We start from the raw sequence: 109,763 nt of genomic DNA on the forward strand, positions 1-109,763 counted from the left end.
AAGGGCCGCATGCATACCTGCCTCGAGCAGTACTACGCCAACAAGGATGCCAACACGCTGAACGGTCTGAAGTGGATCCAGAAGGGCGGCGGCTTCTACAGCCTGTGCAATGCCAAGCTGAAGAGCTGATCGCCTAATTATTCGAAGAGAAAAGGCCCGCGCATCGCAAGATGCGCGGGCTTTTGTTGCGCGCGAAGACGCCGCGGCCTTGCCCGCATCTGCATATCGCGGGACTTGTCGGCATCATCGATTCCCCCATACTGCCCCACCATCAGGCTTATCGGTAGTTGCAAAGATTCTTGTTGAACATATAGGGAACAAACAGTATACAAAAAGACATCGAACTTATTATCAATCAGGAGGGTCTTATGTTCAGTTTGAAATTGGCGGCGTTGGCTGTGACGGCATTGGTCTCTTGGAATGCCACGCCTGCAAGCGCACTAACGATGAAGGAATGCGGCGAGACCTATCGGACAGCCAAGGAAGGCGGCACTCTGAACGGCATGGACTGGGCCGCTTTCCGCAAGGAGAAATGCGCGACGTCCGCCGCGGAGAGTGTCAGCGCGGATGCGGTCAAAACCGAGGAGCAGCAGAAAAAGGAAACCAGTGCGGCGGTCGCCCCCACTGTAGCGCCGGCGGGCGTGACATTCCCGACTATCCTCGCCGCCGAGTTCAAGTCCGAAAAACCCGCGAAGGCCCGGATGAAGACCTGCCTGCAGGGTTACCACGACAACAAGGAGGCGGGTACGTTGAACGGCCTTCGCTGGATCCAGAAGGGCGGCGGTTACTACAGCCTCTGCAATGCGCGGCTGAAAGCTGAATCATAAAAATCGAATACGGCGGATAGAGCCGTTCACCGTTTTTCCCGCAGACTTTGAGCCATCATTCTCGGCCGTGTCCGAGGATCTGCGGTCGGGCGATATCTGGGCGTCGGGACGAGGGAAGTCTTGCCTTGTCTCCAATTGCCAAACAAAAACGCCGCGGACCAAGCCGCGGCGTTTCTCGATCAGTCTTCCGCGCACCAACCTCAGCCCTGTGGCTGCGGCTCCATACCGCCTTCAGGCTCGGAGCCCTTCTTGCGGCGGCCGCCCGTGCCGGCCTTCGGCACGGCCGAGCCGCGGCTGGGCGGAGTGTCGTCGCCAAGATCGCGGGCGGGCTTGTTGCCCGCAATCAGCTGCTTGATCTCGTCGCCGGACAGCGTCTCGTATTCGAGCAGCCCCTCGGCCAGCGCGATCCATTCCTTCTTCTTCTTGGTCAGGATCGCTTTCGCCGTCGAATAGGCGTCGTCGATCAGCCGCCGCACCTCGGCGTCGATGATCTGCGCCGTCTCTTCCGAGATGTTCTGCGTGCGCGCCACCGAATGCCCGAGGAAGACTTCTTCCTGGTTGTCGCCATAGGCGACATGGCCGAGCTTGTCGGAGAAGCCCCAGCGCGTGACCATGGCGCGCGCCAGCTTGGTCGCCTGCTCGATATCGGAGGAGGCGCCCGAGGTGATGTTCTCCTTGCCGAACTTGAACTCCTCGGCGACGCGGCCGCCCATCATGATCGCAAGCCGCGAGACCATGTATTTGTAGCTCATCGAATAGCGGTCGCCTTCCGGCAGCTGCATGACCATGCCAAGCGCGCGGCCGCGCGGGATGATGGTCGCCTTGTGCAGCGGATCGGCCGACGGCACGTTGAGCGCCAGGATGGCGTGGCCGGCCTCGTGATAGGCGGTCAGCTCCTTCTCGGCCTGGGTCATCGCCGACGAGCGGCGCTCCGCGCCCATCATGATCTTGTCCTTGGCGTCCTCGAACTCGGCCATGGTGACGAGGCGCTTGTTGCGGCGCGCCGCCATCAGCGCGGATTCGTTGACGAGGTTCATCAGGTCGGCGCCGGAGAAGCCCGGCGTGCCGCGCGCGACGACCTTGAGGTCGACATTGGGCGCCAGCGGCACGTTGCGCACATGCACCTTGAGGATCTTCTCGCGGCCGACGATATCGGGGTTCGGCACCACCACCTGGCGGTCGAAACGGCCGGGCCTGAGCAGCGCCGGGTCGAGAACGTCGGGCCGGTTGGTGGCGGCGATCAGGATGATCGACTCGTTGGATTCGAAACCGTCCATTTCGACCAGCAGCTGGTTCAGCGTCTGCTCGCGTTCGTCATTGCCGCCGCCGAGGCCGGCGCCGCGATGACGGCCGACGGCGTCGATTTCGTCGATGAAGATGATGCAGGGCGCGTTCTTCTTGGCCTGGTCGAACATGTCGCGCACGCGGCTTGCGCCGACGCCGACGAACATCTCGACGAAGTCCGAGCCGGAAATGGTGAAGAACGGCACGTTGGCCTCGCCGGCGACGGAGCGGGCGAGCAGCGTCTTGCCGGTGCCGGGCGGGCCGACCAGGAGCACGCCGCGCGGGATCTTGCCGCCGAGGCGCTGGAACTTCTGCGGATCGCGCAGGAACTCGACGATCTCTTCGAGGTCTTCCTTGGCCTCGTCGACGCCGGCGACGTCCTGGAAGGTGACGCGGCCATGCGCCTCGGTCAGAAGCTTGGCCTTCGACTTGCCGAAGCCCATCGCTCTTCCGGAACCGGACTGCATCTGGCGCATGAAGAATATCCACACGCCGAGGATCAGGATCATCGGCAGCCACGAGATCAGGTAGCCGAACAGCGAATTGGAGCCGTCGGTTTCAGGCTTGGCGGTGATGGTGACGTTCTTGTCCTGCAGCCTGGAGACCAGCGACGGATCGCCGGGCGAATAGGTCTGGAAGCCGTTGGCGTTGTCCGTGTAGTTGCCGAATATGCGGGCGCCGGCGATGGTCACGCTCTTGACCCGGCCGGAGGCGACGTCCTGCAGGAACTGCGAATAGGCGATATCCGTCGTGGCACCGCGCGTCTGGGGCGTCTGGAAAAGATTGAACAGGGCGATGAGCAGGACCGCTATGATCGCCCAGAGCGCGAGGTTGCGATAATTCGGATTCATCTATTGTCCCGTTGGGGTCCGCGCACGGACCCGCGATGATGGAGAAGCTTGGGCCTAACATAGGGAGAGCGCCTCCCCTTGCCAAGCAGAACAGCACGTATCGGTTAAGCTTTCGCCCACCCTCGCCCGCCATCATGGCCGTGGAATGGCGGCGCCGGCAACGGCGGCGCGCCGACAAGCGCCGCCACGGCGGCAGCCGGCTCGAGGTCGAAGGACGGCAGGAAGCGCGCAAAAGGGGCCACCGCCGGAACGATCGAGACCGATTGCAAGCCGGCATTGCCGCCAGCAAAATCAAGGCGTTCGGCGCCGGACCACAGCGAAGGTTCCGCGGCAAGCGCCGCGCGTGACAGGCTTGGTGGAATATCTTCGCTCAAGGGCGCTTGCCGAGCGGCAGCGGACCCAAGCGGCGCGATCACCAAGCCGCCCGGCCAGTCTTTCAAATTGATGCGTGCGTCCAAAGTGACGCGCCGCCGGCCATCCCAAAGCTCTTCGTCTACCAGTGGCGCGGGCGCGGGCAGGTTGCGGTTTTCGCGGCGAAGGAAAATGCCGGTTCGCCGCGCATCGACCACCGTCCGCGACAATGTGGCGCAAAGCGGCGCCGATCGCAGTCGGGAAAACAGCGCGGCGCAGCGCGCCTCGTCGGCGACAAAGGACGTGCCGCCGACCGCGGCCAAAAGGATGCGGAGCGCATAGATGGCCGCCTCGCCATCCGCATGCGCGGAGAATTCGCGATCCAGGCGAATGAGGCCCGGAACCGGGCTGCCGGCAAAGGCGTCGATGAGCACGGCGGCGCGGTGGCCGATGTCGTGGCGCTCACCGGCCGCCTGTCCTGCTTTCGCCAGCGCTTCGGCGATACGCTGTTCGCCCTCGCCGTGCGCGAGCTTTGCCCGCACGCGCGGCCGCTCGAAGCGGGCATCTTCATTGGTCGGGTCCTCGATCCAGCCGATGTCGCGAGCCCGCAGCATCTCGCGCAGCGCCGCGCGCCTTATGCCGAGCAGCGGCCGCACGATCCATGTTCGCCAGTCGTGCAGCGTGGCGGGCGCCATGCCGGCGAGGCCCCGGCCTTCATCGTCGCGCGCCTGCCGCATCAGCACCGTCTCGGCCTGGTCGTCGGCGGTGTGGCCGGTCAGGATCAGCTTGATGCCTTCGGCATCGGCCGCTTCGGCAAGCAGCCTGTAGCGCGCCTCGCGCGCGGCGGCCGGCAGACCGGTCGCGGGCTTGTCGCCGTGCCAGGCGAGAATGCGATGCGCGATGCCGCGCTCGGCGCAGAAACGGGCAACCTGCCGCGCCTCGACGGCCGAACCTGGCCTTAGGCCATGATCGACGGTCACCGCGAGCAGCCTGGCGCCCGATGCGGTCCGATCGAAGTAATCCTTGAGGAGAATAAGCAGGGCGGTCGAGTCGCTGCCGCCGGACACGGCTGCAACGGCGCCGGTCGAAAAGTCTAGGTCGGAGAAAAGGTGGTCTGAAAAGTGAGCTTTGGTATCGGGCGTCAGCACGCCGCCAGAGCCTTTTCCTGCTTGATGCGTTCCTTGAGCGCGCCGGAAACGTCGGGATAGCGCTTGCCGATCTCGCTGAAGGTGGCGCAGGCCACGTCGTTTTGCTTCAGGCCGACCAGCGAAACGCCGAGCTTGAGCAGCATGTCGGGCGCCTTCTTGGCCTTCGGGTATTCCTTGCTGGCGGCGAGGAAGATCTCGGCCGCGTCACGGTATTTCTGCTGGCCGAGCAGCGACTCGCCCAGCCAGTAATGCGCATCCGCCGCCTTGGCGTCCTTGGGGAAGCGCGAAATATGATCGCGAAAACCCTGTTCGGCGGTCGGGTAATCGCCCGACAGGATGAACTGGTAGGAGTTGCGGTAGAGCTCGTCGGGATCGTTGGTCGACGGCAGGGCGGCGACTTGCGTGTCGCCGGCCTTGTTCTTCTTGGCCGGCGTCTCGGCGGAAGGAGCGTTTGCGGTGGCCGCCGGGGCTTCCGCCGGCGCGCTGGCCTGCGAACCGGTCTCGGCATTGACGACATTGCCGTTCTTGTCGACGGTGATAGTGCCGAAATCCTTCGGCGGCGCGCCGGTGATCAGCTTGCCGGGATCGCCGGTCTGCGATTCCACGATGACGTCGCCGACGCTCTTGCCGCCGCCATTTTGCCCGCCCGCGTCGGCCGGCGCCTGCGTCGCCGGGGCCTGGGCGACGCTGTTGTCGGTTCCGGCATCGCCGGCGCCGGCATCGCCGAGATTGGTGTTGCCGTCATTGCCGTTCCCGCCCTGGGGCGCGGCCTCCGATTTCTTCTGCCCGGCCGGCTTGGCGCCGCCTTGCGAACCGCCTTCGAGCTGCTGGAAGCGGAACTCGTTGTCTTCCTGCTGCTTGCGCATCTGTTCCTGCATCTGCAGGATCTGGAAGTTGAGCTCCTCGATCTTGCCGTTCATCTGGCGAAGCTGGTCCTCCAGCCCCGTCATGCCGCCGCTGCTGTCCTGGGCGAGCTGCGCCTGCTCCGGCTTCTTCTTGTCGCCGAAGATGCCGAGCGTCGGCAGATGGAAGGTGAACCCGGCGTCGGAGGCCCGCGCGGCGCTGTCGGCCGAGGCGGCAAGGCTCGGGAGGCTTGATACGAGCAGCAGCGCAAGCGTGCCGCTCAGGACCGTTCTGAAATGCATTCTGTCTCTCGCGGTGGGTGTTGGCCTGATGCGCCTTTCCAAATCAAACAGTGGGAGGAAGCGCCCTCGCGCTCATAGCAGGACGCGAGACTTCGGCCAAATTTTGTTTCAAGCCGTTGCAAATGAAAAAGGCGGCCCTGAGGCCGCCTTTCATTTTGGGATGTTGTATTTTTGCCGCCGGGGCCGCCTGGCGCCATTGGCGAAAATCGATCAGGAGCCGGCGCCGGAAAGCGTGGTGACGGCGCGGCGGTTCTGCGACCAGCAGGAGATGTCGTCGCAGACCGCGACCGGACGCTCCTTGCCGTAGGAAATCGTCTTCAGGCGGCTGGCGGGGACGCCCTTGGAAACCAGGAAGTCGCGCGTGGCGGCGGCGCGGCGGGCGCCCAGCGCCAGATTGTACTCACGCGTGCCGCGTTCGTCGGCATGGCCTTCGATGACGATCGCGTACTGGCGATACTGGTTGAGCCACTGCGCCTGGCGCCCCAGCGTGGTCTGCGCATCGGCGCGGATCGACGCGGAATCGGTATCGAAGAAGATGCGGTCGCCGATGTTGACGGTGAAGTCCTGCGCCGAGCCCGGCGTCGCGGCGCCGGCACCGTTGAGGCCGAGATCGGCCGCGCTGTTCGGGGTCTTCTTCGACGCGCAGCCGGTGATGGCGAGAGCCGCCACGAGCGCGATCATCGCCGGGTTTCTGGTAAGTGCTGCGATACGGCCCATGCCGCCTCTCCTTCGCATATAAGTGATTTCGTTGATCACCCAGTAACCACGTTTGGGTTAACCGGCATTCAAGAAACACGGTTAATGTTTGGTTTCGAGCCGCCGTCCTCGGCCGTTTTTGTCGGGCTCACATTGCGTGCGGACCGTAGGCGGAAATGCGGCCAAAACATGAAAAAAAGAGGAATTGAGGAACTGAAGAACTGAGGAACTGAAGAAAAGGGGATCAAGCCAGCTTCTCTCGAAGGCTCACGAGCATCCCATGGATTTGGGCATAGGACTGCCGCCAAGCGTCGAGTTGGGGCCGAGAGATGTATTGAAGGTCAAACGCGTAAGATATCCACGTCTCCGCTTCGCTGCATGATCCAATCGCCATCGAAACGAAGCGAGCGAATTCAGCTTTGGAGTGGCTTTGCTTGGCAAATCCCTCAGCCAGATTGGCACATATGCCTTTACTCGAGCGACGCAATTGATCAGATAGCGCGTATTGCTCAATTTTTGGAAAAGTAAGGGTGGCTCTATGCACCTCGAGAGAGACTGCGTAAGCGCGTTTGTAGGCTTCCAAGTCTCGCCCGCGCTCAACGAAGCGCCCTGGCTTCTCCATTCCCCAGTTCCCGAGTTCTTCAGTTCTTCAGTTCTTCAGTTCTTCAGTTCCTCAGTTCCTACTCAAGAAGCGGCGACCAAGCCGGATCCGAAGCGTAGTTCGCGGTCGGGATCTGCTGCTCGTTGCGGCCGGTGAGATCGACCGAGATCAACTTGGGTCCACCGCCGGCGTCGCGGAAGAACATCAGCACGCGGCCGTTCGGCGCCCAGGTCGGGCCCTCCTGCTGGAAGCCGGAGGACAGGATGCGCTCGCCCGAGCCGTCGGTCTTCATGACGCCGATCTGGAATTCGCCGCCGCTCTGCTTGGTGAAGGCGATGAGGTCGCCGCGCGGCGACCAGACCGGCGTCGAATAGACGCCGTCGCCGAAGGAGATGCGGTGCGGGTTGGAGCCGTCCGCGCCCATGACGTAGATCTGCGAGCGGCCGCTGCCGCCGCCGCGGTCGGAGGTGAAGACGACCTGCGAGCCATCCGGCGAATAGGAGGGCGAGGTGTCGATGGCGGTCGAATCGGTCAGCCGCGTGGTCGACCGGCTCCTCAGGTCCATGGCGAAGATGTTGGAATTGCCGTCGTCGCGCAGCAGGCTCATGATCACCTTCTGGCCATCGGGCGAAAAGCGCGGCGCGAACGTCATGCCCGGGAAATTGCCGACCAGCTCGCGCTGCCCGGTTTCGATCTGCAGGAGATACACTTTCGGCTGTCCGCTCTCATAGGACATATAGGTGATTTCCTGCCGGTTCGGCGAGAAGCGCGGCGTCAGGACGATAGCGCGGCCGTCGGACAGATAGCGCACATTGGCGCCGTCCTGGTCCATGATGGCGAGGCGCTTCTTGCGCGCGTTCTTGGCTCCGGATTCGTCGACGAAGACGACGCGGGTATCGAAATAGCCTTTCTCGCCGGTGATCTTCTCATAGATCGCATCGGCGATGATGTGCGCGACACGGCGTTGATTGGCGTCGTTGGCGAAAAACTGCTCGCCGGCCAGCTGCGTGTTGCCAAAGATATCCCACAGCCGGTACTGGGCGCGGATGCGGCCATCCGCCTCCTTGCTCACGCTGCCGGTGACCAGCGCCTGCGCATTGATGACTTTCCAGTCGTCGAAACGGGGCTGGGCATCCGGATTCGTGATCTTTTCGACGAAGGCGGCCTTGTCGATCGGCGCGAACAGTCCTGACCGTTTCAGATCGGCGGCTACGATTTCCGATATCTGTGGCCCAAGTCCTCCCTGAAAGTCGGGGATGGCGATCGGCATCGGCTCGACATTGCCTTTGTTGACGTTGAGCTCGAGGGTTGCCCGAGCAGGCAAGGTGGCGACGGAAATTATGCCTACCGCCATTGCGGCGACCATCAGGAGCGGCTTGAGGATGGATTTCATGTCTTCTCGCTTCTCTTGCTGATTTTTTGGGTGCTCAGGCTACAGGCCAAGCATCGCCCTTGGATCGAAGTTGACGCGAACGTCGGACCAGATGTCTTGCTTGCCGGCGGGAACCTGCAGCCCGGCGACATCGCATTTCTGCACGGCGCGAACCGCGCTGGCGTCGAATTGAGGGTTGCCGCTGGACTTTTCGACGGTCGGGCGGCCCTCCAGCTTGCCGGAGGCGTTCAGGTTGAAACGGATGACCACGGTGAAGTCCTCGGATCCTTCGAGGCCGACCGGAAGCGTCCAGCAACCACCGAGCTGATCCTCCAGCGCTCCTTGCTCCGACCGGGAGAGCTTCTGGCCCTGATCCTTTTCGCCGCCGAGCGAGGCCTGCTGGGTCGAGCGCTTGGCGCCGCCGCCGGATGGCTTCTGCTTGTCGAGCAGGGCCGTTATCTCGTCGGCGTTGAACTGCTTCTCGTCCGATTTCTTCTTGGAAGACGCTTCCTTTACCGGCTTGTCGGCGTCCTTGCGGTCCGGCGCCTTGGCGCTCTCGGCCTGGGCCGGCTGCGGCTTCGGCCGCGCTTCCGGCGCGGGTGCTGAATCCGGCAGCTTCGCCTCATCCGTGGGCTGATCCTGCGAGATCGCCTCGGCCACCGCGTCCGGCTTCACCTCTTCCTTCGGGATAGCGGCGGTTGTGTCCTTCGGCGGAGTCGGCGCCGGTTGCTTGGCCGGCGTCGGCTTGGGCTCCGTCTGCTTGACCGGCTCGGGCTTGACCTCTTCCTTCGGCGTCGGCGTCGGCGCGACCTCGGTCGCCGGGGTCGGCTTCGGCTTCTCCTGCGGCTTCGGCACGTCCTCGACCGCCGGCTTCTCGACCGGCGTCGGCGCGGGCGGCGGCGCCGCCGTCTTGTCGACTGGCTTCGGCTTGGCTTCGTCCGTCACCGGCTTGTCGGTGTCGACGGTGTTCTCGCCGACTTTCTGGGCATCTGGAACGACATCCGGGCGCTTCGTCGGAACAGGCGCCGGCTTGTCATGCATCACCGACTTCTTGTCGCCCTGCAGCGTCTGTGCGATCGCCTCCATCGGCACGATGTCGACCGCCACCGACTCCACGTCGGAGGCAGGCATCGCCGGCGGCGACGACAGCGTGAACAGCCCGAAGGCCAGCGCCACCGCGTGCAAGATCACCGAAGAGGTGAGACCGGTCCGCATTTGGCGTCTACTGATCCTGTTCCTGCAGCGAGACCAGGCCGATATTCTTGTAGCCGGCCGCCGATATGCGGGCCATGACCTTCATCGCCGTGCCATAGTCCGTCGACTTGTCGCCGCGGATGAAGATGCGCTCGTCATAGCCGGTCTTGGAAATCGCCTGCAGCTTGGCCACCAATTCGTCGATCGGGATCTCGGTCTCCTGCAAGAAAATCTTGCCCGCGGCGTCGATCGAAACGGTTATCGGCTGCGTGTCGACATTCATCGCCTTGGCCTGCGTGTCCGGCAGGTCGATCGGCACCCCGACGGTGAGCAGCGGCGCCGCGACCATGAAGATGATCAACAGCACCAGCATCACGTCGACCATCGGCGTGACGTTGATTTCAGACATCAGGGCATGGTGACGGCCACGGCGCCTATGGCCGCGCCCACCTCGCCCCGAGCCACCTGCGCCAGCAGCAGACATCCCCATGATCGTTCCTCAGGCCTTCTGCGCTACTTTTTCATCGATTTGGCGCGAGAGTATGGCGGAGAACTCGTCCGAGAACCCTTCCATGCGCACGCCGAGTTTGTTCGCGTCCGATGACAGCTTGTTGTAGGCGATGACCGCCGGAATGGCCGCGAGCAGGCCGATCGCGGTCGCGAGCAGCGCTTCCGCGATGCCGGGCGCCACCACCGACAGGCTGGTGTTCTTCGAGGCGGCGATCGCCTGGAACGACGTCATGATGCCGATGACGGTGCCGAACAGCCCGATGAAGGGCGCGGCCGAGCCGGTGGTGGCGAGGAAGCCGAGGCGGCCCTCCAGCCTTTCCATCTCGCGTGTCAGCGCCAGGTCCATGGCCTTGTCGATGCGGGTCTGGAGCGCCAGCGGCGATTTCGCGCCCTTTTCGAAGCTCTTCTTCCATTCGCGCATGGCGGCGACGAAGATCGCGCCCATGCCGGTGGTCTTGCGGTCGGCCAGCGTGCGGTAGAGGTCTTCAAGCGACTGCCCGGACCAGAATATCTGTTCGAAGCGGTTCAGCGCCAACTTCATCCGGCTATAGGCGACGAGCTTGTCGATGATGATGGCCCAGGTCCAGATCGACGCGCAGAGCAGGCCGATCATGACCAGCTTGACCACCCAGCCGGCCTGCATGAACAACGCCCAGATCGACAGATGCGCGCCCGGGTCGGCGAGTGCGATGTTTTCCATGACTTAAGTCCTTAAGGTTTTCCGGGCATCGCTGGCGGCTGGCCCATGGGCATTCCTTTGGTCCGATCGCGCGAAGCTTGAAGCTTGCGGGATAAGCCCCGAATGCACCGTTTCGCGGCCTTTTCGAGGCAAATATTGGTGAAAGGAAGGCGCACGGATTGCGCCAATCTTCGCCAATTCCTTCATGAACCGTTATGGTTAAGGATGGGTTAGGACGTAAGGCGCGGCGCATTGCCGCGCATGGCCAGGGCTAGCGGGCGAGGTGCGATGCAAAGGCAAGCTGAGATTCTGGTCAGGCCGGCCTCACCCGAATATCAGCTTGCCCGAGGCATAAAAGCCGCAATCCATTCCTTCGGAAAGCGCTTCGGCCGGCCGCTTTCGCCGACGATCGCCGCTTCGACTTTCGCCTCGACCAGCACATCGCCGCCGCGCTTCAATTGCTGGCCCATGAAGATGCGGGCGCCGGAAATATCGTCGGTGCGCGTGTCGATGGTGAGGATATCGTCCATGCGCGCCGGCGAACGGAAGTCGATCTCCATGCGCCGCACCACCCAGACGATGCGCTCGCCATGCTTGCCGTCCAGGAGCTCGGTGTGATGGACGCCGGTCAGCCTCAGATAGTCGGAGCGGCCGCGCTCGAGGAATTCGAGATAGCGCGCATGGTAGACGACGCCGGAGAAATCGGTGTCGGCATAGTAGACCCTGGCCATCAGCCGATGGCCGAAATCCGTCAGCGCGCCGGAAAGCCCGGCGCTGAGCGCCGCCGATTCACCATGATCGTCCATCGCGCTTTCCTTTTTCGGCCCAGAAAGGCACCTAAGGCCCGCGGGCTTTAGGCATTTTTCTATGCGTGTCGTTGTCCCAAAAACCGCTGCACACTTTTCGGCGACACGCACTGTTTCTCGCGCGGGAACGGGATGGCACTGTTGGGCACGATGATCAAGACCTTGCTGGCGGCGCTGCTTGCGTTTGCCGCTTTGGCGTTGCCGGCCGGGGCGGCGACGTTCTCGATGAAACGCGGCCTCAATCTCGACCAGTGGGTGACCTGGCCGGCCGAGGACAAATGGGGCGAGCGCCAGGCGATCCTGCCCTATCCGGAGTGGCGCAAATTCCTCAAGGAGGACGACTTCAAGGCGCTCAAGGATGCCGGCCTCGACTTCCTGCGCATGCCGGTCGATCCCGCGCCCTTTCTTTCGGAGCAGACCACGGCCCTTCGCGACGGCCTCTATGCCAGCGTGCTGGACTCGGCGCGCATGATCAACCGCGCCGGGCTCAAGGTGGTCGTCGACCTGCATCTGATCCCCGCAGGCGGCAACCGCAAGATCGGCATGGGGCAGGTGATGGACGATCCTGCCGTCTTCGACGCCTATGCCGAGCTGGTGCGCAACATGGCGCGGACGCTGGCCAAGGAAGACCCCAATCAGGTCGCGCTGGAGCTGATGAACGAGCCGATCGTCGATTGCGACGCGAACCGCACCAATCTTTGGCCCGACCGCCAGAAGAAGCTTTTCGCGGCTGCGCGCGCCTCGGCCACCAGGCTCACGCTCATATTGACCGGCGGCTGCTATTCGAACGCGGAGTCGCTGTCCAGGATCGATCCCAAAACCATCGCGGATGACAACATCATCTGGACCTTTCACTCCTACGATCCATTCCTTCTGACGCATCAGGGCGCGACCTGGGCCGGCGATTTCATCCAATACGTCACCGGCCTGCCATACCCGCTGACGGCCGTTCCGAAGGCGCAACTGGACATGACGCTGGACACGATCCGCGACCGGATCAGGGCCGAGGCGCCCTGGGCGCGACGGAGCGGCCTGCTCAGCTATCTCGACGAGCAGGTCGCGGCCCTGGATACCCCCGAGAAGCTGCTCGGCGTGATGGATCAACCGTTCGCGACGGTCGACGCCTGGGCGAAGGCCAACGGCGTCAAACCGCAGGACATCACGCTCGGCGAATTCGGCATGATCCGCAAGGAATATGGCAACGGCTTCGTCATGCCGGCCGCATACCGCGCCGCCTATGCGCGCGACATGATAGCCCGCGCCGAGGCGCATGGCTTTTCCTGGTCGGTCTGGAGCTATGGCGGCGCCTTCGGCATCGTCGACGCCTTCGACGGCGAGAAGGCCGAGCCGGACGTGATGGATATGATCAGGTCGCTGCGCTGAGGGGCTTGGGGGTTGAAGCCGCCCCAACGTCGTCATTCCATGGCGGAGCAAGGAGCGAAGCGACGCGCGCAGACCATAGAATCCATTCCGTGACTTGGAAGCGCCGCCACGGTGCGGAATTTTGCTCCGAAGCACCTTCGATCAAGGGCCACGGCATGGATCGCGAAGGCGTTTCGCCCAATCTCCAACGCATGCCACCTGCCAACGCAAACAGAGCCGGCCGGTCAAAATCCCTGTGCCGGGGAACTAATGCATGTCGCCCAAAAGTGCGCAGCGGTTTTGGGGGAACGACATGCATCAAAACAAAGACTTAAAGCGCGTCGCCTGAATCCGTTTCAGCGCGACGCGCTTTAGCCAAGGTCGATCTGCAGGATCTCCGGCCGCACCCCGAAACGTATCGGGGCGATGCTGAAGCCCAGCCCTCCCGAAACGATCAGGTTGCGGTCGTTCTCGACGACGTGGCCGTAGGCGTAGCGGTTGCCATAGGCGGAGGGCACGACCGGCGAATAGCCGAACAGCCGCACCTGTCCGCCATGCGTGTGCCCCGACAAGGTAAGCGAGACCCTCCGGGGCACTTTCGGAAAAATATCCGGCTCATGCGCAAGCAGGATGATGGGATCGGTGTCGCCGACCTTGGCGAGTGTGCCGGGAAGGTCGTCGAGGCCGGTGAGCCCATAGCGGCCCTTCGCCCGGTCCGGCAACAGCGCAATCTGGTCGGCCAGGCCGGCGATCCAGAAGCCCTGGCCGTCCTTTTCCAGGCGCACGACGTCGTTCTCGAGCACCGGAATGCCGACGGCCTCCAGCGCCTTGCGAGAAATGGTCGGCCCTGCCCCCGCTGCCTGCGCTGAGCGGTCCTCCCACCAGTCATGATTGCCGAGGATCGAGAACACGCCGAGCGGCGCCTTGAGCCCGGAGAGCGCGGACGCCCATTCCGACGCGTTCACCCAGCCGGTCACAATCCGGGTCCCGGCGGGGTAGTCGCCAAGCATGACGATGACGTCCGGCTGCAGCGCATTGGCCTCTTCGGCGAGCGCCGCGATCCGCTCCGGCGTCATCCAGGGCCGACAGGCATGGATGTCGGCCAGCGCCACGACACGCAGCTTGAGCCCGGCCGGCCAGTGCGGCGGCGTCAGCGTGTAGCGCTTCACATGGGTCAGCAGCATCGGCTCGATGCCGACCGCATAGGCGCCGAGCGACACCATGGCGAAGGCCGAGCCGCCAACAAGGCGCAGGAAGGCGCGTCTGGTGATCATAGGTCAGCCCCAAGCCCTTGGTATTCCATCCAACAAGCCTGGCTTAAAGGCGGCAATTGCGCCCTCAGCTAGGCCGAGGCGCGCAGATTCTGCGCAGACCGGCCGTTGCGCGGCCGAACGGCGAACAAATCTGCGTTACTCTTCCTGGAACAGGCCGATCTGCTGCTGGGCGATGTCCTTCGGCGGGTCGAGACCGAGATGGCGCCAGGCGTTCGCGGTCAGCACGCGGCCGCGCGGCGTGCGCTGGATGAAGCCTTGCTGGATGAGATAAGGCTCGATGATGTCCTCGATCGCGTCGCGCGGCTCGGAGAGCCCGGCCGCTATCGTCTCGATACCGACCGGCCCGCCGCCGAAATTGCGCGCGATCATCGACAGATAGCGGCGGTCGAGCGCATCGAGGCCGAGCGCGTCGACCTCGAGCCTGGTCAGCGCCTCGTCGGCGATCTTCCTGTCGACATGATCTGCGCCGGCGACGCTGGCGAAGTCGCGCACCCGGCGCAACAGCCGGCCGGCAATGCGCGGCGTGCCGCGTGCGCGGCGCGCGATCTCCACCGCGCCGTCGTCGCCGAGCGGCATCGACAGGATGCGGGCGCCGCGGCGAACGATCAGCTCCAGCTCCTCGACCGTGTAGAAATTGAGCCGCACCGGAATGCCGAACCGGTCGCGAAGCGGATTGGTCAGGAGCCCGAGCCTCGTCGTCGCCGCGACCAGGGTGAAACGGGCAAGGTCGATCTTGACCGAGCGCGCCGCCGGCCCCTCGCCGATGATGAGGTCGAGCTGGAAGTCCTCCATCGCCGGATAGAGGATTTCCTCGACCGCCGGATTGAGGCGATGGATCTCGTCGATGAAGAGCACGTCGCGCTCCTCGAGATTGGTGAGCAGCGCGGCGAGATCGCCGGCCTTGGCGATGACCGGGCCGGAGGTCGAGCGGAAATTGACGCCGAGCTCGCGCGCCATGATCTGCGCCAGCGTCGTCTTGCCGAGACCCGGCGGGCCGACGAACAGCACGTGGTCGAGCGCCTCGCCGCGGCCCTTGGCGGCATCGACGAAGACCTTGAGATTGGCGCGCACCGCGGCCTGGCCGACGAACTCGTCGAGCGACTGTGGCCGCAGCGTCTGGTCGGCATCCTCGCCACGCTTATCGGGGGCAATGAGGCGGGGCGAAAGGCTCATGCCGCCTTCCTTGCATAGGACCGACGGCGGGACAAGCGCGGCCTCACCGCGCCAGTTCCTTCAGGCCGAAGCGGATCAGCTTGGACGCATCCGCGCCCTCACCGGCCGATTTCAGCGCGGCCGCAACCGCATTCGCCGCGATGTCGCGCGAATAGCCAAGATTGACGAGCGCGGAGACGGCGTCGGTGATCGGCGCGGCCGCGACGCCTTCGCCGAGCTCCTGCTTGAGGCCGATCGTGCCGGTGGCCTCACCCGCATAGGCCGGTGCCTTGCTGCGCAATTCGGTGACGATGCGCTCGGCCACTTTCTTGCCGACGCCGGGAGCGCGGGAAACCATGGCGATGTCGCGCAGCGCGATCGCATTGGCGAGATCGGCCGGCGCCAGCGTCGACAGGATAGCCAGCGCCACCTTGGCGCCGACACCCTGCACATTGTTCATCAGCAGCCGGAACCACTCGCGCTCCAGTCCGCTCTGGAAGCCATAGAGCCGGATCATGTCCTCGCGCACATAGGTCTCGATGAACAGCACCACCGCCTCGCCAGGCGACGGCAGCGCGGCAAGCGTGCGCGCCGAGCAATGCGCCACATAGCCGACGCCGTGCACGTCGATGAGACAGCTATCCTCGTCGATCTCGTCCAGAGTGCCCTTCAGCTTGCCGATCATGATTGTCCCCTCACGCCAGCGCCGCCATGCGATAGGCCGCGCTCGGGCGGTGATGCGCGTGGCAGATGGCGATGGCAAGGGCGTCGGCGGCGTCGTCCGTGTCGAAGATCGCCTTCGGCATCAGCACCTTGACCATCATATGGATCTGCTTCTTCTCGCCGTGGCCGACGCCGATCACCGCCTTCTTGACCGCGTTGGGGGCGTATTCGGCGACCACCAGCCCGGCGCGCGCCGGCACCAGCATGGCGATGCCGCGCGCCTGGCCGAGCTTCAGCGTCGCCGTGGCGTCCTTGTTGACGAAAGTCTGCTCGACCGCCGCTTCATCCGGCATGGCTTGGTGCAGCACCTCGGCCAAACCGTCATGCAGCTGGCAGAGTCTCCTCGCCAATGACTCCTTTTCGTCGGACCGTACCGTGCCGGACGCGACGAAGCGCAGCGAATTGCCCACGCTGTCGATAATACCCCAACCGGTGCGCCTCAGCCCCGGATCGATGCCGATGATGCGAATCGCTTCCCCCATGCGCCAAGTTTAGCCTTGGCGGCAAGCGATGCCAGCGAAATGTGAACAAACCAGAAACGATCGCGACTCTAAGGTGGCATTCGAAGATCCCATCAAGCTGGCGTTCACGGGCTGGCGTGCCCGAAATCCCGGACCTAGTTCGTCACACGACGGATGGATTTCGACAGCCGCGTGAGAAATGCCGGCCTGGACGATGCGACAAGTTTCCATGCCAGGACTGCATTGCCCATGCGCCGGGGGAGGAGTCCGATGCAGAGGAACCAGGTCGCCAGCGCCGCCCGCCGCCGCCAGGACGCGTTCATTTCCAGACTGGCGGCGGCGCCCGCTCTTGCCAGTCCCAGGCGGGAGTCGGTTTCAACCGGATGCTGGGGCTCGTCGACGCAGAGCGAAGCCAGCCGCTCTTCCAGATGAACCGGATCGCGAAGGCCGGCATCCGGCGGCACGGTCAAGCCGATCTCGGCCGCCCGGCCGGACAAGGCTTCAAGGCGCCGGAAGTCATGCTCAACGCGCCAGCGCGCCCGCTCGGCAAGCTTGTCGGCAAAGACCGAATGGTTGGAACCGTGGATGCGGTAGGCGCCAAGGCAGGTGTCGATGGATTTCACCTCTCCGTGGAGCGGCGCGAGCGTCGCGAGATAGCCATCGGCGCCTTGCCGGAAATCGCTTTCGGGCATCGGCATTATCGGTTCCAGCGCCTCGCGGTCGAACGCCAGCCCGCTTGTCACCGTAGTCTGGTACCGCCCCTTGCGCAGCAATTCCGGGACGACGTCGCCCGAGTCGAACGGCTGTTCCGGAGGCGGAAAGACATCCTTGATATGCTGGTCCTCATCCACGAGATGCAATCTGAACTGCGCCTGGGCGACATCCGCGTCCCACTCGTCCAGCACCTCGGAGACGGCGTTCGGATAGAGATAGTCGTCGGCGTCGAGGAAAAGGACGATCTCCCCGGTGCTCGCCTCGAACCCGGTGTTGAACGCAGCCGCATGCCCGCCATTCCTGCGCCTGAGGCACGGACGGATCTTGTCGCCATAGGATTCGATGACGGCCACCGACGCGTCCGTCGATGCGTCGTCGACGACCACGACCTCGACATTTCGGTGGTCCTGCTCCAACGCGCTGTCGATGGCGCGCCCCAGGAACTGTTCGTAGTTGTAGTTGGGGATGATGATCGATACCGGGATGCGGTCCAATGGCGAATGCACGGGATCAAGCCTCGCAATCTGCTTTGGTCACAGTGACGGTGATTTTTTGCAAGACCGGCTCGGGTCGACCCGGCTGCGGCGAACGGCCCCAACTAGGGTCCCCTCGCTTCAAGGCAAGGGCGATCCTTCTCACGAAGGTCGGCATGGCCTTAAAATGCGATGACGGCTGCCCGATCTCGAAGAGCGATCAGCGTCGCACGCGTTCGATTTGCGGCCAAAACGGCTCGCCGAATCGCGGGGCGATCAAGCGTATGCCGGTTCCCGTTCCGCGCGGCGCTATTGTTGCTGACGCGATTTCAGCCGCGCGCGAACGCCGTGTTCAAGAGGCTGATCTGGTCGGAAACCGGGTTGGCCCGTCGGCTGGGGACGTGCGTCTCGCTGATGACGCCGCCATAGATTTCCTCGTCCATGCGTCGCACCAGCGCCTGCAGGCGCAGCGAGCGCGTCACGAGATCCAGAAAATCCTTGGGCAGCTCGTTCCAGCCAAGCGCCTCGTCATGCGCGGACGCGGTGTCGAGACGCACCTTGGATTTCTCCGAAGCCACCTGGTCGCGCGTCATCTCGCCGGAATTCGCCGCCCGCTGCAAAAGCAGCCAGGAGGCGACCTGCATGAGCCTCGTGGTCAGCCGCATCGATTCGGCCGCATAGAGGGTCGCGGCCGTGCGCGACAATTTCTTGGCTTCGAGCCTGCCCTTGCCATCGAGATATTCGGCGGCCTGCTCGACCAGCCCCATGCCTTCCTGGTAGAGCGGCTTGAAGGATTGGGAGAAAACCCGGCGCTCCGCCAGTTTGATGGTTTTCGCGCTGCCCTTCGAAGGCTCGTTCATCGATACGCCCCTGCACTGCCGCCAGCCGATTCGGCATCCTTGCCGACGTGGCCCGCACCCTAAATGACTGAGGCTTGAAAATGCGCTTCGATACCCATGAAGGCAAGCGCATGTTTAACAAACGGTTAACGCCGCATCGTTCCAGCCATCCGCGAGCGGATGGCGCCGGCCAGCCGGCAGCAGATAAAAAAAGAGCCGCGGATAAGGCGGCTCTCAGGAGTTTAACAGGGAGGCGTCAAACAAAGTGGCTCCAACCACTCGGTAAGAATCCAGCAAAACTGGATGCGCATAGTAAACGCCCGTAAAGCTTAATGAACCCTTAACGCGGCGGCGATTTTTTAAGCGAACGCGCTTTCCTGTGCCGGAACAGGACAGCCGGTTTCGCCGCCCGGAACCATCGAAAACCGGATTTTTCGAACGCCGATCGTGTCGGCCGTAACATGTTGGCTGCCGCCGCGGCATCGTTCCGAAACACGCGCCACGCAAAAGCCCGCTCCTCTGAAGCGGCGCGCAAATCCGCGTCGCTCGAAATCATACGGGATATCCGGGAGCAAACCATGGATTGGTATTCGATCGTCAAATTCCTTCACGTCGTTTCGGCTATTTTGTGGGTCGGCGGCGGCTTCGTGCTGTTTCTGCTCGGCGTGCTCGCCGAACGAGCCGGCAACATCGAGGACAAGCTGCAGGCAATGCGCGCCAGCGGACAGCTCGGCGGCAGGTTCTTCGCCCCCATGTCGATGCTGACGCTGGTCTTCGGCCTCATCATGTGCGGCTTCTGGGTCGGCTTTGCCGATTTGTGGATCGTCATCGGCCTCGTCGGCTATGCCACGACCTTCTCGATCGGCATGTTGATCTTCAAGCCGACCGGCGAGCGCATGGGCGCCATGGTCGCCGAGCAAGGCGTGACGCCGGCCGTCCTTGCCATCGGCCAGCGCATGATGAGCTGGGCGCGCCTCGACTATGCGGTGATGCTGGTGATCATCGCCGACATGGTGCTGAAGCCCACCCTGCACGACATCGGCACCCTGGCCGGCATGGCGATGGTGGTTGCGCTGGGCGCCGCGCTGGCCTTCGGCGGCAGCCGCCAGATGGTGCCGAGCGCCGCTTGAATCTCTGTGGTGAGATGGCCTGACGGCCATCTCACCACAGGCCTATAATGCCATCCCACAGCAGCTTGGCGGCGACCACCGCGACGGTGGCGTAGGTGAACGGATAGAAGACCTCCGGCCGCATGCGGCGCACCAGCCAGGCGCCGGCGATCGTCGACAGCGGCGCAAGCGGCATCAGCACCGCCGAGGCCGTCAGGTTGGTGGTGTCGAACTGGCCGAGCGCGAAATAGGGGACGAGCTTCAGCGCATTGGTGGCGGCAAAGAAGATCGCCGCCGTGCCCGACAGCACTTTCGGGTCGAGCCGGATCGGCAGCGCATAGACCTGGAAGGGCGGACCGCCGACATGGGCGACGAAGCTGGTGAAGCCCGCCACCGTGCCCCAGAAGGCGGCGGCAATGCGGTTCGGCCCCGCCGCATGGTCGGCGCCGTGGCGGAACTGCAGGTAGATCCAGCGCAGCACGAACACCAGCGCGACCGCGCCGACGATCAGCCGCACCATCTCCTCGGTGACCAGGGCCGCGGTCAGCCAGCCGAGCCCGATGCCGATGACGGCGCCAGGCATCATGTCGACCAGCATCCTGCGGTCATAGATGCCCCACCAGGTCCACACCGAAACGATATCCATCAGGCACAGGATCGGCAGCAGGATGGCGGCCGCCTGAACCGGCGGCATGGTCAGCGCCATCAGCGGCACGCCGACGAAGCCGACGGCGCCGCCGAAGCCGCCTTTCGACAGGCCGACAAGGATCACCGCCGGAATAGCGGCGGCATAGAACCACGGATCGCTGAGCAGGCCTGACATCGGCAAGGGAAGGTTGAAGAAGGCGGGAATTCAGCCATAGCGCAGAATACCGCCGTCGGGATAGTCATTAATGCCGGCGTCCGCTATGCCGGCCCGACATTGGCAGCCGGCCGCGCTGCACAGGATCGCCGGTCGGCTCACTGCCTTGGAGGTGTGGACATGAGCGCCATCAGCATTCGCCGGGCTCGCGAAGCGGACGTTGCTGTGATCGTCGCGATGCTTGCCGACGATGCTCTCGGCCAGGCGCGCGAAGACGCCGGCCTGCCGCTGTCGAGGGCTTATCTGGACGCCTTCGCGGCGATAGACGGCGATCCGAACCAATTCCTCGCGGTGATGACCGACGGCGACGATGTCGTCGGCACGCTGCAGATCACCTTTATCGCCGGCCTGTCGCTGCGCGGCGCCCGGCGCGGCCTGATAGAGGCGGTGCGCGTCGCGGCTGGGCGGCGCGGCGAGGGCTTGGGACAGCGCCTGTTCGAGTGGGCTATCGACAAATGCCGCGAGCGCGGCTGCCGCGTCGTCCAGCTGACGACCAACAAGAGCCGGACCGACGCGCATCGCTTCTATGAGCGCCTTGGCTTCAAGGCCAGCCATATCGGCTACAAGCTTGAGCTCTAGGGGAGCAGTTCACCGCCGCGCTTTGACCAGCAGGAACATCGGCCGCTCGAGCTCTTCAGCCAGTTCCGGCCGGGCGGCGATCTGCTCGTCCGTCGGGCGGAATTCCTCGACATGCTCGATGCTGAATCCGGCCTGGATGAGCAAATTGAGCGTGGTGCCGATGGTGCGGTGGTGTTTGACCACGCCCTTGGTGAACCAGTCGGTGGTGCGCGGTCCCTCGACCAGATACCGGTCGACCGGCCATGTCTTCCTGCCCGCGGCATCGACGGACCAGCCCGGGTTGGCCGGCGCCATATAAATCGGATGTTCCGTCGAGAAGACGAAGGCTCCGCCGGGCACCAGGGCCTCGTGAACCGTCGCGAACAGGCGCGCGGCATCGCCGACATAGTGCAAGGCAAGCGAGCTGTAGGCGAGATCGAAACGCGCCTTCGGCAGGCTGAGCGCATCGAGGTCGGCGCGCCGATAGCTTATGGCATCGTCGGAGCCGGCGGCGCGTGCGCGGGCAAGCATCTTTTCCGACAGGTCGAGGCCGAGAACCTCGCTTGCGCCATGCGAACGCGCCCAACGGCAGAACCAGCCGAACCCGCAGCCGAGATCGACGATGCTCGAGCCGCTGACATCGGGCAGCATGGCGCGCAGCGCCGGCCATTCCGGCGCGCCGTCCAGGCCCTCGACCGAGCGGTCGAGCCGGCTATAGCCGTCGAAGAATTCCGGGCGATCGTAGATGTTTTGCGCCATGGGCCTGTCCTGCTTTTGCCGGCGTATCTAGAGCATGATCCCGAAAAGTGGGAACCGGTTTTCGGAGAAAGATCATGCCCTAACAAAAGAGTTGGACCGTGATGGCGATTCAACGAAACGCCATCACGGTCTAGCGGACGTCCTCTCGTCTTCCAACGCCGTCCGCGAAACCCAAACGGGGAACGCAAGCCGCAGCGCCGGTTAAGCATTTTGGCTTTGGCTCCGTACGCCCGCTGTTCAAGCCGCCCCCTTTGCTCTATGCCGCAATGCAACCATCTTCGCCCGGCATAGGCGAAACCGGGACCGAAGGCCAATGAACGATTTAACCCCGCCCAACCGCTGCCGCATCGTGCTGATCGTGCCGCCGCTCGTGCCGGCCGAGCAGATCTGCGCGGCCTTCGAGGGCGGCGACGTCGCCTCGCTGATCCTGCCCGACAACGGCATGGACGATGCCTCCTTCCAGGCCTTCGCCGAAAGGATCGTGCCGATCGCTCAAAATGCCGGCATTGCTGTGATCATCGCCGGCGACAGCCGCGTCGCCGGGCGCGTCCAGGCCGACGGCATCCATGTCGACGTGAAACGCCAGGAGCTGGCCGAGACGATCGAGCGCGTGGCCGGCAAGATGATGGTCGGCGTCGGCGGCGCCAAGACACGCGACGAGGCGCTGGAACTCGGCGAGGAACGGCCCGACTACATGTTCTTCGGCCGCTTCGGCTATGACAACAAGCCGGAGCCGCATCACCGCAATCTCGCCCTCGGCGAATGGTGGGCCGAGATGATCTCGATCCCCTGCATCGTCATGGCCGGCTCCGAGCTTGCTTCCGTCGAGGCTGTGGCGGCGACAGGCGCCGAGTTCGTGGCGCTGTCCAGCGCCGTGTTTGCGGACGGGCGTGATCCGCGCGCGGCGATCGCCGCCGCCAATGCGCTGCTCGATGAAACCGCGCCGCGCTTCGAGGGCTGACATGCGCCTGCGTGTCCCTTGCCTGGTGGTCCTGGGCCTGGTGGTTCTGGGCCCGGTGGTTCTGGCCAGTCCGTTTGCGCCGGCCGCGATGGCAGCCCAGACCGTTCCGGTGCCGCAGCCGCGGCCGGATGCCGGCGACCCAAGCGCCGGCACGCCGAATACGGCCACGCCCAACACAGCCACGCCCAACACCGCCACGCCGGACCTTGGCGTGCCGGACGCGAGCAGGTTCGGCGGCGCTCAGCATATCGACAAGCCGATCCAGAACACCTTGCCGCAGCCGGCCACCATGACGCCGCCATCGGTCGACGCCGTCAATCCCGACCGCTTCGGCGCGAAACAGCCGGACGCCGCCTATGGGGCCTTCCAGCGCGGGCTCTACAAGACCGCCTACAACCTTGCCATGGACCGCGCCAAGAACGGCGATCCGGCCGCCGAGACGCTGGTGGCCGAAATCCTGTCGCGCGGACTGGGCGTGCCGCTCAACCCGGCCGAGGCCGGCAAATGGTATGCGCTGGCCGCCGAACAGGGCGTGCCGGAGGCGCAGTTCCAATATGCGCTGATGCTGCTCGACGGCCGCTATGTGAAGAAGGACGAAAAGGGCGCCTTCGCGCTGATGCAGGCCTCGGCCGAGGCCGGCAACCGGCTTGCGCAGTTCAACTTCGCCCAGCTGCTCGTCCAGCAGGATCCGGGCGACACCGGCCTGGTGAAAGCTGCCGTCTATTACGAACGCGCGGCCGCCACCGGCCTTGCCGATGCCCAATACGCGATGGCCCAGCTCTACGCCAATGGCGTCGGCGGCAAGCCGCATGACGACGCCCAGGCGCGCATCCTCCTGGCGCAGGCCGCGAGGCAGAACTACGACACCGCGCAGGTCGACCTTGCCGCCTGGATGATCGACGGACGCGGCGGCCCGCGCGACCTGAAATCGGGCTTTGCCTGGATGAAGCAGGCGGCGCAAGGCGGCAATGTCGCCGCCCAGAACCGCCTCGCCAAGCTCTATATGGGCGGCATCGGCACCGACCCGGACCTGATCCTTGCCGGCGCCTGGTACATCGTCGCCCGCCGCGCCGGGCTGATCGACCCGCAGATGGACGATTTCCTGCAGGGTCTCGACGACGACCAGACCAGGCAGGCGCTGCAGAAGGCGAACCGGCTGCCCTGACGCGCGGTGCCACGGACGGCATGTCCGCGGCTCGCTTGGGTTCCCTCCCTTGCCACTATGTGCAATTTGTGGTCTTGGAGGCGCCAAAGCGCGACCCGCGCCAGAAAAATCTCACTCGGATCAGTTCATCATGGCCAAGATCAGTGGCAACGAAATCCGTCCCGGCTATGTCATCGAGCACGATGGCGGGCTGTGGGTGGCGGTCAAGACCAACACCGTCAAGCCAGGCAAGGGCGGCGCCTATAACCAGGTCGAGTTGAAGAACCTGATCAACGGCACCAAGCTCAACGAGCGCTTCCGCTCGGCCGAGACCGTCGAGCAGATCCGTCTCGACCTGAAGGATTTTTCGTTCCTCTACGAGCAGGGCGACGCGCTGGTGTTCATGGACACCGAAAGCTACGAGCAGCTCGAGCTGGCGAAGGACTTCGTCGGCGAGCGCGCCGCCTTCCTGCAGGACGGCATGATGGTGACAGTGCAGCTCTACGAGGAACGGCCGATCGGCATTTCGCTGCCCGACCAGGTGACATTGACCATCACCGAGGCCGACCCGGTGGTGCGGGGCCAGACGGCGGCCTCCTCCTACAAGCCGGCGGTGCTGGAAAACGGCATCCGCGTGCTGGTGCCGCCTTTCATCTCGGCCGGCGAGCGCATCGTCGTCGACACCAACGAAATCACCTACATGCGCCGCGCGGACTAGAGCATGATCCCGAACCGAAGGTCAGCGCAGCAAAAAGTTGCAGACTTTTCGGAGAAGATCATGCTGAAGGTTAGGCGGCGAAAAGCAGGAAGAAAAAATGGCGCGTTCCGCTCTCCTCAACGTCATGGTCCAGGCCGCGATGAAGGCCGGCCGCTCGCTGTCGCGCGACTTCGGCGAGGTGCAGAACCTGCAGGTCTCGATGAAGGGACCGGGCGACTATGTCAGCCAGGCCGACCGCAAGGCCGAAGAGATCGTCTTTACCGAACTCTCCAAGGCGCGGCCCGGTTATGCCTTCCTGATGGAGGAGCGCGGCGCCGTCGAAGGCGAGGACGCCCAGCACCGCTGGATCGTCGATCCGCTCGACGGCACCACCAACTTCCTGCACGGCATCCCGATCTTTTCGGTGTCGATCGCGCTTGAGCGCCAGGGCCAGGTCGTCGCCGGCGTCGTCTACAATCCGGCGATGGACGAGCTCTACACAGCCGAGCGCGGCGGCGGCGCCTTCATGAACGACCGCCGGCTGCGCGTTGCCGGGCGCTCCAAGCTGACCGACGCGGTGATCGGCTGCGGCGTGCCGCATCTCGGCCGCGGCCAGCACGGCAATTTCCTGATCGAGCTGCGCAACGTCATGGCCGAAGTCTCCGGCGTCCGCCGTCTGGGCTCCGCCGCGCTCGACCTTGCCTATGTCGCGGCCGGACGCATGGACGGCTTCTGGGAAACCGGCCTGTCGTCCTGGGACATCGCCGCCGGGATGCTTCTGGTGCGCGAAGCCGGCGGCTTCGTCTCCGACATGAGCGGCGGGCAGGAGATGCTCGACAATGGCGAGGTCGTCGCCGGCAACGAGCTCATCCAGCGCGCTTTGCTCAAGACCGTCAAGAAGCCATTGGCTGCTCGCTGACTGACCTCGCTGACTGACTATGGCGTCCTTTGCGCGTCGAAAGGACGCGCGCCTTTAGTCGCAAAACCGCAACCGAAGCTTGAAATACTGGTCCGCGAGCGCCCAGATTAGGGTTGCAGGATCATTTGATGAGCGACGCGCGGCCAGATACCCAGATCGAGATCCCCTTTGTGGGGCGCTGGCACTATTCGCGCGCCGAAATGATTGCCGACGGTGTCGTCCATGCGGTGGGCATCGTGCTGGCGATCGCTGCCGGCTCCGTCTTCCTGGCTTTGGCCGCCTTCCATTCCGGTCCGGGCGAGTATGTCGCCGCGGTGTTCTATGTCGTCTCGCTGCTCACCGTGCTCTCGGTTTCGCTGGCCTATAATCTGTGGCCGGTGTCCTGGCCGGCGAAATGGATCCTGCGCCGCTTCGACCATGCCGCGATCTATCTGCTGATCGCCGCCACCTACACGCCCTTCCTCGCCCAGCTCGACAACTCGCCGCTGGCGCTGCCCATGATCGTTGTCGTGTGGAGCGCGGCAGCGGCCGGCATCGCCATCAAGATGTTCCTGCCCGGCCGCTACGACCGGCTCGCCATCGTCTTCTACCTCGCCATCGGCTGGAGCGGCGTGGTGCTGGCTGGACCGCTGGTCGAGACGCTGCCGACGACCTCGGTCGCGCTGCTCATCGCCGGCGGCATCGTCTATTCCCTGGGTGTCATCTTCTTTGCCTGGAAGGGCCTGCGCTTCCACAATGCCGTCTGGCACGGCTTCGTCGTCACCGGCGCCGGCCTGCATCTGGCCGCCATGGTCGACTGCCTCGTCGTCAACCGGTTCTAGAGCATGATGCCGAAAAGTGTGAAGCGGTTTTCAGACGACATCATGCTCTATTTCTTTGACTTAGAGACGGATTCAGATTTCAGGTCGAACAGACCTGAAATCATCCGGTTCTAGGCCTGCGGCGCAGGCCTATCGGCCATATTGCCAAGCACCATTCAATTTGGTCACAATTCCGTTTAGAGTCGCGGCAATTCTGCGGCGGTGGCATCGGAAACGGGGCACGGATGGCTTTTCTCAGATCCTTCGGCAGGCGATCGGACGTCCTGGTCTATGATCCGCACAAGCTGTCGAGCCCGCAGGTCTTCCTGCTCACCATGGTGATCTTCCTCATCATCGTCGCTTTCATCGCCGCCATCCTCACCCGCCAGATCTCGACCGCCTTCTCCAGCAACCCCGGCCTGAACGGTCTTATCGTCGGCGTGCTTGTGGTCGGCATCCTGCTCGCCTTTGCCCAGGTCGGACGGCTGTTCCGCGAGGTACGCTGGGTCAATTCCTTCCGCGCCGGCTCCGAGACCACCGAGCCGGTCCTGCTGGCGCCGATGAAGGCGATGATCGGCCGTTCGTCCTCGATGGCCTTCTCGACCTCGTCGATGCGCACGATGCTCGATTCCATCGCCACCCGCCTCGACGAAAGCCGCGATACCTCGCGCTACCTGGTCGGCCTCCTGGTGTTTCTCGGCCTGCTCGGCACCTTCTGGGGCCTGCTCAACACCATCGCCTCGATCCGCGAGACGATCGAGGCGCTGGACCCGGGCACCGGCGATGCCGCGGCCGTGCTCGACGCGCTGAAGCAGGGCCTATCGGCCCCGCTCGCCGGCATGGGCACCGCGTTTTCGTCCTCGCTGTTCGGCCTTTCCGGCTCGCTTGTGCTCGGCTTCCTCGACCTGCAGGCAGGCCGCGCCCAGACCCGTTTCTACACCGAGCTCGAAAACTGGCTGTCCTCGGTCACCGATCTGTCGTCGGACATCGTCGTCTCCGACACGACGAAAACAACCGAATCCTCCGAGGACATCCGCCTGCTGTCGGAACGGCTGCGCAGCCTGCAGGAGAATGGCGGCGGCTCCAATCCGCGCGTCGCCACCGCCATGGCCAATCTTGCCGACGGCATCTCGGGGCTGGTGAAGAACATGCGCTCCGAGCAGCAGATCATGCGCGACTGGGTCGAGGCCCAGTCCGATGAGCAGAAGGCCATGCGCAACACGCTGGAAAAAATCGCCGACGCGCTGAAGAAGCAAGGGGTCCACTGACGTGGCCTTGGCAAGACGGCGCGCCGACCGTCGCATCGACTACTGGCCGGGCTTCGTCGACGCGCTGTCGACGCTGTTGCTGGCGATCATGTTCCTGCTCACCGTCTTCGTGCTGGCGCAGTTCCTGCTCAGCCGCGAGATCTCCGGCAAGGACGCGGTGCTGAACCGCCTCAACTCGCAGATCAACGAGCTGACCCAGCTGCTCGCCCTGGAACGCACCAACAGCCAGGATAAGGAAGATACCCTCGCCAACCTGCAAGCTTCGCTATCGGCGGCGGAAGCCGAAAAGAGCCGCCTCGAACAATTGCTCTCGCAGGGCGCCGGCGCCGGCGACGCGGCCAACAAGCGCGCTGACCAGCTGACCGGCGAGCTCTCCAACCAGCGCCAGATCAGCCAGCAGGCGCTGAGCCAGGTCGAGATCCTCAACCAGCAGATCGCGGCCCTTCGCAAGCAGATCGGCGCGCTCGAAGACGCGCTCAACGTCTCCGAGCAGCGCGACCGCGACTCCAACACCAAGATCGCCGATCTCGGCCGCCGCCTCAATGTGGCGCTGGCGCAACGCGTCCAGGAACTCAATCGCTACCGGTCCGACTTCTTCGGCCGGCTGCGCGAGATCCTCGCCGACCGTGAGAATATCCGCATCGTCGGCGACCGCTTCGTCTTCCAGTCGGAGGTGCTGTTCCCGACCGGTTCCGACGAGATCAACGACGCCGGCAAGGTCGAGATGAAGAAGCTCGCCGATGCCATCATCGAATTGCAGAAGGAAATCCCGCCCGAGATCAGCTGGGTGCTGCGCGTCGACGGCCACACAGACAACAAGCCGCTGTCGGGCACCGGCCGCTATCGCGACAATTGGGAACTGTCGACCGCCCGCTCGACGTCCGTCGTGAAGTTCCTGATCGAGAACGGTGTGCCGGCCAATCGGCTGGTGGCCGCCGGCTTCGGCGAGTTCCAGCCGCTCGATCCTGCCGACACCGACGAGGCGCGCAGCAAGAACCGCCGCATTGAGCTGAAGCTCACCGAACGTTGATCCCATGTCTAATGCGCAGCTTCAAGTTTCCTGACCACGATACTCCTACCGGCAACGTCTGATCTTCTCGAATTCGAGAAAGACAATTTTGACCACGGCGGAAAATGACGGATGATTCATCAATCTCTCACGAATCTAACCGTGAGGAAGTATTTGAAATATTGAACAAACGTAGAACCTATAAATATGAACGAGGAATTTTTAGAGACGGTCACAAAATTGCACTAGTGATCGAAGGAGGAGCAATGTCAGGCTTGATAAGCGCTGCGTCTACGCTCGCCTTACAAGAATTAGGTTATACGAATTGCTTCGATGAAGTTTATGGAACTTCCGCAGGCGCAGTTAACGCAGCTTATTTTGTTGCAGGCCAGAGCCATGTCTGCGTGAGTATTTACCTGAAAGAGGTAATCTCTGGAAAATTCATGGGTTTGCTACGTTGGCCGGACCAGATTGACATAAATTGGCTTGCAGAAAACGTCGTCTCGCACGGCGCTAAAAAACTGGATACGGCCGAGTTGGCCAGATCCCGGATCGAGCTGAGAATCCCCGTCACCGACACCGGGTCCGGCGCCTGTCGATTCATCTCGAGCCATTCGGACCCGATCGGACATCTCATTCCCGCCATCAAGGCCTCTGGAAGCAACCCCTTGCTCACGACACATAGCGAAGCAATCGATGGAAAAACCTACAACGATGGGATGGTTCGAGCCGCCGTTGCTTCGGAGGCAGCAAAGCAGGCAGGGAACGATGTGATCGTTGCGCTCCTGAGCCACCCCGTGGGCCGACGAAAGAAGTTTAGCTTCGCTGCTGCCTTGCTTGAGAAAGCTTTGCGTATCCGGCACTATTCACCCGACTACCAAACGGTATTCCATGCACGTGCCGCATTCTACAATGACGCGATGAATATTTTGGAAAATCCAGAGCCAGGCTTGAAGACATTGATACTGGACGCCGCGCTCGGCACGAAAATCGAACGGCCCCTCGAAACGAGGCCGGATGTGCTCTCCAAAGTCGCCGATCTTCAGCGCCTGCATGTGGCGGCTATCTTTAGAGCCGCCAGCGTCTGAAACCGGGCGCCCTACGCCTTGAGTGACAGCACAATAAAGAACAACCACGCAGCTATGAACACGAGGCTTATGGCGTATAGGAAGATTCCCGTGTGAATTTTTCTGCCAGATATTTGGTTGTTTCTCGTAAAAAGGAATCCACCAAACTTCTCTTCTATTTCGACGCAACGAACCAAACAATTTTTTAGATGCGATTGATAGGGGGAAACGCACAGCAGATAGACAACGGAAAGCACAAGGCCAGCCCACGGGGCCAAAATCTGAATTCGCTTTATCAGATCAAGGCCGCCTCCAGAGCTATTCTGCAATTGAAAAGCCGTGACCAATATACCATTTAATATAAGGAAATTCTTCGTGGCGCTGAACCCTATATCAACACCGCGGGAATACATTTCCGCGGACTTCTGATATTCTATCAGCATAAACTCCTTGTCTTCCATTCCTGATCCCCGCCAGACCCACACCGAGATTGACGACCCCTTTATGGAGTCATATTGGTCAACCCCCTCCCTACGCTAGCTTGATTGTCTCAGCTAAGAAAGTACCGATCGCAGCGCCGTCAAGCATCTGTCGTTCCGTGGCGGATGCGCGGCGACCGCCGCATTGAGCTGAAGCTCACGAACGATGATTCAAAGCATGTCTCCCGAAAATGGGAACCGGTTTCGGGACAAAGACATGCGTAGAATCAAAGCCCTAGAGCGCGCGGAGCGTATCTGAAGGATCGCGACGCGCTAAAGGATCACGCCAAGTCACGGGAAGTTGTTTGTCGGCTGAATACTTAGCGCGGCAAGTTTCGGCGGCAAGAGCTGAAAACATTATCTTTTTTTAATTACACATCGCGAATCGACGCACCTAATTTGCTGCGCAGGGCCGGGGACCGCCGGCGATGCCTCCCATCGCGACGCGACGGAACCGGACGGCCCGGAAAGGTCGGAAGGCAATGCGGCAGGGCCGCTTCCTTCCCCCATAGGAGGATGCGCCGCCATGCGCGCTTCAACATCTCTCAAGACAGTAACCCTGGCCGCTGCGCTGATCGCGGCCCCGCTTGCCGGCGCTTATGCGGCCGGGCATCACAAGGGGCTTCTCGACGCGACCCCTCCAGCCGATTTCGTCGGGCCGCGCGTGACCGGCCTGATCGATCAGGTCCAGGGCGTGGATCAGGGCATTACCGACGCCCGGCAGGCAAACAACATCTCGGCTTCCGAAGCGCAGCAACTGCATATGCGCGCCGCGCGCATCAGCCAGGCGGCGGAGCATGTCGCGGCCTCGGACCACGGCAGGATACCATCCGCGCAATATCACGACCTGCTGCGGAGGCTCGACAATGTCGACCAGAGGCTGATGAATGACACCGGCAGCGGCTTCATGACGGGCGACGGCTCCGACGGCGGGAATTACCCGAACGGCTGAAGCGGTTCGCCAATTCGGGGAAATGGCCAGCACACAGGAAGGGACTAACTGGCGCCCACGGGACCTGGCCCCGAGGGCGTCCTTTTTGGACCACGTCCTGCTTCGATTACACGCCGAGCCAAAGCGCGCCGACGGCGAGCACCGCCGGCACAGTCTGGATGAAGAGTATCTTGCGGCCGACGGTCGCCGCGCCGTAGAGGCCGGCAATAGCGACGCAGATGAGGAAGAACATCTTGATCTGAAACCCGGCGGCGCCGAGATAGAGACCCCAGATCAGCCCGGCGGTGAGGAAGCCGTTATAGAGCCCTTGATTGGCGGCAAGCACCTTCGAGGCGCTGGCGAACTCCGTTGTCAGTCCGAACGCCTTGTGGCCGCGCGGCGTATCCCACAACACCATCTCCAGATAGACGATATAGCAATGGATCAGCGCCACCAGCCCGACCAGGATATTGCCGATCATTGTCCCCTCCAGCAGTTTGTTCGCGGCATTGATCACGCAGTCGCCCTACAAGGCAAGACGGCTGGTTCCATCCCGGCCGATCAGGGTTGCCAAGCTCGATCCCTTGGTATCTTTTCGCGCCAGCCAAATTGAAGCTGGGTAGCCATCATGTCCTTCCAGAAACTCGACCAACTCGGCCACAAGCTCGAAGCGCTTGAGCACGCTTTGGCCATCCTCGGCGCCGACGAGGCGACGCATATGGCGGTCGGCGGTGGCGAGAAGCGCGCCGAGGCAATGTCCTCGCTTGCCGGCATGCTGCACGCCCAAGCGACAGCGCCGGAGATCGGCGACTGGATCGCCGCCGAAGCCGAGCAGCTCGGCGAAGAGCAGCAGGCGGCGGTCAGGGAGTTGCGCCGCCAATACACCAACCTCACCTGCCTGCCCGTCGAATTCGTCGAGCGCCAGACGGTGGCGCGGATGCGCTCCGAGCAGCTCTGGCGGAGCCTGCGCGCCAGGAACGACTGGGCCGGCTTCCTGCCCGCGCTGGAAGGCGTCATGGCCCTGGTCCGCGAGGAAGCGGCGCTGCGCGCCGACGCGCTTGGCCTCGCTCCCTATGACGCGCTGATGGAGCAGTACGATCCCGGCAACCGCGCCGCCGACATCACGCCGGTGTTTGCCGAGCTGAAGGCCTTTCTCAAGGATTTCCTGCCGCGTGCGCTGGCCGCGCAGGAGACGCGGCTGGCCAGGCATCCGCTGAAGCCGCTGTCGGGCAGCTATGCCGTCGACCGCCAGCGCGAGCTCGGCCTTGCCATGATGGCGGCTGTCGGCTTCGACCTCACCCATGGCTCGCTCTCGGTATCGCATCATCCCTTCTGCGGCGGCGTGCCGACCGACGTGCGCATTACCACCCGCTACAAGACCTCCGACTTCCTGTCGGCGCTGATGGGCGTGCTGCACGAGACCGGCCACGCGCTCTACGAGCAGAACCTGCCCAAAGCCTGGTCGCACTGGCCGCTCGGCAAGGCGCGCGGCATGGCGGTGCATGAGAGCCAGAGCCTGTTCGTCGAAAAGCAGATCGGCCGCAATCCGGCCTTCTGGCGCTGGGCGTTGCCGGTGGTCGAAAGACATCTCGGCGAAGCCTGGTCGCTCGACGACATCCTGCCGCATGTCCACCATGTCGAGCGCGGCCTGATCCGCGTCGATGCCGACGAGGTCACCTATCCGCTGCATGTCATCCTGCGCTACGAGCTCGAGCAGGAGCTCGTGTCCGGCCGGCTGGAAGTGGCCGACCTGCCGGAGGCCTGGGACGCCAGGATGCGCGACTATCTCGACCTCTCGACTATCGACAACCCGGCCGACGGGCCGATGCAGGACGTGCATTGGCCGAGTGCGGCCTTCGGCTATTTCCCCTCCTACACGCTCGGCGCCATGATGGCGGCGCAGCAATGGGCGGCGCTAACCAGGGAGCATCCGTCGGCCGACGATGATCTCGCGAAAGGCGATTTCAGCTCCATCAATGGCTGGCGGCGCGACCGGATCTGGTCGCAAGGCTCGCGGTGGTCGACACCGGAATTGCTCGAGCGCGCCACCGGCGAGAAGCTCAACGCTTCCTATTTCACCGAACATTTGCGCAAGCGCTACGGCGGCTGACGCAGGTCAGTTCGAAACCAGCCGGGTCGGGCGCGGCTACTCCGCCGCGCCCTTGAAGGCGCTGGCGCCTGTCTCGAACTGCAGCTTGGCGAGCCGCGCATAGGTGCCACCCTTGGCGACCAGGCTCTGATGCGTGCCTTCCTCGACGATGCCGCCGCCTTCCATGACCAGGATGCGGTCGGCTTTGAGCACCGTCGCCAGCCGGTGCGCGATGACGATGGTGGTGCGGCCGCGCATCAGCCGCTCCAGCGCCCTTTGCACCAGCGTCTCGCTCTCGGCGTCGAGCGCCGAGGTCGCTTCGTCGAGCAGGAGGATCGGCGCGTCGCGCAGGATGGCGCGGGCGATCGCGATGCGCTGGCGCTGGCCGCCGGACAGCGTCACGCCACGCTCGCCGACCTGGCTGTCATAGCCCTTGTCGAGCCTGGCGATGAATTCGTCGGCAAGGGCCGCCTTGGCCGCGGCCTCGATCTCGGCTTCGCTGGCCCCCTGCCGGCCGAAGCCGATATTGTCGCGCACGCTCGCCGCGAAGATGGTGACGTCCTGCGGCACGATCGCGATGCGCTGGCGGATGGCGGCCGGATCGGCCTCGCGCACGTCGACGCCGTCGATGACGACGCGGCCGCTCTCGGGATCGTAGAAGCGCAGGATCAGGGAGAAGACGGTGCTTTTTCCGGCGCCTGAAGGCCCGACGATCGCCACCGTCTCCCCGGGCTTCACCTGGAAGCTCAGGCCATGCACGGCGGCGCGGTCCGGCCGCGCCGGATAGGAGAAGGACACCTCGTCGAAGCTGATCGCGCCCTTGGCCGTGGCCGGCAACGCAACGGGGTCGACAGGCCGGTGGATCGTCGGCGTCTCAGCCAGGATCTCGGTCAGCCGCTCGGCCGCGCCCGCCGCCTGCGACAGCTCGCTCCACACTTCCGACAGCGCGCCGAGCGCGCCGGCGGCAAACACCGAATAGAGCAGGAACTGGCCGAGCGTTCCGGCCGACAGCGTGCCGGCGAGCACGTCGCGCGAGCCGAACCACAGCACCGCCACGACCGAGGAAAAGATCATGAAGATAGCAAAGAAGGTCAGGAAGGAGCGCGCGAACACCGAGGCCCGCGCCGCCTCGAAGGCTGCGTCGACGGCGCCTGCGAAGCGGCCGGTGACCAGCTTCTCGTTGGTGAAGGCCTGGAGCGTGCGCACCGCGCCGATCTGCTCGCTGGCATAGGCGGTGGCCTCGGCGAGCGTGTCCTGCGCCTGCCGGGACTTGCGCCGCACCGAGCGGCCGAAGGCGACCAGCGGCAGCACGATGACCGGAATGGCCGCAATCACCAGGCCAGACAGTTTCGGGCTGGTGACGACCATCATCGCCACCGCGCCGAGGCCGAGGATGACATTGCGCAGCGCGACCGAGGCGGTGGCGCCGACCGCCGACTTCACCTGCGTGGTGTCGGCGGCAAGCCGCGACACGATCTCGCCCGAATGCGCGCGATCGAAAAACGCCGGCGACAGCGTCGTGACATGAGAGAAAACGTCGCGGCGGATGTCGGCCACGACCCGTTCGCCGAGCGTGATGACGAAATAGTAGCGGCTGGCCGAGGCGGCCGCGAGCAGCGCCGCCATTGCTACCAAAGCCGCGAAATATTCGGCGATGAAGATGGAGCCCGAGGCCTGGAAACCATGGTCGATCATGCGCCGCACGGCCATCGGCAGGGCAAGCGTCGTCACTGCCGCGACAATCAGCGAGATGATGGCGCCGATGGCGAGCTTCCGGTAGCGGGTGATATAGGGAAAAAGGCTGCGGAGCGGCCGGACCGAGCGTCTGCGCTCGCTTGCGCTGCCACCGATTTCCGCCATGAGCGTTTCCTCTGGCCGCTCGGCGGCGCCGCATTTCAATATGCGCCTGCCGCGGCCTTGTGATTCAATTCCGGCTGATGTATAGGCTCGCCGACCGTTTTAGAAGCCGTGGCTTTTCATTAGCTGCGGCTTCGAGTTTTAAAAAGGGGCGCATCGACGCAGGCCTTGGGCCCGTCACCAGCGCCGGCAGCCAGGAAACACGACAATGAAGGCCGATATCCATCCCGACTACCACACCATCAAGGTCGTCATGACCGATGGCACCGAGTACCAGACCCGTTCGACCTGGGGCAAGGAAGGCGACACGATGAACCTCGACATCGACCCGACCACGCACCCGGCCTGGACCGGCGGCCAGCAGACCCTGCTCGACCGCGGCGGCCGCCTGTCGAAGTTCAAGAAGCGTTTCGAAGGTTTCGGCCTCTAAGCCGGATACGTCTGTCGGATTTGAAGAACCCGCCTTCGAGGCGGGTTTTTTGTTGGCCGCATCCCTTCTTTCTCCTCGTTCAACGGAGAGAAGGTGCCCGAAGGGCGGATAAGGGGCAGCGCCGAAGCTGAAGTTCAAGGTTGGTTCCTCGCCCCACGCAGTGGGGAGAGGTGGCTCGGCGAAGCCGAGACGGAGAGGGGAGCGCCCTACGAAGGCCCCCGCTCCGTCCGCTTCGCGGACATCTCTCCCCGCCCTTGGCGGGGGCGAGGAACCCAAGCCTTGCGACGCTGCGGAAATCGTTCCTACCCGCCCACCAGCTCCCTCAGCGCCATAGCCTTATAGGCTGCGACCAGCCTGTCGCCCTCTTCGCGATCGACGGAGATTGCCAGCCGCACGGCGGCCTCGCCCATCTGCCACACCAGGAAGGCCGTCGTTTCCAGCTGGACCGGATCGGCATCGGGCCGCAGTCGCTTCAGCACCGCGACCAGGAATTCGGCATTGGCGCGGCTGTCGGCCAACTCGAGCGCGCGCAGCGCCTTGTCGGCCTGCGTGCCGGACCAGACGTCGCGTATCACCGGCTCGGCCAGAAACAGCTGGTAATAGATGTCCACCAGCTCTGAAAACGCGCTCTTGAAGCCCTCGGCGTCGCCGACGTCCTTCAGCGCCGCCGAGATGCAGGCCTGGCTTTCGGCCGTGTAGCGCTCGGCCAGCGCCCAGACGATCGCCCGCTTGTCCGGAAAGAACTGGTAGAGCGAGCCGATCGACACCCCAGCCCTTTCCGCCACCTCGCCCATGCGCATCGCATCGCTGCCTTGCTCGGCGATCAGCGCCGAGGCGGCCGCAAGCATGCGCTCGACCCGCTCGCGGCTGCGCTGCTGGCTCGGCGACCGGCGCGGCGAAGCGATGACGGCCTGGTCCGGCTTGGCCGAGACTTTTTCATCCATGGTTCTCTCCGGGCGATTTCCGAAAACTGGCTTGACTTACAAAATACGAGGATTTATCACGTTTTGCAAATGTGAGGATAACTCATGTTTTTGAGGGAATCGAGATGACTGACACGACACAAAAACCGATTTTGATCCTGGGCGGCACCGGCAAGACCGGGCGCCGGCTGGCCGAGCGGCTGACTGCAAAGGGCATTCCCGTGCGGATCGGCTCGCGCAGCGGTACGCCGTCCTTCGACTGGCAGGACAGGGAAAGTTGGGACGCGGCACTCGAGGGCGTCGGCGCCGTCTACATCAGCTACTATCCCGACATCGCCGTGCCGGGTGCCGCCGAAACCGTCGAGGCGCTGGCCCGGCTTGCGGTGAAACGCGGCATCAGGCGGCTGGTGCTGCTTTCCGGCCGTGGCGAGACCGAGGCGCAGCGCGCCGAGGAGATGGTCAAGGCCTCGGGCGCCGACTGGACGATCCTGCGCTGCTCCTGGTTCTCACAGAATTTCAGCGAAGGCTTCCTCGTCGAAAACATCATCGAAGGCGAAGTCGCCCTGCCGGTCGGCGCTGTCGGCGAACCCTTCGTCGATACCGACGACATCGCCGATGTCGCCGAAGCCGTGCTGACGCGGCCCGGCCATGTCGGCCAGCTCTATGAGCTCACCGGCCCGAGGTTGCTGAGCTTTGCCGACGCTGTCGCCGAGATCGCCAAGGCCACCGGCCGCGACATCCGCTTCCGCCGGATATCGCATGCCGAATTCACGTCAGCCGTGGCTTCCCACAACTTGCCGCCGGAGTTTGCCTGGCTGCTCGACGAGCTCTTCACCGAAGTGCTCGACGGCCGCAACGAGACGCTGACCGACGGCGTGCAGCGCGCGCTCGGCCGCCGGCCGAAGGACTTTTCCACCTATGCAACCGAAACCGCCGCCACCGGCATCTGGAGTAACTGAGATGATGAAACTTGTTCCCACCCTCACCTTCATCGCCGCGATCGGTTCCGGCGTCGTCGGCGGCGTGTTCTTCGCCTTTTCCAATTTCGTCATGGCCGCACTTGCCCGGCTGCCCGTCCCAAGCGGCATCGCGGCGATGAATTCGATCAACATCACGGTCATCACGCCGACCTTCATGGCGGCGCTGTTCGGCACCGGCCTCATCTGCCTGGTGCTCATTGCCGCCGTTTTCCTTGGCTGGAGCCAGTCCGGCTCGTACTGGCTGCTTGCCGGCGCGGTGATCTATTTCGTCGGCAATCCGCTCGTGACCATGGTCTTCAACGTTCCGCTCAACGACGCTTTGGCCGCCGTCGACCCGGCCAGCGCCAACGGCGCCGCCGTGTGGGCGAACCATCTGAGCGAATGGGTGATGTGGAACCACGTCCGCACCATCACGGCCATCGTGTCGATGGCCTGCTTCATCATGGCGCTGATCTGAGGACGGGCAGCCCGCGAGTGCGAAAGACTCCGCCTCAGGCGGGGTCTTTCGATTTATGGCCTTTGCGGTCGGAGTGGCCAAGATCCCGATCCGGATCGATGACATCGCGGACCAGTTGCTTGAGCTTCGCCGCATCCGGAAAACCGCCATCGCGCTTGCGGTCCCAGATGAGTTGGTCGTTGCAGGAAATGGTGAAGATGCCGCCGGTCCCCGGCACCAGCGTCAACTCGCCGAGATCGGTGCCGAAGGTGGACAACAGTTCCTGTGCCATCCAGCCGGCCCGCAGCAGCCACTGGCACTGCGTGCAGTAGGTGATGCGGATGACGGGAAGCGGCTGCGAATTCATCTAGGAACCGGGCAGCCGATCACGCCGCGCTGAGCTTGGCCATGGTTTCGTCGTCGACCTCGAAATTGGCGTAGACGCTCTGCACATCGTCGTCATCTTCGAGCGTGGCCACCAGCTTCATCAGCGACTGCGCCCGCTCTTCGTCGACCGGGACGTTGTTCTGCGGCTGCCAGATCGGCTTGACCGACTCCGCCTCGCCGAGCGCTGCTTCCAGCGACTTCGACACTTCGCCGAGATTTTCGAAGCCGCAATAGATGGTGTGGCCTTCCTCGTCGGACTCGACGTCGTCGGCGCCGGCTTCGATCGCGGCTTCCATCACCTTGTCGGCGCTGCCGGCGGAAGCCGGATAATAGATTTCGCCGACGCGGTTCCACATGAAGGACACCGAGCCGGTTTCGCCGAGCGCCCCGCCGGCCTTGGTGAAGGCGGCGCGCACATTGGAGGCCGAGCGGTTGCGGTTGTCGGTCAGCGCCTCGACGATCAGCGCCACGCCACCCGGACCGTAGCCCTCATAGCGCACCGCTTCGTAGTTCTCGGCATCACCCATCGACGCCTTGTTGATGGCGCGCTGGATGTTGTCCTTGGGCATCGACACCGCCTTGGCGTTCTGCACCGCGAGGCGCAGGCGCGGGTTCATCGATACATCGGGCGTCCCGCTTTTGGCGGCGACGGTGATTTCGCGCGCCAGCTTGGAAAACATTTTCGACCGCACCGCGTCCTGGCGGCCCTTGCGGTGCATGATGTTCTTAAACTGCGAATGGCCAGCCATGGCACCCCTGTCGTGTTCGGCTAGAGCGTCGCGGAGCGAAATGAGACCATTTCACCATCCGCGACTGCTCGAATTCAATTTAGAACGCTCCAGGCATGCCTGCGAAGGCGCGCGGCGCTCTTTATCGGAATGGCCGGCTTATAAATAAATCGGCTCAATTCGTCCAGACGCGCCGTCACTTCGGCGTTGAGCCGGCCCGTTCATCCCTCCAGATCGGATTTCAGCCGGTCGAGAATGCTGATCGCATGGCCGGCATATTGGCTGATCCAGCGATCGTGGATCTGCCTTATCGGCAAGGCATTGAGATGGTTCCAGCGCTCGCGCCCCTCGCGCTTCGCCACCACCAGGTCGGCTTCCTCCAGCACCTTGAGGTGCATCATCACCGTGCAGCGGTCCATGTCCGAAAAAGCCTCGCACAGCATGCCGGTGGTCTGCGGCTGATCCTTCAGGCGATCCAGCAACTCGCGCCGGCGCGGATGCGCCAAGGCCTTGAAAACATGATCATCCGTGGTTTGGCTTGACATGTTATGTTTCTATAACATATCGTTTGAGCAAGCAAGGAAGGAGCTGTGGATATGTCCCTTGGATTCAGTATCTCCGGGCGCATCGGCAAACCGGTCGCCGAGGTCTTCGACGCCGTCGTCAACCCGACGAAGCTCAGCGGTTATTTCACCACCATTGGCGGCGCCTCGGCTCCCCTTGTCGCCGGCACCACGGTCACCTGGTGGAAGATGGTGCCGGTGGAGGTCGACGAAGTGACGAAGGACAAGCGCATCGTGCTGCGCTGGGACGCCACCGACACCGGCGGCAAACCCACCTACAAGACCCGCATCGAGATGAATTTCGAGCCGCTCGAGGACGGTGGCACCTTCGTCACCATTGCCGAGCAAGGCTGGCACGAAGGCGAGGTCGGCCTGAAGAAATCCTACCTCAATTGCGAAGGCTGGTCGCAGATGCTCGCCTGCATGAAGGCCTATCTCGAATACGGCATCAATCTGCGCGACGGCTATTACCGCAGCGAGCTGAAGGGCGAGCCGGCCAACGAAACGAACATCTGAACAACGGAGGTTGCCGATGACGAAAGTGACGCCATTCCTGATGTTCGAGGGAAAGGCCGAGGAGGCCATGACCCTCTATTGCGAGACCATTCCCGAAAGCAGCGTCCTCGACGTCACGCGCTACGGTGCGGGCGAAGACGGACCCGAAGGAACCGTCAAGCTGGCGCGGGTATCCATCGGTGGCGTGGAGGTCACGGTCTTCAACAGCCCGGTCCATCACGCCTTCACCTTCACGCCGTCCTTTTCCTTCTTTGTCGACTGCTCGTCCGAAGAGGAGCTGGAGCGTATCGTCGGCGTTCTTTCCAAGGATGGCAGCTTCCTGATGCCGACCGGCAGTTACGGCTTCAGCCGTCGTTTCGCCTGGCTCAACGACCGCTTCGGCGTCTCCTGGCAGATCAACCTGCCATGACAGGACGCACTTCCGTCACCAGGACAACACCCCAACGCATGGAGAAGCGCATGAACGCGGAGATCGCCGGCGGCGTCAACATCGCCATGAAGGTGCCGTCGCACCAATATGAGGCGACCATTGCCTTCTATCGCGATGTCATCGGCCTGAAGCCGTTCACCGCCAAGGCGCCGGCGATCGGCTTCGAGCTCGGCCCCAATCGCCTCTGGATCGATGAGGCGCCGGCGATGAGCCAGGCCGAAATCTGGCTGGAACTCTTCACCTCGGATTTTGCCGGCGCCGCCGATCACCTCGGCAAGCCGGGTGTCGTGCGCTGCGACGCCATCGAGCCGCTGGGCGAGGGCTTCCGAGGCGGTTGGATCATCAATCCGGCCAACATCGTTCACATGCTGCGGGAGCCGGACGCTTGGTGACCTGTTTCGAAAAGGAGAACGCAATGGAGATCAAGGAAGCTCCCACCGCTGAAGCCGCCATGCTGATCCGCCGGCCGGTCGCTGAAGTCTTCGAGGCGATCGTCGAACCAAGCATCACCACGAAATTCTGGTTCACGCATTCCAGCGGCCGGCTGGACGAGGGTAAGCCGGTCGAATGGGAGTGGCGCATGTATGGCGTCTCGACCAGGGTCGAGGTCAGCGAGATCGTTCCCAATGAAAAGATCGTCATGCGCTGGAGCGATCCGCCGACCACAGTCGTCTGGACCTTCACTGAAATGCCCGCCGACACCACTTTCCTCGAAGTCCACAATTTCGGCTTCGCCGGCTCCGGCGACGAGCAGGTCAACCAGGCGGTCGGCTCGACCGGCGGCTTCTCGCTGGTGCTGGCCGGCGCCAAGGCCTGGCTGGAACAAGGCCTGACGCTCGGCCTGATCGGCGACCGTCACCCGAAGGGTTTGTAGAAGGCTAGGATCGACGCCGCTCCTGCTCCATCACATAGCGGCGAAGCACCCGGTTGATTTCCGTTTGATAACCACCGCCCTTCTCTACATGCTCTCTGAACCAAGCGAGCACGTCGGCATCGAGACGAATGGTCACGGGCTGTTTGAGGGGCCGGTAGAACTCTCCCCGGCGAGCGTGGACCCAGTTCTCTGCCGGCACTTCCGGAATATCCAAAGTGTCGATCTGGTCGTCAGGCAGATCGGCCAGCTTGGCCAGTTGATGACGCTGATCCTGGCTAAGGTCCTTCCTGCTCATAGCGCCTCCTTTCATGCGGGGTGGCCTTGCGAGCACCGACAATTCTAACACGTTCTTCGTCTGCCGCGGTCGGGTACGTGTGAACAACGAGCAGGATCACCTGAGTTCCAACCATGCCGATCGCATGCCATCGCTGTTCTCCGTCCTCAAAACGATCGGGCACAATCAGATGGAGCGGATCGTCGAAAATCTTCTTCGCGAGGTCAAAAGGCGACGCCATGTTTGGCAAGGTTGCGCCGGGCTTTTTCGGGATCCCAATCGAACCGCATCGCGCTCTCTCAACATACGATTATGTACGTACAAATCTGTAAGAGTCAAGACGTCAATGCCCGCCGCCGGTCCTTTGCTTCTTGCGATTCCTTGCCAGCATGTTGAGGCCCTCGACCAGCGCCGAAAAACCCATGGCGGCGTAGATGTAGCCCTTGGGCACGTGGTAGCCCATGCCGTCGGCGATCAGCGTCATGCCGATCATCAAGAGGAAGCCCAGCGCCAGCATGACGATTGTGGGGTTCTTGGCGATGAAATTGGCGAGCGGCGTCGCCGCCAGCATCATCACGCTCACCGCCACGATCACGGCGATATACATGATGGCGATCTCGTCGGTCATGCCGACGGCGGTGATGATGGAATCGATCGAGAAGACGAGGTCGAGCAAGAGGATCTGGAAGATGGCGCCCGCGAGGCTCATCTGCAGCGTGCCGCCGACCATCGTGTCCTGATGGCCCTGCGGATCGACCGTGTGATGGATTTCCTTGGTTGCCTTCCAGACCAGGAACAAGCCGCCGGCGATCAGGATAAGGTCGCGCCAGGAAAAGCCGTGGCCGAAGGCCGTGAACACCGGCGCCGTCAATTGGACGATGATCGAGATGGTAGCGAGCAGGATGAGGCGCATGATCAGCGCCGCCGAGATGCCGAGCCGGCGCGCGCGGGCGCGCTGCGCTTCCGGCAGTTTGTTGGTCAGGATCGAAATGAAGATCAGATTGTCGATGCCGAGCACGATCTCGAGCACCACCAGGGTCAAAAGCGCGACCCACGCGGTCGGATCGGAAACAAAGTGAAAGTGCGGCGCCAGAAATTCGACAAGCTGCATGGAGGTCGTCCCCTCTACGATCTAGAGCAGTGTTGCCGGCAATTAGGTACTTTGCACACTCATATCAATGTCACGACCAGAAGGACGGCGCCGTTTCTTCCAGCCGCGGCCCGCGACGAAACGGCGCGATCTTCTCCGCAAGCCCGGTACGGTCGGAAATATCGACGCCGACGCCGCAGAGCGTCGCTGGCCCCGAAGCCGCCTCGAAACGGCCCTTCGGCACCTTGGAAAGAAACCGGTTGAGCGGCTCTTCCTTGTCCATGCCGAGCGAGGAATCGTAGTCGCCGCACATGCCGGCGTCCGAAATATAGGCGGTGCCGCCATTGAGGATCTGATGGTCCGCGGTCGGCTGATGCGTATGCGTGCCGACCACGAGGCTGGCGCGGCCGTCGACGAAATGCGCGAAGCACATCTTCTCAGACGTAGCCTCGGCATGGAAATCGACGATCGCGGCATCGGCCTGCTCGCCGAGCGGACAGGCGGCAAGCTCGCGCTCGCCGGCCTGGAACGGGTCGTCGAGCTCGGGGTGCATGAAGACGCGCCCCATGATGTTGGTGACCAGCACGCGCGCGCCGTTGCGCGCGATGTAGACGCCCGAGCCACGTCCCGGCGTGCCCTTGGGAAAATTCGAAGGCCGCAGGAAACGCTCCTCGCGCGGCGCGAAGATCAGCGCATCCCGCTGGTCCCAGACATGGTTGCCGGTGGTGACGACATCCGCGCCCGCGGCGAGCGTCTCGCGAAAAATCTCCTCGGTGATGCCGAAGCCGCCGGCGGCATTCTCGCCATTGACGATGACGAAATCGAGCTTGAAGTCGGAAATCAGCCCCGGCAGCTGTTCCCAGACTGCCGTGCGCCCCGTTTTGCCAACCATGTCGCCGAGAAATAGGAGTCTCATGCGGCGCTACGCGTCCCGAGCGCCCTCGACACCGTTTCCGGCTCCTTGGCGATAACCTGCAAATAGGCCTGCGCCGCCTGGTCGGGCTCCGTTCTGCCCTGCTCCCAGTCTCTAAGCGTGCCCAGCGGAATGCGGTAGCGGATGGAGAATTCCTCCTGGGTAAGATGCAAGGCCCGACGGATCACTTTGACACGCGCGACAGGCGCCAGTCCGGGCCGGTCCGCGCTGAGCGGAGGATTATCCTTGTCCGCCAAAGCGCCAGCCTCCGCCTCCGCGTCGCTCATGGCTCGTAGACGATCCCAATCGGATTCAGTCCCGGAGTGCTTGGTCATATGCTTTCTGCTCATGGCGTGTCGCCTTTCTGGCGGAGATCAGTCTTATTCGGTCGCCGCGTTCGGTGTAAACCACCGTCAGCACCAATCCATTGACGATACCTATGCCGATGAAGCGCTCCTCTTCGTAATCCATGGAGCGATCCGAATAATGCAGAGCATGGATGTCGTCGAACAGGCGCTTGGCATCCGCAAATGCCACACCGTGCTTGGCAAGATTGCTCGCTGCTTTCTCGTCATCCCACTCGAATTCGACCATGTCGAACTACTGGATTTCCGTAGTATTCGCCAGACAGGCTCGAACGTCAAGCGTGGGTGGCAACCGGTCCTAATGCCGGCCGAAAGTGCCGGACTGCTGTTGCCTTGCGCCCGACATGCGGGTGGCCGCGGACATCATCGGCGAGGTCGGCGGCGCGTTGCGCCCGCGCAGCCAGAAGAACCAGACATAGAAGGCGACGAAGCCGCCGGTGACCGCAAGCAACAGCAATCCGCCACGCCAGCCCTTCATCGCCGCGGTATCGAGGTTCGATGGATCGGCGGGGTCGTAGTAGAATTCTATCCTGTCGCCCTTGGCCGCCGTGTAGAGACCGACATCCTTGCCCTTGCCGGACCATGTCGTCGGCGCGTCGTTGGCGACATAAGCCAAGGCGACATCGATGCCGTCCGTCTTGAGGCCGTTCGCCTGCATTTCGCTGTAGGGACTGACATCCGTCACGGTGGCGACCGTGCGCTGCCAGGCGGCCTGGTGATGCAGCGAGGTTGCGATGATGTGCGACGCCATCAAGAACAGGATCACCGCGATCAGCGCGAACGGCATCAGCAGATAGCGCGCAAGAACAAACACCACGACCCCCGCCGGCTCGACTATAGCTGCGGGACTATTATCCGACTTGTCTTCGGAACGCGTTAAGCAGGTCGCGATAGTTTAAGCGATATCGAAGCGGCGCAACCCGCTCTCAGTCAGTATTTCCGCAATGATGACGTCGTGGTCCTCTTCCGGCACCCGCTCGACTTCCTGGCAGTCGAAGGCGATGCCGATCAGCCTGGGCATGATGCCCTTGTCGGCGAGCCTGGCGATGGCGCGGTCGTAATAGCCGGCGCCGTAGCCGATCCGGTGGCCGCGGGCGTCGAAGGCGGCGAGCGGCACCAGCATCAGCGTCGGGTCGAGCACTTCCGCCTCCTCGTGCGGCCCGACCGTGCCGAACCCCATCTCGACCATCGGCGCGCCGCGCACAAGCTCGCGGAACACGATCGTGGTCTTATCGAGGATCGCCGGCAGGCAGAGCCTGGCGCCCTTCTCGCGCAGCGCGAACATCAGCGGCCGCACATCGACCTCCGAGCGCATCGGCCAGAAGCCGGAGACGACCCGGCCGGGCTCGAAGTCGATTTTCTCCTTCGCGGTCTCGGCCATTTCCAGCGCGATTTCGACGCGCCAGAATTCGTCGAGCGCATCGCGTCGCGCCAGCGCTTCCTTGCGAAGCTGTTTTTTCAGGTCTTTTGAAGGTGACATGCGCCGACGGTAGAGATGACCAGATCTGGGCGAAGTTGCAGGAGCGACGTTTTCTACCGCATGGTTCTCAAAATCGGGAGAGTGACGATCCACACAACCGGTGGAGATGTCGATCCCGGGTGCCTACAAAGTAGGTGGGCGCCGTGTGAGAAAACCCACGGGTCTTCCCAGGGACAGCTCCCTAAGGATCGATAAGGCCCCGGGGATAAGTTTCTCCTGCCGGGAAGCGCAGACCGCCGGAAGCAAATATAGGCCGATGGTTAGCCGAGCGCCAGAGATAGGGCGTCGTGGTCGACGTTATTCTCACCCTCCATATCCCAGCCTTGCGCGCATGCGCATGGCTCCTTAGGGTCCAGCCGCACGGACAGGAGAAAAGATGCGTTTCGAAGGCACCGCGGCCTATGTCGCCGACAAGGATCTGATGGTTGCGGTCAACGCCGCGATCGCGCTGGAACGGCCCTTGCTGGTCAAGGGCGAGCCCGGCACCGGCAAGACCGAACTTGCGCGTCAGGTCGCATCGGCACTCGGGCTGGAGTTCATCGAATGGAACGTCAAGTCGACCACCAAGGCGCAGCAGGGCCTCTACGAATATGACGCCGTCTCGCGGCTGCGCGACAGCCAGCTCGGCGACGAGCGCTTCAACGACATCGCCAACTACATCAAGCGCGGCAAGCTGTGGGATGCCTTCGCGGCGCGGAAGAAGGTCGTGCTCCTGATCGACGAGATCGACAAGGCCGACATCGAATTCCCCAACGACCTGCTGCAGGAGCTCGATCGGATGGAGTTCTTCGTCTACGAGACCGGTGAGACCATCCGCGCCGATTTCAGGCCGATCGTCATCATCACCTCCAACAACGAGAAGGAACTGCCGGACGCTTTCCTGCGCCGCTGCTTCTTCCACTATATCCGCTTCCCCGACATCGACACGCTGCACCGCATCGTCGAGGTGCACTACCCCGGCATCAAGCAGAATTTGGTGCGGGCGGCGCTCACCCAGTTCTACGAGATCCGCGATGTGCCCGGCCTGAAGAAGAAGCCCTCGACCTCCGAGGCGCTCGACTGGATCCGCCTGCTGGTCGCCGACGACATCGCGCCCGAAGATCTGCGCGCCGACCCCAAGAACATGCTGCCGAAACTGCATGGCGCGCTCTTGAAGAACGAGCAGGACGTGCATCTGTTCGAGCGCCTGGCCTTCATGGCGAGGCGCCAGCAATAGCGCTTTCCCCGTCCGTGGACCGTTGCCGACCAGTCGTCCTCAGCGCAGCTTCGGGCCTAAATGTTGGAGGAAAAAATGTCCGAGATCATCATCCGCCCGCTCGCGCAGTCCGACCACGCCGAATGGCGCCGGCTGTGGACCGACTATCTGACCTTTTACGAGACGAAGCTGCCGGAAGAAGTCTACGCGATCACCTGGAAGCGCCTGTTCACGGATGGCGAGTTCGAGCCGAAGGGTTTCATCGCCACGCTCGACGGCAAGGCCGTCGGCCTCACCCACTATCTCTACCACCGCTCCGGCTGGTCCGAGAAAAACAACTGCTACCTGCAGGACCTGTTCGCCGACCCGAAGGTGCGCGGCAAGGGCGTGGGCGCGGCGCTGATCAAGGCGGTGCAGGACGAGGCCGGCAAGATCGGCGTCAAGAACGTATACTGGATGACACACGAAACCAACGCCACGGCGCGCAGGCTCTACGACCATGTGGCGCGGCGGACAGGCTTCATCGAATACGATCTGCTATGAAGAGCGCGGGATTTAGCACTGCAGAGCGGGCTGAATGACTCGCTATATCGGAATTTTGGATGGCTCCAATAACGTGTGGGGCGTGCGGGTGCCTGACCTTCCAGGCTGCCACGGAGGCGGCGTAAGCCCCGAGCAAGCGATTGCCGACGCGGCGTTCGCCGTCTGTGAGTGGACCGAAGCTCGGATAGCGAAGCACTTGCCCGTTCCCAAACCGCGTGCGCTGGTGGATTTGTTGCGATCCGGCGAAATCGACAGTGCCAGCGGTGATTCCGCCGTGATCGTGAGACAGGGATAGCAAGTGTTCATCCCCTTCTTCCTCGAGCTGAAGGCCGCGCGGGTTCCCGTTTCGCTCAGGGAATATCTGTCGCTGCTGGAGGGGCTGGAAGCCGGGTTGGTCGATTATGACGTCGAGGCTTTCTATTACCTCGCGCGCTCGGCACTGGTGAAGGACGAGCGCCATATCGACCGGTTCGACCAGGTCTTCGCGCATGTCTTCAAGGGGGTCGAGGCGCTCGGTGGACCCGATGCCGTCGATGTCGCCAACATCCCGGAGGAATGGCTGCGCCGGCTGGCCGAAAAGCACCTGACCGACGAGGAGAAGAAGCTGGTCGAGGCCTTGGGCGGCTTCGACAAGCTGATGGAGACACTGAAGCAGCGGCTGGAAGAGCAAAAAGGCCGGCATCAGGGCGGCTCGAAATGGATCGGCACCGGCGGCACCTCGCCCTTCGGCGCCTATGGCTACAATCCCGAAGGCGTGCGCATCGGCCAGCACGAAAGCCGGCATCGCCGCGCGGTGAAGGTTTGGGACAAGCGCGAATTCAAGAATTTCGACGACACAGTCGAGCTCGGCACCCGCAACATCAAGGTGGCGCTGAAGCGGCTGCGCCGCTGGGTGCGCGAGGGCGCCGAGGAGGAGTTCGACCTGCCAGGCACCATCCATGCCACCGCCGAGCACGGCTATCTCGACGTCAAGACGCGGCCCGAGCGGCGCAATGCGGTGAAGCTTTTGATGTTCTTCGATGTCGGCGGCTCGATGGACGACCATATACGCGGCGTCGAGGAACTGTTTTCGGCGGCGCGCGCCGAGTTCCGCCAGCTCGAATATTTCTACTTCCACAATTGCCTCTACGAGCGCGTCTGGAAGGACAATCGCCGCCGCCTCGCCGAAACGATCCCGACCTTCGACCTGATCCACAAATACGGGCCGGACTACAAGGTGGTCGTCGTCGGCGACGCCTCGATGAGCCCCTACGAGATCGCCCATCCGGGCGGCTCGGTCGAGCATTGGAACCCGGAGGCCGGCAGCGTGTGGCTGGCCCGCCTGTTGCAGCAATGGCCGAACGCGATCTGGCTCAATCCCGAAGCCGAGAAGAACTGGCGCTACACGCATTCGATCCAGCTGATCAGCGATATCTTCGGCGGCCGCATGTTCCCGCTGACATTGGCCGGGCTTGAGGTCGCGACCAGGCAGTTGTCGCGCAAGCATTAGCCCACTTCCGCTGGAAGCGTCTGTAACAAACGCCTATGTTCCGACGAATACCCGTTGCAACCAACAACGAGCCGCCAAGGCCGAGGAGATTTCATGGACACGCACGCCTATCCCGTCACCCGCACCGATGCCGAGTGGCGCGCCCGGCTGACGCCGGAGCAATATGCCGTGATGCGTAATCACGGCACCGAGCGTCCCGGCAGCTGCGCGCTCCTCTATGAGAAGCGCGCCGGCACCTTCTTCTGCGTCGGCTGCGACCAGCCGCTGTTCGAATCCAAGCTGAAATTCGAGAGCGGCACTGGTTGGCCGAGCTTCAACGATCCGGTCCCGGGTTCGATCGAGACCACAGTCGACCGCAGCTACGGCATGGTCCGCACCGAATGCCATTGCGCGCGCTGCGGCAGCCATCTCGGCCATGTCTTCGAGGACGGCCCGCCGCCGACCGGCCTGCGCTATTGCATCAATGGCGTGACGCTGCGCTTCGAGACGACGGCTTGATGCCTCGGAACCGGCTTCGCAAAGGGCGGCTTCGGCCGCCCTTTTTCGTATAGCTCAAACAACGACCGTCGCGATCAGCCAGATCGCCGAGCCCAGCATCATCAGCTGCGCCTTCAAGCCGCCGCTCTTCTCGGCCGTCCGCCAGACGGCGATGGTGAGGAAGATGTTGTAGGGAACGGGGAGGAAATGCACCGCCAGCACCAGCCAGAGCGGCAGCTTCAATCCAAGCAGGATCAGCGCCAGCGCCGAAGAGGCGATACTCAAGAACGTCCCGACAATCAACATGTCGCGCCAGAACAGCCGATCGGGCGGAACCTCGCCCCTCCAGCGCGTACGGAAGAAGTCCGTCATCGCCGGCGACCTATTCCTGCCCCAGAACGTCGGTCACGGCTTCTTCGAAGCGCGAGCACTCCGTCACCAGCCAGTCGGTCATCGCCGGCCAATTGTCCTCGGCATAGCAGTTCACGTGCCATAGTGAATTGATGCCGAGGTCTTGCGCGCTCTGGTCGGGCTTGAGCTTCAGCTTCGCCTCGATCGCCGACTGGAACGGCTTCAGCCGCGACCAGGACTCGGTGGCGCCGAACTTCTCATTGCGCCCGAAGAAGACGCCGACATGGTTCTGCGCCGGCGCGACATACATCGAAAGAACCAGGGCGAAGTCCGGCAGCCCACGCTGCCAGAACCAAGGCCCGCGTCGCGCCATCCTTGGCCTTTCTTCCGGATGCCGCTCGGCGAACAGCGCCCAGAAGCCGCGATGGCGGAACTCCGAGGCGCGGCGGCCACCGAAGTCGAATTCGTTCATGGCCGGCTGCCCCGCTGGCCGAGACTGTTTCGAAATTCGCTCTGGCGAGTCATATGGTGGCGGTTTCGAGAACCGTATCGCAGCGGACTTTTGGGTTCGTGAGCCTGCGCATGACCCCGAAAATCGAAATCGATTTTCGGAAAGGATCATGCGCCAAGTAAAATTGCTGCAGCGTCCTTTGCGCGTCCAAGAGGACGCGCGGCGCTGCAGTAGCGCAGAAAACGCCATCAGATGGCCGCCGGAGTAGAATTTCCAAACAGTCTCCTCAGGCCATGCCGAGAGCGGCCTTGTAGAGGTCCAGGATGGTTTCCTCTTCCTGGCGCTCGGCCTGGTCCTTCTTGCGCAGCCGCACGATGGTGCGGATCGCCTTGGTGTCGAAGCCGGTGCCCTTGGCTTCGGCATAGACGTCCTTGATGTCGTCGGAGATCGTCTTCTTCTCTTCCTCGAGCCGCTCGATGCGCTCGATGATGGTGCGCAGCTGGCCGGCGGCTACAGTCTGGCTGGTCTCGGTGATTTCGTCGGCCATTTTTCTCTCCGCGTCTTCTGGAGCCGTGGCGATTCCCGTCACGGCGAATTGGAGCGGGTTCCCTGCCCGAGCGGGCGCGGCGGGTCAAGACACTTGTCGAGCCCCTGTGGACGACTGCTGTCAGTCGTCCATCCGACTCCAGTTCGAGCCGTCACTTAAAGGCTACGAGCAGATCCTTGGCATCGATCTGGTCGCCGGCCTTGACCAGCACTTCGGCGATCTCGCCGTCGCGTTCGGCATGCAGCGCGGTTTCCATCTTCATCGCCTCGATCGACAAGAGCACGTCGCCCGCCTTGACCGCCTGGCCGGCCGCCACGGCGAGCGCCGACACCACACCGGGCATCGGTGCGCCGACATGTCCCTCATTGCCGGGCTCGGCCTTGCGGCGCGCCTTGGCGGCGGAGGCGCCATGCGCCCTGTCCGGCACCTTGACGCGACGCGGCTGGCCGTTGAGCTCGAAGAACACGGTGACCATGCCCTTGTCGTCGACATCGCCGAACGCCTGGCAGCGGACCACCAGGGTCTTGCCCTTCTCGATGTCGAGGAAGATCTCGTCTTCCGACTTCATGCCGTAGAAATAGGTCGGCGTCGGCAGCACGCTCACCGGCCCATAGGTCTCCTGCGCCGCGGCGAAGTCGGTGAACACCTTCGGGTACATCAGCCACGACGCGAACTCATACTCCGAGAGCCTGCGCTCGAGCTTGCCCTCGATGTCCTTGCGGCTGGCCTTGAGGTCGGCTGCTTTCAGCAGCGAGCCGGGCCGCGCCGTGATCGGCTTCTCGCCCTTCAGCGCCTTCTTCTGCAGCGCCGCCGGCCAGCCGCCGGGCGACTGGCCGAGATCGCCCTTGAGCATCGACACGACCGAATCCGGGAAGGCGATGTCCTTGGCCGGGTTCTCGACATCGGCGACGGTGAGATCCTGGCTGACCATCATCAGCGCCATGTCGCCCACCACCTTGGACGAGGGCGTCACCTTGACGATGTCGCCGAACATCAGGTTGACGTCGTGATAGGCCTGCGCCACCTCGTGCCAGCGCGTCTCCAACCCGAGCGAGCGCGCCTGCTCCTTGAGGTTGGTGAACTGGCCGCCCGGCATTTCGTGCAGGTAGACTTCCGAGGCAGGTCCCTTGAGATCGCTCTCGAAGGCGGCGTACTGGTTGCGTACCGCCTCCCAGTAGAAAGAAATGTTGCGGATCCATTGCGGGTTGAGGCCGGGGTCGCGCTCGGTGCCCTTCAGCGCCTCGACGATCGAGCCGAGGCAGGGCTGCGAAGTGTTGCCGGAGAAGGAATCCATCGCCGCGTCGATGGCGTCGGCGCCGCTCTCCACCGCCGCAAGCACGGTCGCCGCCGACAGGCCCGACGTGTCATGCGTGTGGAAATGGATCGGCAGGTCGGTCGCCTCGCGCAGCGCCTTGAACAGCACGCGCGCTGCGGCCGGCTTCAGCAGGCCGGCCATGTCCTTGACGGCGATGATATGCGCGCCGGCCGCTTCCAGCTCCTTGGCCAGCCCGACATAATATTTGAGGTCGTATTTGGCGCGCGCCGGATCGAGGATGTCGCCGGTGTAGCACATCGCCGCTTCGACAAGCTTGCCCTCGGCGCCGACCGCGTCCATGGCGACGCGCATGTTCTCGACCCAGTTCAGGCAGTCGAAGACGCGGAACAGGTCGACGCCGCCGCTGGCGGCTTGCTTGACGAAATGCTGGACGACATTGTCGGGGTAGTTGGTGTAGCCGACGCCGTTGGCGCCGCGCAAAAGCATCTGCAGCAGAAGGTTGGGCGCGGCCTCGCGCACTTTGCTCAGCCGCTCCCACGGGTCCTCGGTGAGGAAGCGCATGGCAACGTCGAAGGTGGCGCCGCCCCAGCATTCGAGCGAAAGCAATTGCGGCAGCGCCCGCGCATAGGTGCCGGCGATGCCGACGATGTCATGCGTGCGCATGCGCGTGGCAAGCAGCGACTGGTGGCCGTCGCGCATCGTCGTGTCGGTGACCAGCACCTGGCGCTGCTCGCGCATCCAGGTCCCAAATTTCTCGGGGCCGAGCGCATCGAGCCGCTGCTTGCTGCCGTCCGGAACATTGCCGTTGAGATAAGGCACGACGGGTGCGGCCGCATTCGCCTTAGGCATCGGCCGGCCGCGCGTCTCGGGGTGGCCGTTGACGCTGACATCGGCCAGATAGGTGAGCAGCTTGGTGGCGCGGTCCTGCCGCTTCACCTGCTCGAACAGCTCCGGCGTCGTGTCGATGAACCTGGTCGTGTAGGAATTGTCGGCGAAGCGCGGGTGGTTGATGATCGCTTCGAGGAAGGTGAGGTTGGTGGCGACGCCCCGGATTCGGAACTCGCGCAGCGCCCGGTTCATGCGTGAGATCGCCTCGCCGGGCGTCGGCGCCCAGGCCGTCACCTTCTCGAGCAGCGGATCGTAGAAACGGGTGATGACCGCGCCCGAATAGGCGGTGCCGCCGTCGAGGCGGATGCCGAAGCCGGCCGCCTCGCGATAAGCGGTGATGCGGCCGTAGTCCGGAATGAAATTGTGCTCCGGATCCTCGGTGGTGATGCGGCACTGCAGCGCGTGGCCGTTGAGCCTGATGTCCTTCTGCGCCGGCACGCCCGATTGCTTGGTGCCGATGGCGAAGCCGTCGAGGATGTGAATCTGCGCCTTGACGATGTCGATGCCGGTCACCTGCTCGGTGACGGTGTGCTCGACCTGGATGCGCGGATTGACCTCGATGAAATAGAACTTGCCGGTGTCGGCGTCCTGCAGGAACTCGACCGTGCCGGCGCCGATATAGCTGGTCTCGCGCGCGATCTTGAGCGCATAGGCGCACAGCTCCTGGCGCAGCTCTTCGCTGAGATAGGGCGCCGGCGCGCGCTCCACGACCTTCTGGTTGCGGCGCTGGATCGAGCAGTCGCGCTCGAACAGGTGTACGGCGTTGCCATGGGTGTCGCCCAGCACCTGCACCTCGACATGGCGGGCGCGCTCGATCAGCTTTTCGAGATAGACCTCGTCCTTGCCGAAGGCGGCCTTGGCCTCGCGCTTGCCTTCCATGACCTCGCGCGCCAGGTCGGCCTCGGCGCGGATGGCGCGCATGCCGCGGCCGCCGCCGCCCCACGAGGCCTTCAGCATCACCGGATAGCCGATTTGCGCGGCGAGCTTCTTGACCTCGTCCATGTCGTCCGGCAGCGGGTCGGTTGCCGGCACGACCGGCACGCCGACCTCGATCGCCAGGTTGCGCGCGGCGACCTTGTTGCCGAGCCGGCGCATCGTTTCCGGCTTCGGGCCGATGAAGGTGATGCCGGCCTCGGCGCAGGCCTCGGCGAATTCCGGGCTCTCCGAGAGCAGGCCGTAGCCGGGATGGATGGCGTCGGCGCCCGACAGCCTGGCGACCCGGATCACCTCCTCGATCGACAGGTAGCTCTCGATCGGGCCCATATCCTTGCCAAGATGCGGTCCGCGCCCAACCTGATAGCTCTCGTCGGCCTTGAAGCGGTGCAGTGAATATTTGTCCTCCTCCGCCCAGATCGCCACGGTTTTGAGGCCGAGCTCGTTGGCCGCGCGGAAGACGCGGATGGCAATTTCGGACCGGTTGGCGACGAGTATCTTCGTGATGGCCAAGGACTGGGCTCCAGCAGCGTAAGGAACGTTGAACCGGCGCAATGATTAGCGTGAAAATGCTGCAGTGCAAACAAATTTGAGCGACACCTAAAACGATTTAAGTCGCTTGTTTGCGCCAAATCGTCATTGCTATTGTTCGAACACCGGCGGTCGGCGGTGGGTGGCCGATCCGGGGCAGGGCGCTGCGCTTTCCGGTCAGTCGCGCCCACAAACGAAAATGCCCGGCGCTGAGCGCCGGGCATCCGTGAAAAGTCGGCTAAAGCATGTCTCCCGAAAGTGTGCGGCGGTTTCGGGACAAAGACATGCTTGAAATGAAGAACCTGAAGCAGGTCTCACGCCCTGCTTTAGAGTTCGCCGGCTTATTTCTCGAAGTAGCTGTACTTGCCGTCGTCGCCCTTCTTCCATTCGTAGATCACATAGTCCGGACGGGTGATGTCGCCCTTGGCGTCGTAGCCGATCTCGCCGATGGCCGTCTTCCACGGACCGCCCGACTTGATCGTCGCGGCGACCTTCTGCGGATCGTCAGCCGAACCGGTCTTGACGATGGCCTGGGCGATGATCTGCACCGCGGCATAGGAGTAGAGCGTGTAGGCTTCCGGCTCGAAGCCGGCGGCGCGGAACTTCTCCACGACTTCCTTGGCGGCCGGGTTCTTGCGCGGATCCGGAGCGAAGGTGTTGAGCGTGCCGGCAACGGCATCGCCGGCGATCGAGGCCAGTTCGTTGGAGACGATACCGTCGCCCGAGAACAGCGGCGCCTTCAGGCCCTGGTCGGCCGACTGGCGGATGATCAGGCCGGCTTCGGTATGCAGACCGCCCCAATAGATGAGCGTGACGCCGTTTTCCTTCATCTTGGCGATGAGGGCGGAGAAGTCCTTGTCGCCGACATTCACGCCTTCATACATCACTTCCTTGATGCCGTCGGCGTTGAGGTTCTTCTTGGTCTCGTCGGCAAGGCCCTGGCCGTAAGGCGTCTTGTCGTGGATGATGGCGATCTTGGCGTCCTTGAAATTCTTGGCGATGTAGTCGCCGGCCACCTTGCCCTGCTGGTCGTCGCGTCCGCAGGTGCGGAAGGTGTTCCACAGGCCGCGCTCGGTGAACTGCGGGTTGGTCGCGGCAGGCGTCATCTCGAGGATGCCGTTCTCCGCATAGACTTCCGACGCCGGGATCGAGACGCCCGAGTTGAAGTGGCCGTCGACATACTTGACGCCGTCGGCGACGAACTTGTTGGCGACCGAGATGCCCTGCTTGGGATCGGAGACGTCGTCGCCGACCTCGAGCTTGAGCATCTGGCCATTGACGCCGCCCGCCGCGTTGATGTCGGCGACCGCCTGTTCCGCGCCCTTCTGCAGCTGCGCGCCGAACGCGGCGTTCGGGCCGGTGATCGGACCGGCGACGCCGATCAGGATGTCAGCGGCCCACGCGCTGCCGCTGAACGCGATAAACGCGGTCAGCGCAACGGCGGACAAAAGTGACTTTTTCATTGAAACGCTCCCATTTACGGAGTGGGCGTGGATGATACTTTCATGCGATGCCCACCCTTATCGCAGAAAGCATAGAATGCCGATTTTCAGGCACTTGTCACGCCGATTCATGCCCGAAACGGCGTAATGGTGAACGTCAACCTTTCGGTTTCCAGCTTAACAAGGAAGCTCTTTCATAGAGCCAGTTGTACTGCGTGACCATTTGGTTGGTGCGCGTGTATTGATAGCCGAGGAAGCCCAGTATCATCAGCACGATGGTGTCCACGATATAGTAATGCAGCGAGAACATCGTGCCCTCGAACAGCGCATGATGGATGAACCTGACGCCGACGCCGAGACCGAGCATGTAGAAGAACAGCTGTACATACGTGTTCCAGGTTTGCGCCGCCGCCTTGCCGGTCATCCATGCCGCCCAACCGCCGAGCAGGCAGGTGACGAACAGGAACTGCCAGACCGAGGCCTCTTCGTAGATAATGCCCATGGTGAAGTCCCCTCTTAGTGATGTCCGCCTTCGAGATAGGCGGCGCGCACTTCCGGATTGGCGAGCAGTTCCTTGCCGGTGCCGCTCATCGTCACATTGCCGTTGACCATGACATAGCCGCGCGTGGCGAGTTTGAGCGCTCCAAAAGCGTTCTGCTCGACCAGGAACACGGTCAGCCCTTGCGTCTTGTTGAGCTCGCGGATGGCGTCGAAGATCTGCTTGACGATCAGCGGCGCCAGGCCAAGCGAGGGCTCGTCGAGCAGCAACAGCTTCGGCCGCGCCATCAGCGCGCGCCCGATCGACAGCATCTGCTGTTCGCCGCCCGACAGCGTGCCGCCGCGCTGGGCGACGCGCTCCTTCAGCCGCGGGAACAGTGTGAACACCTTCTCGACGTCCTCGTCATAATGTTTGAGGTTGTCGAGGCTGGCGCCCATCTGCAGGTTTTCCATCACCGTCATGCGCGGGAAGATGCGTCGTCCTTCCGGCGACTGGGCGATGCGCAGGCGGGCGATCTCGTGCGTCGGCAGTTGCGTGATGTCGGTGCCGGCGAAGGTGATGGTGCCGGTTCGCGCGCGCGGCGCGCCGAAGATGGTCATCATCAATGTCGACTTGCCGGCGCCGTTGGCGCCGATAAGCGCCACGATCTCACCCTGGCTGACCTGCACATTGACGCCGTTCAGCGCGCGGATGTTGCCGTAGTAGGTCTCGACGCCCTTGATGTCGAGCAGCGTTGTGCCGGCCATTATTTGCGCCCTCCACGCGTCGCGGGCTTGGCCGCCAATTCCTTCGCCAGCGTCTTCGCCTGGCCGATCCAGTCTTCGCGGGCGATGCGCCCGTCAAAGGCGAGATAGGCTTCCGCCGCTTCGATGTCGGCCTTCGTCCAGGCGGCGATCTGGTCGAAATGGAAGATGCCGTGCTCGTTCAGCTTCCGCTCGTTGACGGGGCCGATGCCTTTTATGCGGATCAGGCTGTCGGCCTTGCCGCCACGCGGCGCGTCGAGGCGGTTGGAGATGCCCCCGGCTTTTGCTGCGGGAGCCTTCGCGGCCGCCTTTTTCACAGGTGCTTTTGCTGCCGGCTTCTTCACCGCCGGCTTTGCCGCGGCCGCCGGGCTCGCGGGGGGAGCAACCACCGGCTTGCTGGCGATTGACGCGGCGCGCGCGTCGATCTGGGCCGCTTTCGAGGCGCCCTTCGATACAGTGACCCGCTCGCCCTCGTCAGCGTGTTCGACGCTGTCGGAAACCGGCCCGGCCATCATCGACGCGGAATTTCCCGGGCCGTGCGCGGCATCCGGCCCGGTATCGAGCTGCTCGATGACATCCTCGTCGCCGACTTCGGTGAGCACTTCCTGCACTTCCTCGTCGTCGACGCCGAGATAGGCGGCGATGACGCGCGGGTCGGTCCGGACGGATTCTGGATTGCCGTCGGAGATCTTGCGGCCATATTCGAGCACCACGACATGGTCGGAGATCTGCATCACCACCGACATGTCGTGCTCGATGAGCAGGATCGAGGTGCCGGTGCCCTTGATGCCCATCAACAGTTCGTTGAGCGCCGCCGATTCCTTCGGATTGAGGCCGGCGGCCGGTTCGTCCAGGCACAGAAGCTCCGGCCCCGTGCACATGGCGCGCGCAATCTCCAGCCGGCGCTGCGCGCCATAGGGCAGGTCGCCCGCCGGATCGTCGGCGCGGTCGACGAGATCGGCCTTCTCCAGCCAGTGCCTGGCGAGATCGATCGATTCGGCCGAAGCCTGGCGATAGCTCGGAAAGCCGAAGAGGCCGAGGAAGGTATAGCCCGAGGCCTTCATCAGCTTGTTGTGCTGCGCGACCAAAAGGTTCTCCAGCAGCGTCATGCCGGAGAACAGCCGGATGTTCTGGAAGGTGCGCGCCACCTTGGCGCGCGCCGGGATCTCATGGTTGGGCAGGCGCTCGAGCAGATAGGTCGAGCCGTCGTTCCGGTTGAGGGTGATCATGCCTTCCGACGGCTTGTAGAAGCCGGTGATGCAGTTGAACACCGTGGTCTTGCCGGCGCCGTTCGGGCCGATCAGCGCGGTGATCTCGCCGCGTCTGGCCTGGAACGACAGGTCGCCGATGGCGACCAGGCCGCCGAACTTCATCGACAGATGCTCGACTTGCAGGATGAAGTCTTTCGAGGAAGGGGTCGCGTTCATCAGCCGTGACCCTCCTTGGTGAAGGAGGCTGAGACCGCTCTTCGCTCTTTAAGGAATGCGGTCGGTTCTCGACTGCCGACGAAACCGCGCGGCTTCCACAGCATGACGATGACCATGGCCATGCCGAACAAAAGCATGCGGTAGAGTTCGGGCGTGAAGTCCGGCCCGAACACCGCCTTGAGGAAGTCGAGCTCGCGCAGGATCTCGGTACCGCCGATCATCACCAGCGCCGCCACCGCGATGCCGCCCAGCGAGCCCATGCCGCCAAGCACGACGATCGCGAGGATGATCGCCGATTCCAGGAAGACGAAGGATTCAGGGCTGACGAAGCCCTGGCGGGCGGCGAAGAACGAGCCGGCGAAGCCACCGAACATGGCGCCGGTGGCAAAGGCCGTCAGCTTGGTGGTGGTGGTGTTGATGCCGAGCGAGCGGCAGGCGATCTCGTCCTCGCGCAAGGCTTCCCAGGCGCGGCCCACCGGCAGGCGGCGAAGCCTGATGGTGACGAAGGCGGTGAGGAAGCAGAGCGCCAGGGCAAGGTAATAGAGGAAGATCTTGTAGTAGGCGCCCGACTGCGCGATGTGCAGCACCTTGGCGATGTAGTTCGGGTCGGAGACGTTGAACGACACCAGGCCGAAGAAGGAGACCTTCGGGATGCCGGAAATGCCGGCCGAGCCGTTGGTCACTTCGCGCCAGTTGATCAGCACCAGACGGATGATCTCGCCGAAGGCAAGGGTCACGATCGCCAGATAGTCGCCGCGCAACCTGAGCACCGGGAAGCCGAGCAGGATGCCCCAGAACGCCGCCATCGCGCCGGCCGCCGGCAGCAGGATCCAGAATGACAACCCGTAATGCGTGCCGAGCAGCGCATAGGCATAGGCGCCGACCGCATAGAACGCGACGTAGCCGAGATCGAGCAGGCCGGCCAGCCCGACGACGATGTTGAGCCCCCAGGCCAGCATGACATAGATCAGGATCTGGATGCCGAAATTGTCGACCCACTTCAGCGAGCCCTGGAAACCGAAGAGCAGTACCATCGCGATCGGATAGAGGATCAGCAAGGTGGCGCCGATCTTGTTGAAGTTCTGGCGCACGAAGCCCGGCTCGGACACCACCGCCGGCGCCTGGACCCTTTCAGCCTTCGACCTTTCCATCGCCGGAACCGCATAGGCGACATAGAGGAACCGGCCGATGGCAACGGCGCCCACCACGATGGCCAGCAGACCCCAGCGCTGAACCAGGATCAGTTCGTTGCTGATGTTCTGGTCGGTCCTCAGACCGATGAACAGCACGAACAGGCCAAGCGAAATGACGCCGGCGTAAAGCGCCTCACGCAAAGCACGTTGCACGGGAGTAGCGACGGCGTCGCGCTCCGAAGACACGGTAGCGGCCATGAGGATCAGACCTTTTCGACTTCAGGCCGGCCGAGGATGCCGGAGGGCAGGAAGATCAGCACGATCGCCAGGATCGAGAAGGCGGCGACGTCCTTGTAGTCGATCGAGAAATAGGCCGACCACATGCTCTCGATGAAGCCGATGAGCAGTCCGCCGAGCACGGCGCCCGGCAGCGAGCCGATGCCGCCCAGCACCGCCGCCGTGAAGGCCTTCACGCCCGGCACGAAGCCGTCGGAGAAAACGACCACGCCGTAATACATCAGGAACAGCGTTCCCGCGACGGCGGCGAGCGCGGCGCCCATGATGAAGGTGATGGAGATGGTGCGGTCGACGTCGATGCCGAGCAGCGCCGCCATCTTGCGGTCCTGCTCGCAGGCGCGCTGCGCCCGGCCGAGCGCCGTCCTGTTGACGAGGTACCAGAAGACCGCCAGCAGCGCGATCGTCACCAGCACGATGATGATCTGCTTCAGCGAGATGCTGATGCCGTCGATCGTGTAGACCTGGCTGACCATCGGCGGGATCGGCTTGTTGCGCGGACCCTGCGTGACCTGCACGAAATTGGACAGCGCGATCGACATGCCGATGGCGGTGATCAGCGGCGCCAGCCGGAACGAGCCGCGCAGCGGCCGGTAGGCCACCTTCTCGATCGTCCAGTTGTAAAGGCTGGTCAGAAGCATCGCCACGATCATCATGATCAGAAGCGCCACCACAACCGGCACCGAGTAGAACAACGCGCCAAGGATCAGGAAGACGATGAGCGCAGTGAAGGCGCCGACCATGAAGATATCGCCATGGGCGAAATTGATCATGCCGATGATGCCGTAGACCATCGTATAGCCGATTGCGATCAGCCCATAGATCGATCCCAGCGTCAGCCCATTGATAAGCTGCTGGACGAAGTACTGCATATTTATGCGGCTCCCCTGGAATGTCGCCTTTGCGGACGCATTCCTTTTCGTATTTCCCCTAGTCGTAAAGTTTCGAGCCCGGATTGCAACGTGATTTTTCAACCGCTCCGCGTGTTTTGGAAGCACGCCGCCCGATTGCTCGTTTTTTCGCGCCCGACCCCTGGACTATCGCGGACCCTAGCATTGGCACAACGCAATGTCTTTGACGATTCAGCCCTATAATGCCCACCCTTTCGAAGAAATCGCCGTCAAAATTAGTTGATGAGAAGATTTCTTGCGTGAACGGAAGCAGTCCATTTTAGCCGGAGCGCCTTCCGTTACGTGAGGGCGTGACGCTTATGTGACGATGAATCCATGCGCGAACGGATCGCGGTCGTCGATGAAGATGGTGTTCAGTCCGGTCATGCGGGCCCAGCCGCCGATCGAGGGAATGATCCCCGGCTTGCCGGCCACGCTGACCTCTTTTTCGACCCTGCCCTTGAACAGCGAGCCGATGATCGATTCATGCACGAAGCTGTCGCCTTCCTTGAGCCTGCCCTTGGCATGGAGCTGCGCCATCCGCGCCGAGGTGCCGGTGCCGCAAGGGCTGCGGTCGATCGCCTTGTCGCCATAGAACACGGCGTTGCGGGCATCGGCCTCGGCATGCTGCGGCTTGCCGGTCCACAGCATGTGCGACAGCCGGTTGATGCCGGGATTCTCCGGATGGACAAACGAGTACTTTTCGTTGAGGCGCTGGCGTACCACCGGGCTCCAGGCGATGAGGTCGCCGGCCGTATGGTCGGCCATGTCCTTGTAGCTCTTCTGCGGCTCGACGATGGCATAGAAATTGCCGCCATAAGCGACGTCGACGCTGATCTCGCCGAGCACCGGGCATTCGACCGTCAGCCCTTCGGCATAGAGGAAGGACGGCACGTTGGTGATGCGCACCTCCTCGACATATTCGCCGACCTGTTTGTATTCGGCGATGACCAGGCCGGCCGGCGTGTCGAGCCGCAGCACGCCCGGCGTCTTCGGCTTGATCAATCCGTGCTCGATCGCCATCGTGACCGTGCCGATCGTGCCGTGGCCGCACATCGGCAGGCAGCCCGACGTCTCGATGAACAGGATGGCGATGTCGCAGTCCTCGCGCGTCGGCGGATAGAGGATCGAGCCCGACATCACGTCATGGCCGCGCGGCTCGAACATCAGCCCGGTGCGGATCCAGTCGTATTCGGCAAGGAAATGCGCCCGTCGCTCCATCATCGTCGAGCCTTCGAGCAGCGGCCCGCCGCCGGCGACGAGGCGCACCGGATTGCCGCAGGTGTGGCCGTCGATGCAGAAGAAGGATTTCTTGGCCATCATACTCTCTTTTCAGAAACGTTCTGGGCGGAAAGGGGTGAGATCGAGGGGCGGAGTCTGCCCGAGAATGAGATCGCGGATCAAGCGGCCGGTCGCCGCCGACTGGGTCAGGCCGAGATGGCCGTGGCCGAAAGCATAATAGATGTTTGGCGCGCGCGCCGCGCCGATCACCGGCAGCGAATCCGGCAGCGACGGCCGATAGCCCATCCACTCGCGGCCGCCTGACGGGTCGAGCCCGGGCAGGAAACGCTTCGCCTTCTCCAGCATCGCCTTGGAGCGCGCGAAGTTGGGCGGCCTCACGATGCCGCCGAGCTCGACGGCGCCGCCGACGCGCAGGCCCGTTTGCAGCGGCGTGATGACGAAGCCATGCCCGGAAAAGATCAGCTGCCGCTTCACGTCGAAGGCGGACACAGGCAGCGTCGTGTTGTAGCCGCGCTCGGTTTCGAGCGGGATGCGGTCGCCGAGATTTTTTGCCAGGAGATGCGACCAGGCTCCCGCGGCGATCAGCAGCTTCTTCGCTATACGCCTGGTGCCGTCGGCCAGAACGATCGTCGCGCCGTTTGTGCCCGCTTCTATGCGCTCGACCCGTGCATGCTCGAAGCGGGCGCCGAGCTTTTCCGCATGGGCCCAGACCGCCTTGCCGAGCAGCTTGGGGTCGGCGACCGTTTTCCAGCTGGGCACGAAGGTGCCCTTGACGAAGCGCGGCGCCAGACCCGGCTGGAGCGCCGTCATCTCCTCGCCCTCGACATGGCGGAAGCCGATGCCGAAACGCTGGCGCTCGGCCCAGCCGGGCAGCGACGCCCGGAACTCCGCCTCGCTCTCATAGAATTCCAGCGAGCCGTCCTCGCGCAGCATCGGCCGCGTGCCGGAGCGGTCGAGCAGTCCCATCCACTCGGCTTCGGCGAGCCTCATCATGCCGACCTGCGCCGCCAGGCTCGCTTCATAGTGCCTCGGCGCGCCGGCCCGCCAGAAGCGGATCAGCCAGGGCAGGAGCTTGGGCAGATAGGCCGGCGGAATGGCCAAAGGCCCGAGCGGATCGGCAAGCCATTTCGGCAATTGCCGGATCATCCCCTTATGCGCGAGCGGCAGCACGTCGGAGAAGGCGAAGGCGGCGGCATTGCCGGAGCTCGTCTCCTCGCAGATGCCGGTGCGGTCGAAGACGGTGACGCTGCGCCCCGCCTCGGAGAGCAGGGTCGCGGCGCAGATACCGATGATGCCACCGCCGATGATGGCGATGTCTTCCCCTTCTCCCCGTTCGCGGGGGTGAGGAGTGTTCCGCGTAGCGGACGGAAAGCCAATTGCTTGGCTTTCCGAATGACGAACGCCCGCAGCGATAGCGGAGGGCCGCGGTGCCCGAAGGGCGGATGAGGGGCGGTGCCCCTCCTCGGAATCTTCCTGCACGTGAAGGCTGTCCCTTATTCGGCCGCCACCAGCTTGTCCGTCGATCGAGCAGACGTCTGGAGCGACGGCAGCTTCGGCCGCACCGCCAGCGCATCCCGGACGATCTTCTCGACCGCCTTGCGGCGTTCTCCCGACAATGGCTGGCGCGGCATGCGCACGCGGTCATTGGTACCGATCGCCAGCACTTCGGCAAGCTTGATGTTTTGGACCAGATAGGTCGACACATCGAGGTCGAGCAAGGGCCGGAACCAGCGATAGATTGCCAGCGCCTCCTCGCGGCGGCCCTGCCGCATCAGCTGGTAGATGGCGACCGTCTCGCGCGGGAAGGCGGTGACCAGGCCGGCGACCCAGCCGATGGCGCCGACCGACAGCGCCTCGAAGGCGAGATTGTCGACACCGGTGAAGAGGTCGTAGCGGTCGCCGAAGCGGTTGATGATCTCGGTCGAGCGGCGGATGTCGTCGGAGGATTCCTTGATGGCGACGAAGCGACTGTCCGAGGCCAGCTCCTCCATCAGCTCGACTGTGACGTCGACGCGATAGGCGAGCCGGTTGGAGTAGATCATCACCGGCAGGTCGCCGGCTTCCGCCACGGCGCGAAGGGCGGCGACCGTCTCTTCCGGATTGGTGTGGTAGATTGGGCTCGGCACCACCATCAGCCCGTCGGCGCCTTCCTTGGCGGCGCGCTTTGCAATGCTCGCCGCCTCGCGGGTGCCGGGCTCGTTGACGGTCAAAAGCACCGGCTTCTTGCCGGCGACTTTCTGCGCCGTCTTCAGCACCTCGATCTTCTCGTCAGGCGACAGCATCGGCCCTTCGCCGAGCGAACCGCAGACGATGATGCCGTCGCAACCGGCCTCCATCTGCAGCCCATAGCAGCGCTCCATCTCGGCATGGTCGAGGCGGTCGTCGGCGGTGAATTTGGTCGTGACGGCGGGGAAAACTCCGGTCCACATGGTTGTCGCTCCAGTTGATATATCAGTCGTATATCTATTAAGAGCTGGCTCGTCAATGCTGAATCCGTTATGATATATGAAAAATATATCAGGAGCCTGCCATTGATCTCCCCACTGATATCCGCTGACGCGAACGCGACCTTCGAGCCGGCGGCGACCAAGGCCTATCGCGCGCTGGAGCACATGATCGTCACGCTCGAGCTGGCGCCGTCGAGCTTCGTCACCGAAGGCGCGCTGATCGAGCGGCTGGGCCTCGGACGCACCCCCGTGCGCGAGGCGATCCAGCGGCTGGCCTGGGAAGGGCTTCTCGACATCAGGCCGCGCGCGGGCATCGCGGTCGCGCCGCTTCACGCCGGCGACTGGTTGCGGGTGCTCGACGCACGGCGCGGCATCGAGGTGGTGCTCGCCCGCTCGGCCGCCCGCTTCGTCACCCGCGAGGCCGCCGACCTTTTCCACGAGGCGGCCTTGGCGATGCAGAAGGCGGTGATCTCCGGCAACGTGCTTGCCTTCATCCAGGCCGACAAGGCGCTCGACGAAGCGCTGGCCATCGCCGCCGACAACCCCTTCGCGGCACGCGTCGCCGCCCCCTTGCAGACCCACAGCCGCCGCTTCTGGTATCGCTACAAGGCCGACACCGGGCTTGCCGAGTCGGCCGAGCATCACGTCGCGCTGATCCGCTCCATCCTCGACGGCGACGAGGAAGGCGCCGCCAAGGACGCCAAGAAACTGATGGCGCTGTTGCGCGGCCATGCCGAGGTCGCCGCCACGCGCTGAGTGCCTGACCGGGGCGTCCTCAGCCGCCCGGTTGCCCGACCGCGGTGGCCCGCGTGTCTTCCCACCCGTCGCCCGCCGCCAGGATGCAGCTCTGGCCTTTGACGTCGGTCATCAGGATGGTCCAGGTTCCGCTCGGCGAAACGAACACCTCGAAGAGGGCGGCCTGTCCGGCCACACCGTAGCCCAGCCGCTTTTCCTCGAATGCCGCCGCCAGCCGCCTTGCGACCAGATAGTCGTGGCCGCCGCAGATCACCTGCGCCCGCGCCGGCAAAGCCGACAGCGCCAGCACGGCGCCGACGGCTGCAAGCTTGACCCATCGAAACGAAAATTCGCGTGCCATGGGGCACCTCCTTCGCCTTCGCATTCCGGCAAGGGAGGCACATTCGGCCGCCTCAGTGTGCCGGAAGGCTCCAGGCCGGATCAGACGTCTTCATCACGTCGCTCCTTCTGGTTTCCGGTCTGTCGTCGGGAGATCATGACTCCCTGGATTGGATATGGTGAAGCTTCGCGCCGTAAACAAGCCGCTCGACGACACGCTGGACATCGGTTGCCGACAATCCCTTCGCGGCACACGTCGCCACCCACAGCCAGGTTGCGGCAACGCGATGGATCAGCCTTCGGCAGGCTCCTTCCGCGCCGCCCACTTCAGCAGGGCGTCGAGAGCCGGGCATAGGGCCTGACCCCAGTCGGTCAGGCAGTATTCGACTTTTGGCGGCACCTGGTGATGCACGATCCGCCGCACGATGCCGTCGGCTTCCATCTGTCGGAGCTGCTGGATCAGCATCTTTTGCGAGATCGCCGGGATGGCCCGTTCGAGATCGGAGAAGCGCAGCACCTTGCCGCCGAAGAGGTGAAACAGGATCACCAGCTTCCACCGACCTTCGAGAATGCGCAGCACGTTCTCGACGCCGGTCGCCGCGGATGAGGGCGTCAGAGCCTCGGGCTTACTTTCGGGTAAGTACCTTACTTTTTCGTCGGTTCTTGTCATTTCCACAGCATACCTCATCTTAGCGGCCGGGCAAGCGCCACCCGCCTCGAACGGCGCCGGCAACCCACACGGAGACAAGCCATGGCCATAGAACTTCCCAAGCCGCTGACGATCTATTTTGCGGCCAAGAACCATCACGACATCGACGGCATGCTCCTCCCCTTCTCGCCGGATGCCACGGTCCGGGACGAAGGCGAGGTCCATCGCGGACCGGCCGCCATCCGGGCCTGGATGGAAACGACCACGCGTAAATACCGGGTGACGGTCGAAGTCGCCGACGCAACGGCGAATGGCGGTGCATGGCGGGTCGCGGGCATAGTCTCAGGCAATTTTCCCGGCAGCCCGGCAACGCTCCACTACAATTTCACGCTGGCCGCCGACCGGATCGAGAAGCTGGAGATCGGCGCATGACCGTCCCGCAGAAGGTTGCGGTCGGTGAGCAAGAGTTCGCGGGCAAGCGCGTGCTGGTCACCGGCGGCACCAAGGGTGCCGGCGAAGCGGTCGTTCATCGGCTTGCGGCGGCGGGTGCGACGGTTGCTACGACGGCCCGCTCGCCTGCCGCGACGCCCGCCGGCCTGTTCGTGGAAGCCGACATCAGCACGCTGGAAGGCGCGGCGAAAGTCGCCGCCGCTGTCATCGATGGCCTTGGCGGCATCGACGTCGTGGTCCACAGCGTCGGCGGTTCGAAAAGCCCGGGCGGCGGATTTGCGGCGCTGTCCGACCCGGCCTGGCACGACGAGCTCAGCATCAATTTGCTTGCGGCGGTAAGGCTCGATCGCTTGCTCGTACCCCGCATGGTCACGCAGGGATCCGGTGTGATCGTCCATGTCTCATCGATCCAGCGTCGCCTGCCCTTGCACGAATCCACCATCGCCTACGCGGCTGCGAAGGCTGCGCTTTCGACCTACAGCAAGGCGTTGTCCAAGGAGCTCGGCCCCAAAGGCATCCGCGTCAACACCGTGGCGCCGGGCTGGATCCACACCACGGCATCGGAGGCCATGGTCAAGCGGCTGGCCGTTCATGCCGGCTCGGACGAAGAAGCCGCGCGTCAGGGCATCATGGATGCGCTGGGCGGCATCCCGATCGGTCGGCCGGCTTGGCCGCACGAGGTTGCGGAACTGGTGGCCTTCCTTGCTTCAGATCGCGCATCGGCAATCCATGGCGCCGAATACGTCATCGACGGCGGTACGATCCCGACGGTCTGAATTGTCTTGCCGTCCGCGCTTCAGGCGCCCGGCATCGCCGCGGTGATCGACCGGCTGTCCCAGCCCTCGCCGACGGAGAGCACGCAGCTCTGGCCCTTGGTGTCGGAGGCAAGCACGGTCCAGCTGCCCTGGTCCGAGACGAAGATCTCGAGCACGACGTTCGGGTTGATCAGGCCGCGCCCGGCCTCGTTTTCGTGGAACTTGTCGCCGAGCGCCTTGATGACGTCGGCGCGCGGAGCGCATTGCGCCGCAGCGTTTGCCGACGCCGATCCACCGATCACCGCCGCCACCAGCATTGTCGCCATAAGAAATCGTGTCATCTGACACCTCCTCGCGCCAGACGAGAACCCCGGCTGCCACCGGCGCTGTTCGATTGCCTGCACGCATGGCAGGAATACAGGCTAAGACCGATGGTGGTCTGTTGGTTCCATCACACGGGGGTGGAATTATTAGAAGATGCGGATGCTCTCTAAGCGAGCTGCGTTGCGGATCATATACCTGAAGTTGCACCGTAATGACGGGGCGCCGAAAAAGCAGGAGGTGACGTGCCACAAAAAGAAAGCGCGGCTCGCGCCGCGCTTCCTCAATGTTGACTTAGATGCCGTCCGCTCAGTTCATCGTCGGGATGACGAACTCGGCGCCGTCCTTGATGCCCGACGGCCAGCGCGAGGTGACCGTCTTGGTCTTGGTGTAGAAGCGGAACGCGTCCGGGCCATGCTGGTTGAGATCGCCGAAGGACGACGCCTTCCAGCCGCCGAACGTGTAATAGGCGATCGGAACCGGGATCGGCACGTTGACGCCGACCATGCCGACCTGGACTCTGGATGCGAAGTCGCGCGCCGCGTCGCCGTCGCGGGTGAAGATGGCGACGCCATTGCCCATCTCGTGGTCGTTGGCGAGCTTGATGGCATCCTCGTAGCGCGGCGCGCGCACCACCGAGAGCACCGGCCCGAAGATTTCTTCCTTGTAGATGCGCATGTCGGCGGTCACGTTGTCGAACAGGCAGCCGCCCATATAGTAGCCGTTCTCATAGCCCTGCATCTTGAAGCCGCGGCCGTCGACGACGAGCTTGGCACCTTCCTTGACGCCGATGTCGACATAGCCCTTGACGCGCTCCAGCGCTTGGCGCGTCACCAGCGGGCCGAAATCGGCCGCCGAATCCGTCGACGGGCCGACCTTCAGGCTTTCGACGCGCGGCACCAGCTTTTCCATCAGGCGGTTGGCGGTGTCGTTGCCGACCGGAACCGCCACCGAGATCGCCATGCAGCGCTCGCCGGCCGAGCCGTAACCGGCGCCGATCAGCGCATCGACCGTCTGGTCCATGTCGGCGTCGGGCATGATGATCATGTGGTTCTTGGCGCCGCCGAAGCACTGCACGCGCTTGCCGGCCGCGGTGCCGCGCGAATAGATGTAGTGGGCGATCGGCGTCGAGCCGACGAAGCCGATGGCCTTGATGTCCGGATCGTCGAGGATGGCGTCGACCACTTCCTTGTCGCCGTTGACGACGTTGAGGATACCGGCCGGCAGGCCCGCCTCGAGGAACAGTTCGGCAATGCGGATCGGCACGCCCGGATCGCGCTCGGACGGCTTCAGGATGAAGGCGTTGCCGCAAGCGATGGCCGGCGCGATCTTCCACAGCGGGATCATCGCCGGGAAGTTGAACGGGGTGATGCCGGCGACGACGCCGAGCGGCTGGCGCATCGAATAGACGTCGATGCCGGGGCCGGCGCCGTCGGTGAACTCGCCCTTCATCATATGCGGGGCGCCGATGCAGACCTCGACCACTTCGAGGCCGCGCTGGATGTCGCCGCGCGCATCGGCGATGGTCTTGCCATGCTCGCGCGCCAAGATGTCGGCCAGTTCGTCATAGTCGCGGGCGACCAGCTCGAGGAATTTCATCAGCACGCGCACGCGGCGTTGCGGGTTGGTGGCGGCCCATTTCGGCTGCGCCGCCTTGGCGTTCTCGACCGCGGCGCGCAGTTCCGCCTGCGAGGCCAAAGCCACCGTGCCGCGCACGGAGCCGTCCATCGGCTGCATAACATCCTGCTTGCGGCCGCTGGTGCCGGCGACACGCTTGCCGCCGATGAAATGACCGTATTCGATCATGCTTCTCTCCCTTGTTTGGTGATGGCGTATTCTCCGCCTTTGCGGCGGCGATGGCAACGCGAGGAAGATCGCAACCGTTGTGCGAAAAATAGACAACAACGATGGAGTGTGCATTAATTGTCGCAAATGGCGACATGCCGAAAGGATCGAAGGTTGTGCTCCTTCACACCCCCCTCTGTCCTGCCGGACATCTCCCTCGCAAGGGGGGAGATCGGCAGTTCCTTCGATGGCGCTTCTCTTTCGTCGCTGAAGATTGGCGAAAGCGGGTGTGACGTCCAATCTCCCCCCTTGCGAGGGAGATGGCCGGCAGGCCAGAGGGGGGTGGGCGGGAACTCGGCGCCCGCGACTAATCAGGACCATCCCCATGAACTGGGATGACGTCCGCATCTTCCTCGCCGTGGCGCGCGCCGGGCAAATCCTCGGCGCGGCGAAACGCCTGGAGCTCAACCACGCGACCGTCTCGCGCCGCATCGTCGCGCTCGAGGAGGCGCTCAGGACAAAGCTATTCCGCCGGCTGACCACCGGCAGCGAACTGACCCCGGCCGGCGAGCGCTTCCTCGACATAGCCGAGCGCATGGAAGGCGACATGATCGCCGCGCGCTCGACCATCGCCGGCGAGGGCGACGACGTTTCGGGAACCGTGCGCATCGGCGCGCCCGACGGCTTTGGCGTTGCTTTCCTGGCCAAGCGGCTTGGCGAACTGACGGCGCTGCACCGTGAGCTCACCATCCAGCTCGTGCCGGTGCCGCGCTCCTTCTCGCTGTCCAGGCGCGAGGCCGATATCGCGATCACCGTCGAGCGGCCGACCGAGGGCCGGCTGGTGGCGGGCAAGCTGGTCGACTATACGCTGGGGCTCTTCGCCTCGCGCGCCTATGCCGAGGCCAACGGCCTGCCCGAAACGCCGGCCGAGCTCGGCCGGCACACGCTGATCGGCTACGTGCCGGACCTCATCGTCAGCCCCTCGCTGGACTATGCCGCCGAGTTCAGCCCCGAATGGCGCACCAGCTTTGCCATCTCCTCGGCGCTCGGCCAGGCCGAGGCGGTGCGCGCCGGCGCCGGCATCGGCATCCTGCACACATTCGTCGCCCGTTCGATGCCGGAGCTGGTGCCGGTCGACATCGTCGCGCCCATCCGCCGCGCCTACTGGCTGGTCTATCATGAATCGGTGAGGCCGCTGCGCCGCGTCCAGCTCGTCGCCAACTTCATTACTAGGGCGGTGGAACGCGAGCGCAGTCTTTTTGTCTAGGGCATGATCTAGCTAGGACCGCTTAGGCGAAACGTTCCCCGGCACAAAAATCTTGATCGGTCGGCTCTGTTTGCATTGGCAGGCGGCATGCCTTGGAGATTGGCCGAAACAGTCCGGCCTCGTCATCCACGGGCGGAGCAAGGAGCGTAGCGACGCGCGCAGACCCGAGGATCCATTCCGTGACGCATGAGCGCTGCCGCGGTGCAGAATTCTGCTCCGCTGCACGCTTCGATCAGGGTCACGGAATGGATTCCAGGGTCTCCGCGACGCCGCTTCGCGGCTGCTCCGCCCTGGAATGACGAGGTTGGGAGGCTTCTGCCGATCCCCAACGTCGGTGCTGACTTCACCGAAATGGACGGTGGAAATCTTGCCCGCCGACAGGCCTGCAACCTTTCGGGTCCCTGCTTTGAGGGACTAATCCGCGTCGAGCACGAACGAGCTCACGATCTTACTGGCCTCATCCGCCAGCGGCGCCCATTTGCGCGCCGCCTCGTCAGCGCTGTCGCCCGCGACCCCGCAATTGGCGAGGCCGTAGCGCGTGCCGCGCAGCGAGATCGCGACCTCGGCATGACCGTAGAAATCGACGTCGCTATCGCTGTAGTGAAAATCCATCTCGGCGATCCGCACCGGATAGCCGTCGGGGAGCCGCGCCAGCCTGTCCTTGCTGAACTGGGCGGTCCCAAACGCGGCCCCGACCATTTTCTGCCAGCTATCCATGGACCAGTCCTTCTCGATATAGGTCTTGGGGTCGCGCGGCATATTTGGATCGAGCGGATCGTTGAGGCCCGCCGACACCCGGCAGACAAGGCCCTTTTCGCCGGACTTGACCTTGAGCTTTATCGAGTTGCCCGGCGTCGCTTCATTCGTCCATTCTTCCGGATAGGTCAGTGAAAAGCCATCGTCCGTGTCGTGGACGGTCTTGTTGGCGGCAGAGGCCGCCGAAGCACCGATCAGGCCGACCGTCGCCGTCGTCAACAAAAACAGACGCATCCCGAACTCCCTCGCCGCTGCCGACCTTATCACGGGCAGTTGGTGGTTGCCGCCTTGCCTCCGCCACAAATTCAGCGAGTGTGGCACCAGCGCTTCGCCATACTGTGGCCGGGCGAGGGGATAATTCTTGCAACGCCGGCGGGGAAATGCGAGCCGTTCTTGCCATTCTGCCGCTGTTTTTACTGTCCGACTGCGCCAATCCCTGGACGAACGTTCCGGAAGCGGAGCTGCCGAAGCCGATCCGCTATGCCATGTCGCGCCCCTCGCCTTTCGTCATCGGCAATTATTGCGGCCCGGGCACGCGCACCGGCGATCTGTCGGCCAGACCGGTCGACCGTCTCGATGCCGCCTGCCGGGTCCACGACGCCTGCTACATTGCGAGGCACAATCATTGCGACTGCGACGGCGCGCTCGTCGCTTCCGCAAGGACGATACGTGACGACAGCACCGCCCCGCGCAAAATGCGAAACGAGGCCGAATTGCTGATCGCCACCTTCGCATTTCCCCTCTGCAGGATCCTCCCGCAAGGCTTCATGCCGCCGCGCGACCCGGCTCAACTCAAGGCCATGAACGGGAAGACCGGATGAGTGTCAGGTCGGCCATCACCAAGGCTTTGGCTGGACTGGCGCTAACGGCGCTGGCGAGCTGCGCCGGCATGCCCGGGCATTCGGCCTGCGCCTTCTTTCCGGGCGATGACGCCTGCGGCAGCCTGCCCGTCTCGGCGGATAGCAGCGGCACCGAGATCGCCGGGGCCCACTATTTCGCGAGCGACGGCAACAGCGCCTATGAGAAACAGTTCCAGGCGCTGCTTGCCCAAAGCCGCCTCGATGCGCTCGACCGCGCCAACGGCACCGGCCGCTTCGGCCGCGACTGGCGCGATGTCCAAAACAGCGGCTTCCACGCAACCTATCCGGCGCTGCAACGGCTGGCCAAACCGCTCGACAAGACGGAACTCACGCCGACGCCAGGCAAGCCGGGCGAAGGCCGGTTCACCGGGCGCTGGCGCATGTCGCGGCAGACGCTCTATCTCGATGCCGCCGCGCGGCCTTCGGCGCCCAAGACCTTCAGCTTCTCGGGCCTTGAGGCGCGCTCGGTCGAGATCGTGCTGCGCCAGGCAGGACAACAGCCCGTCGACATCGGCGGCACCTGCGACGGTCCGCTCGCGATCCGCGCGTCGGGACGATCCATCACGGTCGCCAAGGCCATGCCATTCCATTTGAGCCTGCCGGTCTTCGAGAGCTCCGTCAGCCTGTTTCCGGACCAGGCGCTGACCCGCTGCGATCTGCGCGTCGGCTCCACCCTGGCCCCAGCCGGCGCGCCGCTGACCTTGCTGCGCGAGGAGATCGCCGATCCCTGGATCGCGGGGCTCGACAGCCGCTACGACCGCTGCCCGGTTCCCAATCCGGCAGGAATGGAGGAGCTCGACCGCGTCTTTTATGCCAGCCGCTGGCTGTCGCAGACCTGCGCCCTGCCGCTCAGGAGCCCGACCCTGCTGCGCAAGTCGCGCGACGGTTTCAACGCCAAGGTCGAGGCCCTGCTCGGCAGGACGCTGCCGGACAGCGCCTTCGACAAGGCCGATCCCGAACTGCCGCTCGATTTCTCCAACGCGCCGAAGCTCAGGCTGATCTATCTGTCGTCGCTGGAGTTCAAGGCGGATTTCTCCGGCCGCATCATGGAGCGGCTGGTCCGCCATCACGCCGCACTTGGCACCAAGGTCCGCATCGTGGTGACCGACGTGCTGGAACGGGAGAAGGACGACGCCATGCTGCACCGGCTGGCGGCGGAGTTCCCCAATGTCCAATTGCAGGAATATCGCTGGCAGGCGGACCACGGCGCGCCGTTCGACGAGCAGATCTCGCAGTTGCACAAGGTTCACCATGTCAAGATGCTGGCGACGCTGGCCGAGCAGCCCGGACGCTCGCGCGTCATCATCGGCGGCCGCAACATCCATGACGGTTTTCTGTTCCACAAGCCGGTCGACCTGACCCGCTATCCGGACCTGGAGCAGTATGGCAAGACCGACGGCTTCTCGCTGAATTACTATTCCAACTGGAGCGATTTCGACATCGAGATCGCCGACCCGGCAACCGTCGAGACACTGGCCGCGCATCTGTCGACCGTCTGGCTGCGCGACGCCGACACCAATTTGTCGCGGCCGTTTTCCATTCCGGTCCGGACCATAGCTGCCCCGCGCGGCGTGGCGCGGCATTTCATTTCCGTGCCCTACGAGGATGGGCACGCGCTGGAAGCCTATTTCGTCGAGCTGATCGACACCGCCGAGCATCGCATCGAGATCGTCAATCCCTATCTCAACCTGACGCCCGATATCGCCCGGGCCTTCGATCGGGCGCTGGCCAGGGGCGTGAAGATCGACGTCGTCGGCCGTATCGACCTCAAGGGCGACATCGGCGGCCGGTTCCTCACCGCGCTCAACAAGCTGTTCGTCGAGAAATATGGCGACCGCATCAACATCCGCGAGTTCAAGGCGCCCGATGTCGTCTTGCATTCCAAGATCATGATGATCGACGAAAGGCTGGTCGCCATCTCCTCGGTCAACCTCAACAACCGCAGCTTCTTCCACGACTCGGAGAACGGCATGGTCGTGCTCGATCCGGCTTTCTATCGCCGCATGAAGCCGGTCTATGACGATTACCTCGCCCATTCCCGCCCGGTCGCCACCAACGTCACGATCGGCTGGGCCTACCGGCTGCTGTTCAGCGACATCTGGGTCCGGGAGGCGTTTTGAACGCCACCGCTCGACAGGAATTAAGGTGTATCGAGATTCAGGTCAGGCCGAGTCGAAAATGACGTTCTCCGATAACCGGAGCGGAGCGTACTTGAAGTACGTGAGCACCGGAAGCGCAGGAGATCGGCATTTGCAGGCCGGCATCACCTGAATACCGACACACCTTAGATGGGCTTCAGATACCGCTCGGGGCTCAGATCGCGCGCGTTGATCTCCGGCACCCGGTTGGACATGATGTCGGCCAGCACCTTTGCCGAGCCGCAGGCCATGGTCCAGCCGAGCGTGCCGTGGCCGGTGTTGAGATAGAGGTTGGCAACCTCGCTTAGCCCGATCAAGGGCGGCCCGTCCGGCGTCATCGGCCGCAAGCCGCACCAGAAGCTCGCCGCCTTGAGGTCGCCGCCGCCGGGGAAGAGATCGCCGACCGAGTGCTCGAGCGTGCGGCGGCGCGATTCATGCAGGCGAAGATCGTAGCCTGAAATCTCCGCGGTGCCGCCGACGCGGATGCGGTCGCCGAGCCTGGTGATCGCCACCTTGTAGGTCTCGTCCATGACGGTCGACACGGGTGCTGCCTCGGCATCGCTGATCGGCACGGTGATCGAATAGCCCTTCACCGGATAGACCGGGATCGGCCGCCCCAGCGTGCGCATGAATTGCGCCGAATAGCTGCCCATCGCCATCACGAAGGCGTCCGCGGATTTCCATCCGGTATCGGTAAGGACATTGGTGAGGCGGTTGCGGTTCCTGACAATTTTCCGGATGGTCGAGCCGTATTCGAAGGTCACGCCGCGCGCCACGCACAATTCGGCGAGCTTGTCGGTGAACATCTTGCAGTCGCCGGTCTCGTCGCCCGGAAGCCTGAGGCCGCCGACGAATTTGTCGCGCACCGCGGCAAGCGCCGGCTCGGCCGCGATACAGCCGTCGCGGTCGAGGATCTCGTAAGGCACGCCATATTTCTTCAGCACCTCGACGTCGCCGCCGGTGCCGTCGAGCTGCTTCTGCTTGCGGAAGAGCTGCAGCGTGCCTTTGGTCCGTTCGTCGTAAGTGATGCCGGTCGCCTCGCGCAGCGCCTTCAGCGTGTCGCGACTGTATTCGGCAAGCGGCACCATGCGCGACTTGTTGAGCGCGTAGCGCTCGGCCGTGCAATTGCGCAGCATCTTGAGGAGCCACGTCCACATATTCGGGTCGAAGGCAGGCCGCACCACCAGCGGGCCGTACTTCATCAGCAGCCATTTGACGGCTTTGACCGGAATGCCGGGCCCGGCCCAGGGCGAGGCATAGCCCGGCGATACTTCGCCGGCATTGGCGAAGCTGGTTTCGAGCGCCGGCCCCGGCTGGCGATCGTAGACGGTCACTTCGTGGCCGGCCTCTGCGAGGAAGTAGGCGGTGGTGACCCCGATCACGCCGCCGCCCAGCACGATAACTTTCATTCTATGCTCCCTCAAAGGCCGATCATGCCGCCGAAGGGCCCGGATCGTCCCCTTCTGTCTGCCGGATTTTGCCGCGCCCGCCAAGAGGCCAGGCATCGGCGGGTGCGCTGTGGACGAGCCTGAGGACATGGCGAGGCCGTTCGGCGGCGCGATCCTGCGCCGCTCGCTGCGCGGCCTCCGGCTGATAGGCCACATCCTCGAGAAGGACCTCCTCGGCAGGGCCGTCGGGCCGCTCGGCCAGCGCCGATTGGCCCGCTTTCATGCCAAGCAGGCAGAGGCCGCGCCACGTGGCGACTGGCAGGCCGGAGCCGACGGGAGCGGATGCTTCGGCCTGCACCAGCGTCCGTGTCTGCGACGAACCGCCGCCGATGCGGAAAGTCACCCGGCTGTTGAGCGTGGCGAGGTCGGACTCGACCGCCCCCGTCGCAATGACGCGGCTTTCGGCGAGCTTGCGTTCGAGCATCGGCGCGATCGGATCGGCAAACGCGCGGCGGCGCATCAGCATCGCCTCGATCACCGCGAAGTCCCTGGCCGTCAGGCGGTAGACGGTCCTGGTCATGGCGCCCTCCGCGTTTGCTCGACGGCGTCGATCGTCGCCGAGAGAACCCGGCTGTCGCGGCTCCGCCAGGAGACCGTGCGGCCGGCGCGCGCGCCGATCAGCGCCGTTCCAAGCGGCGTCAGCACCGATATGCGTTTCTCGGCGATGTCGGCCTCCGCCGGATAGACCAGCGTCACCTTCTGAGTACTTCCCTCGGGGTCGTGAAGCGTCACCGTCGAGCCCATCCGCACCACGTCGGCGGGCATTGCCGCGTCAGTGGCGACCCTGGCGCGGTCCATCTCGGCAAGCAGGTCCTCGGCCATATCGGGCACACGCTCGAGAAAGGCCCTGGCGAGACTGCTCAGCCGGTCGTGATCCGCTGCGCTGACAAGGATGGTGTTTCGCGAACGCGATTGCGTTGCTGCATGCATGGCATACCTCATATGCTGGCGCATCGGGCAAGCGAATGCGCGCAAGCCGCCGGCTCCCGGTCGTTCCAGGAACAGAGGCGGCGAACAAAGCCCGGCCACAAGGGCCGCCGGCTCGATGAAAATGTCTGGAATTCAAACGCCCCGGTTCACGCGGCCGCCAGCATGGGCGGTCGCGCCGGGGCTACGCTCCCGCGATGGGGCAAACCCTGAAGCAGGTTTTGATATAAGCGAGGTTGCTCATGCCCCGAACCTTGCCGAGAAGCCCCGGCTTGTCAAGCGAAGCCCCCGGTTCAGCCACCGATGTAGCGGCGGTGAAAGCGCGCACCCAGGCTGGTCAATATCTCGTAGCCGATAGTTCCGGCGTGGCCGGCCGCGTCGTCCACGCTTTGTGACGGACCAATGAGCTCGACGAGGTCGCCTTCGCCGAGCCGGCCTGCCGGAAGCGCCGAAATGTCGAGGATGATCGAATCCATCGAGACGCGTCCGACGAAGGGCAGCTGCACGCCTTCGAACCAGGCGGCCGAAGCGGCGCGCCGGTGCCAGCCATCGCCATAGCCCAGCGAAATGGTCGCGAGACCGAGCGGCCCGTCCGCATGGTGGGTGTGGCCATAGCCGATGCCGGCGCCGGCGCCGACCTGCCGTGTCTGCGCCACCTTGGCTTGCAGCTTTATCACCGACAGCATCGGGTTGGGTTCGCCGGGCGTCGGGTTGACGCCGTAGAGCGCGGCCCCCGGACGGGCAAGGTCGTAATGATAGGCCGGCCCGAGAAAGATGCCGGAGGAATTGGCCAGGGAGGCGGGCGCCGCTGGCAGCATCTTGCGCAGCCGTTCGAATTCGCGCCGCTGCTTCTCGTTGGCCGCCTGTTGCGGCTCGTCGGCGCGGGCGAGATGGCTCATCACGAAACGCATGTCGATGCCATCGAAGGCGCCGGCCTCGCGCGCGACCGCCTCGACTTCCCTCGGCGCCATGCCGAGCCTCGCCATGCCGCTGTCGACCTGGACGGCGGCAGGCAGGCTCTGGCCCATGCCTCGCGCGGTCTCGCACCAGGCCTTCAACTGCGTGGCGCTGTTGATCACCGGGCAAAGCCCAGCCGCCGCGGCTTCCGGTTCCGAACCCGGCGGCAACCCGTTCAGCACGAAGATGTCGGGCCCTGGCCCGATCGCCTTGCGCAGCGCGATGCCCTCGCCGAGCAGCGCGACGAAGAAGATGTCGCAGCCCTCTTTCGCCAGCGCCGAGGCCACTTGCGCGGCGCCAAGCCCATAGCCGTCTGCCTTGAGCACGCCGGCGCAGCGAACGCCGTTCAGCCGTGCCTTCAGCCGGCGATAGTTTTCCCGGATAGCGCCGAGGTCGACGGTAAGGATCGCGCCAGCGGCCGCCTCGCTCACCGTCGAACCGCTGCTTGCCTCATGTGCCGGAAACTCGCGTCCGGTGTCGTCGTTCATGGCGACCCCCGCTCATTGCATCGGCCATCAATACGGCCATGGGGCCGCCGCGACAACCGGGAGGACTGGTTCGTCAGGGAGCCAAGTGCTGGAACGCCGCGACCACCTGCTCGTAGACCTTGCGCTTGAACGGCACGATCAGCTCGGGCAGGTCCCGCATCGGCCGCCAGGCCCATTCGTCGAACTCGGCCGTGTGGCCACCGGGCGGCGGATTGATCGCGATCTCGCTTTCGTCACCCTCGAAGCGATAGGCGAACCATTTCTGCGTCTGGCCGCGATAGCGGCCCTTGAAGGCGACGCCGACCAGATGCGACGGCAGGTCGTAGTTGATCCAGTGCGCCGCCTCGGCGAGCAACGACACGCTGCGCATGCCGGTTTCCTCGTATAGTTCGCGCCCGGCTGCCTCGATCGGCTCCTCGTCCTTGTCGATGCCGCCCTGCGGCATCTGCCAAAGCTGCGTCGTGCCGGCGAACTCGCTGTCCGGCTCGGCGATGCGGTGCCCGACCCAGACCAGGCCCGCTCTGTTGAGGATCATCAGCCCGACACAGGGACGGTAAGGCAGCGTTTCGGGGTCGATCTTCTTGGCCATAGGTCAACGTTCCAGCGGTCTTTGAGAATGGACTCGGGCGAGGCGGGAAGGGTTAGCCCTTTTGCGGATCGATGGCCACCGCCGAGATCGGCACGATCTCGATGCCGCGCTTCTTCGCTTCGGCAATCCAGGACGTCACCGTGTCGACGGTGATATCGAAGGCCGAACCGATGCCGACCGCGGAGCCCTTGGCCCGCGCCGTCGCTTCGAGGCTATCCAGCTTCTTGAGGATTTCGCCGCGATCCTGCACGGCATCGATCGCCATGTCGCCGGCGACGAACGGCACGCCGTCCTTCAGCGCCAGGTCTGGCGCAACGCTGCGCGAGGATGAGCCGTCGTCGATATAGGCAAGGCCGCGCTTGCCGAGCTCGGCCATGAACGGCCCCATCGCGTTGGCATCGGCGGAAAAGCGTGCGCCCATATAGTTCATGACCCCGGTATAGTTCGTGGTCCTGGACAGCGCCCAGTGCAGGCTCTTCAGGTTTTCGTCCGGGCTGGCCGACACGGTCAGCGTGTTGCGGCCGGGATTGACGTTCGGATAATCGAAGGGCTCGAGCGGCACCTGCATGACGATCTCGTGCCCGCCCTGCCTTGCCGCCTGCATCCAGCGGCCGATGCTGTTGCCTTGCGGCGCGAAGGCGAGCGTCACTTCGGCCGGCAGCTTGGCGATCGCGGCTTGCGTGCCGGTCTGCGAGACGGCGAGCCCGCCGATGATGATCGCAACCCGCGCCCCGCGCGCGCCGGACCACGGCCGCGCATAGACGTCGAAGGGCCGCCTGCCGTCGGCGGAACGCATCGGCAGCGGACCGGTGTCGCTGGTCTCGATCAGTGTCCGGTCCGGAATGTGGGCGACCTTGAGATTCTGGCCAAGCGTCGATGGGTCACGAATGACGATCGCCGCTTTCGGCGGGCCGTCGCCCTCCTCGGTCTGGACGTGGATGATCTGCGGCCCGCCGCTTTTCATCGGCGTGCTGGCCTGCGGCGCCGCTGCCGCCATCGGAGCCGGTGCGGGCGCCGGCGCGGGTGCGGCGGGAGCAGCGATGACCTTCGGTGTCGAAACCGCCACCTCTTCCGGCTTGCGGAACGGCTTTTCACGCAGCGCAATCGCGCCGGAGACGCCGATCACGCCAAGCACGGCCAGCACAGCGACAACCGGGCCGGAGCCGATGCCACGCGAGGCAGGCCGCTTTGGCTGGAGCGACTGTCCAAGCGGGCGTTCGATGTCCTTGCCGATCTCAGCCAAGTCGTGTTCCCCGGAAGCACGCCACTTAAGTGAACGTCACGGTTTTCGTGACATCTTGCGTAAACTCCGCAATCGCTGGCGCGATACCCCAGACGCGTGGCGCCCCATCCGCAGTCCCCGAATCAAACTGCCGGAACCTCGCGGTCCCGGCAGCATTGCATTGCTTCGCTCTGCCGGCCAGAGCCGGACTGCTTACTGGTTCAGCACGGCCTTGTCCGGGTTCGGCGGGAACGACGGATCGGTCTTCTCGCCGCGCAGTAGCTGCTCGGCATAGATCAGCTGCAAATCGTCCTTCGGATCCGGCGGCACATAGGCGGCCGAGCCCGAACCGGTGGAGCTCTCGTCGGCGCCCTTGATGTGGCCCTTGAGGTCGGATTCGCCGCGGGTCAGGTCGCGACCCTGCAGATCGGGCGGCAGCGGCTGGTCGACCTTGATGTCGGGCGTGATGCCCTTGCCCTGGATCGACTTGCCCGACGGCGTGTAATAGAGCGCCGTCGTCAGCCTCAGCGCGCCATTCTCGCCAAGCGGGATGATGGTCTGCACCGAGCCCTTGCCGAAGGACTGCGTGCCGACCACCGTGACGCGGCGCAGATCCTGCAGCGCGCCGGCGACGATTTCCGAGGCGCTCGCCGAACCGCCATTGACCAGCACGATCATCGGCTTGCCGTTGATGTCGTCGACCTGCTTCGGCTTGGCGTCGAAGCGGGTGACGTCCTTCGGATCGCGGCCGCGCGTCGAGACGATCTCGCCGCGCTTGAGGAAGGCGTCCGATACGCTCACCGCCTGGTCGAGCAGGCCGCCCGGATTGAGGCGCAGATCGAGCACATAGCCCTTCAGCTTGTCGTTCGGCACCTGCTTCTTGATGTTCTCGATGGCGTTCTCGAGATCGTCATAGGTCTTTTCGGTGAAGGAGGTGATCTTCATGTAGCCGATGTCGTTCTCGACCCGGTACTTCACCGCCTTGACCTTGATGATGTCGCGCACCACCGTGATTTCGATCGGCTTGTCGGCGCCCTGGCGCAGGATGGTGAGCTTGATCGGCGTGTTGACCGGCCCGCGCATCTTTTCCACGGCGTCGTTGAGGGTGAGGCCGCGGACCTCTTCGCCGTCGATCTTGGCGATATAGTCGCCCGACAGCACACCCGCCTTGGCGGCCGGCGTGTCGTCGATTGGGGTGATCACCTTGACCAGGTCGTTTTCCATGGTGACCTCGATGCCGAGGCCGCCGAACTCGCCCTTGGTCTGCACGCGCATGTCCTGCGCCTGCTCGGCATTCATGTAGGAGGAGTGCGGATCGAGCGAGGCCAGCATGCCGTTGATGGCGTTCTCGACCAGCGACTTGTCGTCGGGTGGCGTCACGTAATTGGCGCGCACGCGCTCGAAGATGTCGCCGAAGATCGCCAGCTGCTTATAGGTTTCCGAACCCGCAGCGTTCGCCGCCGAGCCCGGTGCGCCGTAGACCAGGCTCATTGCCGATGCGCCCATCAGCGCGCCGGCAAACAGAAGCGACAGTTTCCGCATCATTTCACGTCCTTCCAGAAAATCGATCCGCCCACCACGGGGCCGGATCGACGGGTTTTCCATCCTTACGGAACTCGACATAGAGTTCCGACGTCGAATTCTCATTCCGCGAGGCCGAGGTGCTTGCCACCCGGGCCTCTCCCATCGCACCGATCGGCTCTCCTGCGAGCACCGACTGTCCGGTCGCGACGCTGATTCTGCTCATCCCCGCCAGGACGACATGATACCCGTCGCCGGCATTGAGGATCAAGAGTTGACCATAGGAGCGAAACGGCCCCGCATAAAGCACGTTTCCATCCGCCGGCGCGGTGACGATGGCCCCCGATTGTGTCGCAACCATGTCGCCCTGCATCGCCGCGCCGTTGCCGTCGTCGGCGCCGAAACGCAGTTTGATCTTGCCGATGACAGGCAGCGCGATCTGGCCTTGCAAGGCCGAAAACGGCGCCGATCCCGTGAGGCGGTTGGCCTCCGGCACCGGCAGCGCGGCGAGCTCGGTGGTCGAGGCCGTCGTGTCGCTGTCGGTCGATTTGCGCTCGCCCGCCTTGACCTGGTCCTGCGCCTTGCGCGCCTTGTCGGCCTCGAGCGAGGCGATCAGGTCCTTGAGACTGCTCGCCTTCGCCGCCAGCTGCTGCGAGTGCTGCTGCTCGGCCGCGATCGCCGTTTGGGTGTCGGCCTGCAGCTTCTTCTTGGCCTCGAGCAGCATGGTGAGCCGCTTCTTCTCCGCCGTCTGGTCGGTGACGGCGGTGGTGAGTCTCGCCCGTTCTGCCTCGATCGAGGCCGTTACCCTTGTCTGTTCCTTGAGATCGGCCATCAGCCTGTCGGTCTGTTGGCGCAGTTCCGGCACCACGGCGCCGAGCAGGATGGCGCTGCGCACCGACGACAGCGCGTCCTCCGGCTTGACCAGGATCGCCGGCGGCGGATTGAGCCCCATGCGCTGCAGCGCCCCCAGCACCTCGGCCAGCACGTCGCGCCGCGCCATGAGCGAGGCGCGCAGCTTCGTTTCCTCGGCCTTCAGCCCTTCGAGCTTGGCGCCGATGTCCTCGATGTCCTGGCCGAGCTTCTGCTCCGTCATTGCCGACTGGATGAGCGCCGCGGTGATCGAGGCATAATCCTTCCGCACCGACGCGATGTCGGCGGCGAGCTTGGCCAGCCGCTCCGACGAAAGCGTGATCTCCTTGGAAACCTGCTGGTATTCGGCCCGGCTCTGATCGGGATCGGGCGCCGTGTCGAGCGTGTTCTCGGCCGCCCGGACCGACCCGAGCGCGACCGCTGCGGCGACAAGGGTCAAACCGCAACGGCTGCGCCAGGCGCGCGCTCTCGAATTCCAGCCTTCAGACATCAGGCCTCGACTCTATGCGCCGCATCGTTAACGAACCATCAACCATGTTGGAAGCGCCATCATAACCCCCTTGTCGGGCGATTGAGGCGGAAATCCTGTCTCGTGACGGCATTCCCCAGTTTTCGGCTGACAACAATCATCATTCACGAGCGATGGTAGGGGTGCCCCGCCAGGATCGTGGCGATCCGGTAGAGCTGCTCGCCCAGCATCACGCGCACCAGCTGGTGCGGCCAGGTGAGCACGCCGAATGACAGCACAAGGTCCGCCTGCTCGCGCAGGGGCTTGTCATGGCCGTCGGCGCCGCCGATGGCGACGACCAGCGCCTTGCGGCCGCCGTCGCGCAACTGGCCGATGCGAGCGGCCAGGTCTTCGGAGGTGAGCGACTTGCCGCGTTCGTCCAGCAGGATGAGAACGGTGCCGGACTGCAACTGCGCCTGCAGCTTCTGGGCTTCCTCGCGGCGGCGCTCCTCGGCGCTCTGTCCGCGGCTCTCGGGGATTTCGACGATGCCGGCGAACTCCAGCCCGACCGCGGGCCCGCTCTTGGCGAAGCGCTCGAAATAGCGGCCGGCCAGTTCTCTCTCGGGGCCGGTCTTCATCCGGCCCACGGCATGAACAGTGATCTTCATCCTCGCCCCGGCGAGCTTGTTCTAGCGCATACCGTGACGGGTCACGGCATGCGGATCAAGGCTCAGTGCAAGGTCTCTTCCTCGAGGTCCGGCGCCTGCCACATCTTTTCGAGATTGTAGAATTCGCGGACTTCGGGGCGGAAGACATGGACGATGATGTCGCCCGAATCGATCAGGACCCAGTCGGCGCCAGCCAACCCCTCGACGCGCGCCGTGCCGAGGCCGGCATCCTTCAGCGCCTTGAGGAGATGATCGGCGACAGCCGAGACATGGCGGTGCGATCGGCCCGAGGCGATGACCATATAGTCGCCGAGGCTTGATTTTCCCTGGATGTCGATTGAGACGATGTTTTCGGCCTTGGAGTCTTCCAGACTGGCAAGGACTGTGTCGATGGCGAGGGTCGCGGCGGCGTTGCCGCTGATCCCGGCCGGCGAAGGCATGATATCAGCCTTCTTCCGCAGTGCTGTTCTCAGTGTGTTTCCTTTCCCAACAAGAACAACCAAATCACCATGCAAATCAGGTGACGCCACTTAGATAGGCAGAGTTCCATTGCAGTTTCAAGACGAGGGCCTCGAAGCGTGATCTCGACGCCATCGCCCAGGAGGCCTTCCGCCAGGCCGCAAAGGGCGGGAACCCATCTCCGGCGCATGGGTTATCGGCGCACCGACCAACGGGATTCCCCGCCATGCCCACCGACCCGCAAAGCGCTCTCATCACCATCCAGGCCGGGCTCGCGCAGCTCAGCACGCTGATCGTTTCCTATTCCTTCTCGGCCATCGGCGCCGTCATCCTCCTGATTGTCGGCTATTTCGTCGCCGGCGTTGCCGAGCGCTCGATTTCCGCCGGCCTCGGCCATATCCATGGCTTCGACGCCACCTTGCGGCATTTCTTCTCCAAGATCGTCCGCTACGCCATCCTGATCCTGGTCACCATCATGGTGCTCGGCCAGTTCGGGGTGCAGACGGCCTCCATCATCGCGGCAATAGGCGCCATTGGCCTCGCCATCGGGCTGGCGCTGCAGGGCACGCTGCAGAACATCGCCGCCGGCATCATGCTGTTGGCGCTGAGGCCCTTCCGCATCGGCGAATATGTCGAGGTCGGCTCGATTGCCGGCACCATCGAGGAGATCGGCCTCTTCGCCACCAAGCTGCGCTCCGTCGACGGCGTCTACGTGCTGGCGCCCAACTCGACGCTGTGGAACCAGCCGGTACGCAATTTCTCCCGCAACGGTGTGCGCCGCACCGACGTTACCTTGAGCATCGGCTCCTGGAACGACATCGACCGCGCGCAAAAGACGCTGCTCGCCATCGCCGGCGCCGAAAAGCGCATCCGCCGCGAACCGGCGCCGATCGCTTTCGTCGCCGGCCTTGGCGACAGCGTTTCGCTCACCTTGCGCTACTGGACCTCGGCGGGCGACTATTTCCCGACCCAGATCGACATGACCAAGCGCGCCAAGCAGGCTTTCGACAGCGAAGGCATCTCGATCCCGCTGCCGCCGCCGGAAGTGCCGGCGCCGGAGGCACGCAAGCAGTAGCGGGGGATCGTCGCGGCGGCGATTTCAATCTTCCGGCATTCTGAACCGATTTCGAGGTATCTCGGCTATTGCCGTGATCTCGATCTGCAAGTCCGGATGATAAAGCCGCACGATCTGAACGGTTGTCGTCACCGGATAGGGTTCAAAAAAGAATTCTTTGCGGATATCTCCAGCCGCCATGAACTGCTCGATATCGGTTGCGAATTGGGTCAGCGACACGATATCGGCCATCTCTCCACCGATGGCCGCGAGCACAGCCTTGATGTTTTGGAGCGTTTGCCGGACCTGAGCCCGCATATCGCCCTTGCCGACTAACCGTCCCTCCCTGTCGAGCGAAACTTGGCCCTTCAGATGCACGAGCTGCCCGCCTTCATGGATTTTCACCATGGAGAACGCGCCAAACGGCTTCCACACAGTTGGAGGATTATAGCTTCTCGCCATCTCGGTTCTCCTGTGTTGCCGCGAAATCTCGCGAGGCCATCAACCTCACAGGCGAACATCCAGCGGATTGTCAGTCCTTCGCGTGCCGTGTCGTCTCGTCCGGCGCAAAGGCAAGCTCTACCGGCAAGGGCGTCTGCGCCGACATCGGCGCGAAACTGCCGCTCGTGGCCGCCGGTGTCGGCCGGCCCGCCATCACGCGCCACAGCACGAACAGACAGAAGGCCGACGCGATGACGATGCCGACATAGATGAAGGTCGCGGTGCCGAAGACGGCCGAAAGCGCCGTCACGATGCCCGGCACGATGAAGCCCGCCAGCGACCAGGCAAACAGCATCGAGCTCGACAGCGCCAGCATCTCGTCCTTGGCGGCGCGGTCGGCGGCATGCGCGCTGGACAGCGCATAGATCGATTCCGCCGCGCCGTCCCAGATGAGATAGATCACCACCAGCGCCATCAGCGCGCCGCCGTCGAAGGCAATGGCGAGCACGCTGGCAATGACGGCCAGGGCCGCCGCGCCGGCCAGCACGTAGCGACGGTCGGTGCGGTCCGAAATCCAACCGAGCGGGATCTGCAGGATCAGCGTGCCGACCGGCATCGACGACAAAAGCAGCGCCACATCGGCCTGGCTGTAGCCCTTGGCGGTGGCATGGATCGGCGCGAAGCCGGAGACGATCATCGACAGGCCGCCGACGGCCAGCATGCCGGCGACGCCGACCGGCGAGATCCGCCAGGCGCGGCGAAGCGCCACCGATGCGGCCTGCGGCGCCGGCGGCTGGGCAAGGCGCGTCATGCCGACCGGCAAGATCGACAATGCGGTGAAGGTGATGCCGATCAGGGACGCGGCCGCGGTATGGATATCGACCACGGCAAGCGTTGCATAGCCGACGCCAAGGCCGGCGATGTAAGCGACGTAGAACACCGCCATCACCCGGCCGCGTATGGCGTTGGGCAAGGCATCGTTCAGCCAGCTCTGGGCGACGATGAAGAGGCCGCAGATCGAAAATCCATAGAGCGCTCTGGCTGCGATCCACAGCAGTGGGATCGGTCCGGCGCCGATCGCCGCGTTGGAAAGCGCGATCAGCGCCGACAGCACCATGAAGGCGCGCGCATGCCCGACCCTTTTGACCATCGGCCCGGTCAGGATGCAGCCGGCAAGCCCGCCGGCCGAAAGCCCGGTGACGATCAGCCCGGCCCAGGTCGGGTCGAAACCGTCGGCGCCCAGGCGCACCGGGATATAGGCGAACATCAGCCCGTTGCCGATCGCGATCAGCGCCATCGACACGATGACGCTGGCAATGGCGATCAGCGGCGCCGATTGCGCGGTGTGGCCCGGATCGTTCGCGGTGGGATTCTTCTTCAGCATGCGTGCGCAGCTTGGCTTACCGGAGAGCAAAAGGCCGCCGTAAAAGCGACATGGCCGGACTTCTCTTCCCCCCTTGTAGGGGAAGGGAAGAAGCTCACCCCTTCGCCGCCTTGCGGATCGCGGTGGAGGAGAGCGAGGAGCGCGGGCCGTGGATGAAGGTCCAGGCCGGCGCCGGCATGCGGGCAAGCAGCGGTGCGTCGCCCTCGTCGACGCGGGCATAGTCGAAGGTCTTGGCGACCACCGACGACAGGAAGGAGAGCGTTGCGCCCGGGCGATCGATGACCGCGATCGGAAAGGTCAGCACGATCTCGCGCCAGCGCTGCCAGCGGTGGAAATCGCGCAAACTATCCGCGCCCATGATCCAGACGAAATCGACGCCCGGATTGCGCGCCTTGACCAGGGCAAGCGTGTCGGCGGTGTAGCGCACATGCTGCGCCGCCTCGAAGGCGGTGACCTTGATCTTCGGGTTCCTGGCGATCTTTTCGGACAGCTCGATGCGCTCGGCAAGCGGCGCCAGTTCCCGCGTGCTTTTCAGCGGATTGCCGGGCGTAACCATCCACCACAGCTGGTCGAGCGCCAGCCTTCGCAGCGCGATCTCGGCGACCAGCGCATGGCCGGCATGCGGCGGGTTGAACGAGCCGCCGAACAGCCCGACGGTCAGGCCCTTGGCGGCGTGCGGCATGCGGAGGTAGCGCGAGGGGACGGCGGGTTCGGAAAGGGAAAGCATGGTGCTAGGCCCCCCTCTCTGCCCTGCCGGGCATCTCCCCCGCAAGGGGGGAGATTGGCAGCTCAGGCGCCTCGCCTCTCCTTGCAACCTTGGCGATTGGCGAAAGCCGGCGCGACATCCGATCTCCCCCCTTGCGGGGGAGATGGCCGGCAGGCCAGAGAGGGGGGCCTGGGCGCAAGCTTCAATCCCTTAAGGCAAAAAGCATCAAGGCCTCACCTGTCCAGACCCGCGCACGCGGTATTTGAACGAGGTGAGCTGCTCGACGCCGACCGGCCCGCGCGCATGCATCTTGCCGGTGGCGATGCCGATCTCGGCGCCCATGCCGAACTCGCCGCCATCGGCGAATTGCGTCGAGGCGTTGTGCAGCAGGATCGCCGAGTCGATCTCGTTGAAGAATTTTTCGACCGCCTGCGCATCCTCGGCGACGATCGCCTCGGTGTGGTGAGACGAGAAGGTCTCGATGTGCTCGATCGCCCCAGTGACATCGTCGACCAGCTTCACCGCGATGATGGCGTCGAGATACTCCGTCAGCCAGTCCGCATCGGTCGCCGGGCTGGCGTCGGCGAACGCTTTCATCACCTCGGCGTCGGCGTGGATCTCGCAGCCGGCGGCGCGCAGCGCCTCGAGGATCGGCACCAGATGCGTGGAGGCCACCGCGCGATCGACCAGCAAGGTCTCGGCGGCGCCGCAGACGCCGGTGCGCCGCATCTTGGCGTTGACGGCGATCTTCACCGCCATGTCGAGCTTGGCCGAGCGGTCGACATAGAGATGGCAGATGCCTTCCAGATGCGCGAAGACCGGCACCCGCGCCTCGGTCTGCACGCGCCCGACCAGGCTCTTACCGCCGCGCGGGATAATGACGTCGAGATTGCCGCCGAGCCCTTTGAGCATCTCGCCGACAGCGGCGCGGTCGGTGGTCGGCACCAACTGGATGGCATCCTGCGGCAGGCCGGCCGCCTTCAGCCCTTCGACCATGCAGGCATGGATCGCCGACGACGAATTGAGCGAATCCGAACCGCCGCGCAGGATCACCGGATTGCCGGCCTTGAGGCAGAGCACGCCGGCATCCGCCGTCACGTTGGGGCGGCTTTCATAGATGACGCCGATGACGCCGAGCGGCGTGCGAACGCGCTCGATATGGAGTCCGTTCGGCCGGTCCCAGTCGGCGATGACGTCGCCGACCGGATCCTTGAGCGCGGCGATCTCGCTTATGCCCTCGGCCATCGCCTTGATGCGCGAGGGTGTCAGCTTCAGGCGGTCCATGAAGGAGCCGGACAGCCCGGCTTCCTCGCCATTCGAGATGTCAATGGCGTTGGCGTCGAGGATCGCCTGCTCGTTGCGCAGGATGGCATTGGCCATGGCGACAAGCGCGGCATTCTTGGCCTTGGTGGAAGCGACGGCCAACGGTCGGGCGGCGGCACGGGCGCGGCGGCCGATATCGGCCATCAGCGCCACAATGTCTTCGCCGGATTTTTCATGCAGCTTCAGCATGGTTCATCCCTTTGTTCCCACGCAATTCCGGACGGAAAACCGCCTCACTTTTCCTGGAATTGCTCTAGTCGTCGGCCAATACTTGGTCGCCGGCAAGGCTTACCACAAGGTCGTCGCGATGGATCATCGCCGAACGCGCCTCGTAGCCGAGCACATTTTCGATCTCGGCCGTCTTCAAGCCCGCGATCCTTACGGCATCGGCGGCATCGTAGGCAACCAGCCCGCGCGCGATCTCGCGGCCTTCGGGCGACAGGATCGCCACCGTGTCGCCGCGCGAGAAATTGCCGCTCACCAGTTTTACCCCAGCCGGCAGCAGCGACTTGCCCGATTTGAGCGCGCCGATGGCGCCGGCATCGACAGTGAGCCGGCCGGCCGGCTCGAGCTGGCCGGCGATCCAGGTCTTGTAGCCCTTCACCGGATTGGTACTGGGCTTGAAGAAGGTCGCGCGCTCGCCGCGCTCGATCGCCATCAGCGGCGAGAGCCTGGTGCCCGAGGTGATGATCATGGCGGCGCCGGCGGCATTGGCGATCTTGCCGGCGTCGAGCTTGGTGCGCATGCCGCCGCGCGAAAACTCCGACGCCGCCGCGCCCGCCATCGCCTCTATGTCGGGGCTGATGCGGTCGACCACCGGGATGAATTTTGCTGCCGGATCCTTGGCCGGCGGCGCCGTGTAGAGCCCGTCTATGTCGGAGAGCAGCACGAGCAGATCGGCGCCCATCATCGTCGCCACCCGCGCGGCCAGCCGGTCGTTATCGCCATAGCGGATTTCGGAGGTCGCCACCGTGTCGTTCTCGTTGATGACCGGCACCGCCTTCATCTTGAGCAGCGTCGAGATCGTCGCGCGCGCGTTGAGGTAGCGCCGGCGTTCTTCGGTGTCGCCGAGCGTCAAGAGGATCTGGCCCGATTTCAGCCCGTCCTTGCCGAGCGCCTCCGACCAGGCGCCCGCAAGCGCGATCTGGCCGACGGCGGCGGCGGCCTGGCTCTCCTCGAGCTTCAGCGCGCGCTTGCCGAGACCGAGAATGGTACGGCCGAGCGCGATGGCGCCCGACGAGACGACGAGCACCTCCGCGCCGGCATCGGCAAGCACCGCGATGTCGTCGGCGAGAGAGGTCAGCCAGCCGCGCTTCAAGCCTGTCGCGCGGTCGACGAGCAGCGCCGAACCGATCTTCACGGTGATGCGCCGATATGATTTCAGCGATTTCATGGGTCTTACCGCCAGCGCGTATCGACAGGCGCCGGGACGGCATCGCGCGATTCCGCGACCACCGCCATCAGCGCGCGCAGCACCGCCTCGACGCCTTCGCCGGTGACGGCCGACAAAAGCATCGGCGCGCGGCCGGCGGCGCGCTTCAGCGAGGCCGCCTTCTTCTTGCGCTGATCCGCGTCGAGGATATCGATCTGGCTGAGCGCGACGATCTCGACCTTGTCGGTCAGCCCATGGCCATAGGCATCGAGCTCGGCGCGCACGGTCTTGTAGGCCTTGCCGGGATTTTCCTCTTGCGCGGAGACGAGATGGAGCAGCACGCGCGTGCGCTCGACATGGCCGAGGAACCGGTCGCCGATGCCCACCCCTTCATGCGCGCCTTCGATCAGGCCGGGGATGTCGGCGAGCACGAATTCGCGGCCGTCGATGCGGGCGACGCCGAGGCCCGGATAGAGCGTGGTGAAGGGATAGTCGGCGATCTTCGGCTTGGCCGCGGTAACGGCAGCAAGGAAGGTCGACTTGCCGGCATTGGGCAGGCCGACCAGGCCGGCATCGGCGATCAGCTTGAGCCGTAGCCAGATGCTCAGCTCCTCGCCGGGCAGGCCGGGATTGGCGCGCCGCGGCGCCTGGTTGGTGGAGGTCTTGAAATGCTGGTTGCCGAAGCCACCATTGCCGCCCTTGGCAAGCAGGAAGCGCTGGCCGACCACGGTCAGGTCGCAGATCAGCATCTCATTGTCCTCGGCGAACACCTGGGTGCCGGCGGGCACTTTCAACGTGATGTCGGCGCCCTTGGCGCCGGTCATGTTGCGGCCCATGCCGTGCGTGCCGGTCTTGGCCTTGAAATGCTGCTGGTAGCGATAGTCGATCAGCGTGTTCAGCCCGTCGACCGCTTCCGCCCAGACATCGCCGCCGCGGCCGCCATCGCCGCCGTCCGGCCCGCCGAACTCGATGAATTTCTCGCGCCGGAACGACACCGAACCGGCGCCGCCGTCGCCGGAACGGATATAAACCTTGGCCTGGTCGAGGAATTTCATCGTCGTTTCGAGTTTCTGCTATTGCGCTTGCGGGATTGGTCTAAACCAAGGCGGGGCCTAGAGCAATTCCAGGAAAAGTGTGAACGGTTTTCCGTTCGGAATTGCGTAAAAACAAAGAGATAGAGCGGTTCGCCGTTTCCTTGAAACGGTGAAACGCTCTATTGCGAGACCGATTTGCGACTAAAGCGCCGGATGCCCTTTTGCCGGGGACGCGGTAGCACTGATGCGGGGTGGACTGAAGGGGAGCGGGAATGAAGATCGTCACCTACAACATCCAGTACGGTATTGGACTCGACGGCAAATACGATGTCGGCCGCATCGCCGACGCCGTGCGCGGCGCCGACGTGATTGCTCTGCAGGAAGTGACCCGCAACAACCCGCGCAACGGTGACCGCGACATGGTGGCCGAGATCAGCGAGGCGCTGCCCGATTATTTTGCCGCCTATGGCAGCAATTTCGAGGTCAATATCGGCTCGCGCCTGGAGAACGGCCGCGCCATCTCGACCTCCTTCCAGCTCGGCAACATGGTGCTGTCGAAGACGCCCATTCATCTGTCGCGCAATCTCCTTTTGCCGCGCAGCCGCAGCCTCGAGGCGATGAACTTCCAGCGCGGCGCGATCGAGGCGCTGATCGAGACGCCGCTCGGCTTCATCCGCTTCTATTCCACCCATCTCGACCATCGCAGCCCCGTCGAGCGCCAGAGCCAGATCCGCTTCCTGCGCCAGCGCCTCTTGAACTATGCGCTGGAAGGCGGCGGCCTATCGGGAATTCCCGAGATCGGCCTGCCGGACCTGCCCTACCCGGAAGCCTTCATCGTCATGGGCGACTTCAACATGCTGCCGGGCTCGCCCGAATATGTCGAGCTCGCCGGCCGCCCGGACCACGAGTTCGGCATGCCGCTGACCGCCGATCTCGCCGTCGATGTCGCCCAGCGTCTTGCCGTCGCCGACCTCGTCACCTGGGTCGACCCGGACCGCCCCGGCGACAAAAGCCGCCACAAATGCATCGACTACATCTTCACCAGCGCCTCGCTAGCCAGATCGCTGAAGCGCCTGTGGTCCGACCGGGACGCCGTCGGCTCCGACCACCTGCCGCTCTGGGCCGACCTGAGCTGAGCCGCGGAACTTCCCCTCATCCGGCCGCTACGCGGCCACCTTCTCCCCAAGGGGAGAAGAGGTTGGCGTCGGCGCTTACCTGCTCCTCTCCCCTCGGGGAGAGGTCGGATTGCCCCGAATTGCTATTCGCAATTCGGCTGGCAATCCGGGTGAGCGGCGCTTGCTCAGGCCTATAAAGCAACCATCAAAAATGCACCCAGTTGCGCAGGCTGGTCCAAGTCTTCCTGTCCAGCCGGTAGCGCTCGACCGGCACCTGGCCGGCAACGATCGAGTTCAGCATGCCCTGGCCGGCATACTGGAAGCCGCATTTGTGGATGACCCGGCGCGAAGCCGGATTGATCACCCTGGTCGAGGCATGCAGCACCTGGATCGAGGTCCGCTGGAAGGCGAGGTCGACGAGCGCGTGCGCTGCCTCGGTGGCATAGCCACGCTTCCAGTAGGGTTCGCCGATCCAGTAGCCGAGCTCCAGCCCGCGACCGGTGGTGTTCAAGCCGGCGCAGCCGACAAAGGTGCCGGCGCCGGCAAGGGTGAGCGCATAGACGATGCCGGCGCGGCGCGACGCCGCCATGGCGAGGAAGGTACGCGCTTCCGCTTCACCGTAAGGATGCGGCATGCGGGCGAGCATTTCGGCGACATGCCGGTTGTCGGCAAGCGTGACGAGTTGCTCGAGGTCGCTCTCGCGCGGGGCGTGCATCACCAGCCGCTCGGTGGCCAGCACCGGGCAATCGATCGCGTAACTTTCGTCTTCGGTATCTTCCGCTTCGGCAACCATTTTAGTCCTCCAGGGCAAGAAAAAATGAAAAAGGAGAGAGGGCAAGCCCATCTCTCCTGATCCTTTTCCTGGCCTGGCCAGACACCGGTTCCCGAGATGGGCGCCGGTGTTATGGTGCGGAACCGGCTACTCCGCTGCTTTGGTAATCGGGTTGACCGATACGTAGGTTCGACCGTTGGCTTTTTTGTTGAAGGTGACCGCGCCGGCTTCGAGCGCGAAAAGGGTGTGGTCCGTGCCCATGCCAACATTGGTGCCCGGATGCCAGGTCGTGCCGCGTTGGCGGATGATGATGTTGCCGGCGATGACGGCTTCGCCGCCGAACTTCTTCACGCCGAGACGCTTGGAGTGCGAATCGCGACCGTTGCGCGACGAACCGCCAGCTTTCTTGTGTGCCATTTGACTAACTCCGATGCGCCCTGAGGCGCTTGAATGGTCTTATGAACGCGTTCGCGTTCCGTTTCAAGTCCGTGCCGGCGACGATCGTCGCCGGAAAAATTACTTCTTCGCCAGTTCCTTGGCCTGCTCGCGCCAGTCCTTGATCTGGTCGGCGCTGAACGGCATGTGCTCGTCGATCTTGGCGACATCCTTGTCGGTGAGCTTGGCGAGCTGCGCGAAGGTGACGATGCCCTGCTCGGCGAGGTCCTTCGCCGCGACCGGGCCGATGCCCTTGATCACGGTCAGGTCGTCCGGCTCGCCCTTCGGCGCCTTGAACAGCGGCGCGGCCTTTGCCTCTTCGCCCGAAGCAGCTTCCGCCTTCGGGGCGGCTTCCTTCTTGGCCTTAGGCTCCTTCGGAGCGGTCTCGGCCTTCGCCTCGGCGGCGACTTCCGCCTTGGCCTCGGGGGCCTTTGCCTCTGCCTTGGCTTCCGGCTTGGCAGCGGCCTTCTTCGACGGCTTGGCGCCACCCAGCAGGATCTCGGCGATCCTGACGGTGGTCAGAAGCTGACGGTGGCCGATCTTGCGGCGCGAATTCTGGCGGCGGCGCTTCTTGAAAGCGATGACGGTGCGGTTCTTGCCCTGCTCGACGACTTCCGCCGTGACCAGAGCGCCATCGACGAACGGCGCGCCGAAGGTGACATTCTCTCCCTCGCCATGCGCGAGCACATTGCCGATCTCGACGATATCGCCGACCTTGGCTTCGAGTTTCTCGATCTTCAGGAGATCGTTGGCGGCGACGCGATACTGCTTGCCGCCCGTTTTAATGACTGCGAACATTTTTTTGCCTTTCGCTGTTCGGTCGGCCTTGATGAACCGCTTCAGGCGGTTCGGCCGTCTTTTTGTCAGTCTGCGGGTTCAAAAAACAAGCGGCGCGGAAGAGCCTCCACGCCGAATGCGGGCTGTCCCTAACCGAAGGTTGCGCCGGAGTCAAGGCGAGCGGGCCCGCCCCTTGAGATGCACCGAGCGACGTTGCCGGCAAATATCGGTCCGCCACGCCGCCGCCGCTTTTCGCGGAAGCTGGAAATCGCTCGAATAGGGCCTTGTAACTCTAGCAGTCAGCCGTTATCTAGTGCGCCGCGCCGGCAACGGCCGACCATGACCTCGCGGAGAGGTGGCAGAGTGGTCGAATGCACCGCACTCGAAATGCGGCATACTCGCAAGGGTATCGGGGGTTCGAATCCCTCCCTCTCCGCCATCCTGCTTCGCGCTGCGCGCTTCGCAGGACCAGCGCCGTCTTCCCCGCGGGCGGGATGCCCTCCGAAGCCTTGGCGAAGGAGGGCCGGAATCCCCGACTTAATATGCCTCTGGTCCAGACCACGCGTCTCGATCGATCCATACTCCGGTCGTGAAGCAGCACACAGTCGCGTGACAAAAATCCGGCCATGGTTGATAGTCATGCGATTTCAGGGGATCAACCTGCGGAGGATCGTTCGACATGCGCTCTGGGCGGAATCCAACGATGTCCGGTCGCTGTGGCGGCTTCGCCACGGGTGATAGGATGAGCGCGCGAACCATAGCGGCCGCCCTTGCAATTGCGTTTTCCGTTTCGCCTTCGCACGCGGCACAGCATCGTCTGCCGAGCGGCTATAAATGGGGCCGCTGCCTGCTTGTCGTTCAGGGTGAGACCCGCATCTCCGGAAAATGCTCCTATCAGATCGAGAATGGCGGCGATTTCAATATCCAGGGACCTCATCAGGTTTTCGCAGGCATCGACTATCCCGACACGCACAGCGGGGCAGGTGAAATGTCGAAGGATTACTGGGCCGTCATATACAAGGACGGTGATGCTTGGGCAGGCTATGCCAACGGGGACATTCGCGACACGCATGGCGAGGGAGCAGATTGGGGAGAACTTCACCGCGAAGGTGCCTGCTATCTCGGGAAGGACGTCAAGGTCTGCCTTTGGCGTTAGCCGGCTCCCTTGCAAGACCTATCCCAGCATCGCCAGACGCTCGAGGAAGCGCCCTTTCCCGGCATGGCGCTCACGGATCGACTGAAGTCGGACATGAAATTCCTCGATCGCGCCCCGCTTCTCGGCAAGCGCCAAGAGATCGGAAAGAAGCGCCGCCGCTTTGTCGTAGCCGGCCGGATTGCGCCGCCCGATCTCGATCTCGACCTCTTCCCAGACGTTTTCACCCCGCTGGCGAAGGGCCTCGACCCGGACATCGCGGGCCTTCTCTTCCGCTTCTGCTTGCAATCGCCGCTGCTTTTCCGCCAGCTCCGCCTCGGCGCGCTCGCGGGCAAGGCGAATTTCTTCGGCCCGAGCCTGCAGATCCGCTGCTGTGCGCAAAGCGCCGGGCGAAATTGTCGTTTCGGGTTCCAAACGTTCCCGAATCCTGGCCCGCAACTCGGCGGACATGTTGGGCTCGCCGCTGAAAACCCGCATGAGCAGACCGGTTTTCTCAGCGTCGCTCATCGCCGCGACCACCCGCCGGGCCATATCCGGCGACGGGCCATCGGGAGCCGTTGCCGCGCTTCGCTCGGCCGCTGCCTGGACGAGATCGTGATCGATACCGAAGAAGGCGGCAAACGCTTCGAGTGCCTCGGTCAGCGGCCCAATTCCCGGCATCGGCTCCGGCGCATCGGGTTCGATCGCGTCAACTTCGACAGCCATCAGCCAAGTCAGATAGAAAAGCCGAAGATCACCTGCGAGCAAGTCGGCCCGCAGCGGCCCCAGGGCCGCGAGCCAACCCGAGTCCTCATCGTCCAGATATTCGAGCTCCAACTCGTCGCGTGAGATGCTTATGATGACGTTCTCGCCGGCGTCTTCGAGCATGACGTCGTCGGTCGCTGCAAGGAAGGTGCCTATGCGATCCCGATCGACCAGCTTGGCCGGCAGCTTGATCATCAGGCGCCGGGAGCCCCAGTTGGCGAAATAGAGATGAAGATCGAACCAGCGCGCCATAAGCTCGTCCGGATCGCCTCCGAAATCTCCCCACTCGTAGAAATTGGTGAAGCTGGTTGCGGTGATCCGCGCCCGCGAGGACAGACCGCGAAGCACCTGGCGATCCGCGTTGCTGAGAGGACGATCGACCGCCTGGAATTCGTAGCATTGGTATTCGCTCATCGCGCTCTCAGGATTGACACAAGTATGTGGTTGAAGGATCGATAGCATGCCGCCGGGACGAGGCTCCATCGACGCGACTGGACGCGATGAAAAAAGAAGATTTGGAAAAGCTGCTTTCTAACGACAGCGGCGACTTCGAGTTGTATCCGATAGACCGCTATCTCCATGCCGTGGCCACCGAACGGCAGGTGCCGGATCTCGCAATCGCGGTCTGCACCATGCGGATCGAGGAATCCGCTCCGCACCTGCGCGCGGTCCTTGAACGCGCCGCCGATGGACAGCCTTTGTCCGATGATGAAGAGATGTTGCTCTTCAGGGGCGTGTATATTCTCGGCGGCGCCCGCGACAGTCAGGCATGCCAACCCTTGCTGCGTCTGTTACGCCGCCCTGGCAGAGAAGTCGACGGGCTGCTTGGCGACGCCATAACCGAAACCCTGTCGCGCATCATCGTAGGCGTATTCGACGGCGACGCCGGCGCGCTGTTCGGCATCATCGCCGACCGCTCCGTCGACGAATTCGTCCGCGACGCGGCCTTTGGCGCGGTGACCTTTTTGACCTGGGAAGGTCGCATCGAGCGCGACCGAACCAGGGATTTCGTGGAGCGGTTCTACAAGGAGAGGCTGGCCGACGACTGGGATTATGCCTGGGTCGGCTGGCTGCAGGCCATCGCGATGCTCGCGCTACGAGACCTCGTTCCGCTTGTCTACAGTGCCTGGGACGAGGACCGTATACCGGAAGATGTGCTTGAACGCAGTGATTTCGAAAGCGACCTGCGGGAAGCCGAGCAGCAACCGGACGACATTGGCCGGTTCGACCGCGCCAGTCTGAGCTACATCGAGGATGTCCTTGTGGCGCTGGATTGGACCCGCGGCCTTGGCGACGACGACAGCTTCGAACTGGGCGACGACGATTTCGATCTTGACGAGGATGAGGATGGGCAAGCCTCATGGCTGGACCGGGCCAGCGAGACTCCAGCCACCAACCCCTGGCGCGATATCGGGCGCAACGATCCGTGCCCTTGTGGAAGCGGCAAGAAATTCAAGAAATGCTGCCTCGCCAGCTGATGACGCGGGATGCCCGGCCCGCCGACAGGCCCGGCAAAGCCTTCAATCCGACCCATCGGCCTGGTGCGCGGCGATCGCGCCGAGGAAGATCTCGCCGAACTCCTTGAGCTTGGCGGCGCCCACACCGTTCACCTCGGCGAAATCGTCGAGATCTTGCGGTCGGCGTTCGGCCATGTCGATCAGCGTGCGGTCGGAGAACACCACATAGGCCGGCACCTGGCGTTCCTTGGCGAGCCGCAACCTCAGCGTTTTAAGCGTCGCCAGAAGCGATGCATCCACGCCCTCACCATCCATGGCCGAGCCTTGCGCGGCACGCTTCCTGCCGCGCGCGAGACGGTCCCGGCCTTCGACACGGTACTCGAACGCAACCTCGCCACGCCCGAGCGCGCGGCCGCTTTCGGAGATGGCGAGGCCGCCATGGCCGTCGGGATCCGGCACCAGAAAGCCGCCGGCGACAAGCTGCCGGATGAGCGACAGCCAGACCGGCTTCCTGTGCACGATGCCGGTCTTGAAGCTGGCGAGCTTCTGATGGCCTCTCGCCAGCACCTTCTCGGTCTCGTGGCCGAGCAGGATGTCGATGACATGGGCGGCGCCGAAGCGCTCGCCGCTCTGCGCGACGGCCGCAAGGATGATGCGCGCCTCGGCGCTGCCATCGGTGCGCGGCGCCTGGTCGAGGCAGTTGTCGCAATTGCCGCAGCCTTGAGCCTCCTCGCCGAAATAGCCGAGCAGCACCTGGCGCCGGCACTGCGCCGTCTCGCAATAGCCGATCAGCGTGTCGAGCCGGCGATGCGCGCGTCTTTTGTGTTCGGGCGAGGTATCCTCGTCGTCGATGAACATCCGGCGCGTGCGGATGTCGCCGGCGCCGTAGAGCATATGCGCTTCCGCCGACCGGCCGTCGCGCCCGGCGCGGCCGATCTCCTGGTAATACGCCTCCAGGCTGCCAGGCAGGTCGGTGTGGAAGACATAGGCGACGTCGGGTTTGTCGATGCCCATGCCGAAAGCGATCGTCGCCACCATGACGACGCCCGACAGGCTCATGAAGGTGTTCTGGTTCGCCTCGCGCGCGTCCTTGCTCATGCCGGCATGGTAGGCGAGCGCGCGCACGCCGTTCTTCTCCAGGAAAGCCGCCATCTCCTCGGTCTTGCGGCGCGACAGGCAATAGATGATGCCGCTCTTGCCCTGGTGGCGCTCGATGAAGCGCAGCAACTGGCGCTTGCTGTCCTGCTTGGGCTCTATCGCCAGCTTGATGTTGGGCCGGTCGAACCCCAGCACCAGGGTTTCGGCGCGCCCGGCAAACAGCCGCGCCTCGATATCGGCGCGCGTGGCCTCGTCCGCCGTCGCCGTCAGCGCGATGATCGGCACTTGCGGAAACACGCCGCGCAACTGCGACAGGTCTTCATATTCGCGCCGGAAGGCCGGACCCCATTGCGAGATGCAATGCGCCTCGTCGATGGCGATCAGGCCGACCTCGAGCCGGGACAGCGCATCGAGCATCCGTTCCGTCATCAGCCGCTCCGGCGCCATGTAGAGCAGCCGCGTCTGCCCGGACGCGACGCGGCGCCAGGCCGCGACATTGGCGTCGCGGTCGAGCGAGGAATTGATCGTGTCGGCGGCCACACCGGCGAGCCGCAAGGCGGCGACCTGATCCTGCATCAGCGCCACAAGCGGCGAGACCACGATGGTGAGCCCGCCTTTGACCAGCGCCGGGACCTGATAGCAGAGCGACTTGCCGGCGCCCGTCGGCATCACCGCCAGCACATGGCGCCCGGAGAGCAGCGCCTCGATCACCGCCGCCTGGCCGGGGCGGAAATCGTCGAAGCCGAAGACATCCTTCAGGACGCGCCGCTGGTGATCCTCGGCCCGCGGGCCGGCCGCCTGCGCCGGCATCACCGCGCTCCTGCGGTCAACTTGAGGTCCGGCGTTTCGTAGCCGAATTCGCGGCAGAAGCTTTCCACGCGGGCGAGGAACGCCGGCGGAAGGCCATGCAGATAAGTCCGGAATTCTTCATTGCGTTCCCATTTTCTCAGCGACGTCGCCCGTATCGGATTGTCCGTGTCCCGGCTGTACAGGGTGACCGGCGAAAGGTCGAACGATCGGGCGATCCTCGCCTGGACGATATCCGGTTCGGCGATCAGCTCCTCATAGCGCAAATAGAAAACGGCTCTTTCGGGATGAGCGTGTCTAAGGCGCATCAATCCGTCGTACTCCGCTTCCCAGCGTTCGGTCGTTACATGAAAACGCCGCTCGTTCACCGTCTCCGGATGAGAGCTGGTGAGCACGTCGAACGGATGCCGCACGCAATAGATCAACCCGACCGAGGCAGGCAGATGCTCGATGTCCTTATGGCTCACATAGGTGCGTTTGACGACCAGATTGAATTGGGGGCGATCCAGTTCGACCAGCGCCTGAAACGGCGCTTCGTCCGCATGGACATAGGTATCGTCGAAACACCCCATCAAACGACGGCTGAGCGTGGTTCCGCTGCGAGCGCAGCCTGCAATGAAGATCCGTTTGCGAAATGTCATTGCCGAGGGCAGCCGGGGCGCAGCCTTGCGCAGGCGCCAGAACACTCGCCTTGCGCTACGGCGCAGAGCAGTCGCCGGCGGCCGGCCCGCTTTGATAGGGACGTCGCTCGACGTGATCTCGGCCAAAGCGATGCCGCTCTCTCCGGCGACGGCGTAGAGCAGCCAGGTGCGGCCGTTCTCCTCGAAAATGGCGGGATCGCGCAATGCGTTCTCCCTGCCCTCGGCCGCCCCCGTCCGGCTGCGACGGACCGGCAAGCCGGCCCCTTCGAAGTCCATCTGCGGCCGCAGCAATTCGGTCTCGCCCTGCACAGTCCAGTTTCGCCAATCGTCGGCGAGATCGATCGTGCCGTGAAGTATCCGTTCCGGCGCGTCGCCCCTGCGCGTGTAGTAGACCCGCAGCCAGCGACCGGATTTCTGCAGCGCAAGATGCCGTGGGGTCGGAAGACGCTTCATGGCAGGCAGAACGACCGGACCCCGTTCGAAATCGGAGATGCCGTTTCTGGATCGGAACACGGTGACGGCTCCTGTCCCGAGAAGACCGTACCACCACTGATCGTGGTGAAAGAACCGCGCATAGAACGGCCCGAGCGGCTCGGAAAGCGGATTGAAATGAAGGCCGTCACCGGATGTCGCGGCAAAGGTCACCTGGTCTTTCCCGCCTTTTGCCGGTCCATGAAAATACATCACGAAGCGACGATGCCGCTGATCGACATGAACGTCGGGAGACGCGATGTGATCCTCGATGAACGGGCATTGATCGAGGGACAGCACCCCGCCGGGATGGATGCGCCACGGACCATCGATCGAATCCGCGTAGGCGAGGCGAATATAGGAGCCGCCATGATCGGCGAAGTAGAGATGGTAAGCGCCAAGCCGCCCCTCGGCCCAGTCGGGCATGCCGATCAGCGACGGCCCGTTGATGTTGACCCCATCGCCGCCAGGCAACATGTCCGGCGACACGATAAGCCCATGCCGACTGGCGGTGAGAATGGGTTGCGCGATCATGCGGCGGGCTGCCTCCGGCCAACGGCTCCGCCCCGACGACGAGCCCGCCTGTTGCGGAGCCTGCACGTCCCAGCCCGGTTCTGCCAGGTCTCAAACGTCGCTTGCTCCGCCAAGCCAGCCCCCTTCAAGGATTGATCCTGCCGGCGCCTTCCGCGGTAGGCGCCTTGGCTCGATTGCCGGTCTGGCATCGTTCGGTCTTGTCGTTTCGATACAACGACGTGCGTTGAAACGGAAGGTCGAAGCCTATCTCGAACAGACACCGCGCAGCTGAGGTGGGACGCTTGTGACGAAATCGTCGAAGCCTGGCAGGCCCTCACGCCGTCCCGCTTCGGTTCGCGGCGACGCCGACATCGCCGCCGGAGAAAGTTCCTTCAGCCCGTTCCGCGGTGCTATAACGCCAAGCCACCCGATGAAGGCCAGCGGCCGACGCAAAAGGAACTTTCGCATGATCGATCCCGCCACGCTCATCACTTACGTCGCGGTCGTGTTCGGCTTCGTCTTCATCCCGGGGCCGGCGACGCTGCTCACGGTCGCACGGGCGACGAGCTCGGCACGAAGGTCGGCATCGCCACCGGCGCCGGCGTCGCGGCGGGCGATGTTATCCACACCATCATGGCGATCGTCGGCATCTCGGCCATCATCGCCGCCTCGGCGATGCTGTTCAGCATCGTCAAATATATCGGCGCGGCCTATCTCGTTTATCTCGGTATCCGCGCCATCCTTGAAAAGTCGCCGGCCGACCTGGCGGGCAGGACGCTGCCCATTTCAGCGGGCAAGGCTTTCCGGCAGGCGATCCTGACCGAAGTGGTCAATCCGAAGACCGCTTTGTTCTTCCTGGCCTTCCTGCCGCAATTCGTGCACCCGCAGGGCGGTTTCGTGATGCTGCAGTTGATGGTGCTCGGCATCATCTTTGTCCTGCTCGGGCTCTTCAGCACAATCGTCTTCGCCGTCAGCGCGGGTGGTCTTGGCTCCTTCCTGCGCCGCAATCCGGCGGTGCTGAAATGGCAGGGCAAGGTGGTCGGCGGCATCTATTGCGCGCTCGGCATGCGCCTGGCGCTGCAGCAGCGCTGAAATGCTTCATTCGGCGGCGCCGGCCCAGGCAGGCATGTCGTAGCCGAATTCGCGGCAGAAGGCCTGCATGGGTCCAAGAACGGCTGGCGACAGCTGGCCTTCAAGATAGGCGCGGTAGTCTTCGTTGCGCTCCCATTTGCGCAGCGAGCGCGAGTAGATAGGGCGCTGCCCATCCCTGGAAACCGGCACTCTCGGTCGCAGTCCGAACCGATCCGCGATCCGTTGTTGCACGGCGTCCGGGTCGGCGATCGTGTCTTCGTAGCGCACGTAGAAAATGTCGCGCACGGGCTGCGCCTTTCTCAAGCTCAGCAGCGCATCGTATCCCAGCACCCAGCGGTCGGCCGTGGTATGAAATCGAAGCACATCCAAAGGGTGTCGAACGCAATAGACGAGACCGATGTCGGCGGGCAGCTTCGCAAGATGGGCGAAGGACCGGGAAGCGCGCTTGATGACCAGATTGTTTTCCTGGCGGTCCAGCAGATAGAATTTCGTATGCCGCGCCTCGGGCGGCCAGACGAAAGTGTCCTCGAAGCTTTTCATGACGCGTTGCGTCAAGGTCGTTCCGCTGCGCGCGCAGCCGGCTATGAATATCTTGTTGATCCGCGCGGCCCGCGCATTCGGCCTCGACCGCCAGCGAATTTTGACGGCCGTCACAAGGCGAACAAGCTCCCTGCTTGATCGGGTAATTAGAAAACCAACAGCCGCCTGACGTTTCTGCACAATCCCCTTGTCCCCCGATCGCGCCGGGTCACATTGCCGTGACCGCCATTAGCTGATTGGCCGATATGCGGGCGGGTTTCAAGGGTTGGAGACTTAAGGGGGATGTTAAACCTATCTTTACCCTGCTGCGGCACCGTTGCCCTCCTGCGGCGATGTTTGAGTACCGCGGCGGCGTGATGAGCGCCCAGGCAACAAACCCGCGCTTAACGGCGCGGGTTTTCCTTTTCTAGAGCAATTCCAGGAAAAGTGTGGGCGGTTAAGTTCGGCGCCTTCGCCGTAACCTTCCGCCCGGAATTGCGTAAAAACAAAGAGATAGAGCAGTTCGCCGTTTCCATGAAACGGTGAAATGCTCTAGCCCAGGAAATCGGCCCGGTAAGGCGCAAAGCTGTCGACCAGCCGCCCGGCCTCCAGCGCCTTGACGCCGTGCACGAGATTGGACGGCACGATGAAGCTGCTTCCTGTTTCGAGGGTCTCCGATCGGCCGTCTATGGTGACCTCGAAGCGACCCTCGGCGACATAGCTTGCCTGGACGTGGGGATGCGAATGCAGCGCCCCGATGCCGCCCTTGTCGAAAGCGACCTCGACCACCATCAATTCATCCGTGTGGACCAGTACGCGCCGCCTGTTGCCGTCCGCCGTCGGTTCCCAGGCCTTTGCGCCCGCATGGGAAAAAATGTCGGTCATCGCTTAACATCCGTTCGAAATTGGCAGGAAAGGATCATCGCGCCAGCCAGCCGCCATCGACCGGCATCACCGTGCCATGCATATAGTCCGATGCCCGCGCGAGCAGGAACACCGCCACGTCGCCTATATCCTCCGTCCGGCCCCAGCGCGCCGCCGGGATGCGCCCGAGGATGGCGGCGCTTCGAGCGGGGTCGGCGCGCAGCGCTTCGGTGTTGTTGGTCTCGATATAGCCCGGCGCGATGCCGTTGACGTTGATGCCTTTGGCCGCCCACTCGCAGGCGAGCAGCCTTGTGAGGCCGAGCACGCCGTGCTTCGAGGCGGTATAGGAAGCAATGCGGATGCCGCCCTGGAAGCTCAGCACCGAGGCGATGTTGACGATCTTGCCGCGCCGTCCCGGCTCCGCAAGCACGCGCCTTGCAAAACCCTGGCAGAGGCGAAAGACCGTCTTCAAATTGACGTCCATCACCTCGTCCCAATCGGCTTCGGTAAGATCGACCGCATCGGCGCGCCGGATGATGCCGGCATTGTTGACGAGGCCGTCGAGCGGGCCGCTCTCCTCCCAGACCCGGTCGAGCATGACGGCGGCCTCGGCCGGATCGCCAAGATCGACTTTCACCGCTTCGAAACTGCCGCCCGCGGCGGCGACCTTCCCTGCCGTATCGTCCATCGCCGAACGGCCGACGCCGACGACCAGGCCGCCGGCGCGCGCGATCGACACGGCGATGCCCTGGCCGATACCGGTGTTGGCGCCGGTGACCAGGATGCGCTTGCCCGTCAGGCTGAAGGCGGAAAGATCGCTCAAGCTTGTCCTGCCTTTCGCTTGCCGCCGATCGAAGGATCGGTCGTTCCGCGAATGTGACGGCGCGGCTTCACAGGCGATAGGCCTTCTTGGCAAGTGCGTAGGCCAACTCCCTGGCCAGTTCATGCGCCTCGTCCTCGCGCAGTCGGTGCTCGGCGATCAGCCGCGCCAGGAAGGCGCAGTCGACGCGGCGCGCGACGTCGTGGCGTGCCGGGATCGACGGAAAGGCGCGCGTGTCGTCATTGAAGCCGACGGTGTTGTAGAAGCCGGCCGTCTCGGTGGTCATCTCACGGAAGCGGCGCATGCCTTCCGGGCTGTCGTGGAACCACCAGGCCGGGCCGAGTTTCAGCGCCGGATAGACGCCGGCGAGCGGCGCCAGCTCGCGCGCATAGCTCGTCTCGTCGAGCGTGAACAGGATGATCGTGAGGTCGCGCTCCAGGCCGACGCAGTCGAGCAGCGGCTTCAGCGCCGTCACATAATCGGTCTTGGTCGGGATATCGAAGCCCTTGTCGCGGCCGAATTTCTGGAAAACAGAAGGCGAGTGATTGCGCCATGAGCCCGGGTGGATCTGCATCACCAGGGCGTCGTCCCGGCTCATCTTGGCCATCTCGGTCAGCATCTGCGCCCGGAACAGCCGCCGCTCGCGCTCGTCATCGGAGCCGCGGCGGATGCGGTCGAACAACTCCTGCGCCGCCGCGCCGGAAAGGTTGGCGGTCTCGGCCGTCGGGTGGCCATGGTCGGACGAGGTCGCGCCGAATTCCTTGAAATAAGCGCGGCGGCGGCGATGCGCATCGAGATAACCCGTCCAGGTGCCGGTATCGCATCCGGTGATTTCGCCGAGCCGATCGAGGTTGGCCGAGAACCCTTCGAAATCGGGATCGACCACGGCATCCGGCCGATAGGCGGTGACGACGCGGCCGTTCCAGCCGCTGTCGCGGATCATCCGGTGCCATCTGAGGTCGTCGAGCGCGCCCTCGGTCGTGGCGATCACCTCGATGTTGAAGCGTTCGAACAACGCGCGCGGGCGATAGTCGTCGCGTTGCAGCAGCGTGGCGATCGTATCGTAGCAGCGGTCGGCGCTGGCAACGGTGAGCGGCTCCTCGATGCCGAACAGATGCTCGAACACGTGGTCGAGCCAGAGCCGCGTCGGCGTGCCGCGGAAGAGATGGTAATGCTCGGCGAAGCGTCGCCAGATCGCCCGGCCGTCCGTCTCGACCGGCGCGCCGTCCAGCGTCGGCACGCCGACTTCTTCCAGCCGCACGCCCTGGCTGAACAGCATGCGGAAAATGTAATGATCCGGCACGATGAGCAGTTGCGCGGGGTCCGGAAACGGCTCGTTGAGCGCATACCAGCGCGGGTCGGTATGACCGTGCGGGCTGACGATGGGCAGGTCTTTCACGCCGGCGTAAAGGGCGCGGGCCAATGCGCGCGAACTCGCCTCGGGCGGAAACAGCAGATCGGGATCGGTCGGCGCGATCATCGAATAAAGCGGCTCCTCGAATGCATGTCGCCCGGAAGTGCGCAGCCGTCCCGGGGCAACGACATGCATCGGTAAAAACACCTGAAGCGCCCCGCCGAAATCCATTTCAGCGCAACGCGTTTCAGGGCCGGTATCGGTACGGCCCGGCAGGAATGATGTCAACGCGACCGGCTCGTGCCGGTCAGCTTGCCGCGGCCGGCAACAGGTGCTACGCCGGCCATGCCTGAGCGCAGGGGACATCGCCATGCAGAATTGTTCGGCCGATTTGGTGCCATGACCCGCGACCGCCTTTCCGACAAGACGCTGAAGTCTCTTCCGAGCAACGTTTCGGTTCCGGCCTATGATCGCGCCGGTACCACCCCTGGCATCGTCCATCTCGGCGTCGGCGCCTTTCATCGCGCCCACCAAGCGGCCTATGTCGACGCCTGCCTGGCAAACGGCGAGAGCGATTGGGGCATCATCGGCGTCTCGCTGCGCAGCCCCGACACGCGCGACGCGCTCAAGCCGCAGGACGGGCGCTACACGCTGGCAATCAGGGACAGCGCCGGCGAGCAGCTGCAGGTCATCGGCTCGATCCAGTCCCTGCTCGTCGCCCCGGAGGACCCTGGCGCGGTGCTCGCCGCGCTCACCGACCCGCGCGCCCGCATCGTCACGCTGACCATCACCGAAAAGGCTTATCTCAGGGCAGCCGATGGCGCGCTCGACAGCGCTCATCCCGACATTGTCCACGATCTCGCCAACCCCGGATCGCCGAAGACGGCGCATGGCTTTCTCGCCGAGTCGCTGGCGCGCCGTCGCGTCGCCGGCACGCCGCCCTTCACCGTGCTCTGCTGCGACAACCTGCCGGCCAACGGCGCCACGCTGCACCGGCTGCTGATCGAGTTCGCGAAGCTCCGAGATGCCGACCTCGCGCGCCATATCGCCGAAGAAGTCGCCTTCCCGTCGAGCATGGTCGACCGCATCGTGCCGGCTACCACCGATGCCGACCGGCTGCGCATCGCTGACGAGCTCGGCCTCGAGGACTCCTGGCCGGTGATGACCGAGCCGTTCCGGCAATGGGTGATCGAGGACCACTTTCCCGCCGGCCGGCCGGCCTGGGAGAAATTCGGCATCACCATGGTCGAGGATGTGCGGCCGTTCGAGGACATGAAGCTGAGGCTGCTCAACGGCGCGCATTCCGGCATCGCCTATCTCGGCCTGCTCAGCGGCCACGCCACCGTCGACCGCGCCTTTGCCGATCCGTCGATCCGGCAGTTCGTGGACTGGCTTTGGGCCGAGGCCATTCCAACGCTGCCGCGGGATGCCGGGCTCGACCCGATCCCCTACACGGCCGAGCTCGCCGTGCGCTTTTCCAACACCGCGCTCGCCCACCGCACCGCGCAGATCGCCAATGACGGCAGCCAGAAACTGCCGCAACGCATCGTCGCTTCCGCGCTTGCAAGGCTCGAGGCGGGTCTGCTGCCGGAACACCTGTCGCTGGTCGTTGCCGCCTGGATCGCCGCATGCGCCGCGCGCGGCGGGACTTTGCCCGAGGGCCATTTCACCGATCCGCTCGATGCCGCCCTTAACGACCTGTTCGGCCGCAATCTGGCGGCGGCAACCATGGCCGAGGCCGTGTTCGACCTCGCCGGCTTTGCCAAAGGCCACGCGGAACGCGAGCGGTTGATCGAGTTTGTCGCCACGCATCTGGTCCATTTCAAGCAGGGCGGTCCGAAGCTGGCCTTTGCCGCGCTCGGCATCGGCAACGAACCTCCCGGGCTCGCCGAGTAGCTAGTTGTCCGCTGGGCCGTTCACGACCTGCCGCGCGGCATAGTCGTTCCCGTTAGCGTTCCAGAACAGGCGCACCGCCTTGCCGACGAGATTTTCGTAAGGCACCGTGCCCATGGTGAAACGGCTGTCGGCGGAATTGTCGCGGTTGTCGCCGAGCATGAAATATTCTCCCGCCGGCACGGTGATTTCCGGCGTGTCGTCACCGACCGAGGTCACATCGTAGTCTATCACCAGATAGGTGACGCCTTCCGGCAGCGTTTCGCGCTGCAGCCGTGCCGAGCGTATCTCTTGTGTCGAATAGTCGCCGAGATCCTCGAGCTTGATGGCGACGCGGTTGATGTAGAGCCGCCCGTCGATCATCTGGACCCGGTCTCCAGGCATGCCGACGATGCGCTTGACATAATCCGTGTCAGGATCGCCGCGCGGCCGGAACACCACCACATCCCCCCGTCTCGGCGGGCTGCCGAGAACCCGGCCTTCGACTGGCAACAGCCCGAAGGGAGCGCTGTAGTGGCCATAGCCATAGGCGTATTTGGAAGCGAAGAAATAGTCGCCCAGCTGAAGCGTCGGCTCCATGCTGGCGGACGGCATCGAGAAGGGCTGGAACAGGAATGTGCGGATCGCAAGCGCCGCGCCATAGGACGTGAGAACGACCAGGACCAGCACCCAGAACCCATGCGCGTACCATTTGTCGGGCCTGAAACGTCGGGCGAATGGAACGACGATCAGCGCCGACAAAACCGCAAGACCGGGTCCTGCCAAGCCGGGAAGCCAGGCAAGGTTGGCGCTGGGCAGGACCGGCAGCCCGACATAGCAGACGGCGATCGATGCCAAGCTTGCGACGATCAGCCAGATGATCGCGGCACGGCCCGCGCCGATCCACAGGAAGCCGCCGAACGGTCCGCCGAACAGCGACACCAGCGCTGTCGACCATCTCGATCGCGGGCCTGTTTCTGCGGACATCCGTCGCCCCCAGAGCAATCCCAGGAAAAGTGCAAAGCGGTTTTCCGCCGGGGATTGCGTCCAAACAAAGAGAAAGAGCGCTAGTCGTTTCCGTGAAACGGCAAGACGCTCTGACGAAGCAGGCGGGACTGTCCAACAAACGAAAAAGCGGGGCAAGGCCCCGCTTTCGATATCACGTCCGAGACGGATCGATTGTCGCCCTAAGCAGACGTCAGGCCGGGATCAGCGCGCCTTCCAGCGTGGTGAGCTGGCTGAGGAACTGCTCGGCGCGGCTGCGCGCCACGTCGTCCTTGGCGTCGGCGGCGTCTTCCTTGGCGTCCTGGATGCGACGTGCAAGGTCCGCGCGGTCGATGTCGTTCACATGCACGGCCGATTCAGCAAGCAACGTGCAGCCGGACGGCAGGATGTCGGCGAAACCGCCGAACACGACGTAGCGGTCCTCCTTGCCGGAAGCGGCCTTGATCGTGACGACGCCGGGCTTGATCGTCGTCATGACCGGCGCGTGCTGCGCCATCACCGTCATCTCGCCTTCGGCGCCCGGAATGACGACGGACTCGACCTGCTCGGAAACGAGCAGCCGCTCCGGCGAGACCAGTTCGAACTTGAAAGCTTCAGCCATGATCAAATTAGTGAGTAGGCAGTAGGGATTAGTCAGTAGTGACTGGCGTAAAAACGACCCAAGTCAGACCTGCTATTCCCTACTCACTACCGACTACTCCCTATTCTCTTGATTACGCCGCTTCAGCCGCGAGGCGCTGCGCCTTCTCGACCGCTTCGTCGATGCCGCCGACCATGTAGAAGGCGGCTTCCGGCAGGTGGTCGTAGTCGCCGGCGCAGAGGCCCTTGAAGCCCTTGATGGTGTCGGCGAGGTCGACCAGCTTGCCCGGCGCGCCCGTGAACACTTCGGCGACGAAGAACGGCTGCGACAGGAAGCGCTCGATCTTGCGGGCGCGGGCAACCGTCTGCTTGTCCTCTTCCGACAGCTCGTCCATGCCCAGGATGGCGATGATGTCCTGCAGCGACTTGTAGCGCTGCAGGATCGACTGCACCTGGCGGGCGACCTGGTAGTGCTCCTCGCCGACGACCATCGGGTCGAGCATGCGCGAGGTCGAGTCGAGCGGATCGACGGCCGGGTAGATGCCCTTTTC

The 109,763-nt window shown here is 64.0% G+C and carries 118 protein-coding genes, 1 tRNA gene, 1 other RNA gene and 1 pseudogene (2 of these 121 only partly in view); 40 read left to right on the forward strand and 81 right to left on the reverse strand.

Annotated elements, in window-relative coordinates; genetic code table 11:
* A protein-coding gene (locus LB572_RS16630) for a hypothetical protein (protein WP_224668453.1) crosses the window boundary here: on the forward strand, positions 1-129 show its final stretch. The gene continues 738 nt to the left of window position 1, outside the view; the window shows 129 of its 867 coding nt (coding positions 739-867); its start codon lies off the left edge, out of view; the stop codon is at positions 127-129.
* Positions 130-368: 239 nt separating this feature from the next.
* Positions 369-827 (forward strand): hypothetical protein, encoded by a 459-nt coding sequence (locus tag LB572_RS16635; RefSeq protein WP_224668454.1) that lies wholly within the window; start codon positions 369-371, stop codon positions 825-827.
* 200 nt (positions 828-1,027) lie between these two features.
* Here LB572_RS16635 and ftsH read toward each other — a convergent pair whose 3' ends face one another.
* The 10 genes from ftsH to ybgC form a co-directional block, all read right to left on the reverse strand.
* The gene (ftsH, locus tag LB572_RS16640) at positions 1,028-2,962 is read right to left on the reverse strand and encodes an ATP-dependent zinc metalloprotease FtsH (protein WP_140803283.1); all 1,935 of its coding nucleotides are present in this window, start codon (positions 2,960-2,962) and stop codon (positions 1,028-1,030) included.
* Between the two features lie 104 nt (positions 2,963-3,066).
* On the reverse strand, positions 3,067-4,461 hold the full coding sequence (gene tilS / locus LB572_RS16645) for a tRNA lysidine(34) synthetase TilS (protein ID WP_412033567.1): 1,395 nt from the start codon (positions 4,459-4,461) through the stop codon (positions 3,067-3,069).
* Positions 4,455-5,606, reverse strand: coding sequence for a tol-pal system protein YbgF (ybgF, locus tag LB572_RS16650; RefSeq protein WP_224668455.1), 1,152 nt, complete (start codon positions 5,604-5,606; stop codon positions 4,455-4,457). The genes tilS and ybgF overlap by 7 nt, the downstream gene beginning before the upstream one ends.
* A 210-nt stretch (positions 5,607-5,816) precedes the next feature.
* Entirely contained in the window at positions 5,817-6,323 is a 507-nt protein-coding gene (gene pal / locus LB572_RS16655; protein ID WP_140803285.1) for a peptidoglycan-associated lipoprotein Pal, read from the reverse strand.
* 223 nt (positions 6,324-6,546) lie between these two features.
* Positions 6,547-6,924 carry a four helix bundle protein gene (locus LB572_RS16660; RefSeq protein ID WP_224668456.1) on the reverse strand — a complete coding sequence of 126 codons (378 nt, stop codon included), beginning with the start codon at positions 6,922-6,924 and terminating at the stop codon, positions 6,547-6,549.
* Positions 6,925-6,982: 58 nt separating this feature from the next.
* The gene (gene tolB / locus LB572_RS16665) at positions 6,983-8,296 is read right to left on the reverse strand and encodes a Tol-Pal system beta propeller repeat protein TolB (protein ID WP_140803287.1); all 1,314 of its coding nucleotides are present in this window, start codon (positions 8,294-8,296) and stop codon (positions 6,983-6,985) included.
* Positions 8,297-8,335: 39 nt separating this feature from the next.
* Entirely contained in the window at positions 8,336-9,490 is a 1,155-nt protein-coding gene (locus LB572_RS16670; RefSeq protein ID WP_140803288.1) for an energy transducer TonB, read from the reverse strand.
* A gap of 7 nt (positions 9,491-9,497) precedes the next feature.
* Positions 9,498-9,959 carry a protein TolR gene (tolR, locus tag LB572_RS16675; protein ID WP_140803289.1) on the reverse strand — a complete coding sequence of 154 codons (462 nt, stop codon included), beginning with the start codon at positions 9,957-9,959 and terminating at the stop codon, positions 9,498-9,500.
* A gap of 9 nt (positions 9,960-9,968) precedes the next feature.
* Complete coding sequence (gene tolQ, locus LB572_RS16680; protein WP_140803290.1) at positions 9,969-10,679, reverse strand: protein TolQ; 711 nt, start codon at positions 10,677-10,679, stop codon at positions 9,969-9,971.
* A gap of 314 nt (positions 10,680-10,993) precedes the next feature.
* The gene (gene ybgC, locus LB572_RS16685; protein WP_140678886.1) at positions 10,994-11,464 is read right to left on the reverse strand and encodes a tol-pal system-associated acyl-CoA thioesterase; all 471 of its coding nucleotides are present in this window, start codon (positions 11,462-11,464) and stop codon (positions 10,994-10,996) included.
* Positions 11,465-11,596: 132 nt separating this feature from the next.
* Here ybgC and LB572_RS16690 point away from each other — a divergent pair, with 132 nt between their 5' ends.
* Positions 11,597-12,847, forward strand: coding sequence for a glycoside hydrolase family 5 protein (locus tag LB572_RS16690; RefSeq protein ID WP_224668457.1), 1,251 nt, complete (start codon positions 11,597-11,599; stop codon positions 12,845-12,847).
* Positions 12,848-13,197: 350 nt separating this feature from the next.
* On the opposite strand, the gene LB572_RS16695 is transcribed toward LB572_RS16690, so the two are convergent.
* From LB572_RS16695 to LB572_RS16720, 6 genes are all read right to left on the reverse strand, one after another.
* Positions 13,198-14,100 (reverse strand): metallophosphoesterase, encoded by a 903-nt coding sequence (locus LB572_RS16695; RefSeq protein WP_224668458.1) that lies wholly within the window; start codon positions 14,098-14,100, stop codon positions 13,198-13,200.
* A gap of 135 nt (positions 14,101-14,235) precedes the next feature.
* Positions 14,236-15,273 (reverse strand): Holliday junction branch migration DNA helicase RuvB, encoded by a 1,038-nt coding sequence (ruvB, locus tag LB572_RS16700; RefSeq protein ID WP_224668459.1) that lies wholly within the window; start codon positions 15,271-15,273, stop codon positions 14,236-14,238.
* A 43-nt stretch (positions 15,274-15,316) separates the two neighbouring features.
* Positions 15,317-15,937, reverse strand: coding sequence for a Holliday junction branch migration protein RuvA (gene ruvA, locus LB572_RS16705; protein ID WP_140803294.1), 621 nt, complete (start codon positions 15,935-15,937; stop codon positions 15,317-15,319).
* A 10-nt stretch (positions 15,938-15,947) separates the two neighbouring features.
* Positions 15,948-16,457: a crossover junction endodeoxyribonuclease RuvC gene (ruvC, locus tag LB572_RS16710; protein ID WP_140803295.1), complete on the reverse strand. Its 510-nt coding sequence runs from the start codon at positions 16,455-16,457 to the stop codon at positions 15,948-15,950.
* Positions 16,458-16,591: 134 nt separating this feature from the next.
* Entirely contained in the window at positions 16,592-17,656 is a 1,065-nt protein-coding gene (locus tag LB572_RS16715; protein WP_224668460.1) for a glycosyltransferase family 2 protein, read from the reverse strand.
* 296 nt (positions 17,657-17,952) lie between these two features.
* A complete protein-coding gene (locus LB572_RS16720) occupies positions 17,953-18,483 on the reverse strand; it encodes a DUF1465 family protein (protein ID WP_140803297.1) in 531 nt (176 codons plus the stop codon).
* Positions 18,484-19,040: 557 nt separating this feature from the next.
* Between LB572_RS16720 and LB572_RS16725 the strand changes: the two genes are divergently transcribed.
* Complete coding sequence (locus tag LB572_RS16725) at positions 19,041-19,592, forward strand: DUF2269 family protein (RefSeq protein ID WP_224668461.1); 552 nt, start codon at positions 19,041-19,043, stop codon at positions 19,590-19,592.
* Between the two features lie 31 nt (positions 19,593-19,623).
* Here LB572_RS16725 and LB572_RS16730 read toward each other — a convergent pair whose 3' ends face one another.
* Positions 19,624-20,394: a sulfite exporter TauE/SafE family protein gene (locus LB572_RS16730; protein ID WP_140803307.1), complete on the reverse strand. Its 771-nt coding sequence runs from the start codon at positions 20,392-20,394 to the stop codon at positions 19,624-19,626.
* 159 nt (positions 20,395-20,553) lie between these two features.
* Between LB572_RS16730 and LB572_RS16735 the strand changes: the two genes are divergently transcribed.
* Entirely contained in the window at positions 20,554-21,012 is a 459-nt protein-coding gene (locus LB572_RS16735) for a GNAT family N-acetyltransferase (protein ID WP_224668462.1), read from the forward strand.
* A 9-nt stretch (positions 21,013-21,021) separates the two neighbouring features.
* Here the strand turns inward: LB572_RS16735 and LB572_RS16740 are convergent, their stop codons facing one another.
* Positions 21,022-21,750, reverse strand: a complete 729-nt coding sequence (locus LB572_RS16740; RefSeq protein ID WP_224668463.1) for a class I SAM-dependent methyltransferase — start codon at positions 21,748-21,750, stop codon at positions 21,022-21,024.
* A gap of 313 nt (positions 21,751-22,063) precedes the next feature.
* Here LB572_RS16740 and LB572_RS16745 point away from each other — a divergent pair, with 313 nt between their 5' ends.
* From LB572_RS16745 to LB572_RS16780, 8 genes are all read left to right on the forward strand, one after another.
* Positions 22,064-22,711 carry a thiamine phosphate synthase gene (locus LB572_RS16745; RefSeq protein ID WP_224668464.1) on the forward strand — a complete coding sequence of 216 codons (648 nt, stop codon included), beginning with the start codon at positions 22,064-22,066 and terminating at the stop codon, positions 22,709-22,711.
* 1 nt (position 22,712) lies between these two features.
* Positions 22,713-23,876, forward strand: a complete 1,164-nt coding sequence (locus LB572_RS16750) for a tetratricopeptide repeat protein (RefSeq protein ID WP_224668465.1) — start codon at positions 22,713-22,715, stop codon at positions 23,874-23,876.
* Between the two features lie 130 nt (positions 23,877-24,006).
* Positions 24,007-24,573, forward strand: coding sequence for an elongation factor P (gene efp, locus LB572_RS16755; RefSeq protein ID WP_140803302.1), 567 nt, complete (start codon positions 24,007-24,009; stop codon positions 24,571-24,573).
* A gap of 97 nt (positions 24,574-24,670) precedes the next feature.
* Complete coding sequence (locus LB572_RS16760; protein WP_224668466.1) at positions 24,671-25,471, forward strand: inositol monophosphatase family protein; 801 nt, start codon at positions 24,671-24,673, stop codon at positions 25,469-25,471.
* A 128-nt stretch (positions 25,472-25,599) separates the two neighbouring features.
* A complete protein-coding gene (trhA, locus tag LB572_RS16765) occupies positions 25,600-26,292 on the forward strand; it encodes a PAQR family membrane homeostasis protein TrhA (protein ID WP_224668467.1) in 693 nt (230 codons plus the stop codon).
* Positions 26,293-26,516: 224 nt separating this feature from the next.
* Positions 26,517-27,539 carry a MotA/TolQ/ExbB proton channel family protein gene (locus LB572_RS16770; RefSeq protein ID WP_140809860.1) on the forward strand — a complete coding sequence of 341 codons (1,023 nt, stop codon included), beginning with the start codon at positions 26,517-26,519 and terminating at the stop codon, positions 27,537-27,539.
* 1 nt (position 27,540) lies between these two features.
* A complete protein-coding gene (locus LB572_RS16775; RefSeq protein ID WP_140809862.1) occupies positions 27,541-28,569 on the forward strand; it encodes a peptidoglycan -binding protein in 1,029 nt (342 codons plus the stop codon).
* Between the two features lie 104 nt (positions 28,570-28,673).
* Entirely contained in the window at positions 28,674-29,636 is a 963-nt protein-coding gene (locus LB572_RS16780) for a patatin-like phospholipase family protein (protein WP_140809864.1), read from the forward strand.
* Between the two features lie 11 nt (positions 29,637-29,647).
* On the opposite strand, the gene LB572_RS16785 is transcribed toward LB572_RS16780, so the two are convergent.
* Entirely contained in the window at positions 29,648-30,076 is a 429-nt protein-coding gene (locus tag LB572_RS16785) for a hypothetical protein (protein ID WP_224668468.1), read from the reverse strand.
* A 544-nt stretch (positions 30,077-30,620) separates the two neighbouring features.
* Here LB572_RS16785 and LB572_RS16790 point away from each other — a divergent pair.
* Positions 30,621-31,046, forward strand: a complete 426-nt coding sequence (locus LB572_RS16790) for a hypothetical protein (protein ID WP_140809868.1) — start codon at positions 30,621-30,623, stop codon at positions 31,044-31,046.
* 106 nt (positions 31,047-31,152) lie between these two features.
* On the opposite strand, the gene LB572_RS16795 is transcribed toward LB572_RS16790, so the two are convergent.
* A complete protein-coding gene (locus LB572_RS16795; protein ID WP_224668469.1) occupies positions 31,153-31,506 on the reverse strand; it encodes a DUF1304 domain-containing protein in 354 nt (117 codons plus the stop codon).
* Positions 31,507-31,653: 147 nt separating this feature from the next.
* Between LB572_RS16795 and LB572_RS16800 the strand changes: the two genes are divergently transcribed.
* A complete protein-coding gene (locus LB572_RS16800; protein ID WP_224668470.1) occupies positions 31,654-33,135 on the forward strand; it encodes a carboxypeptidase M32 in 1,482 nt (493 codons plus the stop codon).
* 36 nt (positions 33,136-33,171) lie between these two features.
* Here the strand turns inward: LB572_RS16800 and LB572_RS16805 are convergent, their stop codons facing one another.
* Positions 33,172-34,974 (reverse strand): ABC transporter transmembrane domain-containing protein, encoded by a 1,803-nt coding sequence (locus LB572_RS16805; RefSeq protein ID WP_224668471.1) that lies wholly within the window; start codon positions 34,972-34,974, stop codon positions 33,172-33,174.
* A gap of 205 nt (positions 34,975-35,179) precedes the next feature.
* Between LB572_RS16805 and rpmE the strand changes: the two genes are divergently transcribed.
* On the forward strand, positions 35,180-35,401 hold the full coding sequence (rpmE, locus tag LB572_RS16810; protein WP_027166741.1) for a 50S ribosomal protein L31: 222 nt from the start codon (positions 35,180-35,182) through the stop codon (positions 35,399-35,401).
* Positions 35,402-35,703: 302 nt separating this feature from the next.
* Here rpmE and LB572_RS16815 read toward each other — a convergent pair whose 3' ends face one another.
* Positions 35,704-36,345 carry a TetR/AcrR family transcriptional regulator gene (locus tag LB572_RS16815; RefSeq protein ID WP_224668472.1) on the reverse strand — a complete coding sequence of 214 codons (642 nt, stop codon included), beginning with the start codon at positions 36,343-36,345 and terminating at the stop codon, positions 35,704-35,706.
* Positions 36,346-36,449: 104 nt separating this feature from the next.
* Here LB572_RS16815 and LB572_RS16820 point away from each other — a divergent pair, with 104 nt between their 5' ends.
* Both LB572_RS16820 and LB572_RS16825 read left to right on the forward strand, forming a co-directional pair.
* Positions 36,450-37,283 (forward strand): NAD(P)H-binding protein, encoded by an 834-nt coding sequence (locus tag LB572_RS16820; protein ID WP_224668473.1) that lies wholly within the window; start codon positions 36,450-36,452, stop codon positions 37,281-37,283.
* Position 37,284: 1 nt separating this feature from the next.
* A complete protein-coding gene (locus tag LB572_RS16825) occupies positions 37,285-37,761 on the forward strand; it encodes a DUF1772 domain-containing protein (RefSeq protein WP_224668474.1) in 477 nt (158 codons plus the stop codon).
* A 34-nt stretch (positions 37,762-37,795) separates the two neighbouring features.
* Here the strand turns inward: LB572_RS16825 and LB572_RS16830 are convergent, their stop codons facing one another.
* From LB572_RS16830 to LB572_RS16840, 3 genes are all read right to left on the reverse strand, one after another.
* The gene (locus LB572_RS16830; RefSeq protein WP_224668475.1) at positions 37,796-38,107 is read right to left on the reverse strand and encodes a SelT/SelW/SelH family protein; all 312 of its coding nucleotides are present in this window, start codon (positions 38,105-38,107) and stop codon (positions 37,796-37,798) included.
* 19 nt (positions 38,108-38,126) lie between these two features.
* Positions 38,127-38,876 carry a YebC/PmpR family DNA-binding transcriptional regulator gene (locus LB572_RS16835; RefSeq protein WP_140801777.1) on the reverse strand — a complete coding sequence of 250 codons (750 nt, stop codon included), beginning with the start codon at positions 38,874-38,876 and terminating at the stop codon, positions 38,127-38,129.
* A 200-nt stretch (positions 38,877-39,076) separates the two neighbouring features.
* Positions 39,077-39,400 carry an ArsR/SmtB family transcription factor gene (locus LB572_RS16840; RefSeq protein ID WP_224668476.1) on the reverse strand — a complete coding sequence of 108 codons (324 nt, stop codon included), beginning with the start codon at positions 39,398-39,400 and terminating at the stop codon, positions 39,077-39,079.
* A 51-nt stretch (positions 39,401-39,451) separates the two neighbouring features.
* Between LB572_RS16840 and LB572_RS16845 the strand changes: the two genes are divergently transcribed.
* Genes LB572_RS16845 through LB572_RS16860 form a run of 4 tightly spaced genes read left to right on the forward strand, consistent with a single transcriptional unit; the run spans position 39,452 to position 41,238 of the window.
* Entirely contained in the window at positions 39,452-39,934 is a 483-nt protein-coding gene (locus tag LB572_RS16845; protein WP_224668478.1) for an SRPBCC domain-containing protein, read from the forward strand.
* A gap of 16 nt (positions 39,935-39,950) precedes the next feature.
* Positions 39,951-40,343: a VOC family protein gene (locus LB572_RS16850; RefSeq protein WP_224668479.1), complete on the forward strand. Its 393-nt coding sequence runs from the start codon at positions 39,951-39,953 to the stop codon at positions 40,341-40,343.
* 50 nt (positions 40,344-40,393) lie between these two features.
* Positions 40,394-40,756: a hypothetical protein gene (locus LB572_RS16855; protein ID WP_224668480.1), complete on the forward strand. Its 363-nt coding sequence runs from the start codon at positions 40,394-40,396 to the stop codon at positions 40,754-40,756.
* Positions 40,757-40,779: 23 nt separating this feature from the next.
* Positions 40,780-41,238, forward strand: a complete 459-nt coding sequence (locus LB572_RS16860; RefSeq protein WP_224668481.1) for an SRPBCC family protein — start codon at positions 40,780-40,782, stop codon at positions 41,236-41,238.
* 4 nt (positions 41,239-41,242) lie between these two features.
* Here LB572_RS16860 and LB572_RS16865 read toward each other — a convergent pair whose 3' ends face one another.
* The 9 genes from LB572_RS16865 to ssrS form a co-directional block, all read right to left on the reverse strand.
* Positions 41,243-41,533, reverse strand: a complete 291-nt coding sequence (locus LB572_RS16865; RefSeq protein ID WP_224668482.1) for a BrnA antitoxin family protein — start codon at positions 41,531-41,533, stop codon at positions 41,243-41,245.
* Positions 41,514-41,753, reverse strand: a complete 240-nt coding sequence (locus LB572_RS16870; protein ID WP_224668483.1) for a BrnT family toxin — start codon at positions 41,751-41,753, stop codon at positions 41,514-41,516. The genes LB572_RS16865 and LB572_RS16870 overlap by 20 nt, the downstream gene beginning before the upstream one ends.
* Positions 41,754-41,855: 102 nt before the next feature.
* Positions 41,856-42,623: a TerC family protein gene (locus tag LB572_RS16875; protein ID WP_140801783.1), complete on the reverse strand. Its 768-nt coding sequence runs from the start codon at positions 42,621-42,623 to the stop codon at positions 41,856-41,858.
* Between the two features lie 70 nt (positions 42,624-42,693).
* On the reverse strand, positions 42,694-43,518 hold the full coding sequence (locus tag LB572_RS16880; protein WP_224668484.1) for a TIGR00282 family metallophosphoesterase: 825 nt from the start codon (positions 43,516-43,518) through the stop codon (positions 42,694-42,696).
* Positions 43,515-43,802 (reverse strand): helix-turn-helix domain-containing protein, encoded by a 288-nt coding sequence (locus LB572_RS16885; RefSeq protein WP_140801785.1) that lies wholly within the window; start codon positions 43,800-43,802, stop codon positions 43,515-43,517. The genes LB572_RS16880 and LB572_RS16885 overlap by 4 nt, the downstream gene beginning before the upstream one ends.
* 25 nt (positions 43,803-43,827) lie before the next feature.
* On the reverse strand, positions 43,828-44,109 hold the full coding sequence (locus LB572_RS16890; protein WP_224668485.1) for a BrnT family toxin: 282 nt from the start codon (positions 44,107-44,109) through the stop codon (positions 43,828-43,830).
* Positions 44,110-44,178: 69 nt separating this feature from the next.
* Complete coding sequence (locus LB572_RS16895; RefSeq protein WP_224668486.1) at positions 44,179-44,694, reverse strand: DUF3592 domain-containing protein; 516 nt, start codon at positions 44,692-44,694, stop codon at positions 44,179-44,181.
* A gap of 81 nt (positions 44,695-44,775) precedes the next feature.
* Positions 44,776-45,360, reverse strand: coding sequence for a 5-formyltetrahydrofolate cyclo-ligase (locus LB572_RS16900; RefSeq protein ID WP_224668487.1), 585 nt, complete (start codon positions 45,358-45,360; stop codon positions 44,776-44,778).
* 82 nt (positions 45,361-45,442) lie between these two features.
* Positions 45,443-45,598: non-coding RNA, 6S RNA (ssrS, locus tag LB572_RS16905), on the reverse strand.
* Positions 45,599-45,736: 138 nt separating this feature from the next.
* On the opposite strand from ssrS, the gene LB572_RS16910 reads away from it, so the two are divergent.
* From LB572_RS16910 to msrB, 5 genes are all read left to right on the forward strand, one after another.
* The gene (locus LB572_RS16910; protein WP_224668488.1) at positions 45,737-46,576 is read left to right on the forward strand and encodes an AAA family ATPase; all 840 of its coding nucleotides are present in this window, start codon (positions 45,737-45,739) and stop codon (positions 46,574-46,576) included.
* Positions 46,577-46,651: 75 nt separating this feature from the next.
* Positions 46,652-47,098 (forward strand): GNAT family N-acetyltransferase, encoded by a 447-nt coding sequence (locus tag LB572_RS16915; RefSeq protein WP_140801790.1) that lies wholly within the window; start codon positions 46,652-46,654, stop codon positions 47,096-47,098.
* 34 nt (positions 47,099-47,132) lie between these two features.
* A complete protein-coding gene (locus LB572_RS16920) occupies positions 47,133-47,393 on the forward strand; it encodes a type II toxin-antitoxin system HicB family antitoxin (protein WP_224668489.1) in 261 nt (86 codons plus the stop codon).
* A 3-nt stretch (positions 47,394-47,396) separates the two neighbouring features.
* On the forward strand, positions 47,397-48,587 hold the full coding sequence (locus LB572_RS16925; protein ID WP_140801792.1) for a vWA domain-containing protein: 1,191 nt from the start codon (positions 47,397-47,399) through the stop codon (positions 48,585-48,587).
* Positions 48,588-48,680: 93 nt separating this feature from the next.
* Positions 48,681-49,085: a peptide-methionine (R)-S-oxide reductase MsrB gene (gene msrB, locus LB572_RS16930; RefSeq protein WP_224668490.1), complete on the forward strand. Its 405-nt coding sequence runs from the start codon at positions 48,681-48,683 to the stop codon at positions 49,083-49,085.
* 54 nt (positions 49,086-49,139) lie between these two features.
* Here the strand turns inward: msrB and LB572_RS16935 are convergent, their stop codons facing one another.
* The 13 genes from LB572_RS16935 to LB572_RS16995 form a co-directional block, all read right to left on the reverse strand.
* Positions 49,140-49,436: a hypothetical protein gene (locus LB572_RS16935; RefSeq protein ID WP_224668491.1), complete on the reverse strand. Its 297-nt coding sequence runs from the start codon at positions 49,434-49,436 to the stop codon at positions 49,140-49,142.
* Positions 49,437-49,446: 10 nt separating this feature from the next.
* A complete protein-coding gene (locus tag LB572_RS16940) occupies positions 49,447-49,887 on the reverse strand; it encodes a hypothetical protein (protein WP_224668492.1) in 441 nt (146 codons plus the stop codon).
* Between the two features lie 265 nt (positions 49,888-50,152).
* Entirely contained in the window at positions 50,153-50,413 is a 261-nt protein-coding gene (locus LB572_RS16945; RefSeq protein ID WP_140801796.1) for a DUF2312 domain-containing protein, read from the reverse strand.
* A gap of 151 nt (positions 50,414-50,564) precedes the next feature.
* Entirely contained in the window at positions 50,565-54,023 is a 3,459-nt protein-coding gene (gene pyc / locus LB572_RS16950) for a pyruvate carboxylase (protein WP_140801797.1), read from the reverse strand.
* Positions 54,024-54,382: 359 nt separating this feature from the next.
* Positions 54,383-55,504: a branched-chain amino acid ABC transporter substrate-binding protein gene (locus tag LB572_RS16955; RefSeq protein WP_140801798.1), complete on the reverse strand. Its 1,122-nt coding sequence runs from the start codon at positions 55,502-55,504 to the stop codon at positions 54,383-54,385.
* A 136-nt stretch (positions 55,505-55,640) separates the two neighbouring features.
* Complete coding sequence (locus tag LB572_RS16960) at positions 55,641-55,985, reverse strand: DUF6867 family protein (protein WP_140801799.1); 345 nt, start codon at positions 55,983-55,985, stop codon at positions 55,641-55,643.
* A 14-nt stretch (positions 55,986-55,999) separates the two neighbouring features.
* Complete coding sequence (locus tag LB572_RS16965; protein ID WP_140801800.1) at positions 56,000-56,728, reverse strand: ABC transporter ATP-binding protein; 729 nt, start codon at positions 56,726-56,728, stop codon at positions 56,000-56,002.
* Positions 56,728-58,152, reverse strand: coding sequence for an ATP-binding cassette domain-containing protein (locus tag LB572_RS16970; protein WP_224668493.1), 1,425 nt, complete (start codon positions 58,150-58,152; stop codon positions 56,728-56,730). The genes LB572_RS16965 and LB572_RS16970 overlap by 1 nt, the downstream gene beginning before the upstream one ends.
* The gene (gene livM, locus LB572_RS16975; protein ID WP_224668494.1) at positions 58,152-59,543 is read right to left on the reverse strand and encodes a high-affinity branched-chain amino acid ABC transporter permease LivM; all 1,392 of its coding nucleotides are present in this window, start codon (positions 59,541-59,543) and stop codon (positions 58,152-58,154) included. Before livM ends, LB572_RS16970 begins: the two co-directional genes overlap by 1 nt.
* Before the next feature lie 5 nt (positions 59,544-59,548).
* Positions 59,549-60,451: a branched-chain amino acid ABC transporter permease gene (locus tag LB572_RS16980; protein ID WP_140801803.1), complete on the reverse strand. Its 903-nt coding sequence runs from the start codon at positions 60,449-60,451 to the stop codon at positions 59,549-59,551.
* Between the two features lie 336 nt (positions 60,452-60,787).
* Complete coding sequence (locus tag LB572_RS16985) at positions 60,788-61,789, reverse strand: 4-hydroxyproline epimerase (protein ID WP_224668495.1); 1,002 nt, start codon at positions 61,787-61,789, stop codon at positions 60,788-60,790.
* A gap of 12 nt (positions 61,790-61,801) precedes the next feature.
* Positions 61,802-63,088, reverse strand: a complete 1,287-nt coding sequence (locus LB572_RS16990) for an NAD(P)/FAD-dependent oxidoreductase (protein WP_224668529.1) — start codon at positions 63,086-63,088, stop codon at positions 61,802-61,804.
* A gap of 116 nt (positions 63,089-63,204) precedes the next feature.
* Positions 63,205-64,140, reverse strand: coding sequence for a dihydrodipicolinate synthase family protein (locus LB572_RS16995; RefSeq protein ID WP_224668496.1), 936 nt, complete (start codon positions 64,138-64,140; stop codon positions 63,205-63,207).
* A gap of 69 nt (positions 64,141-64,209) precedes the next feature.
* Between LB572_RS16995 and LB572_RS17000 the strand changes: the two genes are divergently transcribed.
* Positions 64,210-64,914: a GntR family transcriptional regulator gene (locus LB572_RS17000; RefSeq protein WP_224668497.1), complete on the forward strand. Its 705-nt coding sequence runs from the start codon at positions 64,210-64,212 to the stop codon at positions 64,912-64,914.
* Positions 64,915-64,933: 19 nt separating this feature from the next.
* Here LB572_RS17000 and LB572_RS17005 read toward each other — a convergent pair whose 3' ends face one another.
* Both LB572_RS17005 and LB572_RS17010 read right to left on the reverse strand, forming a co-directional pair.
* A complete protein-coding gene (locus tag LB572_RS17005; protein ID WP_224668498.1) occupies positions 64,934-65,254 on the reverse strand; it encodes a hypothetical protein in 321 nt (106 codons plus the stop codon).
* A gap of 270 nt (positions 65,255-65,524) precedes the next feature.
* On the reverse strand, positions 65,525-65,902 hold the full coding sequence (locus LB572_RS17010) for a winged helix-turn-helix transcriptional regulator (RefSeq protein WP_224668499.1): 378 nt from the start codon (positions 65,900-65,902) through the stop codon (positions 65,525-65,527).
* An 81-nt stretch (positions 65,903-65,983) separates the two neighbouring features.
* Here LB572_RS17010 and LB572_RS17015 point away from each other — a divergent pair, with 81 nt between their 5' ends.
* Together LB572_RS17015 and LB572_RS17020 are read left to right on the forward strand one after the other, a co-directional pair.
* On the forward strand, positions 65,984-66,313 hold the full coding sequence (locus tag LB572_RS17015; RefSeq protein WP_140801808.1) for a nuclear transport factor 2 family protein: 330 nt from the start codon (positions 65,984-65,986) through the stop codon (positions 66,311-66,313).
* A complete protein-coding gene (locus LB572_RS17020; RefSeq protein ID WP_224668500.1) occupies positions 66,310-67,107 on the forward strand; it encodes an SDR family oxidoreductase in 798 nt (265 codons plus the stop codon). Before LB572_RS17015 ends, LB572_RS17020 begins: the two co-directional genes overlap by 4 nt.
* Before the next feature lie 20 nt (positions 67,108-67,127).
* On the opposite strand, the gene LB572_RS17025 is transcribed toward LB572_RS17020, so the two are convergent.
* Positions 67,128-67,427, reverse strand: a complete 300-nt coding sequence (locus LB572_RS17025) for a hypothetical protein (protein ID WP_140801810.1) — start codon at positions 67,425-67,427, stop codon at positions 67,128-67,130.
* 289 nt (positions 67,428-67,716) lie between these two features.
* The gene (locus LB572_RS17030; RefSeq protein WP_140801811.1) at positions 67,717-69,213 is read right to left on the reverse strand and encodes a CoA-acylating methylmalonate-semialdehyde dehydrogenase; all 1,497 of its coding nucleotides are present in this window, start codon (positions 69,211-69,213) and stop codon (positions 67,717-67,719) included.
* Between the two features lie 364 nt (positions 69,214-69,577).
* Between LB572_RS17030 and LB572_RS17035 the strand changes: the two genes are divergently transcribed.
* On the forward strand, positions 69,578-70,459 hold the full coding sequence (locus LB572_RS17035; protein ID WP_140801812.1) for a LysR family transcriptional regulator: 882 nt from the start codon (positions 69,578-69,580) through the stop codon (positions 70,457-70,459).
* A 414-nt stretch (positions 70,460-70,873) separates the two neighbouring features.
* Here the strand turns inward: LB572_RS17035 and LB572_RS17040 are convergent, their stop codons facing one another.
* On the reverse strand, positions 70,874-71,449 hold the full coding sequence (locus LB572_RS17040) for a hypothetical protein (RefSeq protein WP_140801813.1): 576 nt from the start codon (positions 71,447-71,449) through the stop codon (positions 70,874-70,876).
* 146 nt (positions 71,450-71,595) lie between these two features.
* Between LB572_RS17040 and LB572_RS17045 the strand changes: the two genes are divergently transcribed.
* Both LB572_RS17045 and LB572_RS17050 read left to right on the forward strand, forming a co-directional pair.
* Positions 71,596-72,036: a hypothetical protein gene (locus LB572_RS17045; protein ID WP_140801814.1), complete on the forward strand. Its 441-nt coding sequence runs from the start codon at positions 71,596-71,598 to the stop codon at positions 72,034-72,036.
* On the forward strand, positions 72,033-74,195 hold the full coding sequence (locus tag LB572_RS17050) for a phospholipase D-like domain-containing protein (protein WP_224668501.1): 2,163 nt from the start codon (positions 72,033-72,035) through the stop codon (positions 74,193-74,195). The genes LB572_RS17045 and LB572_RS17050 overlap by 4 nt, the downstream gene beginning before the upstream one ends.
* A gap of 164 nt (positions 74,196-74,359) precedes the next feature.
* Here the strand turns inward: LB572_RS17050 and LB572_RS17055 are convergent, their stop codons facing one another.
* The 10 genes from LB572_RS17055 to rsfS all read right to left on the reverse strand — a co-directional run bounded on the left by LB572_RS17055 (position 74,360) and on the right by rsfS (position 83,791).
* Positions 74,360-75,751 carry a D-amino acid dehydrogenase gene (locus LB572_RS17055; protein WP_224668502.1) on the reverse strand — a complete coding sequence of 464 codons (1,392 nt, stop codon included), beginning with the start codon at positions 75,749-75,751 and terminating at the stop codon, positions 74,360-74,362.
* On the reverse strand, positions 75,645-76,181 hold the full coding sequence (locus LB572_RS17060; protein ID WP_140801816.1) for a nucleoside-diphosphate kinase: 537 nt from the start codon (positions 76,179-76,181) through the stop codon (positions 75,645-75,647). The genes LB572_RS17055 and LB572_RS17060 overlap by 107 nt, the downstream gene beginning before the upstream one ends.
* Positions 76,178-76,591, reverse strand: coding sequence for a nucleoside diphosphate kinase regulator (gene rnk, locus LB572_RS17065; RefSeq protein ID WP_140801817.1), 414 nt, complete (start codon positions 76,589-76,591; stop codon positions 76,178-76,180). Before rnk ends, LB572_RS17060 begins: the two co-directional genes overlap by 4 nt.
* Before the next feature lie 290 nt (positions 76,592-76,881).
* Positions 76,882-78,033: an alanine racemase gene (alr, locus tag LB572_RS17070; RefSeq protein ID WP_140801818.1), complete on the reverse strand. Its 1,152-nt coding sequence runs from the start codon at positions 78,031-78,033 to the stop codon at positions 76,882-76,884.
* A 73-nt stretch (positions 78,034-78,106) separates the two neighbouring features.
* Entirely contained in the window at positions 78,107-78,622 is a 516-nt protein-coding gene (locus LB572_RS17075) for an RNA pyrophosphohydrolase (RefSeq protein WP_140801819.1), read from the reverse strand.
* A gap of 52 nt (positions 78,623-78,674) precedes the next feature.
* Positions 78,675-79,865, reverse strand: a complete 1,191-nt coding sequence (locus tag LB572_RS17080) for a divergent polysaccharide deacetylase family protein (RefSeq protein WP_140801820.1) — start codon at positions 79,863-79,865, stop codon at positions 78,675-78,677.
* Positions 79,866-80,057: 192 nt separating this feature from the next.
* Complete coding sequence (locus LB572_RS17085; RefSeq protein WP_224668503.1) at positions 80,058-81,389, reverse strand: S41 family peptidase; 1,332 nt, start codon at positions 81,387-81,389, stop codon at positions 80,058-80,060.
* Between the two features lies 1 nt (position 81,390).
* On the reverse strand, positions 81,391-82,725 hold the full coding sequence (locus LB572_RS17090) for a murein hydrolase activator EnvC family protein (protein ID WP_140801821.1): 1,335 nt from the start codon (positions 82,723-82,725) through the stop codon (positions 81,391-81,393).
* Positions 82,726-82,868: 143 nt separating this feature from the next.
* The gene (rlmH, locus tag LB572_RS17095; RefSeq protein WP_224668504.1) at positions 82,869-83,351 is read right to left on the reverse strand and encodes a 23S rRNA (pseudouridine(1915)-N(3))-methyltransferase RlmH; all 483 of its coding nucleotides are present in this window, start codon (positions 83,349-83,351) and stop codon (positions 82,869-82,871) included.
* A gap of 62 nt (positions 83,352-83,413) precedes the next feature.
* Entirely contained in the window at positions 83,414-83,791 is a 378-nt protein-coding gene (gene rsfS / locus LB572_RS17100; RefSeq protein ID WP_140801823.1) for a ribosome silencing factor, read from the reverse strand.
* Positions 83,792-84,036: 245 nt separating this feature from the next.
* Between rsfS and LB572_RS17105 the strand changes: the two genes are divergently transcribed.
* Positions 84,037-84,885 carry a mechanosensitive ion channel family protein gene (locus tag LB572_RS17105; protein ID WP_224668505.1) on the forward strand — a complete coding sequence of 283 codons (849 nt, stop codon included), beginning with the start codon at positions 84,037-84,039 and terminating at the stop codon, positions 84,883-84,885.
* A gap of 24 nt (positions 84,886-84,909) precedes the next feature.
* On the opposite strand, the gene LB572_RS17110 is transcribed toward LB572_RS17105, so the two are convergent.
* The 6 genes from LB572_RS17110 to obgE all read right to left on the reverse strand — a co-directional run bounded on the left by LB572_RS17110 (position 84,910) and on the right by obgE (position 91,145).
* Positions 84,910-85,326: a RidA family protein gene (locus tag LB572_RS17110; RefSeq protein WP_140801825.1), complete on the reverse strand. Its 417-nt coding sequence runs from the start codon at positions 85,324-85,326 to the stop codon at positions 84,910-84,912.
* A 70-nt stretch (positions 85,327-85,396) separates the two neighbouring features.
* Positions 85,397-86,689, reverse strand: a complete 1,293-nt coding sequence (locus LB572_RS17115) for an MFS transporter (RefSeq protein WP_224668506.1) — start codon at positions 86,687-86,689, stop codon at positions 85,397-85,399.
* 94 nt (positions 86,690-86,783) lie between these two features.
* Positions 86,784-87,371, reverse strand: coding sequence for a nicotinate-nucleotide adenylyltransferase (locus LB572_RS17120; RefSeq protein ID WP_224668530.1), 588 nt, complete (start codon positions 87,369-87,371; stop codon positions 86,784-86,786).
* Between the two features lie 249 nt (positions 87,372-87,620).
* A complete protein-coding gene (locus tag LB572_RS17125; protein WP_224668507.1) occupies positions 87,621-88,907 on the reverse strand; it encodes a glutamate-5-semialdehyde dehydrogenase in 1,287 nt (428 codons plus the stop codon).
* Between the two features lie 64 nt (positions 88,908-88,971).
* Positions 88,972-90,111, reverse strand: coding sequence for a glutamate 5-kinase (proB, locus tag LB572_RS17130; RefSeq protein ID WP_224668508.1), 1,140 nt, complete (start codon positions 90,109-90,111; stop codon positions 88,972-88,974).
* A gap of 5 nt (positions 90,112-90,116) precedes the next feature.
* Positions 90,117-91,145 (reverse strand): GTPase ObgE, encoded by a 1,029-nt coding sequence (gene obgE / locus LB572_RS17135; RefSeq protein WP_224668509.1) that lies wholly within the window; start codon positions 91,143-91,145, stop codon positions 90,117-90,119.
* A gap of 251 nt (positions 91,146-91,396) precedes the next feature.
* On the opposite strand from obgE, the gene LB572_RS17140 reads away from it, so the two are divergent.
* Positions 91,397-92,260, forward strand: a complete 864-nt coding sequence (locus LB572_RS17140) for an endonuclease/exonuclease/phosphatase family protein (RefSeq protein ID WP_140801831.1) — start codon at positions 91,397-91,399, stop codon at positions 92,258-92,260.
* Positions 92,261-92,444: 184 nt separating this feature from the next.
* Here LB572_RS17140 and LB572_RS17145 read toward each other — a convergent pair whose 3' ends face one another.
* The 3 genes from LB572_RS17145 to LB572_RS17155 all read right to left on the reverse strand — a co-directional run bounded on the left by LB572_RS17145 (position 92,445) and on the right by LB572_RS17155 (position 94,244).
* Positions 92,445-93,032: a GNAT family N-acetyltransferase gene (locus LB572_RS17145; RefSeq protein ID WP_224668510.1), complete on the reverse strand. Its 588-nt coding sequence runs from the start codon at positions 93,030-93,032 to the stop codon at positions 92,445-92,447.
* A gap of 126 nt (positions 93,033-93,158) precedes the next feature.
* On the reverse strand, positions 93,159-93,428 hold the full coding sequence (rpmA, locus tag LB572_RS17150) for a 50S ribosomal protein L27 (RefSeq protein WP_140801833.1): 270 nt from the start codon (positions 93,426-93,428) through the stop codon (positions 93,159-93,161).
* 99 nt (positions 93,429-93,527) lie between these two features.
* Entirely contained in the window at positions 93,528-94,244 is a 717-nt protein-coding gene (locus LB572_RS17155; protein WP_140801834.1) for a 50S ribosomal protein L21, read from the reverse strand.
* Between the two features lie 328 nt (positions 94,245-94,572).
* Here LB572_RS17155 and LB572_RS17160 point away from each other — a divergent pair.
* Together LB572_RS17160 and LB572_RS17165 are read left to right on the forward strand one after the other, a co-directional pair.
* Positions 94,573-94,662: transfer RNA gene (locus LB572_RS17160), tRNA-Ser, on the forward strand.
* Positions 94,663-94,965: 303 nt separating this feature from the next.
* Positions 94,966-95,379: a hypothetical protein gene (locus LB572_RS17165; protein ID WP_224668511.1), complete on the forward strand. Its 414-nt coding sequence runs from the start codon at positions 94,966-94,968 to the stop codon at positions 95,377-95,379.
* A gap of 18 nt (positions 95,380-95,397) precedes the next feature.
* Here the strand turns inward: LB572_RS17165 and LB572_RS17170 are convergent, their stop codons facing one another.
* The gene (locus LB572_RS17170; RefSeq protein WP_224668512.1) at positions 95,398-96,534 is read right to left on the reverse strand and encodes a hypothetical protein; all 1,137 of its coding nucleotides are present in this window, start codon (positions 96,532-96,534) and stop codon (positions 95,398-95,400) included.
* Between the two features lie 86 nt (positions 96,535-96,620).
* Here LB572_RS17170 and LB572_RS17175 point away from each other — a divergent pair, with 86 nt between their 5' ends.
* Positions 96,621-97,598 carry a DUF1186 domain-containing protein gene (locus LB572_RS17175; protein ID WP_224668513.1) on the forward strand — a complete coding sequence of 326 codons (978 nt, stop codon included), beginning with the start codon at positions 96,621-96,623 and terminating at the stop codon, positions 97,596-97,598.
* A 42-nt stretch (positions 97,599-97,640) separates the two neighbouring features.
* On the opposite strand, the gene recQ is transcribed toward LB572_RS17175, so the two are convergent.
* Both recQ and LB572_RS17185 read right to left on the reverse strand, forming a co-directional pair.
* Positions 97,641-99,485, reverse strand: a complete 1,845-nt coding sequence (gene recQ / locus LB572_RS17180) for a DNA helicase RecQ (protein ID WP_224668514.1) — start codon at positions 99,483-99,485, stop codon at positions 97,641-97,643.
* Positions 99,485-101,128, reverse strand: coding sequence for a sulfotransferase (locus LB572_RS17185; RefSeq protein WP_224668515.1), 1,644 nt, complete (start codon positions 101,126-101,128; stop codon positions 99,485-99,487). Before LB572_RS17185 ends, recQ begins: the two co-directional genes overlap by 1 nt.
* Before the next feature lie 445 nt (positions 101,129-101,573).
* Here LB572_RS17185 and LB572_RS17190 point away from each other — a divergent pair.
* Positions 101,574-102,199 (forward strand): annotated as a pseudogene (locus LB572_RS17190) (LysE family translocator).
* A gap of 6 nt (positions 102,200-102,205) precedes the next feature.
* Here the strand turns inward: LB572_RS17190 and LB572_RS17195 are convergent.
* The 4 genes from LB572_RS17195 to uxaC form a co-directional block, all read right to left on the reverse strand.
* Positions 102,206-102,919, reverse strand: a complete 714-nt coding sequence (locus LB572_RS17195) for a sulfotransferase (RefSeq protein ID WP_224668516.1) — start codon at positions 102,917-102,919, stop codon at positions 102,206-102,208.
* Positions 102,920-103,270: 351 nt separating this feature from the next.
* Complete coding sequence (locus tag LB572_RS17200) at positions 103,271-103,603, reverse strand: cupin domain-containing protein (RefSeq protein ID WP_140801841.1); 333 nt, start codon at positions 103,601-103,603, stop codon at positions 103,271-103,273.
* 34 nt (positions 103,604-103,637) lie between these two features.
* A complete protein-coding gene (kduD, locus tag LB572_RS17205) occupies positions 103,638-104,405 on the reverse strand; it encodes a 2-dehydro-3-deoxy-D-gluconate 5-dehydrogenase KduD (protein ID WP_224668517.1) in 768 nt (255 codons plus the stop codon).
* A 67-nt stretch (positions 104,406-104,472) separates the two neighbouring features.
* Positions 104,473-105,882: a glucuronate isomerase gene (uxaC, locus tag LB572_RS17210; RefSeq protein ID WP_224668518.1), complete on the reverse strand. Its 1,410-nt coding sequence runs from the start codon at positions 105,880-105,882 to the stop codon at positions 104,473-104,475.
* A 273-nt stretch (positions 105,883-106,155) separates the two neighbouring features.
* On the opposite strand from uxaC, the gene LB572_RS17215 reads away from it, so the two are divergent.
* Positions 106,156-107,652 carry a mannitol dehydrogenase family protein gene (locus LB572_RS17215; protein ID WP_224668519.1) on the forward strand — a complete coding sequence of 499 codons (1,497 nt, stop codon included), beginning with the start codon at positions 106,156-106,158 and terminating at the stop codon, positions 107,650-107,652.
* Here LB572_RS17215 and lepB read toward each other — a convergent pair whose 3' ends face one another.
* The 3 genes from lepB to atpD form a co-directional block, all read right to left on the reverse strand.
* Positions 107,653-108,615 carry a signal peptidase I gene (gene lepB / locus LB572_RS17220; RefSeq protein ID WP_224668520.1) on the reverse strand — a complete coding sequence of 321 codons (963 nt, stop codon included), beginning with the start codon at positions 108,613-108,615 and terminating at the stop codon, positions 107,653-107,655.
* A gap of 211 nt (positions 108,616-108,826) precedes the next feature.
* The gene (locus LB572_RS17225) at positions 108,827-109,234 is read right to left on the reverse strand and encodes a F0F1 ATP synthase subunit epsilon (RefSeq protein WP_140801846.1); all 408 of its coding nucleotides are present in this window, start codon (positions 109,232-109,234) and stop codon (positions 108,827-108,829) included.
* A 112-nt stretch (positions 109,235-109,346) separates the two neighbouring features.
* Positions 109,347-109,763, reverse strand: partial view of a F0F1 ATP synthase subunit beta gene (gene atpD, locus LB572_RS17230; RefSeq protein ID WP_224668521.1) — the 3' portion only. The gene runs 1,167 nt beyond the window's last position; 417 of the gene's 1,584 nt are visible here — the last part of the coding sequence; its start codon lies beyond the right edge, outside the window; the stop codon is at positions 109,347-109,349.

Source organism: Mesorhizobium sp. BH1-1-5 (assembly GCF_020165615.1).
Lineage (GTDB): Bacteria > Pseudomonadota > Alphaproteobacteria > Rhizobiales > Rhizobiaceae > Mesorhizobium.

Bases quoted from the DNA above. Each gene is read 5' to 3' on its own strand.
- LB572_RS16815 (WP_224668472.1), bottom strand. From the start codon at position 36,345: ATGGATGAAAAAGTCTCGGCCAAGCCGGACCAGGCCGTCATCGCTTCG.
- LB572_RS16785 (WP_224668468.1), bottom strand. From the start codon at position 30,076: ATGGAAGACAAGGAGTTTATGCTGATAGAATATCAGAAGTCCGCGGAA.
- LB572_RS16725 (WP_224668461.1), top strand. From the start codon at position 19,041: ATGGATTGGTATTCGATCGTCAAATTCCTTCACGTCGTTTCGGCTATT.
- livM (WP_224668494.1), bottom strand. From the start codon at position 59,543: ATGGCCGCTACCGTGTCTTCGGAGCGCGACGCCGTCGCTACTCCCGTG.
- LB572_RS17155 (WP_140801834.1), bottom strand. From the start codon at position 94,244: ATGTTCGCAGTCATTAAAACGGGCGGCAAGCAGTATCGCGTCGCCGCC.
- ruvC (WP_140803295.1), bottom strand. From the start codon at position 16,457: ATGGGGGAAGCGATTCGCATCATCGGCATCGATCCGGGGCTGAGGCGC.
- LB572_RS16770 (WP_140809860.1), top strand. From the start codon at position 26,517: ATGGCTTTTCTCAGATCCTTCGGCAGGCGATCGGACGTCCTGGTCTAT.
- LB572_RS16960 (WP_140801799.1), bottom strand. From the start codon at position 55,985: ATGGGCATTATCTACGAAGAGGCCTCGGTCTGGCAGTTCCTGTTCGTC.
- LB572_RS17060 (WP_140801816.1), bottom strand. From the start codon at position 76,181: ATGACCAGGACCGTCTACCGCCTGACGGCCAGGGACTTCGCGGTGATC.
- uxaC (WP_224668518.1), bottom strand. From the start codon at position 105,882: ATGATCGCGCCGACCGATCCCGATCTGCTGTTTCCGCCCGAGGCGAGT.
- rsfS (WP_140801823.1), bottom strand. From the start codon at position 83,791: ATGCCTTCGCCGGCCGGGATCAGCGGCAACGCCGCCGCGACCCTCGCC.
- LB572_RS17005 (WP_224668498.1), bottom strand. From the start codon at position 65,254: ATGGCACGCGAATTTTCGTTTCGATGGGTCAAGCTTGCAGCCGTCGGC.
- LB572_RS16850 (WP_224668479.1), top strand. From the start codon at position 39,951: ATGACGAAAGTGACGCCATTCCTGATGTTCGAGGGAAAGGCCGAGGAG.
- tolR (WP_140803289.1), bottom strand. From the start codon at position 9,959: ATGGGGATGTCTGCTGCTGGCGCAGGTGGCTCGGGGCGAGGTGGGCGC.
- LB572_RS16920 (WP_224668489.1), top strand. From the start codon at position 47,133: ATGACTCGCTATATCGGAATTTTGGATGGCTCCAATAACGTGTGGGGC.
- LB572_RS16965 (WP_140801800.1), bottom strand. From the start codon at position 56,728: ATGGCCGGCACAACGCTGCTCGACATCAAGGGCGTCGAGACCTACTAC.
- LB572_RS17090 (WP_140801821.1), bottom strand. From the start codon at position 82,725: ATGTCTGAAGGCTGGAATTCGAGAGCGCGCGCCTGGCGCAGCCGTTGC.
- LB572_RS16730 (WP_140803307.1), bottom strand. From the start codon at position 20,394: ATGTCAGGCCTGCTCAGCGATCCGTGGTTCTATGCCGCCGCTATTCCG.
- LB572_RS16750 (WP_224668465.1), top strand. From the start codon at position 22,713: ATGCGCCTGCGTGTCCCTTGCCTGGTGGTCCTGGGCCTGGTGGTTCTG.
- LB572_RS17010 (WP_224668499.1), bottom strand. From the start codon at position 65,902: ATGACAAGAACCGACGAAAAAGTAAGGTACTTACCCGAAAGTAAGCCC.
- LB572_RS16720 (WP_140803297.1), bottom strand. From the start codon at position 18,483: ATGAACGAGCCTTCGAAGGGCAGCGCGAAAACCATCAAACTGGCGGAG.
- pal (WP_140803285.1), bottom strand. From the start codon at position 6,323: ATGGGCCGTATCGCAGCACTTACCAGAAACCCGGCGATGATCGCGCTC.
- LB572_RS16875 (WP_140801783.1), bottom strand. From the start codon at position 42,623: ATGCAGCTTGTCGAATTTCTGGCGCCGCACTTTCACTTTGTTTCCGAT.
- rpmA (WP_140801833.1), bottom strand. From the start codon at position 93,428: ATGGCACACAAGAAAGCTGGCGGTTCGTCGCGCAACGGTCGCGATTCG.
- LB572_RS16660 (WP_224668456.1), bottom strand. From the start codon at position 6,924: ATGGAGAAGCCAGGGCGCTTCGTTGAGCGCGGGCGAGACTTGGAAGCC.
- LB572_RS17055 (WP_224668502.1), bottom strand. From the start codon at position 75,751: ATGTCCTCAGGCTCGTCCACAGCGCACCCGCCGATGCCTGGCCTCTTG.
- ybgC (WP_140678886.1), bottom strand. From the start codon at position 11,464: ATGGACGATCATGGTGAATCGGCGGCGCTCAGCGCCGGGCTTTCCGGC.
- LB572_RS17020 (WP_224668500.1), top strand. From the start codon at position 66,310: ATGACCGTCCCGCAGAAGGTTGCGGTCGGTGAGCAAGAGTTCGCGGGC.
- LB572_RS16820 (WP_224668473.1), top strand. From the start codon at position 36,450: ATGACTGACACGACACAAAAACCGATTTTGATCCTGGGCGGCACCGGC.
- LB572_RS16735 (WP_224668462.1), top strand. From the start codon at position 20,554: ATGAGCGCCATCAGCATTCGCCGGGCTCGCGAAGCGGACGTTGCTGTG.
- LB572_RS17170 (WP_224668512.1), bottom strand. From the start codon at position 96,534: ATGAGCGAATACCAATGCTACGAATTCCAGGCGGTCGATCGTCCTCTC.
- LB572_RS16915 (WP_140801790.1), top strand. From the start codon at position 46,652: ATGTCCGAGATCATCATCCGCCCGCTCGCGCAGTCCGACCACGCCGAA.
- LB572_RS16890 (WP_224668485.1), bottom strand. From the start codon at position 44,109: ATGGTCGAATTCGAGTGGGATGACGAGAAAGCAGCGAGCAATCTTGCC.
- ruvA (WP_140803294.1), bottom strand. From the start codon at position 15,937: ATGATCGGCAAGCTGAAGGGCACTCTGGACGAGATCGACGAGGATAGC.
- LB572_RS16805 (WP_224668471.1), bottom strand. From the start codon at position 34,974: ATGGCGGAAATCGGTGGCAGCGCAAGCGAGCGCAGACGCTCGGTCCGG.
- LB572_RS16900 (WP_224668487.1), bottom strand. From the start codon at position 45,360: ATGTCACCTTCAAAAGACCTGAAAAAACAGCTTCGCAAGGAAGCGCTG.
- tolB (WP_140803287.1), bottom strand. From the start codon at position 8,296: ATGAAATCCATCCTCAAGCCGCTCCTGATGGTCGCCGCAATGGCGGTA.
- efp (WP_140803302.1), top strand. From the start codon at position 24,007: ATGGCCAAGATCAGTGGCAACGAAATCCGTCCCGGCTATGTCATCGAG.
- LB572_RS17015 (WP_140801808.1), top strand. From the start codon at position 65,984: ATGGCCATAGAACTTCCCAAGCCGCTGACGATCTATTTTGCGGCCAAG.
- LB572_RS16740 (WP_224668463.1), bottom strand. From the start codon at position 21,750: ATGGCGCAAAACATCTACGATCGCCCGGAATTCTTCGACGGCTATAGC.
- LB572_RS16670 (WP_140803288.1), bottom strand. From the start codon at position 9,490: ATGCGGACCGGTCTCACCTCTTCGGTGATCTTGCACGCGGTGGCGCTG.
- LB572_RS16860 (WP_224668481.1), top strand. From the start codon at position 40,780: ATGGAGATCAAGGAAGCTCCCACCGCTGAAGCCGCCATGCTGATCCGC.
- ruvB (WP_224668459.1), bottom strand. From the start codon at position 15,273: ATGAGCCTTTCGCCCCGCCTCATTGCCCCCGATAAGCGTGGCGAGGAT.
- LB572_RS16980 (WP_140801803.1), bottom strand. From the start codon at position 60,451: ATGCAGTACTTCGTCCAGCAGCTTATCAATGGGCTGACGCTGGGATCG.
- rnk (WP_140801817.1), bottom strand. From the start codon at position 76,591: ATGCATGCAGCAACGCAATCGCGTTCGCGAAACACCATCCTTGTCAGC.
- LB572_RS16845 (WP_224668478.1), top strand. From the start codon at position 39,452: ATGTCCCTTGGATTCAGTATCTCCGGGCGCATCGGCAAACCGGTCGCC.
- LB572_RS16985 (WP_224668495.1), bottom strand. From the start codon at position 61,789: ATGGCCAAGAAATCCTTCTTCTGCATCGACGGCCACACCTGCGGCAAT.
- LB572_RS17110 (WP_140801825.1), bottom strand. From the start codon at position 85,326: ATGGCGAGAAGCTATAATCCTCCAACTGTGTGGAAGCCGTTTGGCGCG.
- LB572_RS16690 (WP_224668457.1), top strand. From the start codon at position 11,597: ATGGCACTGTTGGGCACGATGATCAAGACCTTGCTGGCGGCGCTGCTT.
- LB572_RS17120 (WP_224668530.1), bottom strand. From the start codon at position 87,371: ATGCCGCACGCCGCCAAGGGCCTGACCGTCGGGCTGTTCGGCGGCTCG.
- LB572_RS17040 (WP_140801813.1), bottom strand. From the start codon at position 71,449: ATGCGTCTGTTTTTGTTGACGACGGCGACGGTCGGCCTGATCGGTGCT.
- LB572_RS16830 (WP_224668475.1), bottom strand. From the start codon at position 38,107: ATGAATTCGCAGCCGCTTCCCGTCATCCGCATCACCTACTGCACGCAG.
- trhA (WP_224668467.1), top strand. From the start codon at position 25,600: ATGAGCGACGCGCGGCCAGATACCCAGATCGAGATCCCCTTTGTGGGG.
- LB572_RS17225 (WP_140801846.1), bottom strand. From the start codon at position 109,234: ATGGCTGAAGCTTTCAAGTTCGAACTGGTCTCGCCGGAGCGGCTGCTC.
- LB572_RS17085 (WP_224668503.1), bottom strand. From the start codon at position 81,389: ATGATGCGGAAACTGTCGCTTCTGTTTGCCGGCGCGCTGATGGGCGCA.
- LB572_RS16970 (WP_224668493.1), bottom strand. From the start codon at position 58,152: ATGAACGCGACCCCTTCCTCGAAAGACTTCATCCTGCAAGTCGAGCAT.
- msrB (WP_224668490.1), top strand. From the start codon at position 48,681: ATGGACACGCACGCCTATCCCGTCACCCGCACCGATGCCGAGTGGCGC.
- recQ (WP_224668514.1), bottom strand. From the start codon at position 99,485: ATGCCGGCGCAGGCGGCCGGCCCGCGGGCCGAGGATCACCAGCGGCGC.
- rlmH (WP_224668504.1), bottom strand. From the start codon at position 83,351: ATGAAGATCACTGTTCATGCCGTGGGCCGGATGAAGACCGGCCCCGAG.
- LB572_RS17025 (WP_140801810.1), bottom strand. From the start codon at position 67,427: ATGACACGATTTCTTATGGCGACAATGCTGGTGGCGGCGGTGATCGGT.
- LB572_RS17115 (WP_224668506.1), bottom strand. From the start codon at position 86,689: ATGCTGAAGAAGAATCCCACCGCGAACGATCCGGGCCACACCGCGCAA.
- LB572_RS17125 (WP_224668507.1), bottom strand. From the start codon at position 88,907: ATGCTGAAGCTGCATGAAAAATCCGGCGAAGACATTGTGGCGCTGATG.
- LB572_RS16955 (WP_140801798.1), bottom strand. From the start codon at position 55,504: ATGAAAAAGTCACTTTTGTCCGCCGTTGCGCTGACCGCGTTTATCGCG.
- LB572_RS16790 (WP_140809868.1), top strand. From the start codon at position 30,621: ATGCGCGCTTCAACATCTCTCAAGACAGTAACCCTGGCCGCTGCGCTG.
- rpmE (WP_027166741.1), top strand. From the start codon at position 35,180: ATGAAGGCCGATATCCATCCCGACTACCACACCATCAAGGTCGTCATG.
- alr (WP_140801818.1), bottom strand. From the start codon at position 78,033: ATGAACGACGACACCGGACGCGAGTTTCCGGCACATGAGGCAAGCAGC.
- LB572_RS17175 (WP_224668513.1), top strand. From the start codon at position 96,621: ATGAAAAAAGAAGATTTGGAAAAGCTGCTTTCTAACGACAGCGGCGAC.
- LB572_RS16635 (WP_224668454.1), top strand. From the start codon at position 369: ATGTTCAGTTTGAAATTGGCGGCGTTGGCTGTGACGGCATTGGTCTCT.
- LB572_RS17185 (WP_224668515.1), bottom strand. From the start codon at position 101,128: ATGATCGCGCAACCCATTCTCACCGCCAGTCGGCATGGGCTTATCGTG.
- LB572_RS16745 (WP_224668464.1), top strand. From the start codon at position 22,064: ATGAACGATTTAACCCCGCCCAACCGCTGCCGCATCGTGCTGATCGTG.
- LB572_RS16795 (WP_224668469.1), bottom strand. From the start codon at position 31,506: ATGATCGGCAATATCCTGGTCGGGCTGGTGGCGCTGATCCATTGCTAT.
- LB572_RS16910 (WP_224668488.1), top strand. From the start codon at position 45,737: ATGCGTTTCGAAGGCACCGCGGCCTATGTCGCCGACAAGGATCTGATG.
- LB572_RS16995 (WP_224668496.1), bottom strand. From the start codon at position 64,140: ATGTGGACCGGAGTTTTCCCCGCCGTCACGACCAAATTCACCGCCGAC.
- LB572_RS16800 (WP_224668470.1), top strand. From the start codon at position 31,654: ATGTCCTTCCAGAAACTCGACCAACTCGGCCACAAGCTCGAAGCGCTT.
- LB572_RS16855 (WP_224668480.1), top strand. From the start codon at position 40,394: ATGAACGCGGAGATCGCCGGCGGCGTCAACATCGCCATGAAGGTGCCG.
- LB572_RS16835 (WP_140801777.1), bottom strand. From the start codon at position 38,876: ATGGCTGGCCATTCGCAGTTTAAGAACATCATGCACCGCAAGGGCCGC.
- LB572_RS17045 (WP_140801814.1), top strand. From the start codon at position 71,596: ATGCGAGCCGTTCTTGCCATTCTGCCGCTGTTTTTACTGTCCGACTGC.
- obgE (WP_224668509.1), bottom strand. From the start codon at position 91,145: ATGAAATTCCTCGACCAGGCCAAGGTTTATATCCGTTCCGGCGACGGC.
- LB572_RS17215 (WP_224668519.1), top strand. From the start codon at position 106,156: ATGACCCGCGACCGCCTTTCCGACAAGACGCTGAAGTCTCTTCCGAGC.
- lepB (WP_224668520.1), bottom strand. From the start codon at position 108,615: ATGTCCGCAGAAACAGGCCCGCGATCGAGATGGTCGACAGCGCTGGTG.
- LB572_RS16885 (WP_140801785.1), bottom strand. From the start codon at position 43,802: ATGAGCGACGCGGAGGCGGAGGCTGGCGCTTTGGCGGACAAGGATAAT.
- LB572_RS16760 (WP_224668466.1), top strand. From the start codon at position 24,671: ATGGCGCGTTCCGCTCTCCTCAACGTCATGGTCCAGGCCGCGATGAAG.
- LB572_RS17030 (WP_140801811.1), bottom strand. From the start codon at position 69,213: ATGATCGAATACGGTCATTTCATCGGCGGCAAGCGTGTCGCCGGCACC.
- LB572_RS16870 (WP_224668483.1), bottom strand. From the start codon at position 41,753: ATGGCGTCGCCTTTTGACCTCGCGAAGAAGATTTTCGACGATCCGCTC.
- LB572_RS17035 (WP_140801812.1), top strand. From the start codon at position 69,578: ATGAACTGGGATGACGTCCGCATCTTCCTCGCCGTGGCGCGCGCCGGG.
- LB572_RS17075 (WP_140801819.1), bottom strand. From the start codon at position 78,622: ATGGCCAAGAAGATCGACCCCGAAACGCTGCCTTACCGTCCCTGTGTC.
- tolQ (WP_140803290.1), bottom strand. From the start codon at position 10,679: ATGGAAAACATCGCACTCGCCGACCCGGGCGCGCATCTGTCGATCTGG.
- LB572_RS17105 (WP_224668505.1), top strand. From the start codon at position 84,037: ATGCCCACCGACCCGCAAAGCGCTCTCATCACCATCCAGGCCGGGCTC.
- LB572_RS17165 (WP_224668511.1), top strand. From the start codon at position 94,966: ATGAGCGCGCGAACCATAGCGGCCGCCCTTGCAATTGCGTTTTCCGTT.
- LB572_RS16825 (WP_224668474.1), top strand. From the start codon at position 37,285: ATGATGAAACTTGTTCCCACCCTCACCTTCATCGCCGCGATCGGTTCC.
- LB572_RS17000 (WP_224668497.1), top strand. From the start codon at position 64,210: ATGATATATGAAAAATATATCAGGAGCCTGCCATTGATCTCCCCACTG.
- LB572_RS16880 (WP_224668484.1), bottom strand. From the start codon at position 43,518: ATGAGACTCCTATTTCTCGGCGACATGGTTGGCAAAACGGGGCGCACG.
- proB (WP_224668508.1), bottom strand. From the start codon at position 90,111: ATGAAATCGCTGAAATCATATCGGCGCATCACCGTGAAGATCGGTTCG.
- LB572_RS16940 (WP_224668492.1), bottom strand. From the start codon at position 49,887: ATGAACGAATTCGACTTCGGTGGCCGCCGCGCCTCGGAGTTCCGCCAT.
- LB572_RS17140 (WP_140801831.1), top strand. From the start codon at position 91,397: ATGAAGATCGTCACCTACAACATCCAGTACGGTATTGGACTCGACGGC.
- LB572_RS17050 (WP_224668501.1), top strand. From the start codon at position 72,033: ATGAGTGTCAGGTCGGCCATCACCAAGGCTTTGGCTGGACTGGCGCTA.
- LB572_RS17145 (WP_224668510.1), bottom strand. From the start codon at position 93,032: ATGGTTGCCGAAGCGGAAGATACCGAAGACGAAAGTTACGCGATCGAT.
- LB572_RS16780 (WP_140809864.1), top strand. From the start codon at position 28,674: ATGACGGATGATTCATCAATCTCTCACGAATCTAACCGTGAGGAAGTA.
- ftsH (WP_140803283.1), bottom strand. From the start codon at position 2,962: ATGAATCCGAATTATCGCAACCTCGCGCTCTGGGCGATCATAGCGGTC.
- LB572_RS16840 (WP_224668476.1), bottom strand. From the start codon at position 39,400: ATGTCAAGCCAAACCACGGATGATCATGTTTTCAAGGCCTTGGCGCAT.
- LB572_RS16695 (WP_224668458.1), bottom strand. From the start codon at position 14,100: ATGATCACCAGACGCGCCTTCCTGCGCCTTGTTGGCGGCTCGGCCTTC.
- ybgF (WP_224668455.1), bottom strand. From the start codon at position 5,606: ATGCATTTCAGAACGGTCCTGAGCGGCACGCTTGCGCTGCTGCTCGTA.
- LB572_RS16945 (WP_140801796.1), bottom strand. From the start codon at position 50,413: ATGGCCGACGAAATCACCGAGACCAGCCAGACTGTAGCCGCCGGCCAG.
- LB572_RS16865 (WP_224668482.1), bottom strand. From the start codon at position 41,533: ATGAGCAGGAAGGACCTTAGCCAGGATCAGCGTCATCAACTGGCCAAG.
- LB572_RS17200 (WP_140801841.1), bottom strand. From the start codon at position 103,603: ATGACCGACATTTTTTCCCATGCGGGCGCAAAGGCCTGGGAACCGACG.
- LB572_RS16935 (WP_224668491.1), bottom strand. From the start codon at position 49,436: ATGACGGACTTCTTCCGTACGCGCTGGAGGGGCGAGGTTCCGCCCGAT.